The organism is Paenarthrobacter sp. UW852 (genome assembly GCF_024608385.1).
GTDB lineage: Bacteria > Actinomycetota > Actinomycetes > Actinomycetales > Micrococcaceae > Arthrobacter.
The window spans coordinates 115,344-230,686 of the sequence record NZ_JAMSGY010000003.1 but is presented as its reverse complement, the minus strand read 5'-3'; the positions used below and the strand labels follow the sequence as shown (position 1 = coordinate 230,686).

Below are 115,343 nucleotides of genomic sequence, written 5' to 3'. Positions count from 1 at the left end.
GGTTGTTCGGGAGGTTGCTCAGTACCCCGCGAAAGAGTCCACATGAACCCGTCGTGCACCTGCGCCTCGGGCTGCCGCCCGCAAGGAGTCCACGCTGGAGGGCGAACCGGAGACAAACACCTCACGTTCGGCAATATCCGGCACCAACTCCTTCAGGCGCCTTGCATCGATCCGCGACGTTCCGGCGTCGTGCATGAAGTCCGGGGGAGTGGAACCGTCCGCGAGCCGGGCAATGACTTTCGCCCCTGAGGCTTCCAACTCGCCTGTTCCGGCCAGCTCGGTGCGGCTTTTGGCGAGGTACAGCACCACCGTGTCCCGGCTCCCGCGGGCGTCGGACGCAAGCTGCGACAGGAAAGGCGTGATCCCGATTCCTGCCGCTATCAGCAGGACGGGTTTGCCGGCGTCGTGCGGGAGCAGGAAATCACCGCCCACCGCGGTGGCCGAGACAGTATCCCCGGGGTGCAGCGCCAACAATGCCCTCTTGGCAGTGGAGAGCGGCTCTGCCGTGCCGACTCCGAACGTCACCTCCGCCGCGCCGGGCGGGTTGGTCATGCTGAAGACCCGACGTCGGCCCTTCCCATCGGAGCCGGAATGCGGCAGGTTCAATTCCATGAACTGGCCGGCCGCGAATCTGACAGGACGCTGTGGTTCGAACCTGAACTCCGTGCTTCCAGGTGTCAAAGGCCGGGAGCCCTTGAAGACCAGCTCGACACCGCCCCGCTGGCCAAGGAAGAACGCAATCAGGTTGCCAAGCAGCAGCGCCAGTTCCGGGGAATTCGCGACGAAACCGAGGTTGTAGGGGACAGCGAAGACAACACCGACGACGGCGGCAAGCGCCAACTGCTGCCAGCGTCGGGGAGGCAGGGTGAGTGGCTCGGAAAGCATGAAGCCGACAAAAAAGAGCAAGGGACGCTGGGCCAGGGGCTGCCACAGGGCCTGTCCGAACGTCATGCCCCGGTTCAGGAGTTCGGTGGTGATGATGCCGGTGGCGGTTACCAGGAACACCGCTGCCATGAGCATTTTTCGGGTGCGGTAAAGGACAACCAGAACCCCGGGCACCAGCAGCCACAGCATCGCCGGCGTCGCAGCCCACCAGGTCGCAATGTTCAGGCCCGTCAGGCCAGTCAGGAAAGCCCCGGCCGCGGCCGGGTTGAAGATGTGCCGGCCACGGAACGCCAGCGCGTACTTGGAAACGCTCGCCAACACGCAGGCCAGTGCCACGCCGGCCATGTCAGCCGCCCCGAACGCCGGCCAGAACAGGAAGTAGAGCAGCAGCCCCGTAATGAGCGAAGACTCCGAGTGCGGCCTGACCCGGAACACCAGGGCCAGCAAGCGGCTCGACAAGTACGTCAAGCCAACGCAGAGCGCCAGGTGCACCAGCATCTCCGGGATACCGAACGTCAGCCAACCCAGCACGTCGAGAACCATGCTGTAGGCCACCAGGATGGCAAGGACCCAAAGAATCAGTCGGTACATCGTGAAGCGGCCCAGCCAGGTATCCAGACGGGACTTAACGGCAATCATGAAAACAGTCTCCCCTCAAATGCCGCGGAATACGTGGCACCACCAGCCGATGACACCTTGAGCCACGAGAACTCGAACTCATCCTCCAACGGCCCCGGATCCATCATGAACAATGCCGTGGCCAGCGCATCGGCCTCCAAGGCGCTCGCAGCCATGGTCCAGGTCGCAACAGTGGTTTCGATGGGCCGGCCGGTGGCGCCATCGAGTACATGGTGCAGCCCATCGCCCCAGGCTCGCCGGTTGGATGCCGAGGCACACAGCGCGGAGTTGGCCAGTTCCACGGTGCCAATGGCCTGCTTCGGGTTGTACGGGTGTTCCAAGGCGACAAAGACCGGATGCGTACCGGAATGCAGCATGTCGCCGCTGCCGTCCACCAGGAAATCGGGGTGTCCGGCAGCCCGCAGGACGTCGCCCAGAAGGTCAACCAACTGGCCTTTCCCGGCGGCGCCGATATCCAGGACCACCGCTTTGGTAACCATCAGCTCCGTGCCTGTCCACTCAAGGGTGCCTTCCCACGGCGGTGGCGCCTCCGGGCTGCCCGGGCTGGCCAGGGCGTAGTTTGCGTCGTAGCCGAGATGCTCGAGGCTGCTGCCGATCAGTGGCGTCATCCTTCCACCGCTGAGTCGGTACAGGGCCGCATAGATCTTTTGCAGGGCAGGTGCGTGGTCCGGAAGGGTGATGCGGCCGGGGCCCTGTGACACGGTCGCCACCAATGAGTCCGGCCGGAACCGCGACCACGCCTTGTCGTACGCGGAAACGGTGTCCAGCAGTTGGCCCCGGAGCTCAGCGCCCAGGCTGTCCGGCGTCGAAATTTCCCACCGTGTACCGATCCCCTCGAAGTCGAACAGGCTCCAGCCAGGGTGCGGCATGGCTGCTACTTGGCCTGGGACTTGATCTGTTGCACGGCATCGTTGAAACCGGCGGACGTCAGCGAGGAGCCAGCCACTTTCGAGACGTTCAGCTCATCGATGTCCTTGCCGACAATCTGGGCTGCGATGCCACTGGCAAATTCGCCTTGGAACTTCTTGGTGTTCGGATTGGAGGGATGGGTTGTGATGTTGACCGCAGTGACCTTATCCGCAGCCAACGTCAGCTCTACGCCTACCGTTTCCTGGCCGTTGGGCGAGGTGTAAGTGCCGTCAGCGCTGTATGTGCCGTCCTTATAACCGGATGCCCCGTTGGCTGAGGATCCCTGTGGCGAGGGAGCGGTGGTGGAGACCTTGCCACCGTTCTGGGTAGCGGGAGTCTCCACGGCCGGCGATTCGGCCTTGGGGGCGCAGGCAGCAGCCGTCCCGATGATGGAGAGGCCGGCAAATCCAACGTAGAGGCTCTTGCGGAGTGGCGTAGTCATGGTTCTGCTCGTTTCAACTGGGCGTTCGACTGGACCGGTTTGCTAAGGGGCAATGACTGCAAAGTCCTTGCCTGTCCGGGGAGGCCGCTCATGCCGTCCCCTTACGTGTTCATAACGTTGAAATGAGCCTAATGGTTCAGGCTGTGCCGGGCGCCAGCCAGACCTGTGCCGGGGCTGTGTCAAAAGTATCCACATACGGCAGCCTCAATTCCGCGACTTTGCGGGCCCCCGGTAGGCTAGATCCGTGACTCCCGAAGAACTCTCTGCTGCCATATCCGCCTGCCTCAAGGACGCCGTCTCTGCCGGCGAAATCGCGTTGACGGAAACGTCCGTGCCAGACGCCGTGCGCGTGGAGCGACCCAAGAACCGGGACCACGGAGACTGGGCCACCAATATTGCATTGCAGTTGTCCAAGCAAGCAGGCATGAATCCCCGCGAATTCGCCGGAATCCTCAGTAACCGGCTGCAGGCCATTCCCGGTGTCACGGGCGTGGATATCGCCGGTCCCGGCTTCCTGAACATCACAGTCGATGCTGCTGCAGCCGGCGCCCTGGCCAAGGCCATTGTCGAAGCCGGTTCCAGCTACGGTACAAACCAGGCCCTCGCTGGCCGCGTGGTCAACATGGAATTCGTTTCCGCCAACCCCACCGGTCCGCTGCACATCGGGCACACGCGCTGGGCTGCCCTGGGTGATTCGATTGCCCGCGTCCTGCGTGCTTCGGGCGCCGACGTCACCGCTGAGTACTACATCAACGACGCCGGTTCGCAGATGAACGTCTTCGCCAACTCAGTGTTGTCGCGGCTGCATGGACGTGGAGTCCCCGAAGGCGGCTACCCGGGCGAGTACATCCGGGAACTCGGCGACGAAGTCCTGAAGGCCCACCCGGATGTCCGTGAACTGACGGACGAGGCAGCGCTGCCGGTCATCCGTGCGGCAGCCTACGAAGCCCAGATGGCTGACATCAAGGCCACGCTGGCCGGATTTGGCGTGGAGTTTGATGTCTTCTTCTCCGAGAAGGAACTGCACGACGCCGGTGCGATCGAATCGGCCGTCGCCCGCCTCCGCGAGCAGGGCCACGTGTTCGACGACGGCGGTGCCGTCTGGTTGCGCACTACCGACTTCGGCGACGATAAAGATCGCGTCATGATCCGTGCAAACGGCGAACCGACCTACTTTGCAGCGGATGCCGCCTATTACTTGTCCAAGAAGGACCGCGGATTCACTGAGAAGATCTACCTCCTCGGCGCGGACCACCACGGCTACATCAACCGCCTGAAGGCCATTGCCGCGTGTGCCGGTGACGATCCCGAGGTCAACATTGAGGTCCTGATCGGTCAGCTGGTGTCGGTCAACGGTGCCAAGCTGTCCAAGCGTGCGGGCAACATCATCGAGCTCAAGGACCTTATCTCCTGGCTCGGCAAGGACGCTGTCCGTTACTCGTTGGCCCGCTTCCCCGCAGATTCCCCCCTGACACTGGACCCGGAACTGTTGAAAAAGCACAGCAACGAGAACCCCGTGTTCTACGTGCAGTACGCGCATGCCCGTTCCCGCGGCACTGCACGTAACGCCGAAGAGGCCGGCGTGGACCGTTCAGTCTTCGATGCCTCGCTGCTGGATCACCCCACGGAAAACGAGTTGCTCTCCTATTTGGGCAGCTACCCGTCCATCGTTGCCAAGGCTGCCGAGCTGCGGGAGCCCCACCGGGTGGCCCGCCACCTCGAGGTCATCGCCGGTGCTTACCACCGTTGGTACGACGCGTGCCGGGTCTCGCCCCAGGGCGAGGAACCCGTCCAGGACGTTAACCGCACCCGCCTGTGGCTGAACGACGCCACCAGCCAGGTGCTCGCCAACGGACTCGAACTGCTGGGCGTGTCAGCGCCGGAACGGATGTAAGCCATGAACACCAACGCAGCACATGCTTCTCCGCTCGCTCCGGATTGGCTGGCAGTTCCCGAGAACCTCAATGCCCTGCAGTCGCCGATGTGGGCTGCCGGCGTGGAGAAGAACGACGCCGGTGAGGTCGCCATTGACGGCATTACTGTCAGTGAGCTGAAGGAACAATACGGAACCCCGCTTTTCGTCATGAGCGAGTCGGACTTCCGGTCCCGCGCCCGGGCGTTCAAGGACGCGTTCGACGAAGCTTTCGCGGACATCTGCGGGGGAGTGGACGTCTACTACGCAGGTAAGTCCTTCCTGTGCACCGCAGTGGCCAGCTGGGTGGCCGACGAGGGCCTCCGCCTGGACACCTGCTCCGGCGGTGAACTTGCGGTCGCTGCACGTGCGGGGATCCCGGGTGCCAACCTTGGCCTGCACGGCAACAACAAATCCGACGCGGAAATCAACCGTGCCTTGGATATGTCCCTTGGCCGGATCGTGGTGGACAGCCTCGACGAACTGGAACGGGTGGCAAAGATCGCCTCCAGCCGGGGCGAAACAGCCAAAGTCATGTTGCGGCTGACCCCTGGCGTGCACGCCCACACCCACGAATTCATCGCCACGGCCCACGAGGACCAGAAGTTCGGCCTCTCGATGGCAGGCGATTCCACCGACGAAGCCGGGCTCTCGGCAGCAGAAGAGGCCGTGGCTGCTGCCACCGCCTACGACAGCATCGAACTGCTGGGCCTGCACTGCCATATCGGGTCACAGATTTTCGAGCCTGACGGCTTTGCCTTGGCAGCGGAGAAACTCCTCGGATTCCTTGCCGCCATGCAGGCGAAATACTCCATCACTCTTCCCGAGCTGGACCTCGGCGGTGGTTACGGCATCGCCTACACGCCGGTGGACACTCCCCGGCCGCCTGCCGAGATCGCGCAGGCCATGGCCGACGTCGTTCGTTCCACCTGTGCCGCACTGGGCATCACCGCCCCCCGGATCTCCATCGAACCAGGCCGCGCGATCGTGGGGAGCAGCACCTTCACCCTCTACGAGGTTGGCACGCTCAAAACGGTCCGCGTAGACGTCCCGGAGAGCGAAACGGAGGACAAGAACGTTACGTATCCGCGGCGCTATGTGTCGGTGGACGGCGGGATGAGCGACAACGCCCGTCCGGTGCTGTACGACGCGGATTATTCGGCAATTTTGGCTTCACGCGACTCCACGGCCGTTCCGCAGCTGTCCCGCGTAGTGGGCAAACATTGCGAGAGCGGCGACATAGTTGTTAGAGATGTATATCTGCCCGCGGATGTGGCAGCCGGTGATTTGCTCGCAGTACCGGGTACCGGCGCCTACTGCTGGGCCCTTTCCAGCAACTACAACTACCTGGCCCGGCCTGGCGTTGTCGCTGTACGCGACGGAGCCGCCCGGCTGATTGTCCGCGGGGAAACCGAAGAAGATCTCTTGAACCGCGACATGGGAGTGGCGAATGTCTGAAGTGCAAACCTTGAAGGTGGCCCTGCTGGGCTGTGGCAACGTTGGGGCCCAGGTTGCGCGGATTCTGATTGACGACGCCGAAGCTTTGGCTGCCCGCACCGGAGCCCGTCTGGAACTTTCGGGCATTGCCGTGCGCACCATCGATGCACCCCGCGACGTCGAGCTGCCCCGCGAACTGTTCACTACCGATGCCGACACCCTGGTTAAGGACGCGGACCTCGTCATCGAGCTCATGGGCGGCATCGAGCCCGCCCGCTCCTTGATCCTGACGGCCATCCAGAACGGTGCCTGCGTGGTTACCGGCAACAAGGCATTGCTCGCCCAGGACGGCCCCACTCTTTATGAAGAGGCTGACAAGGCAGGCGTCCAGCTCTCGTATGAAGCGGCCGTTGCGGGAGCCATTCCTATCCTGCGTCCCATCCGCGACAGCCTGTCAGGCGACCGCATCACCCGTGTCCTGGGCATCGTCAATGGCACCACCAACTTCATCCTCGACCAGATGGACACCACAGGCGCACAGTTCGCTGACGCCCTGGCCGAAGCCCAGCGGCTCGGGTACGCAGAAGCGGATCCTACTGCCGACATCGAAGGACACGACGCCGCGGCTAAGGCCGCCATCCTCGCGTCCCTGTCGTTCCACACGCGCTTCTCCCTGGACGATGTCTACTGCGAAGGCATCACGAAGGTCAGTGCTGCGGACATCGCTTCGGCCAAGGAAGCGGGCTTTGTCATCAAGTTGCTCGCCATTGCCGAAAAGATCGAATCTTCGGATAACGGCAGCGGCATTTCGGTGCGGGTCCACCCCACCCTCTTGCCCCGTGAGCACCCGCTGGCTGCAGTTCGCGGTGCCTTCAACGCGGTGTTCATTGAGGCCGAAAATGCTGGTGAATTGATGTTCTACGGACAGGGCGCTGGGGGTACCCCCACCGCCTCTGCCGTGCTGGGCGACCTGGTCTCCGCGGCCCGCCGACTCGTACTGGGCGGCCCGGGCCGAACGGAAACCACCACAGGCCATGTCCCTGCGCTGCCCGTCGATGCCTCCAACACGAGCTACTACATTGGCCTGGACGTCGCCGACCAGGCCGGCGTCCTGGCCCGCATCGCGCACATCTTTGCCGAGCACGCCGTGTCCATCGAGACAATGCGCCAGACAATCCACCGCGACGCTGCCTCCAAGGTCGAGTCGGCGGAGCTGAAAATCGTGACGCACCGTGCATCCGAAGCTGCACTCGCAGCAACCGTCGAGGCCGTGAAGGGCCTCGACGTCATCAATTCTGTGACATCCGTACTGCGGGTAGAAGGGGTCTAAGTGGCTCACCAATGGCGCGGAGTAATCCGCGAATACGCTGATCGTTTGCCCGTAACGGAAGCCACCAAGGTCATCACCCTCGGCGAGGGCGGTACGCCGCTCGTCCACGCGCAGAAGCTCTCCGAGCTCACGGGCTCCGAGGTATACCTCAAGGTGGAGGGCATGAACCCCACGGGTTCCTTCAAGGACCGTGGCATGACCATGGCCATGACTGCGGCCGTGGAAGCCGGCGCGAAGGCCGTTGTCTGTGCCTCCACCGGCAACACCTCCGCTTCTGCGGCTGCCTACGCAACCGCGGCGGGACTGAAGTGCGCTGTGCTCGTCCCCGAAGGCAAAATTTCCATGGGCAAGCTGAGCCAGGCCATCGCGCATGGCGCCACCTTGCTTCAGGTGGATGGCAACTTCGACAACTGCCTGGACATCGCCCGCAAGCTCGGCGAGGCTTACCCGGTGTTCCTGGTGAACTCCGTAAATCCGGCACGTATCCAGGGCCAGAAGACCGGTGCTTTCGAAGTTGTTGACTCGCTGGGCGACGCTCCCGACATCCACGTGCTGCCCGTCGGCAACGCCGGCAACATCAGCGCCTACTGGAAGGGCTACAAGGAGTACTCCGCACCGTTTGAGACCGCCAACGGAACGCTCCCCGCCGTCTCCACCAAGACCCCCACCATGTGGGGCTTCCAGGCAGCAGGTGCCGCGCCCTTCGTGGCAGGGCACCCCATCACCGAGCCTGACACCATCGCCACTGCCATCCGCATCGGCAACCCGGCATCGTGGGACACCGCTGTCGCGGCCCGCGACGAATCAGGTGGACTGATCGAGGCAGTCACCGATGACGAGATCCTGGCGGCCCACCGTTGGTTGTCCGCCAAGGAGGGTGTCTTCGTCGAGCCCGGCTCCGCCGCTGGTGTTGCCGGCCTCATCAAGAAGCACGCGGCAGGCGAGGTTCCGTCGGGAAAGACCATCGTCATCACGGTCACCGGACATGGCCTCAAGGATCCGCAGTGGGCACTTCGTACCGAAGATGGCAGTGATGTCCAGCCCGTCAAGGTGCCGAACGACGTCGTCACCGTTGCCGCGGAACTGGGACTGGAAGAAAACTAAGAGTGGAATCAACGCAGCCCACCGCGACCGATCGTGCACTCGTCGCGGCAGGCCAGCGGCTGACCGTCACGGTCCCCGGTACGAGTGCCAACCTGGGCCCCGGTTACGACAGCCTTGGCTTGGCCCTGTCCATCTATGACACTTTGACGGTTGAAACCCTTGGCACCGGAGAGCTCGAGTTCGAGCTCTCCGGTGAGGGGGCAGATACCCTCCCCCGCGATGCCAGCCATTTGGTGGTGCGGGCGATCGACCTGGCGCTGGATCGCCTTGGCTTCCAGCGCTCGGGCCTGAAAATTACGGCTGAAAACGTCAATCCCCATGGCCGGGGGCTCGGTTCGTCCGCGTCGGCTGTTGTGGCGGCAGTTACTGCTGCCAACGCCTTGGTTCCGGAGGAATCCCGGCAGCGCCTCGACTGGGTCCTCCAGCTGACCAGTGAGATCGAAGGTCACCCGGACAACGTCGCACCGGCGATTTTCGGCGGACTGGCGCTGTCATGGCAGGACAGCGAGCAGTACAGCAGCACCCGCGCCGATGTGGCGCCCGAGGTTATTCCCGTGGTGGCTGTGCCCGACTACGAACTGTCCACGGAAACTGCCCGCGGTCTGCTTCCTGCATCCGTTGGCCACCACGCGGCAGCCATGAACTCCGGACGCGCAGCCCTGCTCATCCACGCTCTGACAGCGCAGCCTGAGTTCTTGCTGCCGGGCACCGAAGACTACCTTCACCAGAGTTACCGGGCGCAGGCCATGCGTCCCAGTGCGGACCTCATTGCGGCGCTCCGTTCCGCCGGACATGCAGCTGTGGTCTCGGGCGCCGGACCCACCGTGATGGTGCTGGCCAATGGCGAACAAGAAGCCGCGGTTGTTACTGAATTCATCGAGGCGTACACGGCATCCAACACACCCGACGTCGGTTGGCGTGTGATGACGCTGGCTGTAGACGTTCAAGGTGCTAGAGTGGAAGTGCACCGCCGGTAAAACCGCGGGCAGTTCCCTGATTTTGGATTGCGGCACTTTCGCCGTACCTTTCGTCAACTGTGCCAACGTTGGTGGTGCCGTCTCTTTCCGGCCTCAGGTGCCGCAGATCTTTCTCTGTTCCTGATCAATTGGCCGGCTGTCCGGGTAACTGGATCCAGTGATGACGATCAGTATCCGGCCCTGGTGGCCACAATCCATCAGGCACGGCCAAATCGCAGGCTGCAGATCTGAACTGCAGCCCAGAACAAATCATCGCGTCCAGCTCTCGCTCTGGACGCCGTCGAGGGGGAAGGATCCTTCGTGACAGAAACCACTGAGCTGTCTTCAGCTGTGGACACAACATCTTCTGCTGCCGAGTCGTCAACGGCAGCAACCACCAAGAGCAGCGGGCTTGCGGGCCTTAAGCTTGCCCAGCTTCAGGCTCTCGCGAGCCAGCTGGGCATTTCCGGGGGATCGCGCATGCGCAAGGGAGACTTGGTCTCGGCCATTTCGGCCCACCGCGCAGGTACTCCCACCACGAAGGCTCCCGCTAAGGCCTCAGCCCCGGTCAAGGCCAACGCTGCCGTAGCCAAGGAAGCTCCGGCCGCGGAGGTCAAGGCCTCGGACAACGGCGCCTCTGCCGAGTCGGCTGAAGCCCCGGCCCAGGAAGCCCCGCGTGCCCGTGGACGTGGCCGAAGCCGCCGCGCCACCAGCGACGGCGTCGTAGCGGCGGCTGAAGCCGCATCGGCTCCGGCCGAGCCCGTAGCTGCACCGGTTGCTGATGCACCTGCTTCAGTGGAAACGCCGGAGGCAGGCACTGAACGCCGCCAGCCGCGCACCCGTAACCGCCGCCGTGGCGAAGCAGCCGCAGCCCCCGCTGAGGCATCGGAGGCTCCGGCCGCTGAGCAGCGCACCGAACAGCGTGCCGACCGCACCGAACAGCGCGAACAGCGTGCCGACCGCACCGAGCAGCGCGAACAGCGTGGCGACCGCACCGAACAGCGCGAACAGCGTGCCGACCGCACTGAACAGCGCGAACAGCGTGCCGACCGCACTGAACAGCGCGAGCAGGCCGATTCCGGCGAGCAGCGCGACCGCCGCGATAACACCCGCGGCCGCCGTGACGACAACAACGACGGCGAAGACACGGGCAACCGTCGTAACCGCCGGAACCGTCGTGACCGCAACGACCAGAACGATCGCAGCGATCGCCGCGGCGGGCAGGACAGCCGTGACGGGAACACCCGCAGCGACCGTTTCCGTGACCGCAACGAACGCCGCCGTGGCCGTGCCCAGGGACCGGACGTTGACGACGTCGAGGTCACCGAGGACGATGTGCTGCTGCCCGTAGCCGGCATCCTGGACGTCCTGGAGAACTACGCGTTCATCCGTACGTCCGGTTACCTCCCCGGTGCCAACGACGTCTACGTTTCGCTGGCACAGGTCAAGAAGTACAACCTCCGTAAGGGCGACGCCGTCGTGGGTGCCATCCGCGCACCGCGTGATGGCGAAGACCGCAGCCAGCAGTCCGCCCGCCAGAAGTTCAACGCGCTTGTCCGCGTTACTTCCGTCAATGGCAAGACTCCGGAAGAGCTCAAGGACCGCGTCGAGTTCGCAAAGCTCGTCCCGCTGTACCCGTCCGAGCGCTTGCGCCTGGAAACCGACCCCAAGAAGATCGGTCCGCGTGTCATCGACCTCGTGGCTCCGATCGGCAAGGGCCAGCGTGGCCTGATTGTCTCCCCGCCCAAGGCTGGTAAGACCCTCATCCTGCAGTCCATCGCCAACGCCATCACCACCAACAATCCTGAGGTCCACCTCATGATGGTGCTCGTTGACGAACGTCCCGAAGAAGTCACGGACATGCAGCGCACAGTCAAGGGTGAGGTCATTGCCTCCACCTTCGACCGTCCCGCAGACGACCACACCACCGTTGCCGAGCTCTCCATCGAACGCGCCAAGCGCCTCGTGGAAATGGGCATGGACGTGGTAGTCCTCCTGGACTCCATGACCCGCCTGGGCCGCGCCTACAACCTGGCAGCACCGGCCTCCGGCCGCATCCTGTCCGGTGGTGTCGACTCCGCAGCTCTGTACCCGCCCAAGCGCTTCTTCGGTGCTGCCCGCAACATCGAAAACGGCGGCTCGCTCACCATCCTGGCAACGGCTCTCGTGGAGACCGGCTCCAAGATGGACGAAGTGATCTTCGAAGAGTTCAAGGGCACCGGCAACATGGAGCTCCGCCTGTCCCGCCAGCTGGCTGACAAGCGCATCTTCCCGGCTGTGGACGTCAACGCGTCCGGCACGCGCCGCGAAGAGAACCTGCTCTCGCCTGAAGAAGTCAAGATCATGTGGAAGCTGCGCCGCGTCCTCTCCGGACTGGAGCAGCAGCAGAGCCTTGAGCTGCTGACCAACAAGATCCGGGAGACACAGAGCAACGTCGAGTTCCTCATGCAGGTTCAGAAGACGACGCTCGGAGCGAAGTCGGATAACGACAAGTAGCTGTGCTCTAACCGCTCAAAATATGCCGGCCCCGCCCCTACGCCGGGTAGCTTCCGATCTGCGATCGGAAGCTACCCGGCTCCGGCAGGCCCGAAGCCACTCCCTGGCCGGCATATTTTGAGCGGTCTTTGTTTAAGGAATCCTTCCCGACACCACGTGAGGTCAGAGACGGCCCAGTGGGCCCCCAAATGGGCTGTGCGTGACCACACGATGCAGTTATTAGACTTGTAGAAGTCGAAAGAGGTTTGAGAATGTTTGAGTCCGTACAGGGTTTGCTTGATGAGCATGCTGCTATTCAGGCGCAGTTGAGTGATCCTGCCGTTTACGCTGATCAGTCTGCGGCCAGGAAGTTGGGACGGCGATCTGCTCAGCTTCAGGGCATTGTGGAGGCTTACAACAAGTGGCGCGGGCTCAACGACGATCTTGAGGCTGCCAAGGAGATGGCTGACGAGGATCCCGACTTCGCCGCTGAAGTAGTGCAGTTGGAAGAGCAGATCCCCGCAGCTGAGGAACGTCTTCGCCGGCTGCTGATCCCGCGCGATCCTGATGATGCCCGCAACGTGATCCTGGAAGTCAAGGGTGGCGAAGGTGGCGATGAAGCTGCGTTGTTCGCCGGCGACCTCCTGCGCATGTACATGCGCTACGCCGAATCCCGTGGCTGGAAGACCGAAATGATCTCGGCCACCGAATCTGACCTCGGTGGTTACAAGGACGTCTCCGTCGCGATCAAGGGAAACTCCAACGATCCCGCAGAAGGTGTCTTCGCCAGGTTGAAGTTTGAGGGCGGTGTCCACCGTGTGCAGCGCGTTCCCGTGACCGAATCGCAGGGCCGTATCCACACCTCCGCTGCAGGTGTCCTGGTTCTTCCCGAAGTTGATGAGCCCGAAGAGCTCGAAATCAACCAGAACGACCTCAAGATCGACGTTTACCGTTCTTCAGGTCCCGGTGGCCAGTCCGTGAACACCACTGACTCCGCCGTCCGCATCACCCACTTGCCCACGGGCATTGTCGTGGCGATGCAGAACGAGAAGTCGCAGCTGCAGAACCGTGAAGCCGGCATGCGCGTTCTTCGTGCCAGGCTCCTTGCCCACCAGCAGGAGCAGATCGACGCCGCCAACTCGGAACAGCGCAAGTCGCAGATCCGCACCATGGACCGTTCGGAGCGCATCCGCACGTACAACTTCCCGGAAAACCGGATTGCGGACCACCGGACGGGTTATAAGGCCTACAACCTCGATGCCGTGATGAACGGCGATCTTGAGCCCGTCATCCAGTCGGCCATTGAGGCTGACGAACAGGCGCGCCTGGACGCCATCGGCGAATAGCACACTGCCGCACCTCAACAGCAGAGTAGATCCATGACGTTTTACCCAGGCCAGAGCCTCGCGGACGCAGTTCGCGAGGCTACTGCCATTCTTACCGAGGCGGGCGTGCCCACCCCGCGCGTGGACGCGGAACTTCTCGCAGAGCACCTCCTGGGAGTCGGCCTTGGCCGGCTTCGCGCGATGCTCCTCGGCAGTGATCCTGCGCCTGAAGGCTATGCGGATTTGGTGGCCGAACGTGCCGCGCGGGTGCCGTTGCAGCACATCACCGGCGTCGCCTATTTCCGGTACCTTGAACTGCGCGTTGGCCCCGGTGTGTTCATACCCCGGCCTGAAACGGAATCGGTGGTCCAGTTGGTCATCGACCACCTGGCAGGAATGCCACATCCCAAAGTAGTGGACCTTGGCACCGGATCCGGTGCGATCGCCGGCTCGATTGCCCACGAGATCCCGGGTGCCGAAGTCCACGCAGTTGAGTTCAGTACTTTTGCGCACGCGTGGGCCGCGAAGAACCTGGAACCCCTGGGGGTCACGCTCCTGCAGGGCGATCTCAGGGATGCGCTGCCCGAACATAACGGAACCTTCGACGTCGTCGTTTCCAACCCGCCGTACATCCCGGCGGAGGCGATACCCACAGAACCGGAAGTTGCACTCCACGATCCACCCGAGGCACTGTACGGTGGGGGAGCGGACGGCATGGAACTCCCGACGGCGGCAGCAGCCTCTGCGGCGCGGCTCCTGAAACCAGGCGGCTACTTTGTGATGGAACACGCTGAAGTCCAGGCGGCGTGGATCGCGGGGATGCTCCGGGGAACGGGACGTTGGAATGACGTCACCACGCACTTTGACCTGAACGGCAAGGAACGTGCCACCAGCGCACTGCTGGCAAGCGCCGCTCCTGATGAGTGAAAGAATAGGGCTGTGACCACAACCTACAATTGCACTTCCGATGACCAGCGGACTGAAGGCCTTCAGCACGCCCAGCGCGCCATCAGCGAAAAGAAGTGCATCGTGCTTCCCACTGACACTGTTTACGGCATCGGTGCGGACGCCTTTTCACCCCTGGCCGTCACCCTGCTGCTCGCTTCCAAGGGCCGTAGCCGCCAGATGCCCCCGCCGGTGCTGATTCCCCGGATCAATGCCCTGGATGGGCTGGCCACCGATGTACCGGCGGATGCCCGGGCACTCGCACAGGCTTTCTGGCCCGGTGGACTGACCCTCATTCTGCACGCCCAGCCATCCCTGGACTGGGATTTGGGCGATACCAAAGGCACCGTAGCCCTTAGGGTGCCAGACGACGAGATCGCATTGGACCTCCTGAGCCTGACCGGCCCGCTCGCGGTCTCCTCCGCCAACCGCACAGGCCAGGAGGCGGCCCAGACAGCTTCCGAGGCCCGCCTCCAACTGGCTGAATCGGTGGAGGTCTACCTGGAAGGCGGGTTCCGGCCCGTCAAGGGCACCGCAGCGCTGCCGTCCACGATCGTCGATGCCACGTCCACGCCATTCCGTGTGGTTCGCCAAGGCGCCATCGAGCTTGAACGCCTGCGCGAAATCGTTCCGTCCATCCTTGGTTTTGGGGAAACCCTTGGGGCTGAGGTCCCGGGACAGCAGGCCGAACCTGAGGAAACTGCCTCCGGTGACGCGCAGGCGGACGTATCGGAACCTGACGCCGTTGAACAGGAACCTGCGGCCGACATCGCGGAACCAGGCGCTCCAGTCCAAGCCAAGCCCGAATGATTCCCGACCGCCAACGCGTCCCCGTCCTTGACGTCGACGCCACTCCCCTGCGCGTTGATGAGCTCATCAATGCCATGGGCGGCCTCATTGCAGCGGGCACCACCGCCACGGTGCTGGGTCACAACCTCCACAGCATTACGCTTTTCCACTCCTGCCCGGAGTTCCGCTCCCTCTATCGGGACAGTTCCATTGTCCTGCTGGACGGCGCGCCCGTGGCTTTGCTGTGGGGCCTGGCCCACAGGAAGCAATTACGTCCACTGGGCCAAGGAGCCATGGCCTACCGGCTTGGGTCAATGGATTGGATTCCTGATCTCGGGAAAGTGCCCGGGTTGCAGCGCGTGGCAGTGGTTGGTGCTGGTCGTGAGGCCAACACGAAGGCCGTCATGCGGTTGCGGTCCATTGCGCCTGGCATGACCGTTGACGGAATGCCGGGTGAAGACTGGGATGGCGCCACGGAGGCCGCCGTAGTGAACTGGCTCAGCGACTTCCGTCCCCAACTGGTGCTCCTGGGTTTGGGGATGCCCCTTCAGGAAACTGTCCTCCGGCGACGACTCGCGGAGTTGCCACCGGCTGTGTACTGCGCAGTTGGAGGGGCCATTGAACAGGTTGCAGGCGTCCAGAAACTCGCTCCGCGCTGGCTGGGGCGCCTTGGCCTGGAATGGGCCTGGCGCCTCCTGCTCCATCCTGGGCGGGTTGCCTACAGGGTATTTGTTGAACCGTGGAAGCTGGCAGGCCTCTTGATTCGCCGCCGCTTCCAACCATCCCAGACCGAAGGCCAGTGAATGACCTCCCAACCCATTGTGGTCGCCGTCGTGGTGACCTATAACCGGCGTGAACTTCTCCAGACAACCTTGGCGGGGATCGCCTCGGGCACCCGGGTGCCGGACGTCGTCGTCGTCGTCGACAACGCCTCCACGGATGGAACAGCGGAGTTCCTGCAGAGCTACCAGGGGCCGGTGACCACGGACGTGGTGACGTTGAATACCAACGTAGGCGGCGCAGGAGGCTTCGCAGTCGGCATGGAACGCGCAGTCCTTGACCACCGCGCCGACCACGTGTGGATCATGGATGACGACACTGAGCCCCAGCGTCCGGCGCTGCAGGAAGCACTGGCCCTTGCCCAGGCATATGGGCAGGACACAGGAGACGTCCCTGGTTTCATCGCCAGCCGCGTGGTGTGGACTGATGGTCGCGACCATCCCATGAACCGCATGCGCCCCCGGATGGGCGCAAGCGAAGAATCCCGAAGCGCCGCTGCCCGACTCGGTGCCACGCAAATCCGCAGCGCTTCGTTCGTTTCGGTCCTCATCCAAGCAGCGGAAATCAGGCGCCACGGACTGCCCATAGCGGACTACTTCATCTGGAACGATGACCTGGAGTACACCGCCAGGGTTTCCCGCAAGGGCATAGCATTGAGCACCAACGCGTCGGTTGCCAACCACCACACGAAAGTCTTTGGTGATGCCGGCGCCGACCCGGGTCCCCGCTTTTACTACGAGGTGCGCAACAAGGTGTGGGTCTATACGCGGTCCAACGCACTGGCGCCGTGGGAAAAGGCGCTCTTCACCGGTGCTTCCCTGCGAAACTGGACCCGGACGATCATCGCTTCCAAAAACCGGAAAGTACTGTTGGCAGGACTTTTCAAAGGCCTCCGGGACGGCCTCAGGGCGCCGCGTCCCAACGCCGAAGTGTTGGCCGGAATCTACGCGCTGCGTGATGTCCGGCAGCCCGTCCGGCAATAAAAAAGCGGTGCTAAGGCAGCTAAACAACTTGGGGTCCTGCGGCTGCGTCACAGGCTGGTCACGGCCGATGGCATTAGTATCGTGACAAGAGTCCACGAAAATCCCGCAACATTCGGCAGAGCCGGTGCAGGCATGGCGACGGAGTAGTTCCATTTATCCACAGACAGAATTCCACACCTTGAGCTGCCCGGGATTCCCCGGCATCCAGGCGGGGATCCGGCCACGTTCGCTGACAAGCGCTTCCGATCCAACCGGCGGACAAATTCCGGGAGCCGCAGCATGATCATGTATCTGCTGATGGCGCTTACGGCTGCCGTGGTGTCCTACGCGGGGACGTGGGGCGCACGCGTGGCCGGGAACAAGCTGCGGCTCTACAGGCCCATCCGGAGCCGCGACATGCACTCCGTGCTGATTTCCAAGCTGGGCGGCCTGGGCATTTTCGCCGGCTTCTTCGTCGCGTTGGTCGTTGCCAGCAATTCCTTCTTCGTCAGGGACATTTTCAGGCACAACGATGCTCCATGGGGGATTCTCGCGGGCGCCGTCGTCATCGTGGCGGTTGGAGTGGCGGACGACATCCTGGACATACGCTGGTGGATCAAACTGCTCGGACAAGGAGCGGCTGCGCTCATTGTGGCTGTCTGGGGAGTCCGGATGTCCGTCGTCCCGTTCATCCCCGAACCGATCTTCCTGGGCTCCGAGGTGGTCCAGATTGTTCTCACCGCGGGCCTGATTGTCACCACCATGAACGCCGTGAACTTTATCGACGGGCTCGATGGACTGGCAGCAGGGGTGGCAACAATTGGCGGGGGAGCGTTCTTCCTCACCGCCTACTGGGTCCACCGCAACAACCCCTCCACCGACAATTCAGACCTGGCGACACTACTGATGGCCATCCTGGTTGGCAGCTGCATCGGATTCCTGCCCCATAACTGGTTCCCGGCAAAAATCTTCATGGGGGATTCGGGAGCCATGCTGATCGGGCTGCTCATGGCTTCCGCCGGCGTCGTGGCGACGGGACAGATCGGGTCCGGCCTTTACGATCGCGCCAACGGTATCCCCACAGTGGTTCCCATCCTCCTGCCCTTCGCGGTCCTGTCCCTTCCACTCCTGGATCTGGGGATGGCGGTGATCCGGAGGACGGCAAGGGGACAGTCACCGTGGTCCGCCGACCGTGGGCACCTCCATCACAAGCTGGTCGACCTGGGGTACTCGCACCGTACCGCCGTCGTCATGCTGTATGTGTGGACCTGCATCCTTGCGTTCGGCGGCGTCGCCTTCGCTGTATTCCCGTGGCAGGTGGTACTCATCGTTGTCATCGCGGCAGCGCTCGTCATGGCGGCAGTTACGGCGTGGCCCTACTTCACCCGGAACTCGACGCGGCCGGGGGAGCAGTAGATGAAGTCTGGTTAGAGTCACAGTTCTATCTCATGTAGAATTCTTACTGCGGACAGTCACTCGCCCGTAAATCCCCCTTTGAGAAGATGGCACCTGTGCCACAAGGATTGGTATCCCCATGACATCCAACGCCGAAACCGGACGACCGTCCGGTAAACGTGGTGTTGGATCTGTTGGCGGCCAGTCATCGTTGTGGCTCCGGTTGCTCATGCTCAGTGCCGCAGCAGCGGTGGCAGCAACAGCCATAACTTGCGTCATCGCGGCCTTCATGAACGGCGGGCAAGGCGCTCTTTCAGCAGCGTTCGGCTCCGCCCTGGTCATGCTCTTCTTCGGAATCAGCCTCCTGATCGGCCATTTTGTTGGCCGTCACAACCCTTCCGGCGCAGTCGGGCTCTTTGTTGCCACGTACTTCATCAAGGTGATCGGATTCGCCGTGGTGCTCTTTGTGCTCGGCGCTCCGGACTGGCTCCACCACCGCTGGTTCCTGATTGGTGCTGTGGTTGCCGTTGTCTTCTGGCAGGCCGCGGAAATCTACGGCTTCAGCAAGGCCCGCCTCCAGATCTACAACGACCCAGCCGAGCAGAAGGACGGTCCGGATGTCTCCGCGTAAGCGCTATTCACGCCCGTCCCTTCCTGCCCAGCAACCTGCCAGCGGCAACGAAACCGGCAACGACGGAAACGACGGCGGATATAACGCCGGTATGGCCGTCTTCAGCTACATCATTGGCGGGATCATTGTCTGGAGTTTGGTAGGCTGGGGTCTGGATAATCTGTGGGGGACCCGCTGGATTGTGCTCCTTGGCGCTCTGCTGGGAGCCGCAGGAGGGTTCTATCTTTCCCATATGCACGGCCTCACCAGGCAAAGCACCACTCCTGGCGAGAGTAACGCAGACAGCGGTCCGTCCACGGACGGGGACAGTAATGCCAAATAATTTCACACGGATGACGAATGCGTCCAACGCGTCCGGACTCCAACCAATGCCCAATGATGGACACAGCAGAGAGGAAACGCGTTGATCGCGCTTGCGCTCCCCGCCCAGGATTCGGGGTCCTTCACCCCACCCGGAATCGACGAAATGCACCTGCCGGCAATCCTGCCTTGGGGTGCGCACGATGGCTTCTCCAAGCAGATGCTGCTGGTGATCCTATCGGTCGTCATTATCGCTACATTCTTTATCCTCGCTGCACGTAAGCAGCAGCTGGTTCCCGGCAAGCTGCAGTTCGCAGGCGAGATGGCCTACGGCTTCGTCCGCAACAGCATCGCCAAGGACATCATCGGCGGCAAGGACTTCATCAAGTATGTTCCGCTGTTGTTCAGCTTGTTCTTCTTTATTTTGGTCAACAACATCTATGGCGCGATCCCCGTCATCCAGCTGCCAAGCTTCTCCCACGTTGGTGGAGCGTACGTGCTGGCAGGCATCGTCTTCTTCACCTGGATCGCAATCGGCGTCAAGAAGAACGGCCTGAAGTACTTCAAGCTCGCAACCGTGCCGTCGGGCATCCCGTGGTACATCCTGCTGATCGTCGTACCGATCGAAATCATCTCGAACTTCCTGGTCCGCCCCGTCACGCACAGCCTCCGTCTGTTCGCGACCATGCTGGCCGGTCACCTGATCGTCATGCTTGCCGGTTCCGGTATCGAGTTCCTGGTTATGCAGGAGAACGTCCTGCTCAAGGGCGCATCGGTCCTGGTCCTCGTTGGTGCCGTGGCGATGTACATGCTCGAAGCGCTGATCATGGCGCTGCAGGCTTACGTGTTCACTTTGTTGACCGCTATTTACATCGAAGGCGCCCTGCACGCCGACAGCCACTAGGCTCCCAAAAACTTCCCCTCGCGGGGATGAAGCAACCCAAACAACCTGCCGCACGGGCGGCATCTTGAAAGGAAGAAAAAATGGAAGGCACCATCAACGGCTCCCTCAACCTCATCGGCTACGGTCTCTCGGCCATCGGCGGTGGTATCGGTGTGGGTCTCGTGTTCGCCGCGTACATCAACGGTGTTGCACGTCAGCCGGAAGCTCAGCGTGTGCTGCAGCCGATCGCGTTCCTTGGTCTGGCACTGACTGAAGCTCTTGCCATCCTCGGCCTCGTCTTCGCTTTCGTTCTTTCCTAATAACAAGAACCCAAGCGAATTCGACGCACGAGTAGATAGGACGGGTGAAATATGAATCAGCTGATCATCTCAGCCGCCACTGAAGGCGAAGCGAAGAGCAACCCGCTCGTTCCCAACGTCTGGGAAATGGGCGTTGTCCTCGTCGGCTTTGCGGTCCTCTTGTACATCGTGGTCAAGTTTGTTGTCCCGATGTTCGAGAAGACCTTCGCAGAGCGCGCCGAAGCAATCGAAGGTGGCATTGCAAAGGCCGAAGCGGCCCAGGCAGAAGCTTCTGCAGCTCTTGAAGAGTACAAGCAGCAGCTCACCGACGCCCGCGCCGAAGCCAACCGCATCCGCGAAGAAGCACGCGCCGAAGGCGCCCAGATCCTCGCGGACCTCAAGGCCAAGGCAGCTGCCGAGTCCGCCCGGATCACCGAGCAGGCACACGCTGCCATCGAATCGGAGCGTCAGGCAGCAGTTGTCTCGCTTCGTTCCGAGGTTGGCACCCTGGCCACCACGCTGGCCGGACGCATCGTTGGTGAAGCACTCACCGATGACGAGCGCGCCGCACGCGTTGTGGACCGCTTCCTTGCTGATCTGGAGACCCAGAGCGCAGGTGCAGCTAAGTAATGGCAGGTATATCGAGCGAATCGCTGACCACAGCACTGGCGCAACTGGAAGCCAAGCTTCCTTTCGCCTCGCTGCAGTTGGCTAAGGACCTCTTCGGAATCCTGGGAACGGTGGACAGCTCGGCTGGCTTGCGCCGCGCCCTGACTGACCCGTCCCGTACCGGAGACGAGAAGTCGGCGCTGGTCAAGCAGCTGGTTGGCGGGAAAGTCTCCGCTGATGCTGCTGAGATTGCGGGCGGGTTGGCCGGCTCACGCTGGGCATCTGCACGCGATATCGGCGATGCACTCGAGACCCTTGCCGCCACGGTGGTCATTGCTGTAGCTGAAAACAAGTCGGCCGTTTCTGCCTCTGGTATCACGGGGCTGGAAGAGCTGGAAAACGATCTGTTTGCTTTCAACCAGGCCGTCGCTTCCAGCCACGAAGTACAACGTGCTTTGTCTGAGCCGCAGGCATCGCCCGCGGCAAAGATCGCACTGGTCGAGAAGCTTGTTCCTGGCATCAGCGAGGAAGCCAAGGTTCTCATCAGCCAGGCAGTGACGCATCCGCGGGGTGTCAGGCCGAGCAAGCTTGTCGAGTCCTTCGCCAAGCTTGCAGCCAAGCGCCAGCAGCGCTGGATTGCAACCGTCAGCGTTACCCGTCCGTTGACGGAAACGCAGGCCAGCCGTCTGCAGGCCGGGCTGAACGCCCTTTACGGCCGCGAACTGAAGGTCAACGTCAATGTCGAACCGGCACTGATCGGCGGAGTCCGCGTCCAGGTAGGTGACGAAGTGCTTGACGCTTCGGTCATAGCCCGCCTGACCGAACTTCGCCGCCAGCTCGCTGGCTAAGCAAAGACAAAGCACAACTTAACTGATATAAATCCCGGTCATCGTGAGCAACGATGATCACGAAAACAGGAGAGCAGGGACTGCAGATGGCCGAATTGACCATCAACGCCGACGACGTCCGTAATGCGTTGAACGAGTTCGCGGCGTCCTACGAACCCGGTAACGCAGAGCGCGTAGAGGTTGGTCGTGTGACCACCGCAAGTGACGGCATCGCCCGTGTTGAGGGTCTTCCCTCGGTCATGGCGAACGAGCTGCTTCGCTTCGAAGATGGCACGCTGGGCCTCGCCCAGAACCTCGACGTCCGCGAGATCGGTGTCATTATCCTCGGTGACTTCACCGGTATTGAAGAAGGCCAGGAAGTTCACCGCACCGGTGAAATCCTGTCCGTTCCGGTTGGCGACGCCTTCCTGGGTCGCGTTGTCGACCCCCTGGGCCAGCCGATCGACGACCTTGGCGAGATCAAGGCAGAGGGCACCCGTGCACTGGAACTCCAGGCACCGGGCGTTACCGAGCGCAAGTCGGTTCACGAACCGATGCAGACCGGCCTCAAGGCTATCGACGCCATGATCCCGATCGGCCGTGGCCAGCGTCAGCTGATCATTGGTGACCGCCAGACCGGTAAGACCGCAATCGCAGTGGACACCATCATCAACCAGAAGGCCAACTGGGCTTCGGGAGATGTCACCAAGCAGGTCCGTTGTGTCTACGTTGGTGTTGGCCAGAAGGCTTCCACCATCGCAGCCGTACGCCAGACCCTTGAGGACCACGGCGCGCTGGAGTACACCACCATCGTGGCGTCCCCGGCATCCGACCCCGCTGGCTTCAAGTACCTGGCACCTTACGCAGGTTCTGCCATCGGCCAGCACTGGATGTACGGCGGCAAGCACGTCCTGGTGATCTTCGATGACCTGTCCAAGCAGGCCGAGGCTTACCGCGCCGTGTCCCTGTTGCTGCGCCGTCCGCCGGGACGCGAAGCCTACCCGGGCGACGTCTTCTACTTGCACTCCCGCCTGCTGGAGCGTTGTGCAAAGCTCTCCGACGAGCTCGGCGCAGGTTCGATGACCGGTCTTCCGATCGTTGAGACGAAGGCGAACGACGTTTCCGCCTACATCCCGACCAACGTGATCTCCATCACCGATGGCCAGATCTTCCTCCAGTCGGACCTCTTCAACGCCAACCAGCGTCCTGCTGTTGACGTTGGTGTGTCTGTGTCCCGCGTTGGTGGTGCCGCACAGGTCAAGTCCATGAAGAAGGTCTCCGGTACTTTGAAGCTGGACCTGGCCCAGTACCGCGACATGCAGGCCTTCGCCATGTTCGCATCCGACCTTGACGCTGCTTCCCGTCAGCAGCTGACCCGTGGTGCCCGCCTGATGGAACTGCTCAAGCAGGGCCAGTACTCGCCGTTCCCGGTCGAGAACCAGGTTGTCTCCATCTGGGCCGGTACCAACGGCTACCTGGATGACGTTCCGGTTGAGGACATCAGCCGTTTCGAGTCCGAGTTCCTGGAGCACCTCAAGCACCAGTCCTCCATCCTGACCACGCTGGCCCAGACCAACGTCCTGGATGACGACACCGCTGCTGCACTGAAGGAAGCCATCGTTTCGTTCAAGAAGGGCTTCTTCGGCCAGGGCGACAACCACTTGGTTGGCGCAGGCCACGAAGAGCACGCAGCGATCGCCGGCGGCGACGTCGACCAGGAAAAGATCGTCAAGCAGAAGCGCTAGTTTCGATAACCTGCCCTGCCGGGGTCCGCGAGGGCCCCGGCAGGGCAGCACATCGGGAACATAGGAAAGGATAAGTATGGGAGCCCAGATTCGGGTCTACCGTCAGAAGATCAGCTCGACGACGTCGATGCGCAAGATCTTCAAGGCGATGGAACTGATCGCTACCTCGCGCATCGGTAAGGCCCGCGCACGCGTAGCAGCTTCACTGCCTTACGCGAACGCGATTACCCGCGCCGTTTCTGCTGTCGCAACTCAGAGCGAAATCGATCACCCTCTGACCACGGAACCGGAGCAGATCCGCCGTGCCGCTGTCCTGATTATTACCTCAGACCGCGGCCTTGCAGGATCCTACTCGGCCAGCGTGCTCAAGCAGGCTGAAGGTCTCTTCGAGCTTCTTCACGCAGAAGGCAAGGAAGTCAAGGCGTACCTCGTTGGCCGTAAGGCGCAGGCGTACTTCGATTTCCGCAACCGGTCATACTCCCGTGTATGGACCGGCGGCACGGACGCACCGGAATTCGAAACCGCCCAGGAAGTCGGAGCTGCACTTTTGGAAGACTTCGCCACGGACTTCGAAGAGGGAGGCGTGGACGAGATACACGTCGTCTACACCCGCTTCAAGTCCATGGTGACGCAGGAACCTACGGTTATCCGTTTGCTCCCGCTGGAGGTCGTCGAAGAGGAAGCAGCCTCGGAGTCCGAGCTGTTGCCGCTGTACGAATTCGAACCGGAAACCGAGCAGGTGCTTGATGCACTGCTCCCGCGTTACATCGAATCCCGCATCTTCGCAGCAATGCTGCAGGCTGCAGCTTCCGAGCTCGCTGCCCGCCAGCGTGCCATGAAGTCGGCCGGTGACAACGCTACGGATCTGATCAAGAAGTACACGCGCCTTCGCAACACGGCCCGCCAAGCCGAAATTACGCAGGAGCTTTCCGAAATCGTGGCCGGCGCCGACGCCCTCGCGTCCTAGCCCGCAGCTGTTTCGGTTGTAAAGCCTTACCTGCAACAACAGATAAACTTAACCCCACGCCATCTACTGAGTGAAGTGAGAGAGATGACTGCCACTGCTACCGAACACGTAGCAACGGCCGGTGCCACCGGCCGCATTGCCCGTGTTATTGGTCCGGTTGTCGACGTCGAATTCCCGGCTGACGCAATCCCGTCGATTTACAACGCTCTGACCACTGAGATCACCCTCAATGGGCAGACCAAGACCATCACATTCGAGACCTCCCAGCACCTGGGTGACAACCTCGTTCGCGCCATCTCCCTGCAGGCTACCGACGGACTTGTCCGCGGTACCACCGTGCAGGACTCCGGCGCACCGATCTCCGTGCCCGTCGGCGACGGCGTCAAGGGCCACATCTTCAACGTCCTCGGCAAGCCGTTGGACGTCGAAGAGACCGAGATCAAGGCTGACGCCTACTGGCCGATCCACCGCAAGGCTCCGGCCTTCGCTTCCCTCGAGGGCTCCACGGAGATGCTCGAGACCGGCATCAAGGTCATCGACCTCCTCACCCCGTACATCAAGGGTGGAAAGATCGGTCTGTTCGGTGGCGCCGGCGTCGGCAAGACCGTTCTGATCCAGGAAATGATCACACGTGTTGCCCGCAACTTCGGTGGTACTTCCGTTTTCGCCGGTGTCGGCGAGCGTACCCGTGAAGGTAACGACCTCTGGGTTGAAATGGAAGAGGCAGGCGTTCTTAAGGACACCGCCCTTGTATTCGGCCAGATGGATGAGCCGCCGGGAACGCGTCTGCGCGTGGCCCTGTCCGCCCTGACCATGGCGGAGTACTTCCGCGATGTCCAGAACCAGGACGTGCTGCTCTTCATCGACAACATCTTCCGCTTCACGCAGGCAGGTTCGGAAGTTTCCACGCTGCTCGGCCGCATGCCGTCCGCTGTGGGTTACCAGCCGAACCTTGCTGATGAGATGGGTCTGCTCCAGGAGCGCATCACCTCCACCAAGGGTCACTCCATCACGTCGATGCAGGCCATCTACGTGCCCGCTGATGACTACACCGACCCGGCTCCGGCAACGACCTTCGCACACCTCGACGCGACCACGGAACTTTCCCGTGAAATCGCATCCCGTGGTCTGTACCCGGCCGTTGACCCGCTGACGTCGACCTCCCGCATCCTGGATCCCCAGTACATCGGCAAGGACCACTACAACACGGCTGTCCGTGTTAAGCAGATCCTGCAGAAGAACAAGGAACTCCAGGACATCATCGCCATCCTTGGTGTTGACGAACTGTCCGAAGAGGACAAGATCGTCGTGTCGCGTGCACGTCGCATCCAGCAGTTCCTCTCCCAGAACACCTACACCGCCAAGCAGTTCACCGGCGTCGAAGGCTCCACCGTGTCCATCAAGGACACCGTCGAAGGCTTCACGGCCATCTGCGACGGCGAGCTGGACCACATCGCAGAGCAGGCGTTCTTCAACGTCGGCGGCCTGGATGATGTCGAGCGCAACTGGGCCAAGATCCAGGAACAGACCAAGTAGTATGGCTGAGCTCGAGGTTGAGATTGTCGCGGCGGACCACTTTGTGTGGTCCGGAGCGGCCAAGATGGTGAAGGCCCGCACCAGCGATGGTGAAATCGGAATCCTGCCGGGCCACTCGCCCCTTTTGGCCATCCTGGCCGAGGGCGAGCTGGCAATCCAGCCGGTTTCCGGTGACCGGATCGCTGTAGTTGTTGACGGTGGGTTCTTCTCCGTGGACAACGATCGCGTGGTCATTGTTGCTGACAACGCCAAACTGGGCGAAGCGGCTACAGCGGGGATCCGATAGCACGACCTTGATGGACGACTCCCTTTTTCCGTTCATCGCCCTGGCAACAGCGTTTACGTTGCTGATCATTTCACTGTGCCTTCTGGGGGTGCGCCGCTTCAATCTGCGGCGTGCCCTCGGCACGGTAGACGCCTCCATTTGCATGGCTGGAAACAGCTGGCAGATGGGGGTTTGTCGTTATCAGGACAATGAGCTTGAGTGGTTCCGCTTAATGTCGCTCAGTGTGATTCCCAAGTACAAGTTCACCCGCAGCTCACTGGAGCTGCTCGGGCGGCGCCAGCCGACTGAGGACGAACTCGTGAGGGTTCAACCCGGCGTCGTGGTTGTCGAATTGCAGTATGAAGGCACCAAGTTCATGCTTGCCATGAACTTTGATGCCTATGCAGGACTTTCGTCCTGGCTGGAGGCCGGACCGGTCATCGGCGTGGGAACCTGGCGATAGGCGACATGGACTTCCTTTCGGATGTCAGCCTGGTTGATGGGCCCTTCATGTGGTTCTGCGTCGGATTCGGGGCTGTTGGGGGCTTGTACCTGCTGTGGCGCCGCCAGCGGTCCTGGCCTGTCGTAGTGGTTGCCTGCCTTCTCCTGTCCGTAGGTGTAGTGGCCTTGGTCCATTGGATCCTGATTGACCTCACGGCATCGTTCTCGGAGAACCTGCCCTTTGAGACGTTGGTCTGGTCTGTCCTTGCAGTCACAGCCCTGCTCCTGAGCATTGCCCGCCTTCCACGAAACGGCGCCAAAAGTCGCTTGCTGGGTTGTGTGGCGATGTTGGGCGTGGTTCTCCTGTGCGTTGCCCAGGTAAATCTTTACTTCGGACTCAACAAGACTGTGGCCGATTTGCTCGGCACGGCCGTGGCGCGGATACAGCCGCTGGAGCCAAGCCTCCAACGGTCAGCAGGCAGTGTGCCCGGTCCGTCGCTGAGTGCATGGAAAGCTCCTGATTCCCTGCCTGGAGGCGGAGTCCTCCGCAAAGCCCACATTCCCGGTACGGCTTCAGGCTTCGATGCCCGGGACGCCTACATTTATCTGCCCCCTGCTTATCTGTCGTCCCCGCGGCCCAGCCTTCCTGTGTTCATACTTTATGCGGGACAGCCCGGCGGCCCTACCGACTGGTTGAGTGGCGGGAGGCTTCGGGCGCTCCTGGACCGCTTTGCTGCGGACCACGGGGGATTGGCGCCAGTGACGGTCGTGGTGGATCCCAATGGATCGGCCAATGCCAACACCATGTGCATGGACAGCAACATCGCCCACGCCGACACGTACCTGTCCCAGGATGTGCCAGCCTGGATCAGCAGCACTTTGGATGTCTCCACCGACCACAGGCAATGGGCAGTTGGCGGATTCTCCTTCGGCGGCACGTGCGCCATGCAAATGGGAACGCTGCACCCAAACCTGTTTCCTTCGGTTGTTCCGTTCTCCGCCGAGCGCGAGCCGGCCCTTGCCAAGGATCGGGGCAAGACGATTGCGGACTCCTTCGGCGGCGATGTTGAAGCTTTTGAGTCCAGGACGCCCTTGGTTCTGATGGCTGAACGCAGGTTTTCCGGCAGCGGGGTGTATCTGGTTTCCGGTGAAGCGGACCACGAGTTCACGGCATACATGCATGAACTGGCAGATGCGGCCCGGAACTCGGGATTCGACACCCATGAGCAGTCCATCGCCCATGCCGGACACTCCTGGGACGCCGTGATCGAGGGGATGCCAGGGGCGCTAGGATTCCTGGCCAAGCGGTGGGGAATCCCACAGTGAGCCTCGCCCTGAGCCGTATGGTGTTGCCAGCCATCAGGCAAGCTGGCAGGCACCTGCGTTCGACACCTTTCACCCTCTTTGCCCTGGTGCTTTTTGTCGTGCTCTCCATAGCGTCCGGAAGCCTGCTGATGGGCCCGCCGGAGCCGTGGCTTCCAGTGGCCGGTGTTTCACTGGCCGGGCTGAAGGCTGGGGAGTGGTGGTCCATCTGGACATCCCTTTTCTTCACCACCAACCCCCTTGCCTACGCCACAGCCATCCTCATGATGCTGTTCCTGCTTGGTTTGGCTGAGCGGCGCTTCGGACCACTCAAGACGGCGGGGGTTTTTCTGGGCGGCCAGTTTGCCTGTGTCTCCGCGTTCTTGCTGGTCACCCAAATTGCCCGCCAAGCTGATGACGGCTGGTTGTCGCGCATGGCCGACACCCGGTTGATTGGTCCTTACGGCGCCATTCTGGCTACGGCCATGGCAGCGAGTGCGCTTCTACCCACCCTGTGGCAGCGACGCCTGCGGACGGTGACGCTATCCATTTCATTGCTCCTGCTGCTGTACGTTGGCCACGCAGAGACGGTCGTGGGGTTTCTCGGTGCGCTGATTGGCCTCGCCGCCGGATGGTGGATGCAGAGCAGCCAGGGCCATCTTTATCTCTACCGTTCCACGGGCAGGGAAGTACGTAACCTGCTTTCCTTGACCATGGCGATTTTCGCCGTGGGGCCAATCGTGACGGCTGTTGCCAACAGCCCCTCTGGCCCGCTGTCCTTGCTTCGTGATGTCATCCTGAACCCCTTGCCCACCCTGAGCCAGCTGGAAACCAGCTGTGGCGGAACAATCGACGTCGCGTGCCTTGAATCGGGGCGGCAAGCGTACACGGGACCTTTCGGACTGGCGCTGGCTGTGGTGCCGGTAGTGCTCCTGCTCATTTGCGCGGACGGAATGCGGCGGGGCCGCCGGCTGGCCCTGGGGATTGCCATCGGAGTGCAGCTGGTAGTGGTGGCGTTGTCGGCAATCTACCTGGCCCTCTTCGCCGGAATGCCGCGGGTGCAGGGACGTCCTCACGTGGGGATGCTGAACTCGGCCGTGGTACACCTGATTCCGCTGGTACTCGTTCCCTTGGTACTTGCGCTCCTGATGTTCGTATACCGGGGGCACTTCAAGGTGGGGTCTTCGGAGCGACTACGCCGGAAGGTTTTTTGGTGGGTGGGGTTGACGGGCGGTGCGCTCATCCTTGCCTACACAACGGTGTGGCTGGCGTCGGGCGGCATGGACCGCGACGGTGGACTGCTTGGTTTGGCGGCTGAACTCGCCCGCCAGTACCTTCCGGTCCCACTGCCGGGCGTCTACCGCAAGGTCTTTGCCGACCGTGACGTCCTTGAAGTCTTCCTTTTTTCCTACTCCGGCACAGTCTTTTGGCTCGTCGCGCTGGCGGGGGTCTGGGTTCTCCTGGTGCGTGGGCACCTGGCTGGAGGGTTGGACCACCAATCACGTCAAAAGGCCCGGGCGTTGGCGAAGCAAGGCGGCGATTCGTTGTCATGGATGGCGCTGTGGGAGCCCAACAAGTACTGGTTCACGGCAGATGTCAGCGGGGGTGTTGCCTACCAGCAACACGGCCACGTAGCGCTGACGCTCGCCGGACCCCTTGGCGCGGCAGAGCACCACGTAGCTACGGCTGAGGGTTTCCTTGAGTTCTGCTCCCAGCACGCCCTGATCCCGTGTTTCTACTCCTGCACCGATGAGCTATGGCCCATGCTGCAGTCCAAGGGTTTTCGCAGGGTCGCGGTGGCCCAGGAAACCCGTCTCCGCATCAGGGACCTGGAGTTCCGGGGAAAGGAGTGGCAGAACGTCCGGACGTCCCTCAACCGCGCAGCAAAACGCGGCATCAAAGCCAGTTGGGGCCGCTATTCGGAGCTGCCGCACGGAGTCCGCGCCCAGGTCAGCGAGGTCTCCGAAGAGTGGGCTGCGCAGAAGAAGATTCCCGAGATGGGCTTCACGCTCGGTGGCCTGGACGAGTTGGAGGACGACGACGTTCTCTGCTGCGTGGCCGTGGACGAGGCGGGTTATGTCTACGGGGTGACCAGTTGGCTGCCGGTGCACCAGAACGGGAAGGTTGTTAGCTGGACGCTGGACTTCATGCGGCGACGCGGCGATGCCTTTCCCGGAGTGATGGAGTTCCTCATAGCCTCGGCCGTCCTGCATTTGCGGGACTCCGTGGAAGTCATCTCGTTGTCGGGCTCGCCCCTTGCCAGTGACAAGGGCGAAATCGAGCAGCAGGCGAAAGGCCTTGCCGGAATTCTCGACGCCGTGGGACAGGCACTGGAACCGGTTTATGGATTCCGGTCATTGGCATCCTTTAAGTCACGATTCCAACCTGAGTACCGGTCCTTGTACATGTATTACCAAGACCCGCTGCACCTTCCCGCAATGGGACGTGCGCTGAGTCGCGCGTATCTGCCGGGATTGTCGGTACGACATTCTGCAAGGCTTCTTCGAACATTGGTTGGTTGAATTGTCAACGCCTATTGGTGGAGGCTTTTCTTAAATGCGTTGGCCCCGGCTGGTAAGCCGGGGCCAACGGTGTTGTTCCTGCCGGAAGCAGAATTCAACAGGTAATGCTAGACGACAGTAACGCCGGTTGCCTGGGGGCCCTTGGCGCCCTGGCCGATCTCGAACTGAACGCGCTGGTTCTCATCGAGGGTCTTGAAGCCACCGGTCTGGATCTCGGAGTAGTGAACGAAAACGTCCCCATCCGAGTCATCCGGGGTGATGAAGCCGAAGCCCTTTTCAGCGTTGAACCACTTGACGGTTCCCAGTGCCATGTATTTCTCCTCATTATGGAAAAGCAGTCCGATACACCTCGTACCGGCTTTGTTACTCCGCGAGAAGACCATGGATTCCCGCCAGGCCTGGCCCGGCTGGTTTCGCAGGAGCTTCACGCTCGCAACTCGTCTTGCGAGCATGAAAACCACCTACACAAAGACTGCTACAACACTTTCATGCGGCCTGCCGGAGGTCAACGGTCTTTTGGGCAATTCGGGAAAATTTTCGGTAAAAAGAAGGTAACGCCGACCTTTGAATTCACATGCCGTCATTACTGGTGCAACCACTTTCCGTTTCGAAGGACGCCGGTGAGTTCCAGGTCGGCATTGGTGACAACCACGTCGGCACGCAATCCGCGGCGCAGCCCGCCAATTTCATCGGATAGTCCCAGGACTGCGGCGGGGACCGCTGTTGCCGAGCAGAGGGCGTCAGGAAGTGCGACGCCGGCTGCCACCGTTTTGCGGACCACTTCAAGAAGGGTTGCGGTGCCACCCGCAATGGATCCGGTCGCATCCAGTGTTGCTACTCCGCCGCTGACGGTCACGGGCGACGGGCCGAGCATGTAGTTTCCATCCGAGAGGCCGGCTGCCGCCATTGAATCAGTCACAAGGACAATGTTGGCGGCACCGACCAGCTGGAAAACGGTCGCCACAGTGTCTGGGTCGAGGTGGGTGCCGTCCGCGATGAGCTCCACAACGGCCTTGCCTGACTGGGCCATGCGCAGGCAGGCGGCGACAGGGCCGGGTGAGCGGTGATGGAGGGGTGGCATCCCGTTGAAAAGGTGCGTCACCGTGGGAAGCGAGCTGACGCCGTCGAACCCTGCCAGCTCAAGCCCCTCCCGGGCCGCAGCCAGCGACGCCGCCGCAGTGGCGTCGTCACAGTCGGTGTGTCCCAGCGATGGTGTGACGCCGTGGGACGTCATCAGGTCCACCAGCGCTCCGGCTCCGGGAAGCTCCGGGGCGTAGGTCATGGTGGCGAGCTTGCCATCGGCGGCGCCGACCAGCTCAGCCATGAGTTCGAGGTCAGGGTCCAGCAGGAAGTCGGGATTTTGGGCGCCACAGCGGGCATGGGAGAGGAAAGGGCCTTCGAGGTGGATGCCGGCCACGAGCCCCTCGTCCACCAGCTTCACGTACAGTTCTATGCCACGAAGCAGGTCTTCCCGGGGCGCTGTGACCATGCTGGCGAGGAAAGTGGTGGTACCGGAGCGGTGCAGGAAGTCCACGGCTTTACGTGCCGACGCCTCATCGCCTCCCGGGAAATCTCCACCGTTTCCGCCGTGGCAGTGCACATCGACAAGGCCAGGAATGAGGTAGCTGCCGCTGGGAACGCCAAGTCGGACAGCGCTCTGGAAGCCGTCATAGGCCTCGGGATCAAAATCCCCGGCAGGACCCGCATAGGCGATCCTGTCGCCGTCGATGGCAAGAAGGCCGTCTTCCACCATCTCGCCGTCGCTGACAAGCGTTCCTTTGATGATCTGATGGCTCGGAGCGGAGGAAGTGGCGGCAGTCATGGTTTCGATTCTAGTGGCCCAACGCACAGTCCCCCGAAGGGAGGGGATCAGAAGAGGCGGGATTCGCTGTCATCCACACCGCGCATCGCGTCATAATCCAACGTGACGCAGTCGATACCGCGGTCGTTGGCAAGGACTTTGGCCTGCGGCTTGATTTGTTGGGCGGCGAAAATACCGCGCACGGGTGCCAGCAGGGGATCGCGGTTGAGCAGTTCAAGATAACGGGTCAACTGTTCGACGCCGTCGATGTCGCCGCGCCGTTTGAGTTCGATGGCAACCGTGGCTCCGTTGGCATCCCTGGCCAGAATGTCCACGGGACCGATGGCGGTGAAGTACTCGCGGCGAATCAGGGAGTAGCCCGTTCCGAGGGTTTCGATCTGCTCGGCAAGCAGCCGCTGGAGGTCCGCTTCCACGCCGTCCTTGATCAGGCCGGGGTCGGTTCCGAGCTCATGGGACGTGTCGTGGAGTTGCTCGTAAATGTTGATGATGAGGCGGTCGTCGGTTTTGGCTGATTGAACGGTCCACTGCTCCACCACTCCTTCTTCAACCTCGGTCTCTTCGGGTGACGTCACCCGGAGCGTGGCGGGAGGGCTCATCCAGTTCAGCGGTTTGTAGGAACCGCCGTCCGAGTGCACCAGCACTGAGCCGTCCGCCTTGACCAGCAGCAGCCGGGTGGCGAGGGGGAGATGGGCCTTGAGGCGGCCAACGTAATCAACAGAACAACGGGCTATGACGAGTCGCACCCGCCCCACAATACCGCCTGGGACCTGGTGGCTGGGGCAGAATGGAACCATGCCCCGCTCCAACCGCCCCCGTCGCAACGCGTCCGGTACACGCTCGGGCGGCAACGGCGGCAAGTGGACTGAGCCGGTGCCCGAACTTGACCTGGAGCGCGCCCGCAGCGGCATTGCGCGGCGCGAGAGCGCACCTGACGGGGACTGGATGGTGCGGACCATGACGGCCAAGAAGGCAGAGAAGGAATACATCTGCCCGGGTTGCTCCACGGCGATCCTGCCGGGCATCGCCCATCTGGTGGTGTGGTCTGACAGCCATTTGTTCGGACAGGCAGCCGGCCTGGCCGAACGCCGTCACTGGCACACCAACTGCTGGACGTCGCGGACTTACCGCTACCGCTGATTCGAATAGGCTTGGACGCATGACTTTCGATCCCGCCTCGCTTGTTTTCACGCCACAGGACGCGCCATCCGAGATCCGCGCTTCAACGGTCCTGCCTGCCCGGCGCGAAAATATCGAGTTCACCACCGAGGACGGCAAAGTCCTGCGCGGGGAACTCGCGCTTCCCGAATCCGGTGAAATCGCGGCTACCTTGATCACCCTGCATCCGTTGCCGACCCACGGTGGGTTCATGGACTCCCATGTCTACCGCAAGGCGTCCTACAGGCTTCCGGCGTTGGCCGGCGTTGCAGTGCTGCGGTTCAACACCCGTGGCACGCAGTCGCCGCGGGGGACAAGCGACGGACAGTTCGAGGAAGGCATCGGTGAGCGTTACGACGTTGAAGCGGCGGTGCGGTTTGCCGTGGATCGTGGCCTGCCGAACCGCTGGCTGGTCGGCTGGTCCTTTGGTACCGAACTCGCCCTGATGTACGGCGCGGTGGAGCCGGTCGCTTCACAGATCCAGGGAGCTGTGCTGTTGTCGCCCCCGCTGCATCGTGCCACTGACGTCCACCTCAAAGAGTGGGCATCTTCCGGGAAGCCGCTGACGGTCCTGGTGCCCGAGCACGATGACTATCTGCAACCTGCCGAGGCAGCGCAGCGCTTCAGCCTGGTTCCGCAGGCCCGGTTGGTCGGCGTCGACGGTGCCAAGCACCTCTGGGTGGGCGAGAAGTACGCGGCGCGCGTCCTGGATGAAATTGTCGACGACGTCACTTCCGCGGGTGCCGGAGTGGACGGCCTGCCACGCCAGTGGGCGGGGCCGGTCGCCAGCGCCTGACCCGGTGGCCAGCGCCTGACTGGGTGGTTATGCAGAGAATGCCCCTAAACCCGAGGGTTTAGGGGCATTCTCTGTACTAAAACAGCGGAAGGTCAGTGCCGGTCTTGGCGGACGATAAAGACTTCCTTGATCAGAAGCATGATGGCCGCAGCCGTTGGGATGGCGATCAGGGCGCCCAGCACCCCGAGCAGGCTGCCACCGGCGATCACGGAAATCACGGCAACGGCGCCAGGAACCGCGACCGCGCGTTGCATGATGCGGGGGGAGATGAAGTAGGCCTCGAACTGCAGGTACGCGAAGTAGGCGATGGCATAGACGACGGCGGTCTGCCATCCGGCCGTGAGTGCAACGAGGATGACCACGACTGCGGCGATAAGGCCTCCCACCAGCGGAATGAACGCGAGCAGCAACACGACGAACGCGAGGAGCACGCTGAACGGAACGCCGAGGATCGTCATCACGATGAACGCGAAGATCGCGTTGAGGAGGGCGACGCAGGCCTGGCCGATCACGTAGTTGCCCACGGAATCAGTGATGGCCTCCGATAAAGCCTGGACCCTGGGCCGGCGGGAACGGGGAGCCAGGCGGTACGCCCATTTCTTCATGGACGGCAAGGCTGCCAGGAAGTACAGGCTCAGGACGAGCACTATCAAGGAACCGAACAGCCCATTGGCCACGGTGGAACCGAAGCCGACCACGCCGCCAAATATTCCGCCCATGGTCTCAGGGTCCTTGACGAACTTATCCAGTTCCGTGGTGATCCGGTCCCGGACACCGAACTGGCTGTCCGCTGTCCGGAAGAAGTCCGAGTCGAGGAAGCCGCGGATCCAGTCCGGGGCCTGGCGCACGATTTCCGAAACCTGCTCGACAATCGTAGGAATCAAGGTGGCGAAGAAACCGGCTACCGCCAGCACCAGCACGGAAACGGAAATCAAAATACCGGCGGGGCGGGGGACCTTGCGGCCCTCCAGCCAACGGACCACGGGGTCAAGTCCGAGCGCAATGAAAAGGGCCGCAACGATCCACAGAATGAGCTGCGTGGTGTTGCTTGCGATGTAGAACACTGCAAGGGCAACGCCGACTCCGGCGGTGCCCATGAACCCTACGTACAGCGGGTGCTGGGATGACATCCGGGGGCCAGGGGAGCCGAAGCCATGATCGTCCTCGGGACGGAAGTCCTCGCGGACATCTGTGCCCTCTTCCTCGGGAGGCATTTCGAAACGGACGCGGGTACGCGCTCCCGGGATCGGCTGCCTCAGTCTCCGGCTGATGGCGGCAAGCCGCCCCGTGCGGACAGGAACGGTCGCGGCGGTTCCGTCTGACGTGGCTTCCACCGCACTTGACCCGGGCTCATTGGCGGGACGGGGCTCCAACGGTTCTTTCACGCGGTTTAGCTGCCTTTTCATTGGTGGTACGGGGCTGACCGGCACGCAGGAAGGTCCTGTGTTCATGATCATCGCCACACTATCAGGACCGCGGAATCGCGCTGCAGCGGCGCCATCCCGCGCTTTAAGGGACCATGCCGCCGTCGGCGCGATCTGACTCTCTGATAACAAAACGGTTACCCTTGAAGTTCAACGACCGCTGATGATAGGTGATCCTGTGCGTTTGAAGACTGCAGCCTTGCTGGTGCTGCTGGGCCTGCTGACGATGCTGGCCGGCATTGGCCAGCTGACTTTTTGGGCTCCATCCGAGACTGTGACGGCTTCGGTACCCAGTGATACCAAAGCTGCCCCGCTGACCGTGATCGACCAGAAGTTGATCGCACTCCACGACGGGCCGGTGAAGATCAAGATCCAGGGCGAAGGCAACTTCACGGTTGCTACCGGGCGTCCGGACGACGTCAACGCCTGGGTTGGCAGGACTGCCCACACCACCCTGACGGGCGTGTCGGCCGACCAGAAGTCCCTGGAGGTTTCCTCTGCCGACGGTGAGGCCACTGCGCCTTCTCCCGCAGGATCCGACCTTTGGGTCAGCACCGAAGACGGCAGCGGCGAACTTGACTACACCTGGAACCCGCCGGCTGATGGCGAGTGGTCCCTCCTGGTAGCCAGCGACGGAACCAAGCCCGCGCCGTCGTCGATTTCCATGACTTTCCCGAACAACGCCACGACCCCCTGGGCCGTGCCGCTGATTGTCCTGGGCATCATCATTATCCTGGTTGGCGCCGCCCTTCCATTCATTGCCAAGGCCCTCAGTAACCGCCGCAGGGATGGCGAAAATGACGGCCCGGGGAACGCTGAAGAAACTACGTCGCTGCCGGTGCAGTCGCCCGCGGACGACACGACACCGGTCCGTGAGACCAAAAAAGAAGGCCCCGCATTGCGGGTTACGGCAGTAGCGGCAGCTTTGGCTGCTGTCATGGTGGGCGGAACGGCCGTCGCCGCGCAGGCCACCACCACGCCCCAGCCTTCTGCCAGTTCAGCCCCGGCAGCCGCGGACGGCGGTACTCCGGTCATGCTGGAATCCCAGTTGCAGCGCATCCTGGAGCAGGTTGCCAGTACCGTTGACGCGGCCGATGCCGCAAAGGATGCAGCCAAGCTTGCTCCCCGGGTGGACAAGATGGAACTGCAGGTCCGGACCGCGAATTACAAGATCCGGTCTACAGTGTCCGCCTACGAACCGCGTATGCCGGTTCGTGCCACCAAGCTGCAGAGCAGCGTCATCAGCACCAAGCGTGACTGGCCCCGCACGGTCTTCGCCCTCACCCAGGGCGACGGAAACGTTGTGCCGCAGGTCCTGACGCTGGTTCAACTGTCCCCGCGTGAAAACTACAAGCTGTGGGGCACCGCTCCGCTGCAGCCGGGCACCAACTTCCCGTCCTTCCCCGTACCCCGTGAAGGAACCAAACCCGTTCCTGCCAGCGACAGCACCGGCCTTGCGTACAGCGGTAACGAGGCCTTGGGAATCCTCGGCGAGATGTTGACGAACCCCGATTCGCCTAACCGGAGCAAGCTCGCCGATGGGCAGTCCTCGCCTTACATCGCCGGTGCGTTGGCCTACCAGGCAGACACCGTGAAGAACGGCACCAGCGCCAACTTCAAGTTCACCCACACCCCGGTCACCAACCAGACTGTGGTGTTGCGTACGGCCGACGGCGGTGCGCTGGTGGTTGGGCGACTGGACTTCGCTTTCGAAGGCACGCCGAAGGCTGCCGGTGACAAGCTGTTGTTGGAGGATGATTCCGCAGTCTTTGCCGGAGGCAAGGAAACCACGACGGGCATGGTCCTGAACTTTGCCGAGTCCGTTGCGGTCTACATTCCGCCGGCAGGCTCCGCTGATCCCATGAAGCTGGTTGCAGCAACGCGTGGCCTGGTGGGAGCCAGCTTTAAGTAGCATTCCCCTGGCAGGGCAGCGGCTAGAGTGGACGGTATGAGTTCGCCCGGATACCGACCCACTCCAGCCGCTGCCAGCCAGCTCAACCTTCGTGGTGCAGTAGACCTTTCGTCGTTGCGCCGCCCGGCAGCGCCACCCGCGCCGCCTGCTTCCGCGTCACCGGATGGGGGCACCCCCGGCGAAGGCGGGTCCGGCAGGGCTCCGCTGCGTGTGGAAGCTACCGAAACCAATTTCCAGGATCTGGTGCAGCTTTCCGCCCAGATCCCTGTGCTGTTCCTGCTCTGGTCGCGCTATGCGGCAGAATCACCCGCTGTCCTTGAGGCCTCGGAACGGGTTGTTGAAAGCTATGGCGGTCGCCTGGTGCTCGCTGCCGCCGACGTTGATGCCTTTCCCCAGCTTGCACAGGCGTTCCAGGTCCAGGCTGTGCCCACCGCAGTAGCGGTCATCAAGGGCCAGCCGGTTCCGCTCTTCCAAGGACCCGCAGATGATGCGCAGATCCGGGACCTTGTTGAAGAACTCCTGAAGGTCGCTGCGGCCAACGGCGTTACCGGCAGCATCGGCGACTCCGCCCCGCCTGAAGGGACGGACGAACCCGAAGCCCTTCCGCCGCTCCACCAGGCAGCGATCGATGCCATTGAGGCAGGCGACTACGCGGGTGCGGCTGCGGCCTACAAGCAGGCTCTCCTGGAACAACCGGCCGACGCCGACGCCAAAGCCGGATTGGCCCAAGTGGACCTCATGGCACGGTTGGAGAGCCTGTCTGCTCCCGACGCCGAAAAGCTCCGCGACCTGGCTGCCCAGGAACCGGACAACATCGAAGCCCAGCTTGGTGTGGCCGACCTTGATGTTTCCGGCGGCCACATCGAGGACGCTTTCAACCGCATCATCACCTTCATCGGCCGTAATTTCGGACCGGAGCGCGAGACGGCCAGGGTTCGCCTCCTGGAACTCTTCGAAGTTGTCGGGACGCAGGACGAAAGGGTCGCCAAGGCCCGCCAAGGTCTCGCCAGGGTGCTCTTCTAGTGCCGTCCGCACTGTTCACCCCGCTGCAGCTGCGTTCACTCACGGTCCCGCACCGGGGCTGGGTTTCGCCCATGTGCCAATACAGCTGCCATCCCGAAACCGGGGAAGGAGTCCCCAACGATTGGCATCTGATGCACCTGGGTTCTTTCTCGGTGGGCGGTGCCGGGTTGATCATGAGCGAGGCCGCTGCGGTGAACGCGGAGGGCAGGATCAGTCCCTTGGACGCCGGCCTGTACTCCGATGAACAAGCGGCGGGTTGGGAACGGATAGTCCGTTTTGTGCACCAACACGGCGCCGTGGACTGCAGGATCGGGGCCCAGCTGGCCCATGCAGGCCGCAAGGCATCAACCTATTGGCCTTTCTCGGGCCGTTCGGGATCAGTTGCAGTGTCCGACGGCGGTTGGGCCACCGTTGGGCCGACCACGGATGCGTTTGATGGATATGCCGCGCCGGCTGCCATGAGCGAAGCCGACATTTCACAAGTGGTGGCGGATTTCGCTGCGGCAGCTTCCCGCGCCGTTGCCGCAGGGTTCGACACCGTCGAAATCCACGGCGCCCATGGCTACTTGCTGCACCAGTTCCAGAGCCCGCTGATCAACACCCGGACCGATCGGTGGGGTGGTGACGAAGACGGCAGGAACAGGCTGATGCTCACCGTGGTGGACGCCGTCCGGAAGGTCATTCCGGAGTCAATGCCGCTTTTGTTGCGGATATCGGCTTCGGACTGGGCAGAAGGGGGAGTGGACGTCCACGCGTCGGTCCGTCTGGCCCGCGCTGCGGCTGAGCGTGGAGTGGACCTGGTGGATGTGTCCAGCGGAGGTGCCGTGGCCCACCAGAAAATCACGGTTGCTCCTGGATACCAAGCAGGGTTCGCCGAGCAAATAAAGCGCGACGCCGGTGTTCCCACCGCGGCAGTCGGCTTACTTACCAGCCCCGCCCAGGTCGAAGACATCGTGGCCAACGGGCGTGCGGATGCCGTCTTCATGGCCCGTGCTGCACTGCGGGACCCGCACTGGTGGCTCCGGGCGGCATATGAACTTGGACATGACATCCCATGGGTGCCGCAATACCAACGCGCTGTGCCCCGCCACGGCTTCTAGGACGTCCGGGCAGGTACACACCAGCGAGGTTAGGCTGGTCACATGACGGAACCACGCCATGAACCCATGTCCACACCACCGCAAGCACCCGAGCCGCACGTAAACCGACCAGCCCAGGCCAACGCCACGCCGCCGGCACCAGATGGTTCCCCCGCTGGAGGCACCATTGCCGCGCTTTCCATCCAGGGCCTGGCCAAGCGGTTCGGCGAAAAGATTGCCGTGGACGGCGTGAGCCTGGAGGTCCCCGCGGGCTCGTTCTATGGAATGGTCGGCCCGAACGGGGCTGGAAAGACCACCACCCTGTCCATGGCCACCGGTTTGCTCCGGCCCGACTTCGGTACGGCGTTCGTGCACGGGGTGGATGTCTGGGCCAAACCCCTTGAGGCCAAGAAGCTCATGGGTGTTCTTCCTGATGGCGTGCGTTTGTTCGACCGCCTCACAGGCGAGCAGTTGGTGACCTATTCGGGGCTGCTGCGCGGAATGGACCGGGACGTCGTCGGTGCCCGTGTCACCGAGTTGCTTGCTGCCCTTGATCTCCAGTCAGACGCCGGCACGTTGGTGGTCGACTACTCAGCCGGCATGACAAAGAAAATCGCCTTGGCCTCGGCGCTCATCCATGCCCCGCGACTTCTTGTCCTTGACGAGCCATTCGAATCGGTGGACCCCGTTTCAGCCGCAAACATCCGCGGCATCCTGGAAAGCTACGTCGCATCCGGCGGCACTGTCATCGTCTCCAGCCACGTGATGGACCTGGTGCAACGCATGTGCAGCCACGTCGCCGTCGTTGCCGGAGGACGGGTGCTGGCGGCCGGTTCCGTGGACGAGGTCCGTGGTGGTTCCACCTTGGAGGAGCGTTTCGTTCAGTTGGTGGGCGGCGGACACCGGACGGAGGGCTTGGAATGGTTGCGCACCTTCTGAACCTGAAGTGGCGTTTGCTGCTGAACGGCTTCAAGCGCAGTCCTTGGCAGCTGGTGGGCATGGCCCTCGGTTTGCTCTATGCACTGGGCGTCCTGTCCCTCCTTGTGGGTGGTTTGGTGGCCCTGCGCTGGGCCGACGCCGGGATCGCGCACACCGTGGTTGTGCTGGGCGGCGCGGTAACCGTACTGGGGTGGGCCATCATTCCACTGGTCGCTTCGGCAGCTGACATGACCCTGGATCCCGCCCGCTTCACGACTTTTGCGATTCCACCACGGCAACTGCTGACTGGACTGGCGCTCGCAGGATTCATAGGCATTCCTGGGCTGGCCACGTTGATCGCGGCCCTGGGAACTGTCGGAACCTGGTGGAGGAGCGTCCCGGCCGTATCAGGGGCGCTGCTTGGCGCTGTCCTTGGTGCCGTTACCTGCGTGGTGCTGTCCAAGGTGGTCACTACGGCCACCGCCGGCCTGGCGTCCTCGCGGCGTTTCAAGGACGTCAGCAGCATTATCGTGTTCATCCCACTTGTCCTGCTCGGTCCGATCATGGCGGGAGTGGTGGATGGCGTCCGGGGAAGCGCGGAGTATCTTCCAGCGCTGGCCCGCACCGTGTCCTGGACACCGTTTGGCGCCCCGTGGTCCTTGGGTGGAGACCTTGCGGCCGGCGATGTTGTTGCTGCGGCCGTCAAGCTCCTGATCTCGGTGGCGACCATCGTTGTCCTGCTCTTTAGCTGGCACCTGTTGTTGCAACGCGCGTTGGTCACTCCGCCGTACTCCGGCGGTTCGGCGAAGAAGGGCGGAAAACTTGGACTTTTCGGCCTTCTGCCTGGGACGCCGGCAGGCGCGGTAGCGGCCCGCGCCTTGATCTATTGGTTCAAGGATCCCAGGTATGCGGCATCCCTGGTGATTGTCCCAATGTTCCCGGTCCTGTTCTTTTTTGCCGGGTCCCAAAGCGGCAGCTACGGCCTGCTCATGATCCTCGGACCGTTGACGGCGTTCACCATGGCGTGGTCAATTTGCGCCGATGTCTCGTATGACAACACGGCATTCGCCCTCCATCTCGCAGCTGGGGTCCGCGGCCTTGATGATCGGCTGGGGCGTGCACTGGCTTGCCTGGCCATCTCGCTTCCCGTCGTCTTGCTGTTTACGGTTGCCCCGTTGTTCGTCACGGGCGATTGGCACTGGTTGCCGAACCTTTTGGGCTTGTCGCTGGGGACGCTCTTTACCGGTCTGGGCCTGGCTTCCGTCATTTCGGCCCGCTACAACATTGCGGTTCCCTTGCCAGGAGACAGCCCCTTCAAGAAGCCACCAGGAAATGTTGCCCAGACCCTGGCTGTACAGGCAGTGGGTATGGGACTTCTTGCCCTCCTGCTGGTGCCTGAACTGGCGCTGGTGGCTGTCCAGGCTTTCAGCGGTGGGCCCGAAGCGGGCTGGATCAACCTGGCGGTGGGTCCGTTGTTGGGGCTGGTCCTCTTCGTTCTTGGCGTGCGCCTGGGCGGAAAATGGTTGGACGCGCGCGGGCCGGAAATGTTCGCCCAGCTCAGCGTTAATCGCTGATTCCGTAATATCCATGCCCACAGATGGGACATGGGATAACCTCTGTGAAAGATACTTCGAGAACCCATAAGTAGAAAGGCGTGACGATGGAAGTTGTCATTCTCCCTGGCACCAAGCAGATCGGTGCGCTCGCTGCCGATGCCATCGAGGCGCTGGTGCGCCGTAAGCCGAATGCAGTGCTGGGCTTGGCAACAGGCTCTTCGCCATTGCCCGTCTATGACGAACTGGCGAGCCGTTACGAAGCCGGGGGACTGGACTTCAGCCAAGCCCACGGTTTCGCTTTGGATGAGTATGTGGGCCTCAAAGCCGGCCATCCTGAGTCCTACCGGGAAGTGATCCGCCGCGAGTTCACCAACCGCGTGAACATCAAGCCGGAAAACGTCCATGGTCCCGATGGTGCCGCCGACGACCTTGAAGCGGCGTGCCAGGCATACGAGGACGCGATCAAGGCTGTGGGCGGGGTGGACCTGCAGATCCTTGGCGTCGGAACGGACGGCCACATCGGTTTCAATGAGCCGGGTTCTTCGTTGGCTTCGCGGACCCGCATCAAAACCTTGATTGAGCAGACCCGCAAGGACAACGCACGCTTCTTCGACAGCATCGACGACGTTCCCCACCACGTGGTGACGCAAGGCCTTGGAACCATCATGGATGCCCGGCACGTAGTCCTGGTGGCCACCGGTGCCCAAAAGGCGCAGGCCGTCCGTGACTTCGTCGAAGGCCCTGTTGCCGCCATCTGTGCTGCTTCCATCCTCCAGATGCATCCGCACGCGACCATCCTGGTGGACGAGGCTGCTGCTTCCTCACTCAAATTGGCGGACTACTATCGGCACACTTACGACAACAAGCCGGAGTGGCAGGGGCTGTAGACGGTAAGATGTTTGGCATGACTACGCTTCCTCCGGATCCATTCGAAAACGACCCCATGCGCGAGCTTTCCGGAGCCGGAACGTCCACTGCCACCATTGAGCGCGAGGAAACGCGCCAGGAAGTGGAGCCCGGCGACCGTGAGCGGTTTTCGCACTACGTCCGCAAGGAAAAGATCATGGAATCGGCGTTGACCGGTGAACCTGTGATCGCTTTGTGCGGCAAGGTGTGGACGCCAGGGCGCGATCCCCAGAAGTTCCCGGTCTGCCCGGAGTGCAAGGAGATTTACGAAGGCCTCCGCCCCGGCAACGACGGTGGAAAAAACGGCGGCCCGGACAACTCCAAGTAGTGGGCAGGAAGCAAACAGAGGCCCAATCTGATCGTTACCGCTTTCCGGACCGCTGCGGCGTGTCCGGAAAGCAGGGCGTCGCTGACGCTGCCAGCTTGCGGGGGAAACCAGCATGACCGAGACACTTTTTGGTGGCCCCTCGCTGCCTCCCGCATACCCGGAGCGCGCCGCCTGGGGTACCGCGCCCAAGCTTCGTGCCTGGCAGCAGGAGGCACTTGACCTCTACATGACGCGCAATCCCAAGGACTTCCTTGCCGTGGCGACGCCCGGTGCAGGTAAGACCACCTTTGCGCTGCGCATCGCCACCACGCTGCTGGACAGCGGGGTGGTCAACCGCGTGACCATCGTGGCGCCCACGGATCACTTGAAAAGGCAGTGGGCGGACGCTGCAGCCAAGGTCGGAATTGCCATCGACCCCAACTTCAAGAATTCCGACGGGCAGCACGGCCGTGGGTTCGTTGGGGTGGCCGTCACCTACGCCCAAGTGGCCAGCAAGCCGATGCTGCATCGAGCGAAGACTGAAGCTGCTCGCACCCTGGTGATCCTTGATGAGATCCACCACGGCGGTGAAGCTTTGTCCTGGGGTGACGGCCTCCGCGAGGCGTTCGATCCTGCAACGAGGCGGTTGTCCCTGACGGGTACGCCGTTCCGCTCGGATACCTCTCCCATTCCCTTCGTCGAATACGCCGAGGACCGTGATGGCATTCGCCGTTCCAAGGCCGACTACACCTATGGTTACGGCAACGCGCTGCGGGACCACGTGGTTCGTCCCGTCCTGTTCATGGCTTACTCGGGCCAGATGCGTTGGCGGACCAGCGCCGGTGACGAGATGGCGGCCTCGCTGGGCGAAGCCGCCGTGACCAAGGACATTACGTCCCAGGCCTGGCGAACGGCCCTGAACCCCACCGGCGAGTGGATCCCGGCTGTCCTGGCTGCCGCGGACAAGCGCCTGAGCGAGGTCCGGCGGACGGTTCCGGACGCTGGTGGCCTGGTGATCGCTACGGACCACGACGACGCCCGCGCCTATGCGGGACAGTTGAAGAAGATCACGGGGCAGTCGCCCACAGTGATTCTTTCTGACGATTCCAAGGCCTCCAACAAGATTGAAGAGTTCTCTGCAGGGGACAAACGCTGGATGGTTGCCGTTCGGATGGTGTCCGAAGGCGTGGACGTTCCGCGCCTGTCGGTGGGTGTCTACGCCACCTCGACGTCCACCCCGCTGTTTTTCGCCCAGGCCGTGGGCCGCTTCGTGCGTGCCCGCAAAAGGGGCGAAACGGCGTCGGTATTCCTTCCTTCGGTCCCGCCGTTGATGATCCTTGCCAACACCATGGAAGCGGAACGCGACCACGCCCTTGACCGTCCGGAGAAGGACGACGACGGACTCTTCAGCCCCGAGGAGAACCTCATGGCTGAAGCAAACCGGGAAGACAAGGCCTCGGACGAGCTCACCAAAGGCAAATTCGAAGCCTTGGACTCGCAGGCCTCCTTTGACCGTGTCCTGTTCGACGGCGGCGAGTTCGGTACGGGGGCCGATATCGGTTCCGACGAGGAATTGGACTTCCTGGGCATCCCCGGGCTTCTCGACGCCGAGCAGGTGGGCACACTGTTGCGTCAGCGCCAGCACGAACAGCAGTCCCGCAAGAAACGCCAGTCGCCCTTGGCGGCAGCCGCTTCGCCGGCGATCCCGGACCACCGCATGCTCATGGACCTGAGGAACGAACTGGCCAAGAACGTGGCCGCGTGGTCCGCCCGAACGGGAACGCCGCACGGAGTGGTCCACACCAAGCTGCGGGAAGTGTGTGGCGGCCCGGCGGTGGCACAGGCCAATGAGGAACAGCTGCAGGCCCGACTGCGTAAACTCCAGGACTGGTTCATAGGCCGGAAGTAGCCGGCCCAAACTTTCAGTGAATACGCCAAAGGGCGCCGCGGTTGCGGCGCCCTTTGGCGTACATGGCGTCCAGGTCAGTTGTGTTCAACCTCGACGCCGGCTGCTTCCATCTCCTCGAATGCCTCGGTGAGGTCCTCGGCGATACCTGCCGTGAGGTCCGCGATGACTGTGGTGCTGTATCCGGCCTGGACAGCGTCCAAGGCCGTGGACTTGACGCAGTAGTCGGTCGCAATGCCTACCACCACAACTTCCTCCACGTCGTGGCTCTGCAGCCAGTCATCCAGGCCGATGGCCTCTTCATCGACGACTTCGGGCACTGCGGCCCCTGCTTTGAGGTCGCCGGAGGGAACGTCGTCTTCGGGCGCCAGGATGCCTTCGAAGCCGGAGTAGGCAGCCGTAAACTGCCCTTTGCGGAAGTAGGCCTGGATGTACTCGGGGTCCAGGTCCTCGTGGAGCTCAGCCCCTTTGGTCCTTGCCCGGCAGTGCGGAGGCCACGAATCCACCATGTCGGGCTCGTCCGAGAAGTGGGCGCCCGGCTCGATGTGCCAGTCCTGGGTTGCCACAATGTGATCGAAGAGATGCTGGTTGGCATCGACGTATTCGGTGATGGCGCCGGCTACGGCTGCGCCTCCCTCAACTGCAAGGGTGCCACCTTCGCAGAAGTCGTTCTGGACATCGACGATGATCAGTGCCCTGGACATCAGTTATCCTCGTAGACAGTGGGAATGGCGGGCTCGCCACGCTGCAGCCGGTTGACGACGGCGGGTAGCTCAGCCATGGTTGCGGCGTGCCGTTCCTTGGCACGGACGACGCCTTCCGGGCCGGTCCAGCCGGGAAGGACTTCGCCGTTCTTGACGAACTGCTGGAGCAGCTGCCGGTCGTTGCCGTCGTCCTCGGGACGGTGGCCGATCCCCACGATTTCGTGGGTTGCCTTGCCGCGTTCGTTGAGCTTGCGAAGGGCGTATTTACGGCCCCCGACGCTGACCTTGTTCTTGGCTGCCTTGGCCACCGGGATGAATTCGCCGTCGTCGTTGGTCCGGCTCACCAGTTTGTAGACCATGCTGGCCGTCGGTGCGCCGGAACCGGTGACGAGGGATGTGCCTACCCCATAGGAGTCCACGGGGGCGGACTGCAGGGCGGCGATGGCAAATTCGTCGAGGTCCGAGGTCACCACAATGCGTGTGTTGACGTTGCCCAGGTCATCGAGCAACTGCCGGACCCACTGTGCCTGCGCGACGAGGTCGCCCGAATCCAGGCGCACCGCGCCCAGCTTGTCACCGGCGAGGTCGACGGCGGTCCGGACGGCTGCTTCGACGTCGTACGTGTCGACGAGCAGCGAGGTGCCCGGGCCAAAAGTCGCAATTTGGGCTTCAAAGGCCTCCCGCTCCGTGTCGTGCAGGAGCGTGAAGGAGTGGGCAGCAGTGCCCACGGTCTTGATGCCGTAGCGGCGCCCGGCTTCCAGGTTGGAGGTGCTGGCAAAGCCGGCAATCACAGCCGCCCTGGCGGCCGCCGTCGCGGATTCCTCCTGGGTGCGCCGGGAGCCCATCTCGATACACGGGCGGGTGCCGGCGGCAGAGGTCATCCTCGAGGCAGCGGAGGCGATGGCGCTGTCATGGTTCAGGACCGAGAGGATGAACGTTTCCAGGATGCATGCTTCGGCGAACGTTGATTCAACAATGAGGATGGGGGAGTTGGGGAAGTAGGCATCGCCCTCGGCGTAGCCCCAGATATCGCCGCTGAACTTGTAATTGGCGAGGTAATCCAGGGTTTCCCGGTTGACCACGTTGTTTTGCTCCAGGAACTCCAGCTCGGCCTTCCCGAAGCGGAAGTCGGCGATGCCCTCCAGCAGGCGTCCCGTGCCGCCCACCACGCCGTAGCGGCGACCGTCAGGCAACCGCCGGGCGAAGGCTTCGAACACTGATCGGCGATGCGCGGCCCCGGAGTGCAAGGCTGCCTGAAGCATGGTCAGTTCGTAGTGGTCTGTGTACAAGGAAGTTGCGGGGTGGTCCCACGACGTGGCTCTACTCACGAATTCACTCTAGTGCGAGCCGCCATAGAATGGACAGATGAGCCCTAGCGTTGCGTTTGGCACGGACATCGATGAGCGGACGGAAACTGCGGAGCAGTCGTCCACCGGTGTCCTGACAGCCCCTGATATCCCTTGGAACCTTGTGATCTGGAATGATCCCGTCAATCTGATGAGCTACGTGAGCTACGTGTTCCAGAGTTACTTCGGCTATTCGGAGTCCAAGGCGCACAAACTGATGATGGAGGTCCATAAGAAGGGCCGCTCCATTGTTGCCCACGGCAGCAAGGAACAAGTTGAGCAGCACGCCGTAGCAATGCACGGATTTGGTCTCTGGGCCACCGTGGAAAAGGCCGCGAGCGGCAATGAGACACCCGGAAAGGGCGGCCGCCAGCGTGGCTAAGGCATTCAAGTTTGGACTCAAGGGCATCACCGGATACCTGGAGCCGGCCGAGCGGGACCTCCTGCGTGGATTGTTGGACGATGTCATCTCCATGCTGGACTCCGATGCCCGGGACAACGAGGATCCGTTGGCGGCCCTGATTGGCCTGGACATGGACGTCAAGCAGCCCAGCGACCGCGCCCTTTTACGGCTTCTGCCCAATGTCCTGAAGGACGACGACGACGGCTCGCTGGAGTTCCGGCAGCTCACCGAACGCTCTGTCCGGGAAAGCAAGGTCGGTGCCCTGCGGGCCACCGCCATGGGACTGGACAAGGACGAACTGGTCCTGACCCTCGAAGATGCCACCCGCTGGTCCATGGCACTGAACGATGTGCGGCTTGTTCTGTCCGAACGCCTGGACATCCGCGATGAGGCTGACGCGGAGCACATCCACAGCATGCAGGACTGGAGCCAGGCGGAGGACGTTGAGAGCTACTTGGCGTTGGTCTACAACTTCACGACGTGGCTCCAGGAGTCCCTGGTGCAGGCCATGATCTCCGCCAGGCAGGCGAAATCCTGATCCGCCCCGTGGGTTGGTGCTGCCGCCTTGTGACACATCAGACACGAGGCGGAGACCACAGGTAATGGCCGGACGCCATGGGAAGCCTTATTCTCGAATAATTATGACTTCAGCATCGGGCAGTTCACCAAGCGGCGCTTCAGCCAGTGGCGGCCACCTCAGCGACGGGGAAATCGTGGGGGCGCGCCCGATCGGTATCTTCGACTCGGGAGTTGGCGGGCTGACGGTAGCGCGGTCCATCATTGACCAGCTCCCCAATGAGTCGATCCTCTATGTGGGGGACACCGCCAACGGCCCCTACGGCCCGCTTCCGATAGCCGAAGTGCGGGCCAACGCCCTGGGCGTCATGGACGAGCTGGTGGACTCCGGCGTCAAGTTGCTCACCATTGCGTGCAATTCCGCGTCGGCTGCCGTGCTCCGGGATGCCCGTGAACGCTACACGGCCCGTTACGGTATCCCTGTTATCGAGGTCATCCAGCCGGCCGTCCGCCGCGCCGTCTCAGCCACACGCTCCGGCAGGATAGGCGTTATTGGCACGTCCGCTACCGTAGGTTCCCGCGCCTACGAGGACACCTTCGCTGCTGCACCGGACCTGACCATCACGTCTGCGGCCTGCCCAGCGTTCGTCGAGTTCGTGGAAGCGGGAATCACCACCGGCCCGGACCTCCTGTCGGCAGCGAACGAATACCTGCAACCACTCAAAGCGGCCGGCGTGGACACCGTTGTCCTGGGGTGCACGCACTACCCCCTGCTTACCGGGGTCATCTCGTTCGTCATGGGCGAAGACGTGACGCTCGTATCCAGCGCCGAAGAGACGGCCAAGGATGTCTACCGTGCGTTGGCCAACCACGGTATCCAACGGACGGAGCCTGCAGCGCCCAGCCACGAGTTCATCGCCACGGGGGATGCGGCACACTTCGAAACCCTGGCCCGCCGTTTCCTGGGTCCCGAGGTCCTTTCCGTCAAGCACGTTGACCATGTGGCTGCCCAGTACCCCACTGGCAGCCTGGCCCGCATTACCCCCGAGATGCTGGAAGCTGCCCGATCGGGATCCGGGTTGTCGCGACGTTCCTACTTCGTCCAGCCAGAGGGCAACCCCGCCTTCGGCTCCGGTTCGGCCATGGGACGTGGCCTGTGAAGCTGACGATCGTGGGGTGCACCGGATCCTTCCCGGGCCCCGGTTCGCCCGCGTCCTGCTACCTGGTGACGGCACACGATGGCGAACGTGAGTGGAAAATAGTCATGGACCTCGGCAGTGGAGCCTTGGGCGCGATCCAGCGCTACACGGACCTTGAGGACATAGACGCGATTTTCCTCACCCACCTGCACCCGGACCACTGCATGGACTTGTGCGGCCTGCACGTCGCCGTCCGTTGGAAACCAGGCGGTTGGGGTCGTGACAGGCTTCCGGTGTGGGGGCCTGCGGCAACCGCGGACCGGATGGCGACCGCCTATGGGCTGGAACTTGATCCCGGGATGCACGAGGAGTTCGACTTCACCAACTGGGCCGAACAGAAGCCCGTAACTGTGGGGCCCTTCACCGTCACGCCCTATTCCGTCAACCACCCGGTTGAAGAGGCATACGCCTTGCGTGTAACCGCTACGGAACCGGGCAAGGATGGCGTCCCGGTCACCAAGGTGCTGACGTACTCCGGGGACACTGATTCCTGCCAGGGGCTCGAGGACGCTGCCAAGGGGTCGGATCTGTTTCTCTGTGAGGCTGCCTTCGAGGAGGGCCGCGACGACGACATCAAGGATGTCCACCTCACAGGCAAGCGGGCAGGCGAGGCCGCTGCCAACGCAGGGGCCAAACGGCTGCTGCTGACGCACATTCCCGTGTGGACCTCGCAGACCAAAGTACTCTCGGAGGCAAAGCCGGTATTCGGAGACGTGGCTGTGGCTGTCGCCGGGGTTCACTACACCATCTAGGTGGGCCGTCGTCGGGTGGCCTGGTCGGCTTGGCTAAGCTTGGAGCATGACTTCTGAAGCAACAGCCACACCCGTCATCCGCGCCGATGGCCGGACCCCCGACCAACTGCGCCCCATCAGCATCACCCGCGGCTGGTCCAAGCAGGCCGAGGGATCGGCGCTGATCGAGTTCGGCAACACCCGGGTCCTGTGCACGGCTTCGCTCACTGAGGGCGTGCCGCGCTGGCTCAAAGGAGAAGGCCGTGGCTGGGTCACTGCCGAGTACGCCATGCTTCCCCGTGCCACCAACACCCGATCCGACCGTGAGTCCGTGAAGGGCAAGATTGGTGGACGCACCCACGAGATCTCGCGCCTCATCGGCCGTTCGCTGCGCTCCATCATCGATACCAAGGCCCTGGGCGAGAACACTATCGTCCTGGACTGCGACGTCCTCCAGGCCGACGGCGGTACCCGTACGGCTGCGATCACCGGCGCCTACGTGGCCCTCGCGGAAGCCATCCGCTTCGCCCGGGAGAACAAGCTCATTGCCCGCAACGCCGAGCCCCTGGTGGACACCATCGCGGCCGTTTCTGTCGGCATCATCGACGGCGTCCCCATGCTGGACCTGCCCTACGTTGAAGACGTCCGCGCTGAGACCGACATGAATGTGGTGGTGACCGGTTCCGGCAAATTCGTTGAAGTGCAGGGCACCGCTGAGGGCGCACCCTTCGATCGCGACGAACTCAATGCCCTCCTGGACCTCGCCCTGCTGGGCACCACGCAGCTCTCGGCCATCCAGCGTGAAACGCTGGCGGAGGCTCCGTGAGCGCCGTAGAGCCGGGCGGACCCCGGCTGGTGCTGGCCACGCACAACAAGGGCAAGCTGAAAGAACTGCGTGAACTTCTTCGGGGCCAGGTGCCAGGGCTCGACGTCGACACCCAAGTGGTGGACGCCGCTGCGGCCGGCGCCCCGGATGTCGCCGAAACCGGTGTTACGTTCGCGGAGAACTCGCTGCTGAAGGCCCGCGCGGTGGCGGAAGCGACCGGCCTGGTGGCCATCGCCGACGACTCCGGCCTGGCAGTGGACGTACTGGGCGGAGCCCCCGGGATCTTCTCTGCACGCTGGTCGGGGCGGCACGGCGATGACATTGCCAACCTGAACCTTTTGTTGGCGCAGCTCTCGGACGTTCCCGATTCCTTCCGTGGCGCGGCCTTTGTCTGCGCTGCTGCGTTGGCGGCGCCCGGTGCCGATGGCATTGCCCATGAAACCGTAGAGTACGGCCAGTTGGAGGGGACCCTGCTGCGTGAACCCCGCGGCGAGGGTGGCTTTGGCTACGACCCCGTGCTGCAACCAGCCGGAATGGACCGCAGCTGCGCCGAACTCAGCTCCGAGGAAAAGAACGCCATCAGTCACCGGGGCCAGGCGTTCCGGGCATTGCTGCCCGCCATCGTGGACGCATTGTCAGAGCCGCAACTGAAGTAAGCCTGGACATGCGAAAACGAATGGCACCCCGCGCGGCGGGGTGCCATTCGTTTTTTGCTTGCTTGAGCGGAACGCCGGGCGGCCCTAGAGCTCGCCGGTCTTGCCGCCGTCGTGCTCGTCGATGAATTCCTCCACGGGATCGGTTCCCTGGGCGGCCGCCTTGCGTTTGGCGACGAATCCGCGGCCCACCTCGATGAGGATCGGAATAACGGAGATCAGGACGATGACGATGAAGATAATGTCGATGTTCTTGCCGACCCATTCGAACTGGCCAAGCCATGCACCGAGCAGGGTAACTCCGCCGCCCCACAGGACGGCGCCGATGACGTTGAAGAGGAAGAACTTGCGCTTGTCCATCTGGGCCACGCCCACGATGACCGGAACGAAGGTGCGGATAATCGGCACGAACCTGGCCAGGATCAACGCCTTGCCGCCGTGCTTCTCGAAGAATGCGTGGGCGCTTTCGACGTTTTCCCTCTTGAACAGCCTGGAATCGGGCTTGTTGAAGATCGCGGGGCCGGCTTTCGCTCCGATGAGGTAGCCGGTCTGGTTACCCAGGATGGCCGAGACGATGATCAGGCCACACATGCCCCACAGGTTGAACTCAATGGCGCCTGTCGACACCAGCAACCCGGCTGTGAAGAGCATGGAGTCGCCGGGCAGGAAGAAGCCCACCAGCAACCCGGTCTCAGCGAAGACGATGGCGCAGACCAGAAGAACCACCCAGGGTCCCAGCGGTGAATCGCGCAGGAAGACGTCGGGGTTCAGCCAGTCCGGCAGGAACGACGCCATGGCCGGCTGCACTGGGCCCGCGCCCCCGAAAGTGGATACGGCCATATCGCTTATCGCAGAAAAGATCACCCATTAAGCCTACTTGAAGCCGGTCCGCGGAAATTTCCGTAAGCCGCAACGGCTGCATGTCACCACAATCACCCATGCAATGGCCGCCCCGCCGTCCAAATCGGCGGGGGCGGACTTTTCCCGCTGTAATCTTGACCAGTGGCATTGGACTTTACGGCGATCGACTTTGAAACAGCCAACGGCTTCAGGGGCTCCCCGTGTTCAGTTGGACTCAGTAAGGTCCGCAACGGGGTTGTGGTGGAGGAAGCCTCATGGCTGATGCGCCCTCCGGAGAACCACGATCATTTCGAGTTCCACAACACGCGGATCCACGGTATCCGTGCTGAAGACGTCGCCGGGCGCCCACGGTTCGGGGACCTCTTCCCCGAGATCGGGGCATTCATCGGTGGGGACGTACTTGCCGCCCACAATGCGGCCTTTGACCTCGGCGTGATCCGCTCGGGCTTGGAAGTATCCGGGCTGCCCGGGCCTGCCTACCACTACGTCTGCACCGTCATGCTGTCGCGTCGATGCTATTCCTTGGTGTCCAATTCCCTGCCGTACGCGGCAGAGGAAGCCGGGGTCCCGCTGGTGAACCACCACGACGCAGCCGAGGACGCCCGCGCGTGCGCCGGCATCCTGGTGGACATTGCCCGGCGCAACAATGCCAACAGCATCGCCGAACTCTATCTTTCGCTGGGGCTGAACCTGCCCCATCAACCGGCGTTCGATCCCGCGTTGGGCTTGTCAAAAGCCACAGTCTCGGCGTTGGCCGCCAAGAACGGCAGTTCCCTGGAACGTGCCCTGGAAGGGGCCCTGGGCGTTCCAAGCGGCTGGTCGGCGTGGCCGGAGGAGGGCCCCAACCCGCTGCCCAACCCCGCGGCCGAGCCGGGACACCCGCTCTTCGGCCAAACAGTGGTATTCACCGGTGATCTTGCCATTACACGGCCGGAAGCCAAGTCCCGGGCCGCGGACATGGGGGCCCGCCCCGAAAGCCGTGTGACTGCCCGGACCACGGTGCTGATTGTCGGAGACGGTTTTGTTGCCGGGGACCTCCGCGCCGGCCGGCTCACGGGCAAGGCAAAGCGGGTCCTTGAGCTCCACGCCAAGGGCCAACAGATCGAGGTAGTCTCCGAGGGTGAGTTCCTGCAGATGGTGGGCGGAGCCTGACCGCCAAACGGTCACACTGCGCAACATTGCTTCCCGTCCGTGCAGCAGCGCTCCTAGCCTTGGTTCATGACCAAGCCAAGCTTTCCCCAAGCGCCGGCCCGCCAAGCTGCGGACACTCCCGTTAGCGGTGGGATTGATTGGCGCGCAGTGTTTGCCTTTCCCAATCCCGTCAACGAGTACGCCGCCCGGATTACGGCTGGGCTTGTGGTGGTGCTCGCTGTCGTGACGTTGGTGACCGGCTGGGGCTGGGGGTTGGTTGCCCTCGCCGCAGGTTTCTGGCTCCGCGTGCTTTTTGGTCCGCGGATTTCCCCGCTGGCCCTGCTGTCCGTCAAGGTCCTGGCTCCGCGGATAGGGCACGCCAAGCTGGTCGCCGGTCCCCCCAAGCGCTTCGCGCAAGGTATCGGGGCCGCGTTGACGAGCGCCGCCGTCGTCCTGTTCTTCGCTGGCTTCCAGCCAGCTGCCTGGATTTTGCTCGCTTTGCTGATCGTTGCGGCCTCGCTGGAGGCATTCGCCGGTTTCTGCCTGGGGTGTGCAATCTTCGGTTTCCTGCAGCGCCGTGGCCTCATTCCGGAGGACGTGTGCGAGGCCTGCAACAACATCACGCTTCGCAGAACCTAGCCCCTGCCTTCAGCCGGTGGTGACGGCGAGGAGACGGTCGGCCATACCGCGGATGACCTCCGGTGCTTCCAATGCCTCCAGCCAATCCGCGGGCAGGCACCTCTCGCCGTAGTATGCGCCGAGGATGTTGCCCGCGATCGATCCGGTCGAGTCACTGTCACCGCTGTGATTAATGGCGACGCCGATTGCGTTGCGGAAATGTTCTGCCGGCTCGCTGCCACCTGTGGACAGGACGGCGTACAGCCCGACGGCGAGTGCTTCCTCAGCCACCCATCCCTCACCGAGCTCCGCGGTCAGTTCTTCCGGGCCCAGCGTGGTGGATTCCGCGGACAGTCGCAGGGCCGCGTTCAGCCTTTCACCGAGCTCGGGTGCCTTGGTGGGAACGGCGCTGACGTACTCAAGGGCGTCGACGGCGGCAGTATGGACGTCGCTGCCTGCCACGATGTTGTGGATCAACAGGCTGAAGGCGGCCGCACTGAGCCGTGCCGAGGGATGTCCGTGGGTCAACGAGGCGGCGTCGGAGCTGAGCTTGTAGACCGCTTCACGGGAGATGTGGGGGATGAGCCCGAACGGGGCTGAGCGCATCACTGTGCCGCATCCTTTGGAGTCCGGGTTGACGGGCCGGGCTACTGTTCCCATGTCGCCGGTTGCCAAGCCGCTGAGGCAGGCGTTGCCGGGCGCGCGGCGATGCTTCAGCACGTCCTGGGAGTCAATCCACCGGGGCTGCGGCGCTGGAGCGGAGGACGAAACGGCGACATCCTGGGTCGCAAGCCAACGCAGGTAAGCGAGCCAGAGGCAGGCGATCTCGTCCGCAGCTACACCGTCGTTCGCCCATTCGAGGGCTTCTACGAGCCCGTCAACCGTATACAGCGTCATCTGGGTGTCGTCCGAAAAGTGGCTGCCGCCGTCGAGCTGCGTGAACGAGGTCAGGCCGTTCGGCCCAAACCGTGCGCGAATGGCGGCAAGGGAATCGAACTCCACCTCGTAACCCAGGGAATCACCCAACGCCCCTCCCAAAAGTGACCCGTAAACCCGGGATTCGAAGGACGGAACGGCGGGGGAGGAAGCGTCAACACTCATGCCAGTAACTTACCGTGCCCGCAGGCCCCCGCTGATATGGTGGGGAAGCTGCCGGCACCGATGAAACCCTGGAGAGACAACGTGCGTGAACCTGCTTGGCGACGGACCGGAAAGACACCTGACTACCGGTTTTCGCTGGCCAACGAACGTACCTTCCTGGCATGGATCCGCACATCCCTGGCGCTGCTCGCGGGTGCGGTAGCGGTTGACCAACTGGCCCCCAACATCGCCCCTACGCCGGTGCGCTTGGTTCTGTGTGTACTGTTGGCGCTTGTCGGGGCCGGGCTGGCCGCCTTGTCGTATCGTCGCTGGGGTCAGATGGAAGCCGCGATGCGCAATGACCAGGCCCTCCCTTTCTCCCGGGTGATGCTGTTCATGACCATCGTGGTGGCCGTAGCCGCCTTCGCCTTCGCCGTGTTGATCCTCGTGGCGCGTTGAGTATGGTCGGATCGAAAAGGACGGAACCGTGAGCGTGGAAGTCCGGGATCCTGGCCTGCAACCCGAACGCACCACGCTGGCATGGCGACGCACACTGATTTCGCTGGTGGTGGTGGACCTTTTCATCTGGCGAAGCTGGCTGACATCGGAGCCCGCCGCCGGCAACGTCGTCGCCGGCCTGCCAGGGCTGGACTACCAAGGGCTTTGCGCTCTCATGGCCGCAGCGGCCACGGTAGTCCTCGCCGCAGTGGTGTGGGTCCGCTCACGCCAGCTCCAGGCTGGCAGCCAGGCGGCATCGGCACGGTTGGTCCTGGTCAGCACGCTGGCAGTGGTGGGCCTCGGGGGCACGGCCATCGCAGCGATAGCCTTGGGCGGATAAGCTCGGAGGCGGGATTCAGCAACTGCCCAGATTCGGCTGGCAAGATGCTCAAGGACTCCGGACGTTCCGGGCGAACCATGGGCACGCCACCGTGCAGCGCGATCCGCGGCAGGCCATACCGGCCTGCACACCAACCGTAAGGACAACTTCGTCATGACCTCTCCTGTGCACGCCACCTCCGATCCCCAACCGGGACTCATCGCCCGGCTGTCGGCTGAAGCTTTGGGCTCCATGTTCGTCGTGCTGGTTGCGGTCGGTGTCTCGATCTTCTCCAACCCTTCCGGTGCCCCGCTGCCTGCAGCATTGGCAACCGGCCTGACGGTTACCGTGGCGATGCTGGCTTTCGGGTACGTTTCCGGTGGCCACTTCAACCCGGTGATCACCTTGGGCAACCTGATTGCGGGCCGCATCCGCGCGGTGGCCGCGATCGCATACATCGTGGCCCAGGTGATTGGCAGTGTTGTGGGTGCCGCCCTTGCATACTGCGTGGTGCTGACCGTTCCCGTGCTGACGGACGCCCGCGCAGCCTTCGGCTCTGTGGCTGCCGGTTATGGTGAACACGCCGCTGCACAAACCCAGATGGCCGGGGTCCTGCTCGTTGAGGTTATCGGTTCGGCACTGCTGGTCGCCGTGTTCCTTGGGGCCACCTCCGGCCGCCGCGCACTTCCTGCAGTGGCACCTTTCGCAGTAGGACTCGCCACGGCTGTCCTGCTCCAGTTTGGACAGGTCCTGGGCAACCTTCCGTTCAACCCTGCACGTGCCACAGGGCAGGCGTTCTTCAGCCCCTCCTGGGCATTGGACGGTTTGTGGCTCTTCTGGGTGGCTCCCTTGATGGGTGCCGCGCTCGCCGGTCTGGCATTCAGGGGTTTTCAGGGTTTCTCTGCCGGCAACCGGGGTGCCGAAGCAAGCTCCGTGCTCGCAGATGGCGGCGTCAACGATTCCTTCGACGCGGAGGCGGACCCCACCGAGGACGTTGCAGTGACCCGTGAGGCGAAGGGCAGCCAGGATGAAGGCAGCACATCGGCCCGTCCGGCTCCTGCTGCTCCCGTCGCCGACGATGACGCACGCGACTTTTTCGAGGGCAAGAAAGGCTAGCAGCCGGACAGGATCGACGGCGGTCGGCTCGCCTCCGCTTTAATGTCGGTGCTCCCGGATAACTTGAGAATATGCGGTTACTCCATACTTCCGATTGGCATCTTGGCCGGTCTTTCCATGGCGTTGGGATGCTTGAAGCCCAGCGCAACTTCGTGGACCAGCTGGTGTCTTTCGTCGAAGCCAGGTCCGTTGACGTTGTCCTGATTGCCGGTGACGTCTATGACCGCGCGCTGCCTGGATTGGATGTCGTCAAGCTGCTTGATGAGGCTTTGGTGCGCATTACCCAGGCGGGGGCAAATGTTGTGCTGACCAGCGGCAACCACGACTCGGCGATCAGGCTGGGCTTCGCCTCACGGTTGCTGGAACGTGGGGGAGTGCATTTGCGGACCCGGATCGAGGACCTGGACGTACCGGTCATGTTGCCTGCACGTACGGACGGCCAAGGAAACCCTGCGACAGTGGCCATTTACGGCATTCCGTTCCTTGAACCGCGGCTCGTGGCTGAGCGGTTGGAGGCCCCCAGCGCCACCCACTTTGAGGTCACGCTCGCTGCGGTGGAGCGCATCAAGGCCGACGTTGCACAACGCCGCGTTTCCGGGCCAGTTCATCCGGTGGTCCTGGCCCATACTTTCGCCAGCGGCGGTATCACCTCGGAGAGTGAGCGGGACCTGAGTATCGGCGGCCTGGGCGCAGTCCCGTTGGATCTCTTCGAGGATTTCACGTATACCGCGCTCGGTCATCTCCATGGCCGCCAGGAGCTGGCACCCCACGTCCGCTACTCCGGTTCACCTTTGGCCTACTCGTTTTCGGAGGCCACGCACCACAAGGGCGCCTGGCTGGTGGAGATCGGTGCCGATGGCGTGCCGGACGTCCAGGAAGTCCTATGGGAGGCCCCACGGACACTCGCCGTGTTGAGGGGAAAGCTCGATGACCTGCTGGGGTCCGCGGAGCATGCGTGGGCGGAAGCTGCGTACTGCCACATCACGTTGACGGACGCCCAGCGACCCGCCCAAGCCATGGAGACGCTGCGCAGCCGTTTTCCAGACACCCTGGTCCTGGCATTCGACCCCGAAGGCGTCGAAGCCCGGTCCAAGACCAGCTACAGCACCCGGCTTGCCGAGGCTGAGGACGACCTCGGAGTATGTTGCGGCTTCCTGGACCATGTCCGCGGCCGTACCGCAGGCGAGGCCGAAGAAACTGCGCTGCGGGAAGCCCTTGAGGCCGTTCGGCTGGAGGAAGCGGAGCTGTGAGAATCCACCGCCTGGACATCGAAGCGTTCGGTCCGTTTGCGACCCCGCAGCACATCGACTTCGACCAGTTGAGCTCCCAGGGACTCTTCCTGCTCAATGGCCCCACCGGGGCCGGCAAGACGAGCATCCTGGATGCCATCTGTTTCGCCCTGTACGGATCTGTGCCCGGCGCCCGCCAGGAAGGTAAGCGGCTTCGCAGCGACCACGCGGCACCGGGGGCCGAACCGCGCGTGGTCTGCGAATTCACAGCCCGTGGCAGGCGTTTCGAGGTAAGCCGTTCTCCGGCATGGGAACGACCCAGCGCCCGTGGCCGCAAGGGGTTCACAACCCAGCAGGCCAAGACGCTTCTCCGGGAACGCATCGGGGGCACATGGGAGGAAAAGTCATCCAGGAATGACGAGGTAGGTGCCGAGCTCTCCGACGTCCTGGGGATGGACCGGGACCAGTTCACCCGTGTAGTGATGCTCCCCCAAGGGGACTTCGCAGCCTTCTTGAGGTCAAAGGCCGGCGACCGCCTGGACCTCCTCCAGAAACTCTTCGGTACTCAGCGGTTCGAGGCCGTCGAACAGCAACTCGCCCAGCAAGCGGCGGCAGCAGCCAAAGAGGTTGGGGAGAACGCATCGGGGCTCCAGATGCTGCTGGACAGGATTGCCTCAGAACAGGCACAGTTGGGTGTTTCCGGCGCCACGGGGGAGGACGCACCGGACGACCATGACGGGCCTGCCCTTACTGCTGGAGAGACACCCCAGGCTGACAACGAGGACCCTGAGGCGTGGCTCCAAGTTGTCGAAGAAGACGTTGAGGCCGAACGGAAACGCCGGGAGGCCGCGGCCACCGAAGCGGAAACGCGATCCGTCCGGTATGCCGAGGAATTCAAGGAAGCCGAGGAGAAGTCACTGCGGCATGCCCGCCTCGCTGCCGCCTTGCAGCGGAAGATCGTGGCTGAATTGGCGGCACCCCGGGCGCTTGAGAACAGGGAAGCGTTGGCCAAACACCGTCGTGCTGCCGTTCTCAGCGGCCAGCTCGACGCTGTTGGAACTGCGGCCCGAAAGGTCGATGCCGCTGTTGAACGGGTGGCAAAGGCTCGCGGCAAACTGGCTGCGGCGGGCGTGGCGACCGAAGATCCCACAGTGGCCCTGGATAAAGCGAAGGCGTCGCATGCGGTACTCCAGGCCCGGCTGCCGGACGAGCAACGCATGGAGGAAATCGCCGGACGCCTCGCTGCCAAGCGGACTGAAGAGACAACCCAGCTGGCTGCGGCGGCCAAAGCAACGTCCTTGCTGGCTCAATTACGCGAGGAAGCCTCGACGTTGGAGTCACGGATTGAGCCGCTGGAACCTCTCGCTGCCCACCTCGCAGACCGGGAACGGGACGCCGCGTCAGCAGCCGAATTGGTAGGCATCGTAGCCCGCTACTCCACCGCAGCACACGAACTCGACACCCTCAACGGCCAACACCTCCAAGCACGGTCAGCGTCGCAGGATCTTCGTCAGCGCTGGCTTGATGTCCGCGAGCTCCGCCTCGCCAACGCCGCAGGGGAGCTTGCCGCGGCGTTGGAGAACGGGAAACCGTGCGCCGTCTGCGGCAGTGCCGACCATCCGCAGCCCGCGGCAGCTGCGCGCTCGGCCCTGTCTCTGGCCCAGGACGAGGAAGAAGCCAGGCAGCTTTTTGAGGGCAGCGAGAAAGCCCTGGCAGAGTTGGCCGGGCACGTTTCCGCTGCGGCCCAGGTTGTCGCCGGTTTGGCGGCCCAAGGCGGTTCACTTGACCTCGCCGAGGCTAAGGCCAGCCTTGTGGCGGCTGAGGCTGCTGCGCTGGAAGCCCGGAAGGCGTCCACCTTGCTGGCGGAGATGCGGGGCGAGCATGAGACCCTCAGCAAACGAGTGGCACAAGTGCAGGAAGAACACTCCGCGTCAGTCGGCGCGGCAGCGCAGGCGGCCTCGAGTGTCCAGCTTCTGCAGGAGCAATGCGATGCGCTGACAGCCGAACTGGAAGGTCTAAGGGGGGATTTCCCCAGCCTGCGTGAACGTCTGGAAGCGCTGTCCAGGGAAAGTGCGCTCCTTCAGGAGGCTGTCGATGGGGAGCAGGAGCTGGAGGGCGCCCGGCATGTCATGAGCGAGGCCGCGGCCGCACTGGAACGCGCGCTGCCCGAATCCGGGTTTGCCACCGCTGAAGAAGCCCGTCGCGAGTTGCTGTCTCCCGCCGACGTCGTTGGACTCGAGCAGGACCTCGCCGATTTCGACGCCGAAGCAGCAAAGTTGGACGAGCTGTTTGCCAGCGAGGACCTGGTCCTGGCTGGCAAGGAAGCCAGCATCGGCGAACTGCCTATGCCTGAATCCGAACGCGCGGAAGCACGGCTTCGTGCTGCCAAGGCCGCAGAGGATGCCCGGTCTGCTGCCCTGGCCGCAGGGCTCGCGGGCAAGTCGGTTGACGCCATTCGCCGCTACCGGGCGGAGTACCGTTCCCTTGCCCAGGCCGCTGAAGAACCGCGCAGGAAGGCCCGCGTGCTTGCCGGGCTGGCTGAAACAGTCCGGGGAGCCGGGGAGAACAGTTACCGGATGAGCTTGAATACCTATGTTCTCGCTGCTCGTTTGGAGCAGGTGGCCGCTGCCGCTTCCGAAAGGCTTGTTGCCATGAGTGATGGCCGGTATACCTTGCAGCACACCGATGCCAAGGCTGCGCGGGGCGCGAAGTCCGGCCTTGGGTTGGAAGTAGTCGACGAATGGACCGGCCAACATCGTGACACGTCCACGCTCTCGGGCGGTGAATCCTTCATGGCCTCCCTGTCCCTGGCGTTGGGGCTCGCGGATGTCGTCCAGCATGAGGCAGGTGGAGTGGACATTGAAACGCTCTTCGTCGACGAAGGCTTCGGCAGCCTGGACGAGCAAGCGCTCGAGCAGGTCATGGACGCTTTGGAAGGACTACGCGACGGCGGCCGGGTCGTCGGACTGGTCAGCCACGTTGCGGAGATGAAGCAGCGCATCACCAGCCAGCTCCAGGTGGTCAAGGGGCGCCATGGGTCCAGTGTGCGGATTGCCGAGGTAGTTCCCTCATGACCCATATCCGATAGACTTACCCCGTTACACCGGGTCGCGCGCATCGGGAGGAGGGACGATGCGCACCTTTTAGCGAACCCGGATTAATGGAAAAATCTTCTGTGGCCTCCGAGCCCTTGTCATTGGCGCCAGCACGTCCCTCACGCCTGCCAGGCCGTTTCGCCCGGCTTCCCGAACTGGCTGGACCCGGCTTCCTGCCTTTGGGTCTTTTCGCCAGGCTCCCCTTGGCCATGCTTACCGTGGGTACCTTGACCTTGGTGACAGCCGTCAGCCATTCGTACGCGATCGGCGGGATGGCAGCCGGAGCCGTAGGCATCGGCTCTGCACTGGGTGCTCCGGTCCTGGGCTCCCTGGCTGACCGCGCCGGCCAACGCATCGTGCTTGTCGTTGCGGCCATCGTCAACACCTTGGCCGTTGCCGGACTGCTTGCTGCGGCCTACCTCACTCCCGGCTACGAATCGGCGGCTGACGCGATCGCCGTCCTTGTCGCCGCGTTCCTGGCCGGGGCGAGCTGTCCCCAGGTAGGTCCCATGGCAAGGGTCCGCTGGATGGCGCTGACCACACGCAACCTGTCGCCTGCGGCAGGCAGCCGGGGCAGGAGCGTCGCGGCCAACCGGGCCGACCTGGATACCGCCCTGTCCTACGAGGGCACCGCGGACGAAATCACTTTCGTCCTTGGTCCCGCCTTGGTGGGCGTCCTGGCGAGCATCGTAGCCCCTTGGCTGCCCCTTGCCCTGGCTGCTGTCATGACCATCACCCTCGTTCCTGCTTTTGCCGTCCATCCCAGCCAACAAGCTGTGGTGCCGGCCCCACGAAAGGCGCGCACCGGCGGCGTGCCCGCCGCAGGGCAAAACGGCGGAGCGAAACCACAGCGGCGTCACCGCTGGGCCGGTGCCGTGGTTGCCGTTCCGGTCCTGGCCATGGTCTGCATGGGCACCTTTTTCGGCGCGACCCAGAACGCTTTGAGCGCGTTCTCGGCGCAATACGCGACAGCCGAGATCGCCGGGCTTCTGTACGCGGTCATGGGCATGAGCTCAGCGGTTGCGGCGTTGTCTGTCGCTTTCTGGCCGCAACGGTTCAGCTTGGCTGCGCGCTGGGTAGCCGCTGCCCTGGCGATGTCGGTGTTGTCGTTGCTGTTGCTGCTCCCGGCCGGAATCTGGCCCATGGTCCTGGTGCTGCTGGTCCTTGGCATTCCTGTGGGACCGGTCATGGTCACCGTCTTCAGCATCGGTGGCCTGGTGGCGCCTGCCGGCCGGATGGCAACCGTGATGACGGCGCTGGCCAGCGGAATAGTAGCGGGTACCGCACTGGGCTCCTACCTGGCCGGGCAATTGGCCCAAACCCAGGGCTCCGGGGCGGCGTTCGTGGTTTCCATGGGCGCAGCAGCAGGACTCTTCATGCTGGGCGTCGTCACGTTCCTGGTGATGAAGCGTCGGCCCCAGGGTTGACCTTCCAAGCCCCGACGTTAGGGCTGGTCACGCTCCGGCATTGCGGTAGCCGGTGGGGGAGTTGCCGAAAGCAGCCCTGAAGATGCGGCTGAAATGGGCTGCGTCAGTGAACCCCCACCGCGCTGCGATGGCCGTGACAGGGCGTTCTGCCAGCACCGGATCCATCAGGTCGCGGCGGCACCGCTCAAGACGCCGTTGCCGGATCGACGAAGCTACCGTGGTGCCGATCTCCTGGAAGAGGTCGTGCAGGTGGCGGGTGGAGATGTAGTGGGCTGCGGCGATGGTTCCGGGGGAGAGTCCGGGATCGCCGAGGTTGGCTTCGATGTAGTCGTGGATGCGGCCCAGCAACAGGAGGTGGGGATCGCGGCCCGTCTCGATCATTTGGTCGAGTTCGCCGTTAAAGAGCGTTGTCACCAGGTCCAGGGCATTGCGGACCAGCCGTAGGCCGTTGGTGCCGGACAGGGCTTCAAGGTTGTCGGCCAGTTTCACCAGGAAGGGGCTGATGAGTTCGCCGAGCCCCTCGTCACCGGGAATCCGCAAAGCTGTCACATGGCCCATGGCTTCGGCCGGCAAGTCCAGCAGGACGTGAGGGAACATCAGCACCAAAGTGCGGAAGTCGTCGTCGAACGTTAGCTGGTACGGGCGTGAGGTGTCGTAAATGGAGAGGTCGCCGGGGCGCAGCACGGCTTCGCGTTCGTCCTGCACCAGGCGACCGGACCCACTGAGCTGGATGCTGAGTTTGAAGAAGCGGCCGGTGGACTTGGCTATCAGCTCAGGAGTGCGGAGGACAGCATGGGGTCCGGCGGTGACTTCAACTACGGAGATCTGGCCAAGGACACGTGCCCGCATGGTTCCGTGGAAGGCTGAGTTGCGTGGGCCTTGGGCCAGCAATGGCACGAAGGACGCGGAGATTGCCCTGCTCCACTCCTGGAACGACTCCGCCACGATGGTTTCCACGGTTGCGGGGCCGGTTTCGGCCGCGACGGTCATCAAACTCCCTTTCAGAGGCCCGCGGTGCCGCTGCGAGTGGGCCGGGAGGGCCGGCACTGCGGGACGTGAGCTTGCCCACGATTCTACACCGGGGACCATGTGGCACTGTGCCTGCGTCCAGCGACAACGACCTTGCCGTGTGAGACAAGTCACGCGGTGGCACGGCGGTGGAAGATTGCGGAATGACAGACACCGTGCCGCGCTCTCTCCCGCGGCACCGAGGCAGGAGCACACTATGAGCGTGGACAACCCCGTCAAAGGCAGGACCCCCGCAGCCGCCGTCACCAAGAAGCGGCTGGGCGTACCGGCAGTGACCTTTATGATCATCGCGGCCTCCGCGCCGCTGACCGTCCTGGCAGGCGGAGTAACCACCACGTTCGCCGTCACGGGGGTGACCGGCGTCCCGCTGTCCTTCCTGCTCCTCGGCGGAATCCTGGCGTTGTTCGCTGTGGGTTACGCCGCTATGAGCCGCTACGTCACCAACGCCGGCGCGTTCTATGCGTACATAGCGCAAGGCATTTCCAGGCCGGCCGGAGTGGGCGCTTCCCTGGTTGCCCTGATGGCCTACAACCTGATGCAAGTGGGGATCTACGGACTCTTCGGCTTCACAGTTTCATCACTCCTGTCCGTGCGGCTGGGCATCAGCGTTCCTTGGTGGGTACCCGTGCTGGTGTGCATCGCGATCGTGGGCTGGCTGGGCGTGAACAGGGTGGATTTGTCGGCGAAGGTCCTTGGTGTCCTGGTGGCCCTCGAGTTCCTGGTGGTGATCGTGTACGACATCATCAGCCTCGCCGTGGCCCCTGAGGGCATCAGCGCAGCTGCCTTCAGCCCTGAGAGCCTGTTCGTTCCCGGCATCGGCGCGGTACTGTCCTTTGGCATCGCCGCCTTCATGGGTTTTGAATCGGCAGCTATCTACGGCGAGGAATCCAAGGACCCCCAGCGGACCGTCGCCCGTGCCACCTTTGCCGCCGTGGGCATCATCGCCGTCTTCTATGCGGTATCTGCCTGGGCGATGACCGTAGGAACGGGGCCGTCAGCTGTCATTGAGACCGCGGCAACCTCCGGCCCGGACATGATCTTTGCTTTCCTGGGCGCCAACGGTGGTGTGCTGCTCAGCGATATCGCCCAGGTCCTGTTTGTCACAAGCCTCTTTGCCGCGCTCGTCAGTTTCCACAATGCAGTGGCGCGCTACTTTTTCTCCCTGGGCCGCGAACGGGTCCTTCCGGCCGCGCTGGCCAAGGTTCGCACGCAGAGCGGGGCGCCGTTCGCCGGTTCCTTGGCGCAAACGGTGATTGCCGTCGTCGTGACCGTTGGGTTTGCCATCGCGGGATCGGGCTCCGAGCTGGGCGAACTGTACCCCGTGCTGACCATGTTCACGTGGTTGACCAACAGCGGCGCCATCGGCCTGGTGCTGCTCATGACCGTGGTCTCCGTTGCCGTGATCGGTTTCTTCCGCCGGCAGCAGCATGGGGCAAGCCTGTGGGTCAGGGTTGTCGCCCCGGGCCTGGGTTTCATTCTCCTGGCTGTGGTATTTGTGCTGATCGCCACCAACTTCAACGTCCTGCTGGGCCAAACCGAATCGACACCAGCCACGTTTGTCCTGCCCGCGCTGGTCCTGCTGCCCGGCGTCGTGGGCATCATCTGGGGCCTGCGCCTCAGGCGCTCGCAGCCGGCGCTCTACGCCCGGATTGGCCACGGCGCCGAAGACTGACCCTGATGAAGTGCACGGGGGCTCCTGCCTCATCCCAGCCGAACAGGCTTCCATGGGAGCGGATGGCGTTCGGGTGGCGGTGGTCGGCAATGGTGACCGAGCCGCACGGAATGACCTTTTCCCGCCACGTGAACACAAAAATGCCGGGGCGGATTTCGAAGACGGTGTTGGAATCGGTGTCAGCCAAACCGCGCTCCGGCCCTGCGAGGCATTGCCAGGTGTACCAGGTGGGGCTGAGATAAATGTGCTCGTAGGCGTGCGATCCACTACAGTTCCTCTGCCACGGCGAACGCCTCGTACGCGGATGTGCCGTCGTGCCCCGCCGCTGACCACTGCACCTCTACGGCGTCGAAGCTGAAGGACATGGATCCGCCGGGGCTGTGCAGGGAGAACTGTCGTCCCGCCAGGTCCTGGACGGTGGGGGCTTTGTTGGCGTCGAAGCCGGGTGCCAAACCCTCCAGCGGCAGCCAGTTCAGGCGAGTTGGCTTTCGATGCGCGCTGCGCTCGCCGCCAGTGCCTGGCCCACGGCGTCCGGATCCTGGTCCAGGCGGATGTAGACGACGGCGATCGCGGCCGGCCGTCCGCCGGGAACCCGGATGGGAGCGGCAATGGAGGACAGCCCGGCGATGACTTCGTCGTGGCTGGTGGCATAGCCCAGGCGGTGCGCCTCCCGGGCCTCTTCCCGGTAGGGGATGCCGGCACCCACCTGCTGCCACCGTTCCTCGGTCATGGTGGATTGGATGGCGATCCCTGGGGCGCCTGTGCCAACGGGGTGCCGGCTGCCCGGATGCTGGGCGAGTGCCGCACCGGAGTGGCGGGGCTCCACCGTTACTAGGGTGACGCATTCCTGGTGGTCCCAGACCGCGACGAACGCGGTCATGTGCAGTTCGTTTGCCACCTGTGTCAGTTCGGGCAGCGCTGCCGCTTGCAGGTTCCGTGACACGCCCCGGGCCAACACGGCCAATCCCGGCCCGGGCTGGACCCGTCCGGAGTCGTCGCGGACCAGCAGTGAATGGTCCTCGAGGGTCCGCAGGATGCGGTAGGCCACCGAGCGGTGTACTCCCAGGGCCTCGGTCAGCTCCGCGATGCTGAGGGGACGCTCTGCTGCTGCCAGTATTTCCAGCGCACGGATCCCCCGGGAGAGGGTTTGCGACGGCGGCGCCTGGGTGGACGCGTCGGTGGTGCCCTGGGTGCCGCTGCGGGGATTCATGCGAACCATCCTATGTTGGACCGGCCTCGGCGCGTGCCTGTGCCTTGGGTCACAGCATGTAGTATCCTTTCCTAACTGACCGTTCTGTCGGTTTATGTACGTCACTCGTTGACCGCACCCTCACCCCACATGGAGTTCCAATGACCGCAACTTCCACTGTCGACTCACCGTCAGGCCCCAGCAGCAAGCGCGAAGAGCGCCGGGTGCTTGCCGGGACGCTGGTAGGCACCACTATCGAGTGGTACGACTTCTTCATCTTCGCCCAGCTCACGGCCACCTTGCTGGCTCCGTTGTTTCTTTCTCCTTTGGAAAAATCCAACCCGGGTGTAGCCCAGCTCCTGTCCTTCGCCACGATTGGCATCAGCTTCCTGTTCCGTCCGCTCGGGGCGTTCGTTGCCGGGCACTTGGGCGACAGGATGGGACGCAAGGCGGTGCTGGTCATGACGCTGGTCATGATGGGTGCAGCAACCGCCCTGATCGGTGTCCTCCCGACCTACGACACCATCGGGCTCTGGGCGCCGGTACTGCTGATCTTCCTGCGTGTCCTCCAGGGTTTCTCGGCTGGTGGCGAGTGGGGTGGAGCAGCCCTGATGGCCGTGGAGCACGCGCCTATCCAGAAGCGCGGCCTCTTCGGTGCCTACCCCCAGATTGGCGTGCCCATCGGCATGATCCTTGCTACCGGGCTGCTGTTCTTCCTGCAGTCGGGGATGTCCAAGGAGGATTTTGCGGCCTGGGGCTGGCGCGTGCCGTTCCTGTTGTCGGTGGTCCTGATCGTGGTGGGGTACCTGATCCGCCGCGCCGTTGGCGAGAGCCCTGTGTTCAAGGAGCTTGCCCAGCGCAAGGCAGAAAGCAAAGCACCTCTTGGTGAACTCTTCCGCAGGAACAAGAAGGAAGTCGTCCTCGCCGCGCTGATCTTCATTGCCAACAACGCCGCCGGCTACCTGCTCATTGCGTTCTTCATCTCCTACGCCACCAAGACCTTGAAGATGCCCGCGCCCCAGGTCCTCCTGGCGACAACCATTGCTTCCTTCGGCTGGCTCATCTTCACCATGGTGGGCGGTTGGCTGTCGGACAGGATCGGACGCGTTAAGACCTTCCTGATTGGTTACGGGCTTGTCTTCGCCTGGATGATCCCCATGTTCGTGCTCATCGATTCAAAGGACATCCTGCTCTACGGGACGGCCCTGTTTGTCCTGACCATCGGACTCGGACTCTCCTACGGCCCGATGTCTGCGATGTACGCCGAGATGTTCCCGGCACAGGTCCGTTACTCAGGCATCTCCATCGGTTATGCCCTCGGTGCCATCCTTGGTGGTGCTTTCGCACCGCTGATTGCCCAAGCACTCCTGGATTCCACGAAGTGGTCGGGCTCAGTGGGCCTGTACATCATGGGTCTTTGCATCATCTCCTCGGTAGGCGTCATCCTCGCCAAGGAGACCAAGGGACGGCCCCTGGGTTACAGCGTCCACCACTAGGCTCTTCCGCTATCAGGCGAATCAAAAGGGTGCGGTCCTCTGGGCCGCACCCTTTTGATACGCCTCAGGTCTTGCAGCGTCACGACGGCGGTCAGCGGCGACCGCTGGCACCGGCAGCTTCCAGCTGGCTCACGACGTCGGCGTCGGACAGCTGATCGAATCTCTCGTAGAAGGCGCCGACTGCATGGAACTTACCGGGGGTATGCAGGGCAAACACGAAGTCGCACACCCTGCCCAAAGACGTTGACGCCTCCAGTGATGCCACCGGAACGGCGGCCACCACCGTTTTGGCACCCCCGGCCCGGACGGCTTCCACTGCAGCGCGCATGGTGGCGCCGGTGGCGAGTCCGTCGTCTGCCAGGACCACGGTCTTGTCGCGGAGGTCATGGCTTGTGCCCGGGTACTGCTTGGCGCGTCGAAGGAGCTCAGAGCGCTCGTGGGCTTCCACGGCGTCCAGGGCGGATTGGGAAATGCCGCGGGAAAGAATGAGTTCCTTGAGCGGCTTGTTGACGATCCGGAGGACGTCGCCCCGGGACCATGCCAGGGCGCCGAATGCGGTCTCGTCCCGGCCCGGAATGCCGAGTTTACGGACCAGTACGGCTCCGAAGGGCAGGTAAAGTTCGGCGGCCGCGGCGGCGGCCACGGGAATCCCCCCGCGGGCGAGGCCCAGGACGATGGTGTCAGGGCGTTCCCTGAGCTGGGGGAGACCTTCGGCCAGGCGGCGACCGGCTTCCGCACGGTCCTTGAAACGCATGCCCATCTGCTCCACTTCCACGAAATTCGTTGCATTCCCAAGCCTACCGTCCATGCCTTGCCGGGCGAGGCCTCCACTGAAAGCATGGCAGTGTGAACAAGCCCATCGGATACTGGATCAAGAGGCTCGACGCCGCGTTGGATGTCCAGTTGGACAGGACGTTGGCGCGGATCAAGCTCAGCAAACGTCAGTGGCATGCCTTGGGAACCCTCTCGGGGGGTGCCATGCTTCCTGACGAACTCGAGGAAGGCCTGCGACCGTTGTGGGGCAGCGATATCCGTTTGCGTGAGCGGGAGCTCGCTGCCTTGGTGGGCCGCGGTTTGATCACCATGGTCGATGACCGGCTGACGCTCAGTGAGCGGGGCCGGGAAACGTACCACGAGGCCCAACGACTCGTCGAAGATGCCCGCCAGGACTTGTCCCTGGGCATCGGCATCGACGAGTACGCCATGGCGCTCAGCGTCCTGGAGCGCATGAGCCTCAATGCAGAGCGGCTGGCCCGCTGACCTCAGCCAGCAGCACCAGCCGCCTTCCACCAGCCGCCTGCAAGGGGAGTCGGGCCTACACTCCCAGGAACTCGAGGGCAGCTTCCTTGAAGGCCCGGCTGGTTACTACATTGGTGTGCGTCCGGCCCGGAATCACCAGAGTCTCAACCATGCCACCGTGCTTGCCAGCAATGGAGGCCAGTTCCGGCATCGTCGCAGCACGTTCGTCCTTCTCGCCGGCAACCAGCAGGAGAGGCATGTGCGGGGCCGCCTCGGCCGGATCGAAAGGTTCCCCCTTGATGGCCTCGATGAGTGAGAGCAAGGCGAACAGGTTGTTGCTCGGCAGCATTTGCGCCATCTTCAGCAGTCCGGCCGTCGATTCGTCCGCGATGGGCGTGCCGTCGGCCAGGTGCCGTTGCGCGGCTGCGAGGTCGAAAGCGGCCAAAGGATCAGCCGAACTGGGCCCACCCAGGACGATCCGATGGACCAGGTCCGGCTGGGTCGCGCCGAACTCCCACGCCAGGCGGGACCCCAGCGAATAGCCGATGATGTCCAGCCCGGTGGACGGGTCGCCGTCGCGCAGCGGCCGGGCGCCGACGTCGGTGACTATCTGAAGGAGGTCCGCCCGGATACGGCTGGGCGTGTACGAGTCCAGGTCTTCGGGGGAGTGGCTTCGGCCGTGGCCTGGAAGGTCAACGGTGATCGCCCTGCGGCCGGCATCCTGGAGGGCTGCAAGCCATCCGCTGTCTACCCAGTTCAGCTTGCTGGAGGAGGAGAAACCGTGAATCAGCAGCACCGGGCGTAGTCCGGCGTCGGCACTTGGCTCATGGACTTCCACGAACAGTCCCGGGTCTGTGCCCTCCACGGTGTGCCTGCTGTGTTCCACGGTGTGCCTGCCGGTCATGGTGTCAGTCCTCATCGAGTACGGCGCTCAGGCGGACCCGGCGCTTGGGTGCTTCGTCCTTCGGAACAGTGCCCACGATTCCGGCGGTGTCATCCGGAACCTCGAACACGATCAGCGGTTCGCCAACGTTGATGGTCTCACCGGGCGCCCCGTGAATACGCACCACTTTACCTGCCTGCGGGCTGGGCAACTCGAGGGCTGACTTGCTGGTTTCGAGCTCGACGATCGCCTGGTTGCGTTCGACCTGCTGGCCGGGTTCGACCAGCCATTCGAGCACGGTTGCTTCGATGAGGCCTTCACCGAGATCGGGAAGCGGGAAGGAAATTTCAGCCACGGCGGTACTCCAGTACTCGTTGGATCCCAAAGAGGATGCGATCGATGTTGGGGATGTATTCGTCCTCCAGGTCACCGGAGGGATAAGGGACGTCGAAGCCGGTCACACGCTCCACCGGTGCCTTGAGTGTCGCGAAACAGCTCTGGGTAATCAGTTGCGCAACTTCGGCCCCAAGGCCGGAGGTGAGCGGCGCTTCATGGACGACGACGGCGCGCCGCGTCTTGCCCACGGATGTCGCCAGTGCTTCGGCATCGATGGGCTTGAGCCAGCGCAGGTCCAGGACTTCGATGTCGATGCCGTCCTCGGCCGCCAGTTCAGCCACCTGAAGGCAGCGGGAGACCATGGCTCCCCAGGCCACCAGCGTAAGGTGCCGGCCTTCCCTGGCCACGCGGGCGCCGGTGAGGCTTCCGGCGTCGTCCGTTCCGCCGTCGTGCGCGGCTGTGTCCTGGTCGGCGGACGCGACGTCCACCGGTCCCTTCTGCCAGTACCGGGACTTTGGTTCCATGAAGATGACCGGGTCCGGACGGCTGGCAGCGTACTTGAGGAGATGGTAGGCGTCGTGCGGGTTCGACGGCGAAACCACTTTCAGGCCGGGCACATGGGCGAACAGTGCTTCAAGGCTTTCGCCATGGTGCTCGGGGGCGCGGATGCCACCGAAGCTGGGGACGCGCAGCGTGATCGGCATGGGCAGCGTGCCGCGGCTTCGGTAGTTCATCCGGGCGATCTGGCAGACGATCTGGTTGATCGCCGGGTACGCGAAACCGTCAAACTGGACCTCCGGAATGGGGTGGAAGCCGGCCATGGCTAAGCCAACGGACATGCCCAGGATGCCCGACTCGGCAAGGGGGGTGTCGAAAACGCGCGCCTCGCCATGTTTGGCTTGGAGGCCGTCGGTGATGCGGAAAACTCCGCCGAGTTGGCCGCAGTCCTCTCCAAAGATCACCGTCTTGGGGTTCTCGTTAAGGATTTCGTCGAGGGCCCGGTTCAGGGCCTGCTGCATGGAAAGCTGTTGAATGCCGACGGCGGTGGTTGCCGTGGCCTCAGCGGTGGTGGTCTCAGGCATGTTCGGACTCCTCGCGCCACGCGGTGGCCTGGGATTGAAGGGCGGGCGTTGGCTCCTGGAAGACCAGGCTGAACATCTCAGCGCCTGGGCGCGGGCCGAGGTCTGCGATCCCGGCCCGGATGGTTTCCTCTTCCTCGGCTGCCTTGCGCTGAGCCTCGGCGATGAAGGCCTCGTCGGCCACCCCGTCCGCGAGCAGGCGCTGCTTGAAGCGTTCCAGCGGGTCCTCGCCCGCGCCGAGCCGTTCCTCATCGAGCGTGCGGTACCTGCCGGGATCGTCTGCGGTGGAGTGCGGGCCGCGGCGGTAGGTCATGGCTTCGATCACCACGGGGCCGTTGCCGGAGCGGCAATGTGCGAGGGCCGAACGGGTGGCTTCGAAGACTGCCACCACGTCGTTGCCGTCCACTTGGAGTGACGGGATGCCGTATCCGGCGGCGCGGGCGGCGACGGAACCGCCGGCAACCTGCCGTTCGGTCGGGACGGAGATGGCCCAGCCGTTGTTCTGGATGAAGAACACCACCGGGGCCTTCATAACGGATGCGAAGTTCATGGCTTCATGGACGTCACCCTGGGATGAGGCGCCGTCCCCGAAGTACGTCACGGCAACCCCCGTCTCTTGTGCTCCGGCAAGGGTTTGGCCATGCGCCCATCCGACGGCGTGCAGGACGGAACCCGCAACCACTGCCTGGATGGGTGCGAACCTGGATTCCAGCGGGTTGTACATGCCGCCGTGCCAGGTTGCCTTGTGTGTGGACATGTAGCCCACCATGTCCACGCCCATGGCGCGGGCAACGCCCATTTCGCGGTAGGTGGGGAAAACGAAGTCGCGGGCGCGGTCCACGGCGTATCCGCTGCCCACCTGCGCGGCCTCCTGGCCAAGCTCGGGGGCGTAGCCGGGAATGATGCCCTGGCGCTGCCAGGCGACTGCGGCAGTGTCGAGGTGGCGGACGGCAGCCATCAGGGTGTACAGCTCACGGAGTTGATGGTGGGTGAGCGGGGCCGCATCATCATCGAGTGCGGCCAGCACAGGTTTGAGAGTCATGGCTGTGACCCTAGTCACCGGGCTCGACTGTGCGCAATCAGCTCACTTCAAACGGAACACTTTGTACAATTTGGGCACACGCAGAAGCCCTGCACAGTACAAACTGTGCAGGGCTTCTGGATGCTTGCTGGCAGGAGGGGTTTTAGGCGCCCGCTGCAGCCTTGGCGGCTTTTGCCCTCGCGTTGAGGAAGCAGCCGGCAGCAATGGCCAGGATCAGCAGGAAGGTGCCCACCAACTGGCCGGCGCTTTCGGGGTTGGCGAAGCCCACCACAAGGATGAGGCCCAGCAGGACCAGGCCAACGATGGTGAGGTAGGGGAAGCCTTTCATCCGAAGCGGCAATTCGGTTCCCTCCCGGTCCGCCCTGCGGCGCAGGATGAACTGGGACACCAGTGCGGTGCCCCAGACCACCAGGCAGGTGGAGCCGACCAGGTTCAGGAGCGCCGGCAGGATCTTGTCCGGGAACAGCAGTTCCAGGATGGTTGCGATGAAGCCGAAGGCAACTGAAACGCCGACGGCGGCTACCGGAACCTTCGAAGCGCTCAGGCGGGACAGGAGCCGGGGAGCTTCCCCGCGCTCGGAGAGGGAGAAGATCATCCGCGAGGCACCGTAGAGGTTGGCGTTCAGTGCCGAGAGCAACGCCACAACAGCTACCAGGGTGATTGCTGCGCCTGCGCCGGGAATCCCTGCGAGGTCCAGGACTCCGGCGAACGGGGACTTCAGGCCTTCTGAACCTACGGGGAGGACGGCTGCGATGACGAAGACCGAACCGATGTAGAAAACAAGGATGCGCCATACGACAGTGCGGATCGCCTTGCCGACGCTGTGGGCGGGGTTTTCGGTTTCCGCGGCGGCAACGCTGACAATCTCGGTTCCACCGAAGGCGAAGATCACTACGAACAGTGCGGCGGCAATGCCACCAATACCGTGGGGAGCGAAATCCCCGAACGCGGAGAGGCCCGGTGAGGGTACGTTCGGCAGCCAACCAAACAGCAGCGCTGCGCCGATGAGCAGGAAGATGACAATCGCGGCGACCTTGAGGATGGCGAACCAGAATTCGAACTCGCCGAAGTTGCGGACGCCTACGAGGTTGATCCCGGTGAAGGCCACCATGAAGACCAGGGCCAGTATCCATATTGGGATGACTGGCCAGACGGAGAACAGCAACCCTGCCGCCCCGAGGGCTTCAGCGGCGATGACCACCACTAGCTGGAGCCACCAGAGCCAGCCGATGGTGCCGCCGGCCGTTTTGCCGAGGGCCTTTTCGGCGTAGACCGAGAATGCCCCGCTGTTGGGGTTCGCAGCTGCCATCTCACCCAGCGCCCACATGACGAGGATGATGAGCGTTCCGGCGACGAGGTAGGAAATCAGGACAGCCGGCCCGGCGGCCTGGACTCCCGCCCCTGACCCAAGGAAGAGGCCGGCGCCGATGGCGCTGCCCAGTCCCATCATGGTCAGCTGGCGCGGTTTGAGTGAGTGGCCGAGGCCGGCCGTTGATGCAGGAGCCGCGATGGACTTCGTTGTCATACGTGTCTACCTTCTATGGATTTCATGCTGGTTTGGCGTGCCGGCTTCATAGGCTTGGCACGCGGGCGTCGACGACGCAGCAAGAGCCGTGGAATAATTCTCGCAGTTTGTAAGATACATCACTTTTTGCCGTGGCGATGTGATGGGTAGGAAACCCAGGGGACAGGAACTTTGATGCTGGTCGATGCGCTTGATGCAAAAATTGTACGTTTCTTCACCGATTCGCCGCGATCTTCGGTGCTGGAAGCGTCGCGGGTGCTGAAGGTCGCGAGGGCTACGGTGCAGTCCCGGATCGACCGAATGATCGAAAACGGGGTCATAGGCTCTTGGGTGCCGCAGCCGGATCCGGCAAACTTCGGGTTTCCCGTAGTGGCCTTCTGTTCGGTGACCATCACGCAGGAAATCGGCCATGACGCGATCATCGAAAGCCTGGGCGCGATTCCGGAGATCATCGAGGTCCACACGGTCACGGGGAACTCGGACCTTATGGTCCGCATAGCCGCGAGGTCCAATCCCGACATGCAGAGGGTGCTCGATGCCATGATCGCCACGAAGTCAGTGGTCCGTTGTTCCTCGGTCATTGTGCTGAACAGCCACATTCAGGGGCGGACCCTTCCCCTGATGGAGGCAGCAGCCAAGTCAGTGTGACGCAAAGCATTTTGCGGGACCGCGGATTGAGTCGTACCATTAGTTCTAGTCAACATGACTTTAACTAAGATCCGATCAGGATTGCAGCGGCGACGAAGCGAGGTGAACGCCGTGAACACCAGCTCAGCCAATGTCGCCGAACGGCGGCTCGCGCCGCCGTCGTTGGCCATCTCAACGGTGATTTTCGCCCTCCGCCCCAGCGAGACGTCCGGCCGCCCGACGCTGTGGCTGCCGCTCGTCCGCCGGATCCGTGAACCGTACCGGGACATGTGGGCATTGCCCGGCGGCCCTCTGGCGCATGATGAGTCCCTGCAGGATGCAGCCTCCCGGAACCTGCGGGACACCACGGGACTAACCCCGCATTACCTTGAGCAGCTCTACGCCTTTGGCGGACTCCATCGATCACCGACCCAGCGCGTCGTTTCCATCGTGTATTGGGCCTTGGTGCAACCCACCGAGGCCGCACTGGCGGACGAGTCGGAGAATGTCCGGTGGTTCCGTGCCGACAAACTCGGCGAGCTGGCATTCGACCACAACGCCATCGTCGACTACGCGCTGTGGCGGCTTCGGAACAAGATGGCCTACGGGTCCATTGCCTACCACCTGCTGGGAGAGTTCTTCACCCTCGCCCAGGTTCGGGAAGTCTACGAAGCCGTGCTGGACCGCCAGCTGGATCCCGCCAACTTCCGCCGACACATCAAAGCCACACCGGAGATCGAAGAAACCGGTGAATACCTGCAAGGCGGAAAACACCGTCCGCCACGCCTCTACCGCTTCACCGGCACGCCCGGCCTCGGGCCAGATAACAGGAGTACACCATGAGCAGCGTCAACACTGCCGTCCAACTGATCACTCGCGAAGAAGCCGAGGAAGGCCTCTCCCGTGCAGGGTCCACGTGCAGCCCGGCATTGGCCAGGGGCCCATGGGAATACGACCTTGCCGAGGCACTCGCAGGCGAGCCGGCCTACGGCCCGGGTGCCTCCAGCAATGATGTCGCGCCGAAGGCCACGCCACGCCAGGGCCAGCTGCCGGAAGAGTACAAGAAAGCCTCCGACGCCGAACTTGACGCCCGCATCCGGGCCGCCAAGGCCACGCTCGGGGACCGGGCGGTCATCCTTGGCCACTTCTACCAGCGCGACGAAGTCATCCAGTACGCGGACTTTGTGGGCGACTCCTTCCAACTGGCCAACGCCGCGCTGACCAAGCCCGATGCCGAAGCCATCATCTTCTGCGGCGTCCATTTCATGGCCGAGACTGCGGACATCCTCTCCACACCCGAGCAGGCCGTCATCCTGCCCAACCTCGCCGCCGGCTGCTCCATGGCAGACATGGCAGATGAGGACTCCGTGGAGGAATGCTGGGAGCAGCTGGAGGAAATCTTCGGCACAGAACCGGATGCTGACGGCCGGGTACCGGTCATTCCCGTCACCTACATGAATTCCTCTGCCGCGCTCAAGGCCTTCTGTGGCCGGAACGGAGGTATTGTCTGCACGTCCTCCAACGCCAAAGTGGTCCTGGAATGGGCTTTCGAACGCGGACAGCGCGTCCTCTTCTTCCCCGATCAGCACCTCGGGCGCAACACGGCCAAAGCCCTTGGCGTCCCGTTGGAGCAGATGCCCATGTGGAACCCGCGCAAGGAACTCGGCGGCAACGATGAGCAGGCACTGCTCGATTCCCGGGTGATCCTCTGGCACGGTTTCTGCTCGGTGCACAAGCGGTTCAACGTAGGCCAGATCGAAAAAGCCCGCCAGGACTTCCCGGGCGTCAACGTGATCGTGCACCCCGAATGCCCCATGGAGGTAGTGGACGCAGCTGACTCCGCCGGGTCCACCGACTTCATCAAGAAGGCCATAGCCGCCGCCACCGAACCCACCACTTTCGCCATCGGCACAGAAATCAACATGGTCAACAGGCTTGCCGCGGAAAACCCGCAGCACACCATCTTCTGCCTCGACCCCGTCATTTGCCCGTGTTCCACCATGTACCGCATCCACCCCGGCTACCTCGCCTGGGTGCTGGAGGAACTCGTCGAAGGACGCATCGTCAACCGCATCACTGTGGACGACGCCGTACAGGACAACGCAAAAGTTGCCCTGGAACGCATGCTGGCCGCCAAGCCTGCCTAGCACCAGGCATTACCCCTAGTTGAAGAGAGCCTCGCATGACCACAGAGAGCGTTGCTGGAGGGCCCCGGCCCAAGCGGCTGATCGTCGTCGGAAGCGGTATCGCGGGACTGTACTCCGCGTTGCTGGCCGCGGAAGCGGGCGCTGAGGTGGTGTTGCTGACCAAGGGGGCCCTTGCGGACAGCAACACCTATTACGCCCAAGGTGGCATCTCAGCGGTCCTGGACGAGCCGGCGCCCGGGGATACGGTCGCCGCCCACATCGCTGACACCCTCAAAGCGGGCGCCGGGCACTGCAACGAAGAAGCCGTGCGGGTGCTGTGCACCGAGGCAAGGCTGGACATCGCCGGGCTGGAACGGTTCGGGGTCCGCTTCGACGTTGACGACGACGGCGACCCCGCCCTGGGCCTGGAAGCCGCCCACTCAGCGCCACGCATCCTTCACGCAGGCGGCGACGCCACCGGGGCCGGGGTTGCCGCCGCACTGATCCGGACTGTCCTGGACTTCCAGGCCGCCGGCAGGATCCGGGTGATCAGCCATGCGTTTGTCACGTCCCTGACCCAGGGCGTCGGCTTCGCTGGCGAGGTTCGCATCTCGGGTGCCGATTATATCCAGGACGGACGCCACCACAGCATCCAGGGCGACGCCGTACTGCTCGCCACAGGAGGCGCTGGGCAGCTGTTCGCGCAGACCACCAATCCTTCCGTGGCCACGGCTGACGGACTGGCGCTGGCGTGGCGCGTCGGCGCTGCTGTGTCCGATCTGGAGTTCTTCCAATTCCACCCCACGTGCATGGTCCGTGTCGGCATCGGCTGGGACTCATCGGGCAGCCAGAGCAGCACCGCCCCTTTGCTGATCTCCGAAGCAGTCCGCGGTGAAGGGGCCACCCTGGTGGACGCCACTGGCCACCGCTTCATGCCCGACTACCATCCGGATGCCGAACTCGCCCCCAGGGACGTGGTCTCACGCAGCATCGCCCTGCACCTGGCAAAACTCAACGACCCCAACGGCCACGTCTTCCTGGACGCCACCGTGGTCGAAGAGGCACGAGGGCAGGGATTTCTGGAAAAGCGATTCCCGACCCTCAGCAAACACACCCGGCAAGCCGGTATCGACTGGACCCGGGAACCCGTTCCCGTAGCGCCAGCCGCGCACTACTGGATGGGTGGGGTGGTGACCGACCTGCACGGCCGGAGCTCTGTTCCCGGTTTGCTGGCTGCCGGTGAAGTTGCTTGTACCGGTGTGCAGGGTGCCAACCGCTTGGCCAGTAATTCGTTGCTTGAGGGACTGGTGTTCGGGCGCCGGGCTGTGTGTGCGTTCATGGTGTCGGCTGACGCTGGTGGCCGCGACGCCGCAGGCCCCTTGGCGCCTGCGCTCACGCCTCGTACCGGCGCTCGCCTCGCAGGCTCGGCGGCCGGTTCGGGCGTTCACGCGACAACGGCGCTGTCGGGGCCTTCGGTGCCGCTTGGTGCGGAGCCCCTCCCGTCTCCGCTTGCTCACGACGGCTGCTCCGCGTTCTCCCGGAGTGCGCTCCAGAAACTCATGACAGCCAAGGCCGGGGTCCTGCGCAACGGGGTCTTGTTGGCTGAGGCTGCCGCGGCCCTTGGTGAGTGGGAGGGCGACGTTCTTCCGTTCACAGTTCCTGACTCCCTTGATGTGCGGGAGCATGAGGATGCGAACCTGCTGCTCGCCGGGCAGTTGCTGGTGCAGGCTGCCCGGAAGCGGCGTGGGTCCCTGGGGGCGCACTACCGCAGCGACAGCGTGACCGAACCGGCCGCCGTCGAACATTTTGACCAGACTTACACCATGAGCCGGAAAGCGAGCCTCGTCCATGACTAACCTGACCCTCCCCGCAGCCCCAGTCCGGGAGATTCTTGAACGGGCGTTCGCGGAGGACGCGCCGAGTGGCGACATCACCTCCCAGCTGCTGATTCCTGCTGAGGCCAGGGCCACGGCCGTGCTGAACGCGCGCGTTCCTGGCGTGTTCAGCGGTGGCACGGTATTCCGCGACGCTATGAAGCTGGTGGACCCGGACACCGACGTTGAGCTGCTGCTCGCCGACGGTGAAGCGTTCGACGCCGGCACGCACCTTGCGCGGGTCAGCGGCAGCGCCCGCTCGGTGCTGCTGGCTGAACGCGTAGGGCTCAACCTGGTGCAGCGAATGAGCGCGATAGCCACCAAGACGGCCGAGTTCGTCAGGCTGGTTGAAGGCACCCGCGCCCGTATTACGGATACGCGGAAAACCACTCCCGGACTTCGGGTGCTCGAACGCTACGCCGTGCGTTGTGGCGGAGGAGCGAACCACCGGTACAGCCTCTCCGATGCTGTCCTGGCCAAGGACAACCACCTGGCCGTCATGACAGGCGGTGACACCACCAAACTCACCGAGCTGTTGGCAGCGGCCAAGGCCCAGCTGGGCCACACCACGCATTTCGAAGTCGAAGTGGACAGCGCCGAACAGATCGAACCGGTACTGGCGGCCGGCGTTGACACCATCATGCTGGATAACTTCTCCGTTGAAGAACTCCGCGCCGGTGTCAAGCAGGTGGACGGCCGTGCCATCGTCGAAGCCAGCGGCAACGTGAACATCAACACCGTCACCGGGATCGCAGCGGCCGGCGTGGATGTCATTTCCGTCGGCGCACTGACCCACAGCGTGAACGCTTTGGACCTGGGCCTCGACATCGAACTCACCACATCGCAACCCTAGGAACAACGTCATTCCCATGATCTTCCTCGATGCCGCAGCCACCACTCCGATCCGTCGCGAAGCCCTGGATGCCATGTGGCCGTACCTGAGCGGCGAGTTCGGCAACCCCTCCAGCCATCACAGCCTGGGCGAGGCCGCTGCCACTGCGCTCGCAGAGGCGCGCACCGGCGTCGCGAAGGTATTGAACTGCCGCGCCGGCGAGGTGACGTTCACCTCGGGAGGAACAGAAGCGGACAACCTGGCAGTCAAGGGCATTGCCTTGGCCAGGCGGGCGACGGATCCGTCGCTGAGCCGTGTGGTCATCAGCGCAATTGAACACCCGGCTGTTGAAGAATCGGCCCGCTACCTCCAGCGAGTGCACGGTTTCGACGTCGATGTTGTCCCGGTCGATGGCCAGGGAATGGTCACTGTGGCGGCGCTGCGGGCAGTGCTGCGTCCGGACACTGCCCTGGTGAGCATCATGTACGCGAACAACGAGATCGGAACCGTCCAACCGGTCGCCGAACTTGCCGCCGTGGCCAGGGAGTACAACGTGCCGTTCCATACGGACGCCGTGCAGGCTGCAGGGTGGCTCCCTGTGGACGTCAAGGCCCTCGGCGTGGACGCGATGAGTATCTCCGGGCACAAGCTGGGAGCGCCCAAGGGATCCGGCGTGCTGTTCACCAGGGGTCGCTTGCGGGTTGAGCCACTGGTCCATGGCGGAGGCCAGGAACGGGGCAGGCGCTCGGGCACCGAAAACGTTGCCGGGGCCGTGGCCCTGTCCACAGCACTGAGGCTCTCGCACGCCGAGCAGCAGGAACAGGCGGCCAGAGTGTCGGTGCTGCGCGACGGGTTTATCAACCGGGTACTTCAGGCCGTGCCCGACTCCATGCTCACAGGCCACCGAAGCCTGCGGTTGCCCTCGGTTGCGTCGTTCTGCATCCCGGGAACCAGCGGCGAATCGGTGCTGCTGGAGCTTGAGCGGCTGGGTGTGGTGTGCTCCAGTGGCTCGGCGTGCGCGGCCGGTTCCGATGCGCCGTCGCCCGTTCTGCTGGCCCTCGGCATTGCCCCCGAAACTGCGCAAACCGCCGTGCGCTTCAGCTTCACATCAGCTGTTACGGACGCCGAACTGGAGCAGGCGGCCGCAGCCGTGGAAACCGCCGTCGGACGTGTCCGTAAGCTCGCAGTAGCCAGCCCGGCTACACGTGGCGGGCGCGCCGGAAAATCCAGTGCCGCAGCAGGGTGAAACGAACTGCCGTGGCCACGAACCCGGACAATGTGGTGGTCCAGAGCTCCTCGGTTACCGTGGCTCCGGGCTTGAACAGATGCAGAAGCCCCAAGCTGCCGCCCGTGATGACCAGCGCAATGCCGATGACGATGGCGCCGCTGAGGTGGTCTTTGGCCCGTTTCTTCTTGCCTGTGATCTTGAAGGTGAGGCGCCGGTTCAACGCAGTGTTCATCAAGGACGTCACGATCAGGGCAACAGCGTTGGCCAGTTGTGGGTCAATCACGGGACGCAGCAACGCATAAAGGGCCAACGAACTGGCTGTGCACACGATACCGACGCCCGTGAACCGCAGCAGTTGGCGCACCACCGGGTACTTCAGGACGCCGCGATGCCGCTTTCTGGGCGGCTTGAGTGGGGGAGAGGAGCGTAGCTCAGTGGCTTCCGCGGCGATCTCCATGGGTTAAGCCTGACACACTAAGCCGGGTGCTCCTCCCAGGATGCGCCGGTGACGGGGTTGTGCAGCTCGCCGATGCCTTCCACCCGGCACACCACCGTGTCCCCGGGACGGATGCGCGCCGACTCTGCCGGGAATCCCGTGAGCACAAGGTCGCCGGGTTGCAGGGTCATAAACGAGGTCAGGTAAACCAGGATCTCATCCACTTTCCAGCCGAGGTCCGCCGAACTGGCGGTCCTTAGTTCGGTGCCGTTGTGGACTATACCGATGGAGAGGGCTGAGTCATCCAGCTCCGTGACGATCCAGGGGCCAGCCGGGGTGAAGGTGTCCTGGCTCTTGGCGCTGATCCACAGTTCGTCAGACTTCTGGAGGTCGCGGGCAGAGACATCATTGCCGATGGTGTAACCCAGGATTGCCGATTTCGCCGATTCGAGGGTCAGGCCCCGCGCCTTACAGCCCACGACGACGGTCAACTCAGCTTCAGGGTCCACGTGGCCCACCGTCGAGCCCAGCTGGATCGCCTCGCCCGGGCCGATCACGCTGGACGCCGCTTTGTGGAATGCCTGGGGCGGCAGGTCGCGGCCTGATTGTCCGGTGTTGTGGGCCATCCCGAAGACGTTGACCGGTACGGAGGGCGCCAGGAAATGGAAGCTGTCTTCACTGACCTCGGTGCCCAATTCCCACCCTTGGCGGTTGGAGCTGGACGCATTGGCCCGCGATGCAGGGAAAGGCGAGTCGATGATCGTCCACGTCCTGCCCTCAGCGGAGTCGAAGTCAGCGGCATCGTTGGCCACGAAGAATTGTTCGTCGGGAGCCTGGTCCGTGGAGGATTCTGCGGCAACAGGGCGAACACGGGCGATACGACGGGGAAGGCGTGATGTCATGAAGACATCCTACGTCCTCTGTGAAGGTCTACTGCGTTGTGAGGCCCGGTTGACGCCCCATATCCCATCCGATCCGCGCAGAGCGGGCCTCGCAACGCTCATCCGGTGAGCTCTGAGCCAGACTTTGACGCCCGGACCGTCGCTGCTGGCCAGGTTCTCGGTCCGCTCGGTGTGGGCGAGGCGAAGTACTCGGGCCCGTCGGGGTTAACTGGCCCGCAGGCGGCTGTGGGGCCGTGCCGCGCAGAAAGAACACAGAACGCGGGCTTAGAATCCGTTCCATGCGTCTGGCGATAATTGGTTTGATCCTCCTTGTGGCGGGCGGGGTCACCGTTGCCACCGGTATCCTGCCCTGGCACGAAGTGACCGTTCTGGTCGAGAGGGTAGCCCCGATCCTGGCCTTCGTCGTCGCCATGACGGTGGTGACCGAGCTCGTCAGCGAAGGCGGTGCCTTCCAGTGGATCGCCCGGCATTTGCGCGGGTGGGGACGTGGCCGCGCCGTCCTGCTGTGGTTGCTGCTGGCCCTGTTCGCCACGCTCAGCACGGTCTTCCTTTCCCTGGACACCACGGCCGTGCTCCTCACTCCGGTCGTTGTCACTGTGGCACGCCAGGCGGGCCTGCCTGTCCTGCCCTTCGCCCTGACAACGGTCTGGCTGGCGAACACGGCCAGCCTCCTGCTTCCCATCTCCAACCTGACCAATCTCCTGGCGCAGCACAATCTGGGCGGAATCAGCCCGGCACAGTTTGCCCAGCTGATGTGGGCGCCGTCATTGGCCGCGGTTGTGGTCCCCTTGGCTTTCATAGGAATCGTCTTCAGGCGCGATCTGCGCAGGACCTATGCGCGGGATTCCACAAGGCCGCCAGTCCCGGCCCAGTCCAAAGCGTCGCAGGACAAGACCCTGCTGCTGGTCAGCGCAATTGTGCTGGTACTTCTCTTGCCGGCGCTGGTTTCCGGCGTGGCTATCTGGATTCCCGCAACTGCAGCGGCCGCGATCCTGGTAGTGGCGTTCGCCGTCCGGCGACCCAAGGTGCTGACGATAACCCTGATCCCGTGGTCGTTGCTGCTGTTTACCTGCGGGCTGTTCCTGGTGGTGGAGGCCGCCCAGTACATTGGCGCATCAGCGCTGCTGGGGCAAGCAGCGGGCGAAGGCAATGGCTTCATTGAACTGTTGCGGTTGGCCATGACAGGTGCCCTGGGTTCCAACGTCGTCAATAACCTGCCCGCCTACCTGCTGGCCGAGCCCCTGGCTGGAACCCCGGAAAGGATGGCCGCGTTGCTGGTGGGCGTCAACGCCGGACCGCTGGTGGCACCGTGGGCGTCGTTGGCCACCCTCCTGTGGCACGATCGGCTGGTCCGCATGAACGTCCTGGTCAAATGGAAAGGGTATGCACTGCTCGGCCTGATCGTGGCCCCCTTAACCATCGTCGCGGCGGTGGCTGCGCTCGCCGGGGTAAGCCCGGGCGGGCTTTTTGGCTAGCCCAGATACAGTTCGCCTACTGGAATGTCCGCGGCCAGCCGGTTGGCCGGTCCTGCCAGCGGGCACGCCCAGGCTTCGTTGTAGGCGCAGGACGGGTTATAGGCGAAGTTGAAGTCGAGAATAAACTCCTGCTCCCCTCCAGAGCCCCTCGTTCCGTGGAAGGATCCCTTGACCGTATCCAACAGGTACCTGCCAGCACCGTAACTTCCGCCTGGTTTCCCGGCGGTGGCGTCACGGAAGGGAACGAATATTCCTCCGCCGTAGCTCCTCAGCCGCCATACGGCCAGGGAACCGAGCCCGGGAAGTTCGAAGGTGCCGATCCTGGTGAAGGGCACCACGCCGTCCGTGCCCGTTTCGACGTTCATCTCCTGGCCGGTACCTTCAGGCGAGAGCGCAGCGTACATCCGGAAGGAGGGGTCGTAGTCGGCGGTTCGCAATCCGGAAAAGCGCGCCTTCATGTCCGCAGTGAGCGCCGACGCCGGGTGCGTGGCGAACATCAGATCCCGTTCCTGGCGCCAGAACACATGGGCGTCGAACGGGTTGGTGGCTGCGAGTTGCCGTACCTTGTCGTACAGGGCGAAGGTCCGCAACCGCCAGTCGGCAATATCGACCGCCGACATGGTGGGCAGGGTGTCCTCAAATTCGTCGTACTGGTCAGGAGACATACCATCAGCCTAGCCCTGTGCGTGTCGCACTATCCCCGCCGATAGGCTGGGACCATGAAGGGCTTGATGATCCCGACCCGGCCGGCAATGCGGCCTGTTGCCGCGGCAGTACTGGCATGCGGCGTTCTTTTGGCTGGCGTTGCCTGTTCGGCCGACAACAAGGGCCCGCAGGTCAGCCCCACCATCAGTTCCAAACCCAACAGCTCGGAATCCGGGACGGCAACGCCGGAGAGCACGACGACGGCTGCCGAGTCCGCGTCCAGCTCGCCTTCCGTGTCGGCTGGTCAGGGTGAATCGCCCAGCGCAGCGGCCAGCCCCGTGGCGACAGCGTTGTCCTGGAAGACCTTTACCGACCCCGCGAAGACGGTCAGCTTCGAGTTGCCCGAAGATTGGATAGCCCAGTCCCTCACGCCGGAGGCAGGGTCCCTGCCAGGCGCGGTGAAGGTCGAGGTGAAGGACGGGGCCGGGAAGTACGTCGCTACACTCCAGACGGGCCTGCCGGCACAGGCCCCCTCTGCCTGCCCTGCCGGGCAGTCGCGACCCTACGTGGTGATCAGCAGCGTTCCCTTGGACCTCCCGCATTCCGAAGGTCCCGAAACCATCGATCCCAGGGTTGTTTTCCGCGTGATCCAGGGCTACAAGTTCTTTGGATCCTATGGCGTCACCAATGTGGTGGCAGGAAGTGACGGGCAGTCCTGCGAACTCCGGAACCGGGTCCAGGGGCCGGCCGGCAAGGGCGATTATTCCTTCGCGGACGTTCCAGCCATCCATGCGTTTGCCGCAGACGAGAAAGTGGCTCCCGCCAAGGCATTCGATACCTTGGACCTGGCCGCCAAATACGCAGTCCACGGCTCCGATTTTGCGAACGTCCAGCGGATGCTACTGTCACTGAAGGTCAATTTGTAGCCCAGCGATTTGGCTGATCCACGCAAACGGCGGCACGGGCCTGCCTGCCGCAACCCACTCCGGAGATTAATGGAACGCAACGTAGCTGCCACGCTCGTTTTCAAGACCGCAGCCAGCACGAAAGTGGCCATGGCCATTGCCGTGGCCAGCAACGCAGGGTACGACTCGGTCACGGAGAGCCTCTCCATTACCGCCGCCGGCAACGAGGTTCCGTATGCCGAACTCAGCGACCACCACGGGGGCCGCTTCCACTACCTGGAATTCGATGAACCCACGGAAGTCACGGTGGATTACCGGGCCACTGTCCTCGGGGTAGGGCAGCCCACTACCTCGGATCCCATGGAACTAATCAGGTACGTCAGGCCCAGCCGATACGCGGAGTCCGACAGGCTGCTGCCGACCTCCTACGCCGAGTTCGGCGGACTGCACGGCGCGGAACTGCTCCAGGCCGTCCGCGATTGGGTCAACGGTGAGCTGCGCTACGTCAGTGGCTCATCACGGGGAACCGACGGGGCAGTGGAGACCCTGCTCCACCGCAAGGGTGTTTGCCGGGACTTTGCCCATCTGGCCATCGCCCTGCTGCGATCCAAGGATGTTCCGGCGCGCTTGGCAGCTGTCTACGCACCCGGCCTGAGCCCCATGGATTTCCATGCGGTGGCTGAGGCCTTCATCGACGGTGCCTGGCACGTCATCGACCCCACTGGCCTGGCACCGCGCGGATCCATGCTGCGCATCACCGCGGGACGCGACTCCTCGGACACGGCGTTCCTGTCCACGGTGGGCGGCAGCCTGTCCTTGAAGACACTCAAAGTCAGCGCATCCGTTAACGGGACGCTCCCGGAGGAGAACCCCCGGGAGCTTGTCAGCCTGCGCTAGTGGCCCGCTACCGAAGCCCTGAGCTTTTCGGTCAGCCGCAACAACTCGCGTTGCTCCTCCGGCGTTAGCGCGGGAGCCACCAGGTTGGCTATGTCGCGCACATGCTCCCGGCCGATGGTTTTCTGTAACTCGCGCCCTGATTCGGTGAGTGAGAGCAGGACTCCACGGCCGTCGTCGGGCGCTGCGGTCCGCTCCACCAAACCACGCTTCTCCAAACGGTCAACCAAACGGCTCAAGCTGGATTGGCTCAGCAGGACCTTGTCGTTGATCTCGTTGAGGCGAAGCTGCCCTGACGGGCACCTGGACAGCGTGAACAGGACGTCGTACTCCTTGACGGGGAGCGTCTTGAAGGCCGGTCCGGACTGAAGCTTCCGCATCACCGCCACCTGGGAGCGGAACAACGACTCCCAGGTTTCTGCGGCGAGGCGAACAGCGGAAGACGCAGTGCCTGTTGGGGCGGACATCAGGCGTCCTGACCCGCGGCCCCGGCAGCAGCGGACTCGCTGACCTTGGCCTCCAGCGCTGCCGCAACACGGGAAGCGTGCGTGGGTGCGTCGGGTACATTGGCCGGCTTCATGGCCGCGTACTCCTTGCGGAGGACCGGCAGCACCTCTTCACCGAAGAGGTCCAACTGCTCCAGTACGGTCTTCAGCGGAAGGCCAGCGTGGTCGATCAGGAACAGCTGGCGCTGGTAGTCCCCGAATGCTTCGCGGAACGTGAGCGTCTTTTCGATCACTTCCTGCGGGCTGCCCACGGTCAACGGCGTCTGGGAGGTGAAGTCCTCCAAGGACGGTCCGTGGCCGTACACCGGAGCGTTGTCGAAGTACGGCCGGAATTCCTTGACCGCATCCTGCGAGTTCTTCCTCATGAAGAACTGACCGCCCAGGCCCACGATGGCCTGCTCCGGAGTCCCGTGGCCGTAGTGTGCGTAGCGTTCGCGGTACAAGCCGATCAGCTGCTGGTAGTGCTCCTTCGGCCAGAAAATGTTGTTGGCGAAGAACCCGTCACCGTAGTAGGCGGCAACTTCTGCGATCTGGGGAGTCCTGATGGAACCGTGCCACACAAAGGGAGCGACGTCATCCAGCGGCCGCGGCGTGGAGGTGAAGTTCTGCAGCGGGGTGCGGAACTTGCCCGACCAGTTCACGGTATCTTCATCCCACAGCTTGCGCAGCAGGCTGTAGTTTTCGATGGCCAGCTCAATGCCGTCCTGGATGTTCTTCCCGAACCATGGGTAGACCGGCGCGGTGTTGCCCCGTCCGAGAACCAGGTCCACACGGCCATCGGAGAGGTGCTGGAGCATGGCGAAGTCTTCAGCGATCTTGACCGGATCGTTGGTGGTGATCAGGGTGGTGGCAGTTGAGAGCGTAATGCGCTCAGTCTGTGCCGCAATGTAGGCCAAGGTGGTGGTGGGGGAGGAGGAGAAGAAGGGGCGGTTGTGGTGCTCGCCCAAGGCGTAGACATCCATGCCGATTTCTTCGACCTTCTTGGCGATGGCCACCGAGGCTTTGATGCGTTCGTTTTCCGTGGGCGTGCGGCCCGTGGTGGGGTCAGTCGTGATGTCGCTGACGCTGAATACACCGATCTGCATGATGTGCCTTTCTCCCTGCCCGTAGTCCCGGGCGTTGTAAACAGTGTACCTCAAACTAGATGCATTTGCATGTATCGCTGTCTGTAACAGGGCAGGGCCGGGAAATGTTCCCGGCCCTGCCTGATGGGTTGTCTGCGGTTACTCCGCGGGATTGTGGGCCGCGCGGCGGCCCTTCACCCGGGGAATCATGCCCGTGGTCCAGTCCTGGAATTCCCCGGTTCCGCCCGCGCCCTCTTGGGGATGCGGAGTTGGCTTATCCTGCAGGTCCTTCAGCAGTTGCCTTTTCTCGCGCCGCCCTTCGACCAGCTTGTAGAGCACGGGAACCAGGATCAAGGTCAGTGCGGTAGAGGAGACCAGGCCGCCAATAACCACAATGGCCAGGGGCTGCGAGATGAAGCCGCCGCCTCCGGTCAGGCCCAGCGCCATGGGAGTCAACGCAAACACGGTGGCAAGGGCAGTCATCAGGATCGGGCGCAGGCGTTGGCGTGCCCCGTGCGTGATGGCGTCGGCCACGTTCATGCCGGCACGGCCATCCTGTGGCTTGCGGTACTGGTTGATGAGGTCGATGAGCACGATCGCGTTGGTGACCACGATGCCGACCAGCATCAACATACCGATCAATGAGGGCAGGCCCAGGGGAACGCCGGTCAGCAGCAGCAGGCCGACGGCGCCGGTGGCGGCGAAGGGGACCGAAACCAGCAGAATCAACGGCTGGATCAGGGACTTGAAAGCCGCCACCATGATGACGTAGACAATCGCGATCGCAGCAAGCAACGCCAGGCCGAGTTGCCGGAAGGATTCAGCCTGCTGCGTGGTGGCACCACCGATCGTGGCTGTGACGCCCGCGGGCAATTCGACAGAAGCCAGCCGCTGCTGGACTGCGCTGCTGACGCTGCCAAGGTTGGAACCCGACGGCGTCACGGTCACTTTCGCGGTCCGTTGACCGTTGCTGCTGGTAACGGACACTGGCGTGTCCACCTGTTCGACGGCGGCGATACTTTCCAGCGCCACGGGACCACGCGCCGTCGGCAATTGCAGGGAGCGCACGGCCGCGATGCTGGTAAAGCGGGTTCCCTCGCCGATCTGCACCGGATAGTCATTGGTGGCTATGCGTACCGTGCCGGCGGGGATGGGGCTGACGGTGGAAGCAAGGAAAGCACCCACCTGCTCCTCCGTCAGCCCGGCAGCTACGGCCTTGGCACGGTCCACGCGGACCTGGACGACCGCCTGGGTAGAGGCAAGGTTGGTGGCCACCTCGCTGCTTCCCGGCACGCCCGTCATTGCCTGGACCATGGCGTCGCTGGCTGTCCGGAGGTCCGCGGAGTTTGCGGCCTTGATGGTGATGTCCACCGTGGAGGAAGTACCGAAGCCACCCTGCTGGGATCCAACGGTGACCTTGCCGGCCGCCCCTTCGAGCTTGGCGCGGACTGCGTCCTGGAGCTTGGCCTGGTTCACCTTCTCGTCCGTGACGATCGTGAACGTGGAGTTCGAGGATCCCGTGGACGTCAGTGCTGCAAAGCCAGTCTGGGCATTCCCCGACGTAACCTGCACGTCCTTGATGCCGTCCATGCCCTTGAGGGCGTCCTCGATCTTCGCCGCTTCATCGCTGGTGGCTTGGAGGCTCGTTCCGGCGGGCAGGACCTGCCGCACCGTCATGCTGTTTTCGCCTGAGCGGCCCAGCAGGTCCGTGGACAGCAGCGGTGAAACCGCGATGGTAGCAACGAGGACGACTGCCGCCGCGGACAACGTCAGGACCGGGTGCCTCTGCGTCTTTTCAAGAATGGGCAAGTACCCGCGTTGGAGGCGGCTTCGCTGCTCCGCTTCCCGAGCCTTTTCCGCGGATTCCCTGGCAGAAGAACGATCCTCCACTCCCTTGCCTTTGGAAGACAGGAACCAGTAAGCCAGGACGGGGACAATGGTCAACGAGACCAGCAGCGACGACAACAAGGCGATGGTCACCGTCAAAGCGAAGGGGCGGAACAACTCTCCGGCAAGGTCCCCGACGAACGCTATGGGCAGGAACACTGCAACAGTGGTGAGCGTGGACGCGGTGATAGCCCCGGCCACCTCCCGAATGGATGTCAGGATTGCCGTCAGCTTGTCTTCGCCATAGCTGAGGTGCCGTTTGATGTTCTCGATCACCACGATGGAATCGTCCACGACGCGCCCGATCGCGATGGTGAGTGCGCCAAGCGTCAGGATGTTCAGCGAGTAGCCGGTGGCGGAAATGCCGATGAACGTAATCAACAGCGACAACGGGATCGACACGGCCGTGACCAGCGTGGACCGCACGGACATCAGGAATACCAGGATGACGGCCACGGCAAAGCCCAAGCCAAGGAGGCCCTCGGTGGTGAGGTCCTTGATGGATTTCTCGATGAACGGAGCCTGGTCAAAGACCGGGGTGAACGCCGCATTGTTGCCCAGCTCGTCCTGCATGGGTCCGATGGCATCCCGCACGGCATGGGAGATGGCGACGGTATCGCCGTCGGGTTTCTTGGTGACCGACAACGCCAGCGTGGGTTTACCATTGGTGCGGGTGATGGACGTCGCGGCATCATCCTGGATGCTGACATCGGCCACAGCGCCAATCGTTGCGGCGTTCTTGGCGCCAGCCAAGGGAAGTCCCTTGATGATCTCCAGGGAGTCCACCGGGCTGCCCAACTGCAGTGACAACGTCTTGCCCTGGTCCTCGATGGTGCCCACGGGGACCAGGGTGCCGTTGTTCTTCAGCGCGCTGCTGATGGACTGGACCGACGCCCCTGTGCTGGCAAGATCGGCCGGCCGGGGCTGGATCAGGATGTGCTGGCTCGCGCCACCGGTCACATCGGCGCCGCGGACGCCGTCGATCTTTTGGAGCCTGGGAACGCTGAGCCGCAGCAGGTCGGCATTGAGTTCGCTGAGCGGCTTGTCCGAGGAAACCGCCAGGAAGACGATCGGGAAATCGCTGATGTTCCCGGCGATGGACTGGGGTTCCACATTGGCGGGCAACGCCCGCTTGGCGTTGGAAATGGCCCGGTCAATCTGGTTCCTGGCCCGGTCCAGATTTGAACCGTAGGTGAACACCATGGTGATCTGGGAAACGCCGTTGCGGGACGTTGAGGTAGTGGACTCAAGGCCCTCGACGCTGTTCAGCGCAGTCTCAAGCGGCTGGCTGAGCTGCTTGTCCACTACTTCCGGGGAGGCGCCCGGCATGGAGGTCACCACGGTGATCTGCGGGAACTCGATCGAAGGAATGAGTTCCTGTTTCAACGATCCCATGGTGATCACGCCGAACACCGCCGCAAAGACGGTGATCAGCGCGATCAGGGCCCGGTTTCCCAGAGAAAGCTTGGCCAGGCGGAACATTGCATTGACTCCCAGGGTCTACGTAACGATTCGTCTGACGGGAACCGGCCGCAGCCCCGGGTATGGCCTAGCTTTGGATGGCGTTGGCCACTTCCAGCTGCAAGGAACGTGCGGTGCTTGCTTCCAGCTCGGCAGCCAATTCAGGGTTTTCGTTGAGCTTGACACCGTAACCCGGCATCATGTCCTTGAGCTTGGACTGCCAGCCCTTGAAGTTCTTGGGGAAGGACTTCTGCAGCAGTTCGATCATGATCGGCACGGCAGTGGAAGCTCCCGGGGATGCGCCAAGGAGGGCGCCGATCGATCCATCGCGGGAGGCGATGACTTCGGTGCCGAACTGGAGCACGCCGCCCTTTTGCGGGTGCTTCTTGATGATCTGCACACGCTGGCCGGCAGTAATCAGTTCCCAATTGCCGCCGGAAGCCTCCGGATAGTATTCGCGCAGGGACTCGACCTTGGCTTCGTGCCGCTTGGCAACTTCCTTGATGAGGTAGGCAGTGAGGTCCATGTTGTCCTTGGCCACTGCCAGCATCGGAATGATGTTCCCGGGGCGGATGGACAGCGGAAGGTCCAGGTAGCTGGAGGTCTTCAGGAAGTTCGTGGAGAAACCTGCGTACGGGCCGAACAGGAGGGAGCGCTTGCCATCCACGAACCGGGTGTCCAGGTGGGGGACGGACATCGGAGGGGCGCCAACGGATGCCTGGCCGTAGACCTTCGCGCTGTGCTGGGAGGTGATGGCGTCATCTGTGCAGCGGAAGAACTGGCCCGAGACCGGGAATCCACCGTAGCCCTTGCTTTCCGGAATGCCGGAGGCCTGGAGCAGGTGAAGCGCACCGCCGCCGGCGCCGACAAAGACAAAGTTCGCGTGGATACGCCCGTGCTCGCCCGACTTGGCGTGCTTGAGGGAAAGGTCCCAGCCGCCGCCGGCTGCTCGGTTGATGTTGGTGACATCGTGTCCGTAGTTGACTTCAGCGCCGGCGGCTTGCAGGTAGCCGGTCAGTTCGCGAGTCAGGGCACCGAAGTCGACGTCGGTGCCTTCAGCCGCGCGGGTGGCGGCGACGCGCTGCTTGGGGTCACGTCCCTTGACGATCAAGGGCGCCCACTTGGCGATCTGGGCCTGGTCCTCGGTGTACTCCATGCTGCGGAACAGCGTGTTGGGCTTAAGGGCCTCGTAACGGGTCTTCAGGAAGTTCGCGTGGTCATCGCCGATGACGAAGCTCATGTGCGGAACGGTGTTGATGAAGCCCTTGGGGGAGCCAATGACGTTGCTGTCCACCAAGTGGGACCAGAACTGCCGGGACAGCTGGAACTGCTCGTTGATGTGCAGCGCCTTTGACGGGTCCACGGAGCCGTCCTTGGCTGCCGGGGAGTAGTTGAGCTCACACAGCGCGGCGTGTCCGGTGCCTGCGTTGTTCCATGGTCCGGAACTCTCAAGCCCCACTTCGTCGAGTCGTTCGAACATGGAGATGGTCCAGGAGGGTTCAAGCTGCTTGATGAACGCACCCAGGGTGGCACTCATGATTCCGCCGCCAATAAGGACGACGTCGGCATGTTGAGTCTTGGAAATGAAGGTCACAATCAATCTCCGTTAGCGGCGGCACTGGCTGCTACAGAATATCCCCGCGAAGTCCCAATACTGAAATTACGGCCGCTCGTCAAGGCTTTAGCCGGACGTTCGTGAAAACTTCGTTGAGTACCGGTGAGGCCGGGTAGCTTTCGACCTTGTCGGACAAAGCCAGCGCTGAGATGGGGAAAGCGATCGGGACAGCCGGCACGGACGCAGCGATGGCAGCGTTGATGGCCTGGTACTGCGCATTGCGCTCATCGCCGTCGGGCAGTGCGCGTGCCCGCTCGATCCTGTGGAAGACGTCCGAATCGCTGTATCCGAACTCGGCGCGGGTTTCCCCAAACAGGGGCCCAAGGAAGTTGTCGGCATCGGCATAGGAGCCGTTCCAGCCGAGCAGGTGCAGGGCACGGTCTCCGGGTGACTGCACCTTCTGGAGGTAGCCATCCTCCCAGTCCACGGGCACAGGCTTGATGTTGAAGCCCACGGCAACCAGTTGACGGCTGATTTCGGCGTAGATCTTCTCCGGTGTGGGCATATAGGCCCTGGTGGCGTTCAACGGATAGTAGAACTTCAACTCTTCGCCTTTATAGCCCGCCTTGGACAACAGGTCCTTGGCTTTGTCCGGGTTGTACCCCAGAGATGGGGCATTGTTGTTGAAGCCGCTGAGCTTGGGCGGAACGAACTGTGACGCCTGCGTGGTGTTGTCGATGAAGAACTTCCGGATCAGCGATTCCTTGTCGATGGCCATTTCGATCGCCTGGCGGATCTCCGGCTTGTCCAAGGGCGCGACGGCCTGGTTGATACCGAGGTACATCACCGAGAAGGGATCCCGCTGGATAATCTGGACTCCCTTCTTGACCAATTGGTCGAAGGTTCCGGACGTCACGAGGTCGTAGGCGTCGATTTTTCCGTCCAGCAAAGCCTGCTGGCGGGTCTCGGCGCGGTCGTAAGGGATGAAGTTGATGGTGGCTATCTGGCCCCGGTTACCCCAGTAGTTCCTGTAGCTCTTGAGGGTGACGTGCTTGTCGTCCCAGGCGCTGAATTCGTAAGGGCCGGTTCCTACAGGGTGGCTTGCGTAGGTGGAGATCGCTTCGCCGTTGCGGACCTGGTCCAGGACGTTTGCTTTTTGGGCTGCCAAAGCTGCCGGAGAGGAGATCGCGAATGCCGGCAGCGTGAGGGCCTTCAGGAATCCGGTGAAGGGACGCGTCAGGTTGATCTGGACGTTGTTGGCTGAAACTGCCTTGCAGTCCTTGAAGATGGAGAAGACGGGGGAGTCCGAGTACGCCTTGAAGACGCTCTGGAAGGAAATCCCCGGGGCTTGTTTCCGGAGGTCCGGGGAGAAGGTGAACCAGCGGTCGAAGTTGGCGCAGACAGCGGCCGCATCCAGCGGGGTTCCATCGTGAAAGGTGACCTGGGAGCGGAGCGTGAAATCGTAACTGAGGCCATTGTTGCTGTCTTTCCATTCCGTTGCCAGCAACGGGGTGGTCTGCCCGGTCTCGCCGTCGACGCCTACCAGGCCTTCGAGGACCTGGCGCGTGATGCGGTAGGACTCGGAATCGGAGGTCAAGGCCGGATCAAGGCCCAACGGCATGGAGGATGTTCCGAAGTTGAACGTGGCGGTGGGCTCAGCGGTGGTGGTGCTGCTTGGGGTAGGCGAGGGGCCCGTTAGTCCAGTACATGCTGAGAGCCCCAGCGCCACAACCACGGCTCCGAACTGTACGGTCAGGCGCCGCCTTTTGCTGCTTGCCACTGTTGTCCCCTCAAGCCGGTTGGAAGTGCTGTGGCCGGCTTCGGCCAGACCGCATTCCAGTGTAAATGAACGTCCTGAGCGCGCTCCCCAGCGCGTCTTCAGGAAGCTCCCCGGCTGCTGGAGGAGAGTGCCCCCGGATGTCTCGCCAGGGGGCACTCCTGCGGCCCGAGGCCGCTGTGCTTCTTCACTGCATCTGTGCGCAAGGGGGGACTTGAACCCCCACGCCCGAAGGCACAGGAACCTAAATCCTGCGTGTCTGCCAATTTCACCACTCGCGCCGGCGGCAGCCTGGCAGCACTGGGCCGCCATCTACCGGCCTCCAGTGTACCCGCTACGTATCCAGTTTCAGATCGCGCCGGAGCTTGGCAACATGCCCTGTGGCCCGTACGTTGTACTGCGCCAGCGACACTTTTCCGTCCTCGTCGACCACGACGGTGGAACGGATCAGCCCCATGTAGGTCTTGCCATAGTTCTTCTTCTCTCCCCAGGCAGCGTATGCATCGGCCACCGCGTGGTCAGCATCCGAGAGCAGTGGAAATGTCAGGGCCTCCGCTTCCGCGAACTTGGCCAGGTCCTTGACCGGGTCGGGGGAAATGCCAACCACCCCGTACCCAGCGGCCTGCAGTGAAGCCAGCGTGTCGCGGAAATCACAGGCCTCCTTGGTGCACCCGGGCGTGGAGGCCGCCGGGTAGAAATAGACGATGGTCTTTCGCCCACGGAAGTCCGATAATCCCACGCTATTGCCGGTTTGGTCCTGAAGGGTGAAGTCCGGTGCGGTGTCGCCCGGCATAAGTCGTTCAGCCACAATAATCTCCTTGCTAACGATCGCGATTCACCAGTTTAGTGGGGAGAAGGCACGTCCTGGCCTGTTGCGCGCATATACTGTCGGCATGCCAGATATGGAGAGATGGCCCACTACCCGATTGCTTTCAACGGCTGCGCGCCTGGTGGAAATCTCGTGGAACGAAAAATTGAAGTCCATCGGCCTTACCCACGCCGGCGTCATTGCCATGCAGGTGCTTGCCGCCAAGGGTGCCATAACCCAGGCCGCGCTTGCCGAGGTTGCAAGGGTTAAGGCCCAGACCATGGGAACTACCCTCGCGAGGCTCGAGCTCCACGGTCACGTCACGCGCCACCGCAGTGATTCCGACCGCAGGAGCCACGTGGTGACATTGACGGAGGCCGGCACGGCAGCCCTCGCGGAAGCCGTGAAGCTCGAACAGGATGTCCTGTCGCCTGTAGCAGTGGACACCGCCAGGTTGCGTGAAGAACTCAGGATTGTGGTCCGGGGGCTTGCCGGCATCCCGGCGCCGGAGCAGCAGGTCCATGACGACGACGCCGAGCCGTCCCAAGGCTGAGCCCGTACCGGCCCCCTTGTAACAACACGCCCCTCGCCGGGTTCAGCATGTGCGGGAAACAGAAAGGCTCCGGATCGTCATAACGATCCGGAGCCTTTCTTCGTGGTGCACCCCCCGGGACTCGAACCCGGAACCCATTGATTAAGAGTCAATTGCTCTGCCAGTTGAGCTAGAGGTGCAGCAATTACAAAGACCAATTCGAAGAATTCGCATTCCTCGTTGACCTCCGCAACGACAAATAACTCTACACTACTTTTTGAGTGCTAATGACCATCGGCCTGGTGACCCGTCCCGCTTCGGGGATTGCGATCCTTTTGCCAATACTTAAATAGAAAAGGCCTTGGAGATCAATGATCTCCAAGGCCTTTTCCAATGGTGCACCCCCCGGGACTCGAACCCGGAACCCATTGATTAAGAGTCAATTGCTCTGCCAGTTGAGCTAGAGGTGCATCTGTTGTCTTCGATCGAACTGGGCTTTGTTTTCCCCGGCGATCTCCGCAACGACAAGTAACTCTACACGATTTGCCCGTCGGTGTGAAATCGAGGCCCACGTGGAGGTTTGCCCCGGGGTCAAGGCCTCAAAATCAGTGCAAAATCGGGGTTCTTGTTGTTGCTGATGACCCACAAGGTCCCATCCGGAGCGCCGGCGACGTCCCTCAAGCGCCCGTATTCGCCTGTGAAATAGGCCACAGGCGCGCCCGTCGCTTCGCCTTCGAGGGGAATGGCCCATAACCGCTGCCCGCGGAGGGCGCCCGTGTAGGCGACGTCGTTGAGTATCTCCAACCCGCTGGGTGAGGCATCCGATGTTGACGGCCAGACCACCTTGGCGTCGATGAAGCCTTTCCGTCCTGGTGCTCCGGTTACTGTTGGCCACCCGTAGTTGCCGCCTGGGGTAATCAGGTTTAGCTCGTCGTCCACATCGGGCCCAAACTCGCTGGCCCAGAGCCGCCCTCCGCTGTCCCACGCCAGGCCCTGGACGTTTCTGTGTCCGTAGCTGTAGACGGGGTTGTCATCGCCGAAGGGGTTTCCGCGTGCCGGACGGCCATCCGGTGTCAGGCGAAGGATCTTTCCCCCGAGGGTGCTGGGATCCTGTGGCTGGTCACGCCGCTGGGAGTCACCGGTGCCCACGTACAGGAGCCCGTCCGGGCCGAACCGGATGCGGCCACCGTTGTGTGTGGACGCCTTGGGGATTCCGGAGAAAATCACCTCTGTTTCGCCCAGGGCCAAGCTGCCGTCCGCATCGCCCTTGAGTCGGACCCGCACAATCCGGTTGTCGCTGGTGGCGGTCAGGTAGGCGTACAGCCAGTGATCGGATGCGAACGTGGGGGACAGCGCGAGCCCCAGAAGTCCGCCCTCCCCGCCAGGGACCACGCCCGGTAATTGGCCAATGGTGGCTGCCTTGCCTTGACGGATGCTCTTGATCATGCCTGAATCGCGTTCGGAGACCAGCGCTGTGCCGCCCGGCAGGAAGATGACCGACCACGGCAGCTGCAATCCGACGTCGAGTTTTTGCTCCACCCGGAGGCCCTTGGGAGCTTCGTGCGACACCGGGCCGCCGCTGCCACCGGGAGTCGCAGCTGAACCGGGCGACGACGGGTTGCCGGTGCAGGCGGTCAGGACAAGGACCGTGGCGATGGCACACGCCAGTCCCGCCCGCCCGCCTGCTGGTGGACGGTCCTGTCCTGCCCGCTGCCGCCGGATCAAGGCAGGGCCCGCCCGCTAATGCCGGCTTCGCCGGGGAGGCCGGAAGCCTGCAGCTTCCGCATGCGCCGCGGATTCGAACCAGACATCCGCGGCAACGTCTTCGTAGCCAGCCGTATCTTCATCGTGATAGGTCATGGCAGAAGCACTCGCCTTCACGGGGTGGCCGTCGCCCGGCGAGCTCGAGGATCCCGTCCCGTAAGGATGCTCAACTGCCAGGTGCCCTGAAGGAACCGCTTCTTCCGCCGCTGCACTTTCGGCGCCCGGCAGGGTGGGGGAGTGGGAATCCGTGTACTCGTGGTGATGCACGGGCGCCCCGCTCTCATCCGTCCACGATGATTCCCACTCGGCCTTGTCGGCTTCTTTGTCGGCGTGGCTGCCGCCGGCCACGGAAGGATCGACTGCCGGGTCCGTATTCACCGCTGCGTCTGTATCAACTACGGCGTCCCTATCCACCTGAACGTCCGTATCCACCACCGGTTCGATGTCCACGCTGGGTTCGATGTCCACCTTGGGTTCGCTCACCGTGGGCTCATCCACAACAGGCGCGGCCACAACCGGCTCCTCCACCGTGAGGCCGGGAGTCTGGTCCTGCTGGATGTCCGACGAACCGGCGGAGGACGAATCCTCGACGACCACAGCTTCCTCGGCCACCTCAGGTTCCGCCATGACGTCAGGTTCCGCCACGACGTCAGGTTCCTCGGCCGTACGTTCCTCGCGGGTAGGCCCGCTGCCCTCGGCAGCTGTGGTGCCCAGGTTCGTTACGCCTGCCAAACCTGCCACGCCCGCGGCTGCTGCTGCGGTATCGGGGATGGCCCCCCGGTTTCCCGGCTCCATGGCCGCTGGGGCTGTTGTTGCCCCGGTCCGGGTGGGGGTTGAATCCGGCGCCTTGTTGCGGCTCATGAGCCACCAAATAATCGCGACGACCAAAACAATGACAATGACCCAAATTAACCAATCCATGGCGGATGCCCTTCTGCTCACAGGGGTGCAGCTCGTGGTATTTCCGACGTTACGTGTCCGCCTTTGGGCTGTCCAGCGTTTGACCTGCTGGTTTACCCAAATTTGTCAGTCTCCTTAGTGATTATGGCTTTTATGTTCACGGTCTCCGAATTCCCGCAGGTCGCCTAGTCTGGCTGCATGGACTTCAAAAGGCTGCAGATTTTGCGTGAATTGGCGGACCGGCAAAGTGTTGGCGCCACAGCGGACGCCATGAATGTCACGGCTTCGGCGGTCTCGCAGCAGTTGAAGACATTGCAGGCCGAAATCGGGGTTGTCCTGGTGGAGAAAGTCGGGCGCGGTGTGCAACTGACCGAAGCGGGGCAAGCCATGGCCGCCGCTGCCGCTGATATAGCCACGGCCATGGCCAGGGCGGAGTCCACCGTGGACAGTTACAGGAAGGGCTGGCAGGCACGGGTGTCCGTTGCCTTCTTTCCCAGTGCCGCCGAGATGCTGCTGCCTGGCGTGCTTCACCGTGTGGCAGCGGTGGAAGGGCTAGCCTTCGATGCCCACTTCGAGGACCCCGGGACGGCCCACTTCGCCCCCTTGGTAGCTGACTACGATATTGTGCTTGCCCACAGCGTGGATGGGCCGGACGTGTTCGCCCGGAGCGGGCTCACCGTAGTGCCGCTCCTGGAAGAGGCCCTGGACGTGGCCATGCCTGCCGGGCATCCCTTGGCTGCCCGCAACGAGCTGCGCCCGGACGATGTCATCGATTTTCCCTGGATAGGCGTGCCCGAAGGGTTTCCCTTCGATACGGTCCTTCGCCAGATCGAGCTGCATGCCGGGCGACCTGCCCAAAGAGGGCAACGCTATCCCGACCTCCGGGTCTTGGAGGCGTTGGTGGGCGCAGGCCACGGAATCTGCCTGCTGCCGCGGTACACGGCCAGGGCGAGCGCCCGCAGGGGCCTGGTGCTCCGCCCGCTCGCGGATGTTAAGGCGAGCAGGAGCATTGTGGCGTTGGCGCGCCAGGAAGTTGCTGCCCGCACCACCATCAGGGGCGTCCTCGACATGCTCGAAAGTGAAGCGGCCGCTCTTGCCGGGGAACTCGACGGGTCCGCTCCCGTCGCCCGGGGAGCGGGCGGGGCCTGACGGCGGACGTCCGCAACAATTGGATGGTGGCGCTTAACCCGGGAGCGAACGGCGTGCTGCGGCACCGGGTGCACATAGACTTTGCTCCATGAGTGACACCACCCACAATGCGACAGACAGCACTCCGGACATCAAGCCCCGTAGCCGGGTCGTCACCGACGGCATCCACGCGGCGCCCGCCCGCGGCATGTTCCGCGCGGTCGGCATGGGCGACGACGACTTCGCCAAACCGCAAATTGGTGTCGCCAGTTCCTGGAACGAGATCACGCCCTGCAACCTCTCGCTGAACCGCCTGGCGCAGGGAGCCAAGGAAGGCGTCCACGCAGGTGGCGGATTCCCCATGCAGTTCGGCACCATCTCCGTTTCCGACGGCATTTCGATGGGGCATGAAGGCATGCACTTCTCCCTCGTTTCCCGCGAAGTCATTGCCGACTCCGTGGAGACCGTTATGCAGGCCGAGCGCATTGACGGCTCCGTGCTGCTGGCCGGCTGCGACAAATCCCTTCCGGGAATGCTCATGGCTGCCGCCCGCCTGGACCTCGCGTCGGTCTTCCTTTACGCCGGGTCCATCATGCCGGGCTGGGTGAAGCTGGAAGACGGCTCCGAAAAGGAAGTCACCCTCATTGATGCTTTCGAAGCGGTGGGTGCCTGCGCGGCCGGCAAGATGAGCATGGAAGACCTCACCCGCATCGAAAAGGCCATCTGTCCCGGCGAGGGTGCGTGTGGCGGCATGTACACAGCCAACACCATGGCTTGCATCGGCGAAGCCCTCGGCATGTCACTCCCGGGTTCCGCGGCGCCGCCCTCGGCAGACCGCCGTCGTGACGACTTTGCCCGGAAATCCGGCGAGGCTGTCGTCAACCTGTTGCGCCTGGGCATTACCGCCCGCGACATCATGACCAAGAAGGCCTTCGAAAATGCGATTGCGGTGACCATGGCCTTTGGCGGTTCCACCAACGCGGTGTTGCACCTGCTGGCCATTGCCCGCGAGGCCGAGGTCGAGCTGACACTGGACGATTTCAACCGCATCGGCGACAAAATCCCGCACCTGGGCGACCTCAAGCCATTCGGCCGCTACGTGATGACCGATGTGGACAAGATCGGTGGCGTGCCGGTCATCATGAAGGCACTGCTCGACGCCGGGCTGCTGCACGGTGACTGCCTCACGGTCACGGGCAAGACGCTGGCCGAAAACCTCGCCTCGATCAACCCCCCGGACCTCGACGGCAAGATCCTCCGCGCCCTGGACAACCCGATCCACAAGACCGGTGGCATCACCATCCTCCACGGTTCGATGGCCCCGGAAGGTGCCGTCGTGAAAAGCGCAGGCTTCGACGCGGATGTCTTTGAAGGCACGGCCCGCGTTTTCGAGCGCGAACAGGGTGCCTTGAATGCCTTGGACAACGGCGAAATCAACAAGGGCGACGTTGTGGTCATCCGTTACGAGGGTCCCAAGGGTGGTCCGGGCATGCGCGAGATGCTGGCCATTACGGGAGCAATCAAGGGCGCCGGCCTGGGCAAGGATGTCCTGCTGCTCACCGATGGCCGCTTCTCGGGCGGTACCACCGGCCTGTGCATCGGCCATGTCGCACCGGAAGCGGTCGACGGCGGTCCCATCGCCTTTGTCAGGGACGGGGACAGGATCCGGGTCGATATCGCGGCCCGTTCCTTCGACCTTTTGGTCGACGAAGCCGAGCTCGAAGCCCGCAAGGTCGGCTGGGAGCCCATGCCGGCCAAGTTCACCAAGGGTGTCCTCGCCAAGTACGCCAAGCTGGTCCACAGTGCCTCCACTGGAGCTTACTGCGGCTGAATCCTGCCGGGGGCTCCGATTGTTTTGAGACAGTCGGAGTCCGGCAGGCGGACATCGCTGTCCAAATAGTGAGATACGATAGTCGTCAATTGACACGTATCTCCCTAAGAGGGAACACTGAACGCATGATCACATTCGTTACCGTCGGCGTCGTCGTCCTTACCAAGCGCGTGGCTTAGCCCGACTGGTAACGAACCGTCACGCGCAAACCCCTCGAAGAGCCGGAAGGCTGAGGGGTTTTTTTATTCCCAAGTCCCACCAATGAAGATCCACTAAGGAAGAGTCCGATGAGCAAAGGATCGCCGATCAGCCCCTCGCTGATGGCTGCAAAGTCCGCTGGAGCCCACAAAGCTCCGGAAAAGGTCGACCGCACGGCTGAGGCCGTCGTCGTCGACGCTGCTGCACCTCTCTCTCCTGTACTTGGGCCGAACAACGTTGTACCCCCAACGGTGATGACCGGCTCGCAAGCAATTGTCCGTTCGCTCGAAGAACTCGGCGTGGATGATATTTTCGGTTTGCCCGGTGGCGCGATCCTGCCCACCTATGACCCCTTGATGGCCTCCAGCATGAACCACATCCTGGTCCGTCACGAACAGGGAGCCGGCCACGCCGCGCAAGGCTACGCCATGGTTACCGGACGGGTTGGCGTTTGCATCGCCACCTCAGGCCCGGGCGCCACCAACCTCGTTACCGCCATCATGGATGCCCACATGGACTCCGTGCCGATGGTGGCCATCACCGGCCAGGTCTCCAGTGGAGTCATCGGCACGGATGCCTTCCAGGAAGCGGACATCGTGGGAATCACGATGCCCATCACCAAACACTCGTTCCTGGTCACCGACCCCAACGACATTCCCCATGTCATGGCCGAGGCATTCCACCTCGCTTCCACGGGCCGTCCCGGCCCTGTGCTGGTGGACATCGCCAAGGACGCCCAAGTTGGCCAGATGACGTTCTCCTGGCCGCCGAAGGTGGACCTGCCGGGCTACCGTCCGGTGGTCCGCGGACACAACAAGCAGGTTCGCGAAGCTGCCAAGCTGATCGCCGCAGCACGCAAGCCTGTCCTCTATGTCGGTGGTGGAGTCGTCAAGGGCCACGCCTCGGCGGAGCTCATGGAGCTCGCCCTGGCAACTGGCGCTCCTGTCGTCACCACCCTCATGGCACGCGGTGCATTCCCGGACTCGCACCCGCAGCACGTGGGCATGCCCGGCATGCACGGATCCGTGTCCGCTGTTACCGCGCTCCAGCAGGCCGATCTGCTGATCACGCTCGGTGCCAGGTTTGATGACCGGGTGACCGGCGTGCTGAAGACGTTCGCGCCGTTCGCAAAGGTCATCCACGCCGACATCGACCCTGCGGAAATCTCCAAGAACCGCACCGCCGACGTGCCGATTGTGGGATCGGTCAAGGAAATCATTCCGGAACTGACCGAGGCCGTGAAGACGCAGTTCGAGCTGAGCGGAACCCCCGACCTGGATTCCTGGTGGGCTTTCCTGGGCAACCTCCGGGACACTTACCCGCTGGGCTGGACCGAGCCCGAGGACGGCCTGACTGCACCCCAGCGCGTGATCAAGCGCATTGGCGAGCTGACCGGTCCGGACGGCATCTACGTCGCAGGCGTCGGCCAGCACCAGATGTGGGCTGCACAGTTCATCAAGTATGAGCGCCCCCACGCGTGGCTGAACTCCGGCGGTGCAGGAACCATGGGATACTCGGTTCCGGCTGCCATGGGCGCAAAGGTTGGTGAGCCGGACCGCGTGGTCTGGGCCATCGACGGCGACGGCTGCTTCCAGATGACCAATCAGGAGCTGGCCACCTGCGCCATCAACAACATCCCGATCAAGGTCGCCATTATCAACAACTCCTCGCTGGGCATGGTCCGCCAATGGCAGACACTGTTCTACGAAGGCCGCTACTCAAACACGGACCTGAACACAGGCCACGACACCATCCGGATTCCGGATTTCGTCAAGCTGGCTGACGCTTACGGCTGCGCTGCCCTGCGCTGCGAGCGTGACGAGGACATCGACGCCACCATCCAGAAGGCCCTCGAAATCAATGACCGCCCAGTGGTGATCGATTTCGTCGTCAGCCCCAACTCGATGGTCTGGCCCATGGTGCCCTCGGGGGTCAGCAATGACCAGATCCAGGTTGCCCGCAACATGACCCCCGAATGGGAAGAGGAGGACTAGGCATGACCCGCCACACACTGTCGGTTCTGGTAGAAGACAAGCCCGGCGTGCTGACCCGCGTGGCCAGCCTGTTCGCCCGGCGCGCATTCAACATCAACTCCCTTGCTGTGGGACCCACCGAGGTTCCCGGCATGTCCCGCATGACTGTCGTCGTCGACGCCGACGGCGACCTGATCGAGCAGGTCACCAAGCAGCTCAACAAGTTGGTCAACGTGATCAAGATTGTGGAGCTCACTTCTGAATCTTCCGTACAACGCGACCACATCCTGGTTAAGGTACGTGCGGATGCCGCGACACGTCTGCAGGTTACCCAGGCTGCAGACCTGTTCCGTGCCGCCGTCGTCGACGTGTCCACAGACTCGTTGGTGATTGAGGCAACCGGTACCCCCGAGAAGCTCGCAGCGCTGCTTTCAGTGCTGGAGCCGTTCGGCATCCGTGAAATAGTGCAGTCCGGCACCTTGGCCGTTGGACGGGGATCCCGCTCCATGAGTGACAGGGCGCTCCGCTCCGCGTGAGCACGCGCCCAGTACCGCAGCACCACCATCAATATCTAAGAAACCACTCAAGAGGAGTTACGCAAGTGACTGAAATGTTCTACGACGACGACGCAGACCTGTCGATCATCCAGGGCCGCAAGGTAGCCATCGTCGGCTACGGTTCCCAGGGCCACGCCCACGCCCTCAACCTGCGCGATTCCGGCGTCGAGGTAGTCATCGCACTCAAGGACGGCTCAAAGTCGGCCGCCAAGGCAGAAGACGCAGGCTTCACGGTCAAGAACGTTGCCGACGCCGCCGAATGGGCAGACGTCATCATGATCCTGGCTCCGGACCAGCACCAGCGCTCGATCTTCAACGACTCCATCAAGGACAAGCTGACCGAAGGCAAGGCGCTTGCCTTCGCACACGGTTTCAACATCCGCTTCGGCTACATTGAGGCTCCTGCCGGCGTCGACGTCATCCTGATCGCCCCGAAGGCTCCGGGCCACACTGTTCGCCGCGAATTCGAAGCCGGCCGCGGTATTCCGGACATCATCGCTGTTGAGCAGGACGCTTCCGGTGCCGCTTGGGACCTGGCCAAGTCCTACGCCAAGGCCATCGGCGGCACCCGCGCCGGCGTCATCAAGACCACCTTCACCGAAGAAACCGAAACCGATCTGTTCGGTGAGCAGTCCGTTCTTTGCGGTGGTGTTTCCCAGCTCGTCCAGTACGGCTTCGAAACCCTGACCGAAGCCGGCTACCAGCCGCAGATCGCCTACTTCGAGGTACTTCACGAGCTCAAGCTCATCGTGGACCTCATGTGGGAAGGTGGCATCGCCAAGCAGCGCTGGAGCGTTTCCGATACCGCTGAGTACGGCGACTACGTCTCCGGCCCCCGCGTCATCACCCCCGAGGTGAAGGAAAACATGAAGGCTGTCCTCGCGGACATCCAGAGCGGTGCTTTCGCCAAGCGCTTTATCGACGACCAGGACAACGGCGGCGTCGAGTTCAAGGAGTTGCGTGCCAAGGCAGAGCAGCACCCGATCGAGGAAGTTGGACGTGAACTGCGTTCGCTCTTCTCCTGGCAGCAGCAGGACGCCGACTACGTCGAGGGTTCCGCAGCCCGCTGATTTCCGGTTGATTGGACCCTACGGCCCAAGAACTGCAGCAGACGCCCGTCCGGCCTACACAACCGGGCGGGCGTCGTTGTTTCCCCACACTTTTCCCTTCCGGTTACTCAGCAACCTTGGCTGTGAACTTCTTCACAGCAACGGTCCGGCCGGTCGTAACATCCCTCCCCGGCACCGGAAACAGAGCCCGGATTCGATATTCTGGGCTGGTCCCGGTGCCGTGCCCGGGCCACGCATCCGCTCCTTGTCCAGTTCTGTCCCAAAGTTGTCCAAAGTAAGGTGCCACCCCGTGTCAGCCAGCAAACCCGTCGTCCTCCTCGCCGAGGAACTTTCGCCCGCCACCGTCGAGGCATTGGGCCCGGACTTTGAAATCCGCCAGACCGACGGCGCCGACCGTTCCCAGCTGCTGTCCGCAATCGCCGACGTCGACGCCATCCTGGTTCGCTCGGCCACCCAGGTGGATGCCGAAGCGATCGCCGCTGCCAAGAACCTCAAGATCATCGCCCGTGCCGGCGTTGGACTGGATAACGTGGACATCAAGTCCGCAACACAGGCCGGCGTCATGGTGGTTAATGCCCCGACGTCGAACATCGTCTCGGCCGCTGAGCTTACTGTGGGCCACATCCTCAGCCTGGCCCGCCACATTCCGCAGGCCAGTGCGGCGTTGAAGAACGGCGAGTGGAAGCGTTCCAAGTACACCGGGATCGAACTCTTCGAAAAGAAGATCGGCATCATTGGCCTCGGACGTATTGGTGCCTTGGTCGCGGCACGTCTTCAGGGCTTCGAGACCGAGATCCTCGCGTACGACCCCTACATCACCTCGGCGCGCGCAGCCCAGCTCGGCGTCAAGCTGGTCACCCTGGATGAACTTTTGGAAAACTCCGACTTCATCACCATCCACATGCCCAAGACGCCCGAAACGGTGGGGATGCTGGGAGCGGATGCGTTCGCGAAGATGAAGGAATCGGCGTACGTCATCAACGTTGCCCGCGGTGGACTGGTGGATGAGGAAGCCCTCTACACCGCACTGAAGGAAGGCCAGATCGCTGGTGCCGGCGTGGACGTCTTCGTCAAGGAGCCGAGCACCGACCTGCCGTTCTTCGAGCTCGACAACGTAGTGGTTACTCCGCACCTTGGAGCATCAACGGATGAGGCACAGGAAAAAGCAGGCGTTTCCGTGGCCAAGTCGGTGCGCCTTGCCTTGGCCGGCGAGCTCGTGCCGGACGCCGTCAACGTCGCCGGGGGAGTCATTGCACCGGACGTCCGTCCAGGCATCCCGCTGATCGAAAAGCTGGGGCGCATTTTCACCGCCCTGACCCATGCTTCCCTCACTCAGATCGATGTTGAGGTGGCAGGCGAGATCGCTGCGCTTGACGTCAAGGTCCTTGAACTCGCTGCCCTGAAGGGCGTTTTTGCTGATGTGGTCACCGAGCAGGTTTCCTACGTCAACGCCCCTGTCATCGCCGAGCAGCGCGGCATCAACACCCGCCTTATCACCACACCGGACGCTGAGGACTACCGCAATGTCCTGACGATCCGCGGAGCTCTCAGCGATGGTTCGCAGATCTCTGTTGCCGGAACTCTGACGGGCCCCAAGCAGGTGGAGAAGCTCGTGGGCGTCAACGGATACGACGTTGAAATTCCCATTAGCGAACACCTGGTGGTCGTGGCATACGCAGACCGCCCGGGCGTTATCGGCACCATTGGCCACATCCTGGGCATGAACAACATCAACATCGGCGGCATGCAGGTTGCACGCCAGACCGAGGGCGGGCAGGTCCTTGCCCTCCTGACCATCGACAGCTCCGTTCCGCAGCAGGTCCTGGAAGCCATCAAGGCCGGGATCGGTGCAGACATGGTCCGGGAAGTGGACCTGGAGGACTAGGACTGATCTGTATCAGCTGATGTTCGCGTGCCTGCGACACACCCTAAGGCACGCAGGAGTGGCCGGTCTGCTTACAATGGCTGGGTCCGGGATTCGGACCCGGCAGCAGGCCGGCCACAAACTTTTTGCACATACAGCCCGGTATTTCCCGCGTTTTTCGCAAAATGCCGGATCATGTGTGCGCGCCCGCAATCAAGGTCTCAGGGAGCCCAATGAACGCCGTCCAAAGGTTCATCAGAAGCCGTGTGCTGCTGCTGACCGCGGCCATTTTGATCGTCGCAATGTGTTTGTCCGTCCTAGTTCAGAGCCAGTCACAGGCAGCCCTGAACCGTACAGTGGACGAGAACTCGCGGGGACTCTACGACATCCTGGTCCAGGCAAAGCCGGATCAGTCCCGGAACGGGGACGGCGGTGCATTGATCCAGCCGGAGATTGCCAATGGTCAGGGCGGCATCAGCTTTGATCAACTGGACAAAATCCGCGGCATGGGCCAGACGGCCGTAGCGGCTCCCATCAGCCTGGTCTCGCGCGTGTCCCAGAACCTGGAAGCCCCCCGGCTGAATGCGATGGACTACCTGGGATATAACGCCGGCCTTGCCGGCGCTATCACTGCGGGCGACCCCTCCGCCATGGATTCAAGCAAGTGGCCTGCGGCCGAGTCCGTGTTGTCCGATTCACCGAAGAAGTACCGCCTGACAGCATCGGCAACCAGCTCTGACGGAGTCAACCAGCAGACTCTTTTCAAGACCAGCGCCGAGGGCACCCTGGGTAAGGGCCGCTTGGTGCAGGAGCAGGCTGCCGGCGGCAGCAACGTCCGGATCGCCGGTCCTGAGGGGGAGACCGGCGTCAAGTTCCCGGCTCCGGCTCTCGGGTCCGAGCACAACCTGTTCAACCTTTCTGTCGCGCTTCCCCTGGCACCTGAGGTGACTGAGTCTGTCGTCGCCGTCGATCCTGCTGCCGAAAGGGCCCTGCTGGGCTCAGCGGGCGACTTCCTGGCGCCGCTTGAAAAGGCGCCCCCGGCGGACGCCCGCGACGCGGGAGCCATCGGACGCCACTTTGAGAGCCTCTTCACCACAGGCCTGAGCATGCAACAGCTCGAGGAGGGCCCTGATTTCCTGGGCGTCAAGCTCAAGTACTGGGCACCGCTCATGACGCAGTACCAGCAAGCCAAGCGTGATGGCCTGCTGACGAACGACTCCAAGGCGATCCCGCTGATCGTGCGCACGGGTACTTCCTTGGACCTGCAGTACTCGGTCAAGATCGAGGAAATTGACGCAAGCGGCAAGGTCGTCAAGGACGTCGGCACGGTCACCCGTTCTTTGGACAAGGACTACCTCCCGTTCGTTTCCAAGTCCCCGTTTGCCCTGGAGTGGCCCGGTTCCACCGACCACAGCCAACTGCTTGGCAGCACGGCGTCGTTCAGCCAGGGTTTGTACAACCCGGCCACCTGGAGCACCGCTTTCGCAGCTGCGCCGAAGTACAAGGACGGCGAGGACGCCGCCAACGGCGCTTCGGACAAGAGCGCCACGCCGGGGGACTGGGTCACTGTGAACCGCTTGCCTGAGAAGTCCTCCTTCGGAGCGCCTGTGGACCAGACCCAGCGCAAACCGGTCGACGAACGGTCGTACCGGGAAGACCTCGAAACGGGCAAGAAGCCCGCTGCCCCCTTGCCCATGGTTTATGGCACCTTTGATCCGGCCGCCGTCCAAGCCGCAGCCGGTGACGTCAACAAGCTGCCTTTGGGTGGCTACGACCCCGCCCCGATGACACTGAGCAAGGACGCCAACGGCAAGGACGTCCAAAGCACGGCCCTGAAGCCTTCCTTGAGCGCTACAGGCCTGGTCAGCCAGTCTGCCGGCGCCATCACTGACTACTATGGCCTGGCCACGGCCCGTGGTTACGATTCCAACGCCAACGTGATCGACGCCGTCCGCGTCCGTGCCAACGCCGCGGGAAACTGGAAGACAGCCCAGCCCGAGGTTGAGAAGCTCGCCACCCAGATCCGCGAACTCGGCCTCGAAGCCACCGTGGTGGCTGGATCCGCCCGCGAAGACGCCAACATCTTTGTTCCCGGCTACAGCAAGGACGACGCCGGCAAGGAGTCGCCCCTGGGCACCGTCCAGCAGTCATGGGTACGCCAGGATGCTGCCGACGCAGTCTCCGGGTCCCTCACAGGAACCAACATCACCCTCCTGTTCCTGACCCTGTTGGGCGCCACGCTCCTGACCGGTGCCTCAACGGTGAGCTACATACGCCAGCGGAGAAGCGAGGCCGGCATCCTGCGGGCCATGGGTTGGACCCAGAAGCGGATCCGGTCCTGGGTCCTTGAAGAGTTCGCCGTGGGTGCTGCTGCGCTGACGGTTGCCGGAGTGGTCCTCAGTCTCCTCAGCTGGAACATTGCCACCGTGATCGTCTCGGCGACCATGCTGGTCATTTACATCGGAGCGGCTATGTTGGCCGCCCAGCAGTTGCGCCACCGCGTCGTGGTTGACCAGGAACCGCAGCATGATGAGCGCCTGGTTACCGTGGATTCCCCGTTGACGTTCGCCAACAGGCAGCTCACCACCAACAGGTTCAACTCCATCTCGCTGGCTGTGGCCGTTGGGGTCTTCGGTGCCGCGGTAGGTGCCTTGATCGCCCTGCTGATCGACATTCCCCGTGCGGCAGGTGCCAGCGCGCTGAGTGGTCTTGCGGCTGCCAGCATTGCGGCTCCCAGCGTGATCCTCGCCGTCTTTGGCGTGGTGGTTGGGCTTCTCCTGACACTTGTCACCGGCCGCTTTGAGCTCCATGCCAAGCGGGAGTACCTGGGCACACTGCGTGCCATGGGCTGGAACCCGGACATGCTGGGACAGGTCCGCTTCTTCGAAAATGCACTGGTGGGCACCGTGGCTCTTCCTTTGGGCGTCCTTGGCGCACTGGGATTGGGTCTGCTCCTTGCCCCCTACGCGGCCCTTTGGGCCGGCCTGGCCGGGTTGCTGGCCGTTATTTGCTGGATTCCGATCGCAACGAAAGTAGTCAAATGACCGAGACTCCCAACCCCGAGCTGGCGGCCACCCCGGAATCCCCCGAAGAGTCGCTGCAGACCCGCGCCAACACGATCGTGCGGGCAGCGGACCACGCCACGCCCCTGGAACTGAGCCGCGTCACCATCCACTACGGTGGCGACAAAGGCGGAGCCGAAGAAGTCGACGTCGTCGACGACTTCAACCTGACGCTGCACGCCGGTGAGATGCACTGCATCGCCGGCCGAAGCGGTTCGGGCAAGACCAGTATCCTGACGGTCAGCGCCGGACTGACGCTGCCGACGTCGGGCAAGGTCTTCTGGGAAGGCGTCCCCCTGGACACGATGGGCGACGACGAAATTGCCGACCGTCGTCGTGCCCTCATCGGTTACGTGGACCAGGGTGGTGCCCTGATCGATGGCATGAGCGCATTGGAGAACGTCCTGCTTCCTGCCGTTCCCGACGGCGAGGTGGAACAGCGCACGGAAATGGCCAAGGACCTTTTGGACCTGGTGGGGCTTGGCCGCCGAATGCGGCACCGTCCCGCCCAGCTCTCGGGTGGCGAACGCCAGCGCGTGGCCATTGCACGCGCACTGATCCTGGGCACCCGGGTCCTGGTAGTGGACGAGCCCACAGCCAGCCTCGACCGTGCCGCGGCCAACCGCATTATCGGAATCCTGAAGGACACCACCAGCGACGGTATCGCTGTCATGGTGGCTTCCCACGACCACGAGTTGGTACGCCTCAGCGATACGCTGACCGAACTTAACTAAGCTCTTTCATCCGAAATAAAGGTAACTTTTTAGAGTGACGTCTCCAGAGAAATCCCCGTTCTACATCACCACCGCAATCAGCTACCCCAACGGCGTGCCGCACATCGGCCACGCCTATGAGGTCATTGCGACCGATGCCATGGCGCGCTTCAAGCGGCTTGATGGCCATGAAGTCTTCTTCATGACCGGAACGGACGAGCACGGGCTCAAAATGCAGCAGTCCGCGGAGAAGGAGGGCATCACTGCCAAGCAGCTCGCGGACCGGAACTCGGCGGCGTTCAAGCAGATGAGCCAGGACCTGGGCATCTCCCATGACCGCTTCATCCGCACCACGGACCAGGACCACTACGCCGCGTCGCAGGCCATCTGGAAGAAGATGGAAGCCAACGGCGACATCTACCTGTCCAAGTACGAGGGCTGGTATTCGGTCCGCGACGAGGCGTACTACGTCGAGGACGACACCGTGGTCAAGGAGGACGGCCTCCGTTACTCCAAGGAGACGGACACGCTGGTGACCTGGACGGCTGAGGAAAGCTACTTCTTCCGGCTCTCCAACTACCAGGACAAGCTCCTGGAGCTCTACGGCGAGCAGCCGGAGTTCGGTGCTCCACAGTCCCGTTTCAACGAGGTCATAAGCTTTGTCAAGCGTGGCCTCGAAGACCTGTCCATCAGCCGCACCACCTTCGACTGGGGTGTTCCGGTCCCGGGCGACGAGAAGCACGTCATGTATGTCTGGGTGGACGCCCTGACCAACTACCTCACGGGTGTGGGGTACCCTGACGTCGAGTCCGAACAGTTCAGGAAGTTCTGGCCGGCCGATGTCCACGTGATCGGCAAGGACATTTCGCGGTTCCACGCCATTTACTGGCCTGCTTTCCTGATGAGCGCAGGGCTTGAATTGCCCAAGCGCGTCATGATCCACGGCTTCCTGACCAACAACGGTGTCAAGATGTCCAAGTCCTTGGGCAACGTGGTGGCACCTCAGGACTTCGTGGCGCAGTACGGCCTGGACCAGTGCCGCTACTTCTTCCTTCGCGAAGTTCCGTTCGGCGCTGACGGCAATTACAACCACGAAGCGATCGTGGGCCGGATGAACTCCGACCTCGCCAACAACTTCGGAAACCTGGCCCAGCGTTCGTTGTCCATGGTGGCAAAGAACTGCGAAGGCAAGGTACCCACGCCCGGTGCGTTCACCCACGAGGACAACGCCCTGCTGGCCCGGGCCGGTGGACTGTTGGACATCGCGCGTTCTGCGTTCGAAAAGCAGGAATTCAGCCGCGCCCTTGAAGCTATTTGGGCTGTGCTCGGTGATACCAACGCCTACTTCGCAGAACAGGCCCCCTGGGTGCTGCGCAAGACGGACGTGGAACGGATGAACACGGTCCTTTACGTCACGTTGGAAGTGGTCCGGATCGTGGCGATCCTCGTCCAGCCGGTCATGCCGTCGTCGTCGGCCAAGCTCCTTGAGGTCCTCGGGCAGCCGGAAGGTGACGCACGCCAGTTCGCTGCGATCGCCACGCCGATTGTCGCTGGCACTGAACTGCCGGCACCTGCCCCTGTCTTCCCGCGCTTCGAGGAACCCGCCGAAGCCTAGCGCTCTTCCACGAACCATCCCCATCAGCGGAACGCTCCCGCATTTCCACCCGGCAGGACCGAAGGAAATGCGGGAGCGTTCGGTTTTGAGCGCCATTTGGTGATGGAGCGTCAGGCTGTGGCGAGTCCTTCCACCGGGGATAAGCGTGCGGCTCGCCGGGCCGGAATCACTGATGCGAGCAGCCCGGCCACCACGGCCGCACCGAAGACTGCCAGCAGTTGCAGCCACGGCACAGCGGGAACCACCGTAGCCATGCCGCCCAGGGTTGCCTGCGCGCCGAGCCAGCCATAGACGATGCCCATGCCTGCGCCCAGGAGGGCTGACACTCCCGCCACCAGCACAGCTTCGATAGCCAGCATCCCGCGGAGTTGGCCTTTGGTCAGCCCCAAGGCACGGAGCAGCGAGTTTTCGCGCGTCCGTTCAAGAACCGAGAGCGACAGGGTATTAGCCACGCCGATCAAGGCAATGACCACGGCCACGCCCAGCAGCCCTGTGACCACGAGCAGCAGGACATCGATGATGCTGTTGAACGTCACACGTTCGATCGCTGCGCCGCTGACAGTGCGTTCCTGGACGCCGAGGGCCGACGCGATCTCCTTCTGGATTGCCTGCACCCGGTCCGCCGGGACGGAGTCGTCCAACTTCACCCACACCATGCCAGGGGTCTCCGGGAGCGCCGCGGAGGTAATGCTGGTTGCATCGACGAAGGCAGGGACGTTCCGGGTGCGCAGGACCTTGGCATCGAGCGAAATATCGCCGGCTGTCGTGCCGATACTCGCGCGCCCGGCGGCGGAGTCTTCGGGCAGGTACACCACGCCAGGGGCCGGCTTCAGGTTGCCATCCCGCACCACCGATCCTGCGTCAGCTCCCGGGAGGGCGTACACGGTCTGTCCGCCATCGGGGGTGGACGCGTCCTTCAAGGTTCCCACGGCCTGCAGCAGGACCGCCGCGCTGACGCCGTCGAGGGTTTTGATCCGGGCCACCGCCTGGGAAGGGTCTGCTGTGCCGTCCACGGACGTTGGGGCGGAAAGGTCAACAGGGTAGTTCTCTGCCAGGGTGTCGTTGAACGCCTGCCGGGACGTCGCGGCGCCCGTCATCATGAGGGACACCAAGGTCACTCCAATCAGCAGGGCCGCGGCCGTCGCGGAAGTACGCGCCGGGTTGCGGGTGGCATTGACGGCGGCAAGCTTGCCGGGCACGCCTGCCGGTGCCGCGAGCCGGCCTGCCAAGGCCACCACAGAGGGGATGAAAAGGGAGGAGCAGAGCAGGATGCCCACGAACGACGCGGCGCCACCCAGCAACGCAACCGGCAGCTCCACGTTCAGGCTGCCGTAGGCCAGCAGGCCGGCACCGCCCAGAAAAGCCAGCAGTCCGATGAGGAGCCGGAGCTTGCCACGCCGGTTCCGGACGGACGCGTCATCGGCGGGACGCAAGGCGGCAAGAGGCGCGACGGCGGTTGCCGCCTTGGCCGGAACCAGCGCCGCAACCACGGTCAACAAGGTGCCTGCCACCATGCCGGCAACAATGGCCGACGGCGGGACTGCCAGGGTCGCGAAAGCCTGCTCCGGTTGTGACTTGGCCCAGGCGATCAGCGCCGTCATCAGGCCAGTGGCGGCAAGGACACCCAGCACGGAGGACACGAACCCGACCACGAAGGCCTCAAGCATGACCGAGCCGCGGATCTGGGAACGCCCGGCGCCCAGACAACGCAGCAGGGCCAATTCCCGGGTCCGTTGGGCCACCAGCACAGAGAACGTATTGGCTACCACCAAGGTTGAAACGAGGATGGCCACCCCGGCGAAGGCGAGCAGGACCACCGTCAACTGGTCCTGCCCGGCGCTGAGCATCGCGACCGTTGAGGTGACCTTCTCCTGGGCCGTTTCAACGACGGGCGACACCACCCCGGCAGCGTCCATCCGGCGGGAAATGTAGTCCTTCGCCGCGGACACGTCCTCGCCCGGTTTCAGTGCGAACTGCAAGCCCGTATAGCCGGCTCCGGCGTCTTGCACCGCGTTGAGTACCGACTCGGAGGCTATTAGTTGGGCTGCCGAAGAAGAGAAGGGGTCGTTCGTGGCCTGCGTCAGCCCAGTAATGGTCACCTTGGCGTTCTTGACCGGACCGGCCCCGTGCAATTCCAGGGTGCTGCCGACGGTAAGACCCAGGTGCTCTGCGGTCTTGACATCCACGGCCGCTTCCAAAGGCTGCGAGGGCATGGACCCCGATGAGAGGACGGCGCCCTCCAAGGCAACAGGGGCAGCATTCCGGAGCCGGCCGAATTGCTCACCCCCGCCGGCCTGGAAGGTCACATACGTCGACCGCTCCGCGTAGCTCTCAGCCACAGCGGGCGAAGAAGCAGCAGCGTCCACGGCGGCCTGGGTGAAAGGTTCGCCGTTCTTGGACGTCGCCACAAGGTCCGCTTTACGGTAGGCCTCGCCGATACTCGCACCCAAGGACGCGTTGGTGCTTGCGCCCACCA

General features: G+C 63.2%; 102 protein-coding genes, 3 tRNA genes and 1 pseudogene (1 of these 106 only partly in view). 71 read left to right on the top strand and 35 right to left on the bottom strand.

Annotated features, from left to right (window positions below):
- Positions 1–18: 18 nt before the first annotated feature.
- Genes NEK97_RS07250 through NEK97_RS07240 form a run of 3 tightly spaced genes read right to left on the bottom strand, consistent with a single transcriptional unit; the run spans position 19 to position 2,875 of the window.
- Positions 19–1,524, bottom strand: a complete 1,506-nt coding sequence (locus tag NEK97_RS07250; protein WP_257369155.1) for an FAD-dependent oxidoreductase — start codon at positions 1,522–1,524, stop codon at positions 19–21.
- Positions 1,521–2,393, bottom strand: a complete 873-nt coding sequence (locus tag NEK97_RS07245; protein WP_257369154.1) for an FAD:protein FMN transferase — start codon at positions 2,391–2,393, stop codon at positions 1,521–1,523. The genes NEK97_RS07250 and NEK97_RS07245 overlap by 4 nt, the downstream gene beginning before the upstream one ends.
- Positions 2,394–2,398: 5 nt before the next feature.
- Entirely contained in the window at positions 2,399–2,875 is a 477-nt protein-coding gene (locus NEK97_RS07240; protein WP_257369153.1) for an FMN-binding protein, read from the bottom strand.
- 244 nt (positions 2,876–3,119) lie between these two features.
- On the opposite strand from NEK97_RS07240, the gene argS reads away from it, so the two are divergent.
- From argS to NEK97_RS07115, 25 genes are all read left to right on the top strand, one after another.
- On the top strand, positions 3,120–4,769 hold the full coding sequence (gene argS, locus NEK97_RS07235) for an arginine--tRNA ligase (protein ID WP_235521620.1): 1,650 nt from the start codon (positions 3,120–3,122) through the stop codon (positions 4,767–4,769).
- Between the two features lie 3 nt (positions 4,770–4,772).
- The gene (gene lysA / locus NEK97_RS07230) at positions 4,773–6,245 is read left to right on the top strand and encodes a diaminopimelate decarboxylase (protein ID WP_257369152.1); all 1,473 of its coding nucleotides are present in this window, start codon (positions 4,773–4,775) and stop codon (positions 6,243–6,245) included.
- Positions 6,238–7,554 carry a homoserine dehydrogenase gene (locus NEK97_RS07225; protein WP_235521618.1) on the top strand — a complete coding sequence of 439 codons (1,317 nt, stop codon included), beginning with the start codon at positions 6,238–6,240 and terminating at the stop codon, positions 7,552–7,554. The genes lysA and NEK97_RS07225 overlap by 8 nt, the downstream gene beginning before the upstream one ends.
- Positions 7,555–8,658, top strand: a complete 1,104-nt coding sequence (gene thrC / locus NEK97_RS07220; RefSeq protein ID WP_257369151.1) for a threonine synthase — start codon at positions 7,555–7,557, stop codon at positions 8,656–8,658.
- A gap of 2 nt (positions 8,659–8,660) precedes the next feature.
- The gene (gene thrB / locus NEK97_RS07215) at positions 8,661–9,635 is read left to right on the top strand and encodes a homoserine kinase (RefSeq protein ID WP_257369150.1); all 975 of its coding nucleotides are present in this window, start codon (positions 8,661–8,663) and stop codon (positions 9,633–9,635) included.
- Between the two features lie 300 nt (positions 9,636–9,935).
- On the top strand, positions 9,936–12,110 hold the full coding sequence (rho, locus tag NEK97_RS07210; protein WP_257369149.1) for a transcription termination factor Rho: 2,175 nt from the start codon (positions 9,936–9,938) through the stop codon (positions 12,108–12,110).
- A gap of 251 nt (positions 12,111–12,361) precedes the next feature.
- Entirely contained in the window at positions 12,362–13,435 is a 1,074-nt protein-coding gene (gene prfA / locus NEK97_RS07205; RefSeq protein WP_257369148.1) for a peptide chain release factor 1, read from the top strand.
- A gap of 33 nt (positions 13,436–13,468) precedes the next feature.
- The gene (gene prmC / locus NEK97_RS07200) at positions 13,469–14,341 is read left to right on the top strand and encodes a peptide chain release factor N(5)-glutamine methyltransferase (protein ID WP_257369147.1); all 873 of its coding nucleotides are present in this window, start codon (positions 13,469–13,471) and stop codon (positions 14,339–14,341) included.
- A 12-nt stretch (positions 14,342–14,353) separates the two neighbouring features.
- Positions 14,354–15,169 carry an L-threonylcarbamoyladenylate synthase gene (locus tag NEK97_RS07195; protein WP_257369146.1) on the top strand — a complete coding sequence of 272 codons (816 nt, stop codon included), beginning with the start codon at positions 14,354–14,356 and terminating at the stop codon, positions 15,167–15,169.
- Positions 15,166–15,951 (top strand): WecB/TagA/CpsF family glycosyltransferase, encoded by a 786-nt coding sequence (locus NEK97_RS07190; RefSeq protein ID WP_257369145.1) that lies wholly within the window; start codon positions 15,166–15,168, stop codon positions 15,949–15,951. The genes NEK97_RS07195 and NEK97_RS07190 overlap by 4 nt, the downstream gene beginning before the upstream one ends.
- Positions 15,952–16,911, top strand: coding sequence for a glycosyltransferase (locus NEK97_RS07185; RefSeq protein ID WP_257369144.1), 960 nt, complete (start codon positions 15,952–15,954; stop codon positions 16,909–16,911).
- 279 nt (positions 16,912–17,190) lie between these two features.
- On the top strand, positions 17,191–18,306 hold the full coding sequence (locus NEK97_RS07180) for an MraY family glycosyltransferase (protein WP_235521609.1): 1,116 nt from the start codon (positions 17,191–17,193) through the stop codon (positions 18,304–18,306).
- A 118-nt stretch (positions 18,307–18,424) separates the two neighbouring features.
- On the top strand, positions 18,425–18,916 hold the full coding sequence (locus tag NEK97_RS07175; RefSeq protein ID WP_257369143.1) for a hypothetical protein: 492 nt from the start codon (positions 18,425–18,427) through the stop codon (positions 18,914–18,916).
- A complete protein-coding gene (locus tag NEK97_RS07170) occupies positions 18,903–19,238 on the top strand; it encodes a hypothetical protein (RefSeq protein ID WP_257369142.1) in 336 nt (111 codons plus the stop codon). The genes NEK97_RS07175 and NEK97_RS07170 overlap by 14 nt, the downstream gene beginning before the upstream one ends.
- 81 nt (positions 19,239–19,319) lie before the next feature.
- Complete coding sequence (atpB, locus tag NEK97_RS07165; protein WP_211711545.1) at positions 19,320–20,120, top strand: F0F1 ATP synthase subunit A; 801 nt, start codon at positions 19,320–19,322, stop codon at positions 20,118–20,120.
- 80 nt (positions 20,121–20,200) lie between these two features.
- Positions 20,201–20,419: an ATP synthase F0 subunit C gene (gene atpE, locus NEK97_RS07160; RefSeq protein ID WP_011775261.1), complete on the top strand. Its 219-nt coding sequence runs from the start codon at positions 20,201–20,203 to the stop codon at positions 20,417–20,419.
- A 51-nt stretch (positions 20,420–20,470) separates the two neighbouring features.
- Positions 20,471–21,028, top strand: coding sequence for a F0F1 ATP synthase subunit B (locus NEK97_RS07155; RefSeq protein ID WP_257369141.1), 558 nt, complete (start codon positions 20,471–20,473; stop codon positions 21,026–21,028).
- Complete coding sequence (locus tag NEK97_RS07150; RefSeq protein ID WP_257369140.1) at positions 21,028–21,855, top strand: F0F1 ATP synthase subunit delta; 828 nt, start codon at positions 21,028–21,030, stop codon at positions 21,853–21,855. The genes NEK97_RS07155 and NEK97_RS07150 overlap by 1 nt, the downstream gene beginning before the upstream one ends.
- 86 nt (positions 21,856–21,941) lie before the next feature.
- A complete protein-coding gene (atpA, locus tag NEK97_RS07145; RefSeq protein WP_211711786.1) occupies positions 21,942–23,579 on the top strand; it encodes a F0F1 ATP synthase subunit alpha in 1,638 nt (545 codons plus the stop codon).
- Between the two features lie 76 nt (positions 23,580–23,655).
- Positions 23,656–24,546, top strand: coding sequence for a F0F1 ATP synthase subunit gamma (locus NEK97_RS07140; RefSeq protein WP_257369139.1), 891 nt, complete (start codon positions 23,656–23,658; stop codon positions 24,544–24,546).
- Between the two features lie 84 nt (positions 24,547–24,630).
- Positions 24,631–26,082, top strand: a complete 1,452-nt coding sequence (atpD, locus tag NEK97_RS07135) for a F0F1 ATP synthase subunit beta (RefSeq protein ID WP_257369138.1) — start codon at positions 24,631–24,633, stop codon at positions 26,080–26,082.
- Between the two features lies 1 nt (position 26,083).
- Positions 26,084–26,368 carry a F0F1 ATP synthase subunit epsilon gene (locus NEK97_RS07130; protein WP_026540143.1) on the top strand — a complete coding sequence of 95 codons (285 nt, stop codon included), beginning with the start codon at positions 26,084–26,086 and terminating at the stop codon, positions 26,366–26,368.
- A 10-nt stretch (positions 26,369–26,378) separates the two neighbouring features.
- Positions 26,379–26,810: a DUF2550 domain-containing protein gene (locus NEK97_RS07125; protein ID WP_235521603.1), complete on the top strand. Its 432-nt coding sequence runs from the start codon at positions 26,379–26,381 to the stop codon at positions 26,808–26,810.
- A 5-nt stretch (positions 26,811–26,815) separates the two neighbouring features.
- Positions 26,816–28,114, top strand: a complete 1,299-nt coding sequence (locus tag NEK97_RS07120; protein ID WP_257369137.1) for an alpha/beta hydrolase family protein — start codon at positions 26,816–26,818, stop codon at positions 28,112–28,114.
- Positions 28,096–30,612: a DUF2156 domain-containing protein gene (locus NEK97_RS07115; protein WP_257369136.1), complete on the top strand. Its 2,517-nt coding sequence runs from the start codon at positions 28,096–28,098 to the stop codon at positions 30,610–30,612. Before NEK97_RS07120 ends, NEK97_RS07115 begins: the two co-directional genes overlap by 19 nt.
- A 107-nt stretch (positions 30,613–30,719) precedes the next feature.
- Here the strand turns inward: NEK97_RS07115 and NEK97_RS07110 are convergent, their stop codons facing one another.
- From NEK97_RS07110 to nucS, 3 genes are all read right to left on the bottom strand, one after another.
- Positions 30,720–30,923, bottom strand: a complete 204-nt coding sequence (locus NEK97_RS07110; protein ID WP_018776337.1) for a cold-shock protein — start codon at positions 30,921–30,923, stop codon at positions 30,720–30,722.
- Between the two features lie 272 nt (positions 30,924–31,195).
- Positions 31,196–32,434, bottom strand: coding sequence for an N-acetylglucosamine-6-phosphate deacetylase (locus tag NEK97_RS07105; RefSeq protein ID WP_257369135.1), 1,239 nt, complete (start codon positions 32,432–32,434; stop codon positions 31,196–31,198).
- A 47-nt stretch (positions 32,435–32,481) separates the two neighbouring features.
- Positions 32,482–33,177 carry an endonuclease NucS gene (nucS, locus tag NEK97_RS07100; protein WP_235521599.1) on the bottom strand — a complete coding sequence of 232 codons (696 nt, stop codon included), beginning with the start codon at positions 33,175–33,177 and terminating at the stop codon, positions 32,482–32,484.
- A gap of 49 nt (positions 33,178–33,226) precedes the next feature.
- Here nucS and NEK97_RS07095 point away from each other — a divergent pair, with 49 nt between their 5' ends.
- On the top strand, positions 33,227–33,571 hold the full coding sequence (locus NEK97_RS07095) for an ATP/GTP-binding protein (RefSeq protein WP_257369134.1): 345 nt from the start codon (positions 33,227–33,229) through the stop codon (positions 33,569–33,571).
- Positions 33,572–33,590: 19 nt separating this feature from the next.
- Positions 33,591–34,385 (top strand): alpha/beta hydrolase, encoded by a 795-nt coding sequence (locus NEK97_RS07090; protein ID WP_257369133.1) that lies wholly within the window; start codon positions 33,591–33,593, stop codon positions 34,383–34,385.
- A gap of 92 nt (positions 34,386–34,477) precedes the next feature.
- Here the strand turns inward: NEK97_RS07090 and NEK97_RS07085 are convergent, their stop codons facing one another.
- Positions 34,478–35,770, bottom strand: coding sequence for an AI-2E family transporter (locus NEK97_RS07085; RefSeq protein WP_235521596.1), 1,293 nt, complete (start codon positions 35,768–35,770; stop codon positions 34,478–34,480).
- Between the two features lie 202 nt (positions 35,771–35,972).
- On the opposite strand from NEK97_RS07085, the gene NEK97_RS07080 reads away from it, so the two are divergent.
- The 8 genes from NEK97_RS07080 to NEK97_RS07045 all read left to right on the top strand — a co-directional run bounded on the left by NEK97_RS07080 (position 35,973) and on the right by NEK97_RS07045 (position 45,419).
- Positions 35,973–37,721 (top strand): hypothetical protein, encoded by a 1,749-nt coding sequence (locus NEK97_RS07080; protein WP_257369132.1) that lies wholly within the window; start codon positions 35,973–35,975, stop codon positions 37,719–37,721.
- Between the two features lie 36 nt (positions 37,722–37,757).
- Positions 37,758–38,744, top strand: coding sequence for a tetratricopeptide repeat protein (locus NEK97_RS07075; protein ID WP_257369131.1), 987 nt, complete (start codon positions 37,758–37,760; stop codon positions 38,742–38,744).
- Positions 38,744–39,844 (top strand): NADH:flavin oxidoreductase/NADH oxidase, encoded by a 1,101-nt coding sequence (locus tag NEK97_RS07070; RefSeq protein ID WP_257369130.1) that lies wholly within the window; start codon positions 38,744–38,746, stop codon positions 39,842–39,844. The genes NEK97_RS07075 and NEK97_RS07070 overlap by 1 nt, the downstream gene beginning before the upstream one ends.
- Before the next feature lie 42 nt (positions 39,845–39,886).
- Complete coding sequence (locus NEK97_RS07065) at positions 39,887–40,762, top strand: ABC transporter ATP-binding protein (RefSeq protein WP_257369129.1); 876 nt, start codon at positions 39,887–39,889, stop codon at positions 40,760–40,762.
- Positions 40,744–42,315, top strand: a complete 1,572-nt coding sequence (locus tag NEK97_RS07060; protein WP_257369128.1) for a transporter — start codon at positions 40,744–40,746, stop codon at positions 42,313–42,315. The genes NEK97_RS07065 and NEK97_RS07060 overlap by 19 nt, the downstream gene beginning before the upstream one ends.
- Positions 42,316–42,401: 86 nt before the next feature.
- On the top strand, positions 42,402–43,184 hold the full coding sequence (gene nagB, locus NEK97_RS07055) for a glucosamine-6-phosphate deaminase (RefSeq protein ID WP_257369127.1): 783 nt from the start codon (positions 42,402–42,404) through the stop codon (positions 43,182–43,184).
- Positions 43,185–43,192: 8 nt separating this feature from the next.
- The gene (locus NEK97_RS07050; protein ID WP_211711563.1) at positions 43,193–43,531 is read left to right on the top strand and encodes a DUF3039 domain-containing protein; all 339 of its coding nucleotides are present in this window, start codon (positions 43,193–43,195) and stop codon (positions 43,529–43,531) included.
- A 112-nt stretch (positions 43,532–43,643) separates the two neighbouring features.
- Positions 43,644–45,419: a DEAD/DEAH box helicase gene (locus NEK97_RS07045; protein ID WP_257369126.1), complete on the top strand. Its 1,776-nt coding sequence runs from the start codon at positions 43,644–43,646 to the stop codon at positions 45,417–45,419.
- Between the two features lie 74 nt (positions 45,420–45,493).
- Here NEK97_RS07045 and NEK97_RS07040 read toward each other — a convergent pair whose 3' ends face one another.
- Together NEK97_RS07040 and NEK97_RS07035 are read right to left on the bottom strand one after the other, a co-directional pair.
- Complete coding sequence (locus tag NEK97_RS07040; RefSeq protein ID WP_235521588.1) at positions 45,494–46,120, bottom strand: isochorismatase family protein; 627 nt, start codon at positions 46,118–46,120, stop codon at positions 45,494–45,496.
- Positions 46,120–47,448, bottom strand: coding sequence for a nicotinate phosphoribosyltransferase (locus NEK97_RS07035; protein ID WP_257369125.1), 1,329 nt, complete (start codon positions 47,446–47,448; stop codon positions 46,120–46,122). Before NEK97_RS07035 ends, NEK97_RS07040 begins: the two co-directional genes overlap by 1 nt.
- Positions 47,449–47,485: 37 nt before the next feature.
- On the opposite strand from NEK97_RS07035, the gene clpS reads away from it, so the two are divergent.
- The 6 genes from clpS (at position 47,486) to rdgB (ending at position 51,797) form a co-directional block, all read left to right on the top strand.
- The gene (gene clpS / locus NEK97_RS07030) at positions 47,486–47,848 is read left to right on the top strand and encodes an ATP-dependent Clp protease adapter ClpS (RefSeq protein ID WP_235521586.1); all 363 of its coding nucleotides are present in this window, start codon (positions 47,486–47,488) and stop codon (positions 47,846–47,848) included.
- Positions 47,841–48,407: a DUF2017 domain-containing protein gene (locus tag NEK97_RS07025; RefSeq protein WP_211711568.1), complete on the top strand. Its 567-nt coding sequence runs from the start codon at positions 47,841–47,843 to the stop codon at positions 48,405–48,407. Before clpS ends, NEK97_RS07025 begins: the two co-directional genes overlap by 8 nt.
- 64 nt (positions 48,408–48,471) lie before the next feature.
- Positions 48,472–49,545, top strand: coding sequence for a glutamate racemase (murI, locus tag NEK97_RS07020; RefSeq protein WP_374111516.1), 1,074 nt, complete (start codon positions 48,472–48,474; stop codon positions 49,543–49,545).
- A complete protein-coding gene (locus tag NEK97_RS07015) occupies positions 49,542–50,336 on the top strand; it encodes an MBL fold metallo-hydrolase (RefSeq protein WP_257369123.1) in 795 nt (264 codons plus the stop codon). The genes murI and NEK97_RS07015 overlap by 4 nt, the downstream gene beginning before the upstream one ends.
- Before the next feature lie 46 nt (positions 50,337–50,382).
- Positions 50,383–51,141: a ribonuclease PH gene (gene rph, locus NEK97_RS07010; RefSeq protein ID WP_011775233.1), complete on the top strand. Its 759-nt coding sequence runs from the start codon at positions 50,383–50,385 to the stop codon at positions 51,139–51,141.
- On the top strand, positions 51,138–51,797 hold the full coding sequence (gene rdgB / locus NEK97_RS07005) for an RdgB/HAM1 family non-canonical purine NTP pyrophosphatase (RefSeq protein WP_257369122.1): 660 nt from the start codon (positions 51,138–51,140) through the stop codon (positions 51,795–51,797). Before rph ends, rdgB begins: the two co-directional genes overlap by 4 nt.
- Before the next feature lie 84 nt (positions 51,798–51,881).
- Here rdgB and NEK97_RS07000 read toward each other — a convergent pair whose 3' ends face one another.
- Complete coding sequence (locus NEK97_RS07000) at positions 51,882–52,643, bottom strand: DedA family protein (RefSeq protein ID WP_257369291.1); 762 nt, start codon at positions 52,641–52,643, stop codon at positions 51,882–51,884.
- Between the two features lie 153 nt (positions 52,644–52,796).
- On the opposite strand from NEK97_RS07000, the gene NEK97_RS06995 reads away from it, so the two are divergent.
- Positions 52,797–53,807, top strand: a complete 1,011-nt coding sequence (locus NEK97_RS06995) for an exonuclease domain-containing protein (protein ID WP_257369121.1) — start codon at positions 52,797–52,799, stop codon at positions 53,805–53,807.
- Positions 53,808–53,873: 66 nt separating this feature from the next.
- On the top strand, positions 53,874–54,425 hold the full coding sequence (locus tag NEK97_RS06990) for a DUF4395 domain-containing protein (RefSeq protein ID WP_257369120.1): 552 nt from the start codon (positions 53,874–53,876) through the stop codon (positions 54,423–54,425).
- A 9-nt stretch (positions 54,426–54,434) separates the two neighbouring features.
- Here the strand turns inward: NEK97_RS06990 and NEK97_RS06985 are convergent, their stop codons facing one another.
- Entirely contained in the window at positions 54,435–55,505 is a 1,071-nt protein-coding gene (locus tag NEK97_RS06985; RefSeq protein WP_257369119.1) for an ADP-ribosylglycohydrolase family protein, read from the bottom strand.
- An 81-nt stretch (positions 55,506–55,586) separates the two neighbouring features.
- Between NEK97_RS06985 and NEK97_RS06980 the strand changes: the two genes are divergently transcribed.
- The 6 genes from NEK97_RS06980 to NEK97_RS06955 all read left to right on the top strand — a co-directional run bounded on the left by NEK97_RS06980 (position 55,587) and on the right by NEK97_RS06955 (position 63,168).
- On the top strand, positions 55,587–55,943 hold the full coding sequence (locus NEK97_RS06980) for a YidH family protein (protein ID WP_175538584.1): 357 nt from the start codon (positions 55,587–55,589) through the stop codon (positions 55,941–55,943).
- A 28-nt stretch (positions 55,944–55,971) separates the two neighbouring features.
- Positions 55,972–56,322 (top strand): DUF202 domain-containing protein, encoded by a 351-nt coding sequence (locus tag NEK97_RS06975; protein WP_257369118.1) that lies wholly within the window; start codon positions 55,972–55,974, stop codon positions 56,320–56,322.
- Positions 56,323–56,475: 153 nt separating this feature from the next.
- Positions 56,476–57,417, top strand: coding sequence for an MIP/aquaporin family protein (locus tag NEK97_RS06970; RefSeq protein ID WP_257369117.1), 942 nt, complete (start codon positions 56,476–56,478; stop codon positions 57,415–57,417).
- 71 nt (positions 57,418–57,488) lie between these two features.
- Positions 57,489–58,667, top strand: a complete 1,179-nt coding sequence (locus NEK97_RS06965) for an exonuclease SbcCD subunit D (RefSeq protein WP_257369116.1) — start codon at positions 57,489–57,491, stop codon at positions 58,665–58,667.
- Positions 58,664–61,720: an SMC family ATPase gene (locus NEK97_RS06960; protein ID WP_257369115.1), complete on the top strand. Its 3,057-nt coding sequence runs from the start codon at positions 58,664–58,666 to the stop codon at positions 61,718–61,720. Before NEK97_RS06965 ends, NEK97_RS06960 begins: the two co-directional genes overlap by 4 nt.
- Before the next feature lie 86 nt (positions 61,721–61,806).
- The gene (locus tag NEK97_RS06955; protein WP_257369114.1) at positions 61,807–63,168 is read left to right on the top strand and encodes an MFS transporter; all 1,362 of its coding nucleotides are present in this window, start codon (positions 61,807–61,809) and stop codon (positions 63,166–63,168) included.
- Positions 63,169–63,195: 27 nt separating this feature from the next.
- On the opposite strand, the gene NEK97_RS06950 is transcribed toward NEK97_RS06955, so the two are convergent.
- Complete coding sequence (locus tag NEK97_RS06950) at positions 63,196–64,158, bottom strand: helix-turn-helix domain-containing protein (RefSeq protein ID WP_235521572.1); 963 nt, start codon at positions 64,156–64,158, stop codon at positions 63,196–63,198.
- 235 nt (positions 64,159–64,393) lie between these two features.
- Between NEK97_RS06950 and NEK97_RS06945 the strand changes: the two genes are divergently transcribed.
- On the top strand, positions 64,394–65,869 hold the full coding sequence (locus NEK97_RS06945) for an APC family permease (RefSeq protein WP_257369113.1): 1,476 nt from the start codon (positions 64,394–64,396) through the stop codon (positions 65,867–65,869).
- Between the two features lie 7 nt (positions 65,870–65,876).
- Here the strand turns inward: NEK97_RS06945 and NEK97_RS19840 are convergent.
- Together NEK97_RS19840 and NEK97_RS06930 are read right to left on the bottom strand one after the other, a co-directional pair.
- Positions 65,877–66,345 (bottom strand): annotated as a pseudogene (locus NEK97_RS19840) (MoaF C-terminal domain-containing protein); the annotation flags it as partial.
- Positions 66,342–67,088: an IclR family transcriptional regulator gene (locus tag NEK97_RS06930; protein ID WP_235521569.1), complete on the bottom strand. Its 747-nt coding sequence runs from the start codon at positions 67,086–67,088 to the stop codon at positions 66,342–66,344. The pseudogene NEK97_RS19840 and the gene NEK97_RS06930, both read right to left, overlap by 4 nt.
- A 131-nt stretch (positions 67,089–67,219) precedes the next feature.
- Between NEK97_RS06930 and NEK97_RS06925 the strand changes: the two genes are divergently transcribed.
- On the top strand, positions 67,220–68,554 hold the full coding sequence (locus NEK97_RS06925) for an MFS transporter (protein ID WP_257369111.1): 1,335 nt from the start codon (positions 67,220–67,222) through the stop codon (positions 68,552–68,554).
- 91 nt (positions 68,555–68,645) lie between these two features.
- Here NEK97_RS06925 and NEK97_RS06920 read toward each other — a convergent pair whose 3' ends face one another.
- On the bottom strand, positions 68,646–69,314 hold the full coding sequence (locus NEK97_RS06920; protein WP_235521628.1) for a phosphoribosyltransferase: 669 nt from the start codon (positions 69,312–69,314) through the stop codon (positions 68,646–68,648).
- An 86-nt stretch (positions 69,315–69,400) separates the two neighbouring features.
- On the opposite strand from NEK97_RS06920, the gene NEK97_RS06915 reads away from it, so the two are divergent.
- Positions 69,401–69,814: a MarR family transcriptional regulator gene (locus NEK97_RS06915; RefSeq protein WP_257369110.1), complete on the top strand. Its 414-nt coding sequence runs from the start codon at positions 69,401–69,403 to the stop codon at positions 69,812–69,814.
- Between the two features lie 55 nt (positions 69,815–69,869).
- Here NEK97_RS06915 and NEK97_RS06910 read toward each other — a convergent pair whose 3' ends face one another.
- The 5 genes from NEK97_RS06910 to NEK97_RS06890 all read right to left on the bottom strand — a co-directional run bounded on the left by NEK97_RS06910 (position 69,870) and on the right by NEK97_RS06890 (position 74,658).
- On the bottom strand, positions 69,870–70,697 hold the full coding sequence (locus tag NEK97_RS06910) for an alpha/beta fold hydrolase (RefSeq protein ID WP_235521566.1): 828 nt from the start codon (positions 70,695–70,697) through the stop codon (positions 69,870–69,872).
- 4 nt (positions 70,698–70,701) lie between these two features.
- Entirely contained in the window at positions 70,702–71,031 is a 330-nt protein-coding gene (locus NEK97_RS06905; RefSeq protein ID WP_211711587.1) for a biotin/lipoyl-containing protein, read from the bottom strand.
- Complete coding sequence (locus tag NEK97_RS06900) at positions 71,024–72,094, bottom strand: alpha-ketoacid dehydrogenase subunit beta (RefSeq protein WP_257369109.1); 1,071 nt, start codon at positions 72,092–72,094, stop codon at positions 71,024–71,026. The genes NEK97_RS06905 and NEK97_RS06900 overlap by 8 nt, the downstream gene beginning before the upstream one ends.
- Positions 72,087–73,133 carry a thiamine pyrophosphate-dependent enzyme gene (locus NEK97_RS06895; protein ID WP_257369108.1) on the bottom strand — a complete coding sequence of 349 codons (1,047 nt, stop codon included), beginning with the start codon at positions 73,131–73,133 and terminating at the stop codon, positions 72,087–72,089. Before NEK97_RS06895 ends, NEK97_RS06900 begins: the two co-directional genes overlap by 8 nt.
- Before the next feature lie 142 nt (positions 73,134–73,275).
- Positions 73,276–74,658: an amino acid permease gene (locus NEK97_RS06890; protein WP_257369107.1), complete on the bottom strand. Its 1,383-nt coding sequence runs from the start codon at positions 74,656–74,658 to the stop codon at positions 73,276–73,278.
- Positions 74,659–74,832: 174 nt separating this feature from the next.
- Here NEK97_RS06890 and NEK97_RS06885 point away from each other — a divergent pair, with 174 nt between their 5' ends.
- The 6 genes from NEK97_RS06885 to NEK97_RS06860 all read left to right on the top strand — a co-directional run bounded on the left by NEK97_RS06885 (position 74,833) and on the right by NEK97_RS06860 (position 81,363).
- Entirely contained in the window at positions 74,833–75,306 is a 474-nt protein-coding gene (locus NEK97_RS06885) for an Lrp/AsnC family transcriptional regulator (RefSeq protein WP_211711590.1), read from the top strand.
- A gap of 102 nt (positions 75,307–75,408) precedes the next feature.
- Entirely contained in the window at positions 75,409–76,128 is a 720-nt protein-coding gene (locus NEK97_RS06880; RefSeq protein WP_257369289.1) for an NUDIX hydrolase, read from the top strand.
- Positions 76,125–77,432 carry a quinolinate synthase NadA gene (nadA, locus tag NEK97_RS06875; protein ID WP_257369106.1) on the top strand — a complete coding sequence of 436 codons (1,308 nt, stop codon included), beginning with the start codon at positions 76,125–76,127 and terminating at the stop codon, positions 77,430–77,432. Before NEK97_RS06880 ends, nadA begins: the two co-directional genes overlap by 4 nt.
- A gap of 35 nt (positions 77,433–77,467) precedes the next feature.
- Positions 77,468–79,267 carry an L-aspartate oxidase gene (locus tag NEK97_RS06870; protein ID WP_257369105.1) on the top strand — a complete coding sequence of 600 codons (1,800 nt, stop codon included), beginning with the start codon at positions 77,468–77,470 and terminating at the stop codon, positions 79,265–79,267.
- Positions 79,260–80,138 (top strand): carboxylating nicotinate-nucleotide diphosphorylase, encoded by an 879-nt coding sequence (gene nadC / locus NEK97_RS06865; protein WP_257369104.1) that lies wholly within the window; start codon positions 79,260–79,262, stop codon positions 80,136–80,138. Before NEK97_RS06870 ends, nadC begins: the two co-directional genes overlap by 8 nt.
- Positions 80,139–80,154: 16 nt before the next feature.
- On the top strand, positions 80,155–81,363 hold the full coding sequence (locus tag NEK97_RS06860; protein ID WP_257369103.1) for a cysteine desulfurase family protein: 1,209 nt from the start codon (positions 80,155–80,157) through the stop codon (positions 81,361–81,363).
- On the opposite strand, the gene NEK97_RS06855 is transcribed toward NEK97_RS06860, so the two are convergent.
- Both NEK97_RS06855 and NEK97_RS06850 read right to left on the bottom strand, forming a co-directional pair.
- Positions 81,317–81,802: a GtrA family protein gene (locus NEK97_RS06855; protein ID WP_257369102.1), complete on the bottom strand. Its 486-nt coding sequence runs from the start codon at positions 81,800–81,802 to the stop codon at positions 81,317–81,319. The genes NEK97_RS06860 and NEK97_RS06855 overlap by 47 nt on opposite strands.
- A gap of 17 nt (positions 81,803–81,819) precedes the next feature.
- Complete coding sequence (locus tag NEK97_RS06850; RefSeq protein ID WP_257369101.1) at positions 81,820–82,683, bottom strand: fumarylacetoacetate hydrolase family protein; 864 nt, start codon at positions 82,681–82,683, stop codon at positions 81,820–81,822.
- A gap of 278 nt (positions 82,684–82,961) precedes the next feature.
- Here NEK97_RS06850 and NEK97_RS06845 point away from each other — a divergent pair, with 278 nt between their 5' ends.
- Positions 82,962–84,158 (top strand): SLC13 family permease, encoded by a 1,197-nt coding sequence (locus NEK97_RS06845; RefSeq protein ID WP_257369100.1) that lies wholly within the window; start codon positions 82,962–82,964, stop codon positions 84,156–84,158.
- Here NEK97_RS06845 and NEK97_RS06840 read toward each other — a convergent pair.
- Positions 84,155–84,823 (bottom strand): DUF1684 domain-containing protein, encoded by a 669-nt coding sequence (locus NEK97_RS06840; RefSeq protein ID WP_235521555.1) that lies wholly within the window; start codon positions 84,821–84,823, stop codon positions 84,155–84,157. The genes NEK97_RS06845 and NEK97_RS06840 overlap by 4 nt on opposite strands.
- Positions 84,824–84,877: 54 nt before the next feature.
- Here NEK97_RS06840 and NEK97_RS06835 point away from each other — a divergent pair, with 54 nt between their 5' ends.
- Together NEK97_RS06835 and NEK97_RS06830 are read left to right on the top strand one after the other, a co-directional pair.
- Positions 84,878–85,729, top strand: coding sequence for a hypothetical protein (locus tag NEK97_RS06835; RefSeq protein ID WP_257369099.1), 852 nt, complete (start codon positions 84,878–84,880; stop codon positions 85,727–85,729).
- A 69-nt stretch (positions 85,730–85,798) separates the two neighbouring features.
- Complete coding sequence (locus NEK97_RS06830; RefSeq protein ID WP_257369098.1) at positions 85,799–86,605, top strand: transglutaminase family protein; 807 nt, start codon at positions 85,799–85,801, stop codon at positions 86,603–86,605.
- Here NEK97_RS06830 and NEK97_RS06825 read toward each other — a convergent pair.
- The 7 genes from NEK97_RS06825 to bcp all read right to left on the bottom strand — a co-directional run bounded on the left by NEK97_RS06825 (position 86,602) and on the right by bcp (position 95,660).
- Positions 86,602–87,069, bottom strand: coding sequence for a MarR family winged helix-turn-helix transcriptional regulator (locus NEK97_RS06825; protein WP_257369097.1), 468 nt, complete (start codon positions 87,067–87,069; stop codon positions 86,602–86,604). The two genes, NEK97_RS06830 and NEK97_RS06825, sit on opposite strands and share 4 nt — an antisense overlap.
- The gene (locus NEK97_RS06820) at positions 87,069–88,193 is read right to left on the bottom strand and encodes an LLM class flavin-dependent oxidoreductase (protein WP_235521551.1); all 1,125 of its coding nucleotides are present in this window, start codon (positions 88,191–88,193) and stop codon (positions 87,069–87,071) included. Before NEK97_RS06820 ends, NEK97_RS06825 begins: the two co-directional genes overlap by 1 nt.
- A gap of 138 nt (positions 88,194–88,331) precedes the next feature.
- Positions 88,332–91,541: an efflux RND transporter permease subunit gene (locus NEK97_RS06815; protein ID WP_257369096.1), complete on the bottom strand. Its 3,210-nt coding sequence runs from the start codon at positions 91,539–91,541 to the stop codon at positions 88,332–88,334.
- Between the two features lie 67 nt (positions 91,542–91,608).
- Complete coding sequence (locus tag NEK97_RS06810) at positions 91,609–93,114, bottom strand: malate:quinone oxidoreductase (protein ID WP_257369095.1); 1,506 nt, start codon at positions 93,112–93,114, stop codon at positions 91,609–91,611.
- Between the two features lie 79 nt (positions 93,115–93,193).
- Positions 93,194–94,855, bottom strand: a complete 1,662-nt coding sequence (locus tag NEK97_RS06805) for an ABC transporter substrate-binding protein (RefSeq protein WP_257369094.1) — start codon at positions 94,853–94,855, stop codon at positions 93,194–93,196.
- A 196-nt stretch (positions 94,856–95,051) separates the two neighbouring features.
- Positions 95,052–95,133 (bottom strand) — tRNA-Leu (locus NEK97_RS06800).
- A 53-nt stretch (positions 95,134–95,186) separates the two neighbouring features.
- Complete coding sequence (bcp, locus tag NEK97_RS06795) at positions 95,187–95,660, bottom strand: thioredoxin-dependent thiol peroxidase (RefSeq protein WP_257369093.1); 474 nt, start codon at positions 95,658–95,660, stop codon at positions 95,187–95,189.
- 85 nt (positions 95,661–95,745) lie between these two features.
- Between bcp and NEK97_RS06790 the strand changes: the two genes are divergently transcribed.
- Complete coding sequence (locus tag NEK97_RS06790; protein ID WP_235521546.1) at positions 95,746–96,213, top strand: MarR family winged helix-turn-helix transcriptional regulator; 468 nt, start codon at positions 95,746–95,748, stop codon at positions 96,211–96,213.
- Positions 96,214–96,316: 103 nt separating this feature from the next.
- Here NEK97_RS06790 and NEK97_RS06785 read toward each other — a convergent pair.
- The 4 genes from NEK97_RS06785 to NEK97_RS06770 form a co-directional block, all read right to left on the bottom strand.
- Positions 96,317–96,392 (bottom strand) — tRNA-Lys (locus tag NEK97_RS06785).
- A gap of 194 nt (positions 96,393–96,586) precedes the next feature.
- A tRNA-Lys gene (locus NEK97_RS06780) sits at positions 96,587–96,662 on the bottom strand.
- 121 nt (positions 96,663–96,783) lie between these two features.
- Positions 96,784–97,914 (bottom strand): sorbosone dehydrogenase family protein, encoded by a 1,131-nt coding sequence (locus NEK97_RS06775; protein ID WP_374111523.1) that lies wholly within the window; start codon positions 97,912–97,914, stop codon positions 96,784–96,786.
- A gap of 18 nt (positions 97,915–97,932) precedes the next feature.
- A complete protein-coding gene (locus tag NEK97_RS06770; protein ID WP_257369091.1) occupies positions 97,933–98,877 on the bottom strand; it encodes a hypothetical protein in 945 nt (314 codons plus the stop codon).
- A gap of 177 nt (positions 98,878–99,054) precedes the next feature.
- Here NEK97_RS06770 and NEK97_RS06765 point away from each other — a divergent pair, with 177 nt between their 5' ends.
- The 9 genes from NEK97_RS06765 to metG all read left to right on the top strand — a co-directional run bounded on the left by NEK97_RS06765 (position 99,055) and on the right by metG (position 112,867).
- A complete protein-coding gene (locus tag NEK97_RS06765) occupies positions 99,055–100,005 on the top strand; it encodes a LysR family transcriptional regulator (protein ID WP_257369090.1) in 951 nt (316 codons plus the stop codon).
- Between the two features lie 88 nt (positions 100,006–100,093).
- Entirely contained in the window at positions 100,094–101,815 is a 1,722-nt protein-coding gene (gene ilvD / locus NEK97_RS06760; RefSeq protein WP_235521542.1) for a dihydroxy-acid dehydratase, read from the top strand.
- Between the two features lie 287 nt (positions 101,816–102,102).
- Positions 102,103–104,007, top strand: a complete 1,905-nt coding sequence (locus tag NEK97_RS06755) for an acetolactate synthase large subunit (RefSeq protein WP_235521541.1) — start codon at positions 102,103–102,105, stop codon at positions 104,005–104,007.
- A gap of 2 nt (positions 104,008–104,009) precedes the next feature.
- Positions 104,010–104,522: an acetolactate synthase small subunit gene (gene ilvN / locus NEK97_RS06750; protein WP_021470923.1), complete on the top strand. Its 513-nt coding sequence runs from the start codon at positions 104,010–104,012 to the stop codon at positions 104,520–104,522.
- A 65-nt stretch (positions 104,523–104,587) separates the two neighbouring features.
- Entirely contained in the window at positions 104,588–105,613 is a 1,026-nt protein-coding gene (gene ilvC, locus NEK97_RS06745; protein ID WP_235521540.1) for a ketol-acid reductoisomerase, read from the top strand.
- 289 nt (positions 105,614–105,902) lie between these two features.
- Positions 105,903–107,498 (top strand): phosphoglycerate dehydrogenase, encoded by a 1,596-nt coding sequence (gene serA / locus NEK97_RS06740; RefSeq protein ID WP_211711613.1) that lies wholly within the window; start codon positions 105,903–105,905, stop codon positions 107,496–107,498.
- Positions 107,499–107,710: 212 nt separating this feature from the next.
- Positions 107,711–110,521, top strand: a complete 2,811-nt coding sequence (locus NEK97_RS06735; protein WP_257369089.1) for an ABC transporter permease — start codon at positions 107,711–107,713, stop codon at positions 110,519–110,521.
- Positions 110,518–111,273 (top strand): ABC transporter ATP-binding protein, encoded by a 756-nt coding sequence (locus NEK97_RS06730; RefSeq protein WP_235521537.1) that lies wholly within the window; start codon positions 110,518–110,520, stop codon positions 111,271–111,273. The genes NEK97_RS06735 and NEK97_RS06730 overlap by 4 nt, the downstream gene beginning before the upstream one ends.
- A 34-nt stretch (positions 111,274–111,307) precedes the next feature.
- Positions 111,308–112,867, top strand: coding sequence for a methionine--tRNA ligase (gene metG / locus NEK97_RS06725; RefSeq protein ID WP_257369088.1), 1,560 nt, complete (start codon positions 111,308–111,310; stop codon positions 112,865–112,867).
- Between the two features lie 110 nt (positions 112,868–112,977).
- Here metG and NEK97_RS06720 read toward each other — a convergent pair whose 3' ends face one another.
- A protein-coding gene (locus tag NEK97_RS06720; RefSeq protein ID WP_257369087.1) for an ABC transporter permease crosses the window boundary here: on the bottom strand, positions 112,978–115,343 show its 3' portion. 103 nt of this gene lie beyond the right edge of the window; only the last 2,366 of its 2,469 coding nucleotides appear in the window; its start codon lies off the right edge, out of view; it ends in the stop codon at positions 112,978–112,980.

Bases quoted from the DNA above. Each gene is read 5' to 3' on its own strand.
- NEK97_RS07250 (WP_257369155.1), bottom strand. From the start codon at position 1,524: ATGATTGCCGTTAAGTCCCGTCTGGATACCTGGCTGGGCCGCTTCACG.
- NEK97_RS07245 (WP_257369154.1), bottom strand. From the start codon at position 2,393: ATGCCGCACCCTGGCTGGAGCCTGTTCGACTTCGAGGGGATCGGTACA.
- NEK97_RS07240 (WP_257369153.1), bottom strand. From the start codon at position 2,875: ATGACTACGCCACTCCGCAAGAGCCTCTACGTTGGATTTGCCGGCCTC.
- lysA (WP_257369152.1), top strand. From the start codon at position 4,773: ATGAACACCAACGCAGCACATGCTTCTCCGCTCGCTCCGGATTGGCTG.
- NEK97_RS07225 (WP_235521618.1), top strand. From the start codon at position 6,238: ATGTCTGAAGTGCAAACCTTGAAGGTGGCCCTGCTGGGCTGTGGCAAC.
- prfA (WP_257369148.1), top strand. From the start codon at position 12,362: ATGTTTGAGTCCGTACAGGGTTTGCTTGATGAGCATGCTGCTATTCAG.
- prmC (WP_257369147.1), top strand. From the start codon at position 13,469: ATGACGTTTTACCCAGGCCAGAGCCTCGCGGACGCAGTTCGCGAGGCT.
- NEK97_RS07190 (WP_257369145.1), top strand. From the start codon at position 15,166: ATGATTCCCGACCGCCAACGCGTCCCCGTCCTTGACGTCGACGCCACT.
- NEK97_RS07185 (WP_257369144.1), top strand. From the start codon at position 15,952: ATGACCTCCCAACCCATTGTGGTCGCCGTCGTGGTGACCTATAACCGG.
- NEK97_RS07180 (WP_235521609.1), top strand. From the start codon at position 17,191: ATGATCATGTATCTGCTGATGGCGCTTACGGCTGCCGTGGTGTCCTAC.
- NEK97_RS07175 (WP_257369143.1), top strand. From the start codon at position 18,425: ATGACATCCAACGCCGAAACCGGACGACCGTCCGGTAAACGTGGTGTT.
- NEK97_RS07170 (WP_257369142.1), top strand. From the start codon at position 18,903: ATGTCTCCGCGTAAGCGCTATTCACGCCCGTCCCTTCCTGCCCAGCAA.
- atpE (WP_011775261.1), top strand. From the start codon at position 20,201: ATGGAAGGCACCATCAACGGCTCCCTCAACCTCATCGGCTACGGTCTC.
- NEK97_RS07155 (WP_257369141.1), top strand. From the start codon at position 20,471: ATGAATCAGCTGATCATCTCAGCCGCCACTGAAGGCGAAGCGAAGAGC.
- NEK97_RS07150 (WP_257369140.1), top strand. From the start codon at position 21,028: ATGGCAGGTATATCGAGCGAATCGCTGACCACAGCACTGGCGCAACTG.
- atpA (WP_211711786.1), top strand. From the start codon at position 21,942: ATGGCCGAATTGACCATCAACGCCGACGACGTCCGTAATGCGTTGAAC.
- NEK97_RS07140 (WP_257369139.1), top strand. From the start codon at position 23,656: ATGGGAGCCCAGATTCGGGTCTACCGTCAGAAGATCAGCTCGACGACG.
- atpD (WP_257369138.1), top strand. From the start codon at position 24,631: ATGACTGCCACTGCTACCGAACACGTAGCAACGGCCGGTGCCACCGGC.
- NEK97_RS07130 (WP_026540143.1), top strand. From the start codon at position 26,084: ATGGCTGAGCTCGAGGTTGAGATTGTCGCGGCGGACCACTTTGTGTGG.
- NEK97_RS07125 (WP_235521603.1), top strand. From the start codon at position 26,379: ATGGACGACTCCCTTTTTCCGTTCATCGCCCTGGCAACAGCGTTTACG.
- NEK97_RS07120 (WP_257369137.1), top strand. From the start codon at position 26,816: ATGGACTTCCTTTCGGATGTCAGCCTGGTTGATGGGCCCTTCATGTGG.
- NEK97_RS07110 (WP_018776337.1), bottom strand. From the start codon at position 30,923: ATGGCACTGGGAACCGTCAAGTGGTTCAACGCTGAAAAGGGCTTCGGC.
- NEK97_RS07105 (WP_257369135.1), bottom strand. From the start codon at position 32,434: ATGACTGCCGCCACTTCCTCCGCTCCGAGCCATCAGATCATCAAAGGA.
- NEK97_RS07095 (WP_257369134.1), top strand. From the start codon at position 33,227: ATGCCCCGCTCCAACCGCCCCCGTCGCAACGCGTCCGGTACACGCTCG.
- NEK97_RS07090 (WP_257369133.1), top strand. From the start codon at position 33,591: ATGACTTTCGATCCCGCCTCGCTTGTTTTCACGCCACAGGACGCGCCA.
- NEK97_RS07080 (WP_257369132.1), top strand. From the start codon at position 35,973: ATGATAGGTGATCCTGTGCGTTTGAAGACTGCAGCCTTGCTGGTGCTG.
- NEK97_RS07075 (WP_257369131.1), top strand. From the start codon at position 37,758: ATGAGTTCGCCCGGATACCGACCCACTCCAGCCGCTGCCAGCCAGCTC.
- NEK97_RS07065 (WP_257369129.1), top strand. From the start codon at position 39,887: ATGACGGAACCACGCCATGAACCCATGTCCACACCACCGCAAGCACCC.
- NEK97_RS07060 (WP_257369128.1), top strand. From the start codon at position 40,744: ATGGTTGCGCACCTTCTGAACCTGAAGTGGCGTTTGCTGCTGAACGGC.
- nagB (WP_257369127.1), top strand. From the start codon at position 42,402: ATGGAAGTTGTCATTCTCCCTGGCACCAAGCAGATCGGTGCGCTCGCT.
- NEK97_RS07050 (WP_211711563.1), top strand. From the start codon at position 43,193: ATGTTTGGCATGACTACGCTTCCTCCGGATCCATTCGAAAACGACCCC.
- NEK97_RS07045 (WP_257369126.1), top strand. From the start codon at position 43,644: ATGACCGAGACACTTTTTGGTGGCCCCTCGCTGCCTCCCGCATACCCG.
- NEK97_RS07040 (WP_235521588.1), bottom strand. From the start codon at position 46,120: ATGTCCAGGGCACTGATCATCGTCGATGTCCAGAACGACTTCTGCGAA.
- clpS (WP_235521586.1), top strand. From the start codon at position 47,486: ATGAGCCCTAGCGTTGCGTTTGGCACGGACATCGATGAGCGGACGGAA.
- murI (WP_374111516.1), top strand. From the start codon at position 48,472: ATGGCCGGACGCCATGGGAAGCCTTATTCTCGAATAATTATGACTTCA.
- rph (WP_011775233.1), top strand. From the start codon at position 50,383: ATGACTTCTGAAGCAACAGCCACACCCGTCATCCGCGCCGATGGCCGG.
- NEK97_RS06990 (WP_257369120.1), top strand. From the start codon at position 53,874: ATGACCAAGCCAAGCTTTCCCCAAGCGCCGGCCCGCCAAGCTGCGGAC.
- NEK97_RS06985 (WP_257369119.1), bottom strand. From the start codon at position 55,505: ATGAGTGTTGACGCTTCCTCCCCCGCCGTTCCGTCCTTCGAATCCCGG.
- NEK97_RS06970 (WP_257369117.1), top strand. From the start codon at position 56,476: ATGACCTCTCCTGTGCACGCCACCTCCGATCCCCAACCGGGACTCATC.
- NEK97_RS06965 (WP_257369116.1), top strand. From the start codon at position 57,489: ATGCGGTTACTCCATACTTCCGATTGGCATCTTGGCCGGTCTTTCCAT.
- NEK97_RS06955 (WP_257369114.1), top strand. From the start codon at position 61,807: ATGGAAAAATCTTCTGTGGCCTCCGAGCCCTTGTCATTGGCGCCAGCA.
- NEK97_RS06950 (WP_235521572.1), bottom strand. From the start codon at position 64,158: ATGACCGTCGCGGCCGAAACCGGCCCCGCAACCGTGGAAACCATCGTG.
- NEK97_RS06945 (WP_257369113.1), top strand. From the start codon at position 64,394: ATGAGCGTGGACAACCCCGTCAAAGGCAGGACCCCCGCAGCCGCCGTC.
- NEK97_RS06930 (WP_235521569.1), bottom strand. From the start codon at position 67,088: ATGGTTCGCATGAATCCCCGCAGCGGCACCCAGGGCACCACCGACGCG.
- NEK97_RS06925 (WP_257369111.1), top strand. From the start codon at position 67,220: ATGACCGCAACTTCCACTGTCGACTCACCGTCAGGCCCCAGCAGCAAG.
- NEK97_RS06920 (WP_235521628.1), bottom strand. From the start codon at position 69,314: ATGGGCATGCGTTTCAAGGACCGTGCGGAAGCCGGTCGCCGCCTGGCC.
- NEK97_RS06910 (WP_235521566.1), bottom strand. From the start codon at position 70,697: ATGACCGGCAGGCACACCGTGGAACACAGCAGGCACACCGTGGAGGGC.
- NEK97_RS06900 (WP_257369109.1), bottom strand. From the start codon at position 72,094: ATGCCTGAGACCACCACCGCTGAGGCCACGGCAACCACCGCCGTCGGC.
- NEK97_RS06895 (WP_257369108.1), bottom strand. From the start codon at position 73,133: ATGACTCTCAAACCTGTGCTGGCCGCACTCGATGATGATGCGGCCCCG.
- NEK97_RS06890 (WP_257369107.1), bottom strand. From the start codon at position 74,658: ATGACAACGAAGTCCATCGCGGCTCCTGCATCAACGGCCGGCCTCGGC.
- NEK97_RS06885 (WP_211711590.1), top strand. From the start codon at position 74,833: ATGCTGGTCGATGCGCTTGATGCAAAAATTGTACGTTTCTTCACCGAT.
- nadA (WP_257369106.1), top strand. From the start codon at position 76,125: ATGAGCAGCGTCAACACTGCCGTCCAACTGATCACTCGCGAAGAAGCC.
- NEK97_RS06870 (WP_257369105.1), top strand. From the start codon at position 77,468: ATGACCACAGAGAGCGTTGCTGGAGGGCCCCGGCCCAAGCGGCTGATC.
- nadC (WP_257369104.1), top strand. From the start codon at position 79,260: ATGACTAACCTGACCCTCCCCGCAGCCCCAGTCCGGGAGATTCTTGAA.
- NEK97_RS06860 (WP_257369103.1), top strand. From the start codon at position 80,155: ATGATCTTCCTCGATGCCGCAGCCACCACTCCGATCCGTCGCGAAGCC.
- NEK97_RS06855 (WP_257369102.1), bottom strand. From the start codon at position 81,802: ATGGAGATCGCCGCGGAAGCCACTGAGCTACGCTCCTCTCCCCCACTC.
- NEK97_RS06850 (WP_257369101.1), bottom strand. From the start codon at position 82,683: ATGACATCACGCCTTCCCCGTCGTATCGCCCGTGTTCGCCCTGTTGCC.
- NEK97_RS06845 (WP_257369100.1), top strand. From the start codon at position 82,962: ATGCGTCTGGCGATAATTGGTTTGATCCTCCTTGTGGCGGGCGGGGTC.
- NEK97_RS06840 (WP_235521555.1), bottom strand. From the start codon at position 84,823: ATGTCTCCTGACCAGTACGACGAATTTGAGGACACCCTGCCCACCATG.
- NEK97_RS06835 (WP_257369099.1), top strand. From the start codon at position 84,878: ATGAAGGGCTTGATGATCCCGACCCGGCCGGCAATGCGGCCTGTTGCC.
- NEK97_RS06830 (WP_257369098.1), top strand. From the start codon at position 85,799: ATGGAACGCAACGTAGCTGCCACGCTCGTTTTCAAGACCGCAGCCAGC.
- NEK97_RS06825 (WP_257369097.1), bottom strand. From the start codon at position 87,069: ATGTCCGCCCCAACAGGCACTGCGTCTTCCGCTGTTCGCCTCGCCGCA.
- NEK97_RS06820 (WP_235521551.1), bottom strand. From the start codon at position 88,193: ATGCAGATCGGTGTATTCAGCGTCAGCGACATCACGACTGACCCCACC.
- NEK97_RS06815 (WP_257369096.1), bottom strand. From the start codon at position 91,541: ATGTTCCGCCTGGCCAAGCTTTCTCTGGGAAACCGGGCCCTGATCGCG.
- NEK97_RS06790 (WP_235521546.1), top strand. From the start codon at position 95,746: ATGCCAGATATGGAGAGATGGCCCACTACCCGATTGCTTTCAACGGCT.
- NEK97_RS06770 (WP_257369091.1), bottom strand. From the start codon at position 98,877: ATGGATTGGTTAATTTGGGTCATTGTCATTGTTTTGGTCGTCGCGATT.
- NEK97_RS06765 (WP_257369090.1), top strand. From the start codon at position 99,055: ATGGACTTCAAAAGGCTGCAGATTTTGCGTGAATTGGCGGACCGGCAA.
- ilvD (WP_235521542.1), top strand. From the start codon at position 100,094: ATGAGTGACACCACCCACAATGCGACAGACAGCACTCCGGACATCAAG.
- NEK97_RS06755 (WP_235521541.1), top strand. From the start codon at position 102,103: ATGAGCAAAGGATCGCCGATCAGCCCCTCGCTGATGGCTGCAAAGTCC.
- ilvN (WP_021470923.1), top strand. From the start codon at position 104,010: ATGACCCGCCACACACTGTCGGTTCTGGTAGAAGACAAGCCCGGCGTG.
- NEK97_RS06735 (WP_257369089.1), top strand. From the start codon at position 107,711: ATGAACGCCGTCCAAAGGTTCATCAGAAGCCGTGTGCTGCTGCTGACC.
- NEK97_RS06730 (WP_235521537.1), top strand. From the start codon at position 110,518: ATGACCGAGACTCCCAACCCCGAGCTGGCGGCCACCCCGGAATCCCCC.